The 115,343-nt window shown below is 64.3% G+C and carries 87 protein-coding genes (1 of these 87 running past the window's edge); 33 read left to right on the forward strand and 54 right to left on the reverse strand.

Features of this window, described 5'->3' with window-relative positions; translation table 11 throughout:
- Nucleotides 1-24 precede the first annotated feature (24 nt).
- The 4 genes from ACODS1_RS13180 to gcl all read right to left on the reverse strand — a co-directional run bounded on the left by ACODS1_RS13180 (nucleotide 25) and on the right by gcl (nucleotide 5,233).
- Nucleotides 25-1,329, reverse strand: a complete 1,305-nt coding sequence (locus ACODS1_RS13180) for a glycerate kinase type-2 family protein (protein ID WP_489086005.1) — start codon at nucleotides 1,327-1,329, stop codon at nucleotides 25-27.
- Between the two features lie 215 nt (nucleotides 1,330-1,544).
- Nucleotides 1,545-2,435: a 2-hydroxy-3-oxopropionate reductase gene (locus ACODS1_RS13185; RefSeq protein ID WP_489086006.1), complete on the reverse strand. Its 891-nt coding sequence runs from the start codon at nucleotides 2,433-2,435 to the stop codon at nucleotides 1,545-1,547.
- Between the two features lie 141 nt (nucleotides 2,436-2,576).
- Nucleotides 2,577-3,359, reverse strand: a complete 783-nt coding sequence (hyi, locus tag ACODS1_RS13190) for a hydroxypyruvate isomerase (protein ID WP_489086007.1) — start codon at nucleotides 3,357-3,359, stop codon at nucleotides 2,577-2,579.
- Between the two features lie 98 nt (nucleotides 3,360-3,457).
- Nucleotides 3,458-5,233 carry a glyoxylate carboligase gene (gcl, locus tag ACODS1_RS13195; protein ID WP_489086008.1) on the reverse strand — a complete coding sequence of 592 codons (1,776 nt, stop codon included), beginning with the start codon at nucleotides 5,231-5,233 and terminating at the stop codon, nucleotides 3,458-3,460.
- A 109-nt stretch (nucleotides 5,234-5,342) separates the two neighbouring features.
- Between gcl and ACODS1_RS13200 the strand changes: the two genes are divergently transcribed.
- Nucleotides 5,343-6,278 (forward strand): LysR family transcriptional regulator, encoded by a 936-nt coding sequence (locus ACODS1_RS13200; protein ID WP_489086009.1) that lies wholly within the window; start codon nucleotides 5,343-5,345, stop codon nucleotides 6,276-6,278.
- 161 nt (nucleotides 6,279-6,439) lie between these two features.
- Nucleotides 6,440-6,874: a GlcG/HbpS family heme-binding protein gene (locus tag ACODS1_RS13205; RefSeq protein WP_489086010.1), complete on the forward strand. Its 435-nt coding sequence runs from the start codon at nucleotides 6,440-6,442 to the stop codon at nucleotides 6,872-6,874.
- Here the strand turns inward: ACODS1_RS13205 and ACODS1_RS13210 are convergent.
- Nucleotides 6,871-7,515: a TetR/AcrR family transcriptional regulator gene (locus ACODS1_RS13210; RefSeq protein WP_489086011.1), complete on the reverse strand. Its 645-nt coding sequence runs from the start codon at nucleotides 7,513-7,515 to the stop codon at nucleotides 6,871-6,873. The genes ACODS1_RS13205 and ACODS1_RS13210 overlap by 4 nt on opposite strands.
- A 210-nt stretch (nucleotides 7,516-7,725) precedes the next feature.
- Here ACODS1_RS13210 and moaA point away from each other — a divergent pair, with 210 nt between their 5' ends.
- On the forward strand, nucleotides 7,726-8,721 hold the full coding sequence (gene moaA / locus ACODS1_RS13215; protein ID WP_489086012.1) for a GTP 3',8-cyclase MoaA: 996 nt from the start codon (nucleotides 7,726-7,728) through the stop codon (nucleotides 8,719-8,721).
- Between the two features lie 35 nt (nucleotides 8,722-8,756).
- Here moaA and ACODS1_RS13220 read toward each other — a convergent pair whose 3' ends face one another.
- The 12 genes from ACODS1_RS13220 to ACODS1_RS13275 all read right to left on the reverse strand — a co-directional run bounded on the left by ACODS1_RS13220 (nucleotide 8,757) and on the right by ACODS1_RS13275 (nucleotide 23,506).
- Nucleotides 8,757-10,223 carry an NCS1 family nucleobase:cation symporter-1 gene (locus ACODS1_RS13220; protein WP_489086013.1) on the reverse strand — a complete coding sequence of 489 codons (1,467 nt, stop codon included), beginning with the start codon at nucleotides 10,221-10,223 and terminating at the stop codon, nucleotides 8,757-8,759.
- 387 nt (nucleotides 10,224-10,610) lie between these two features.
- A complete protein-coding gene (locus ACODS1_RS13225; protein WP_489086098.1) occupies nucleotides 10,611-12,254 on the reverse strand; it encodes a BatD family protein in 1,644 nt (547 codons plus the stop codon).
- Nucleotides 12,255-12,298: 44 nt separating this feature from the next.
- The gene (locus tag ACODS1_RS13230; protein ID WP_489086014.1) at nucleotides 12,299-14,059 is read right to left on the reverse strand and encodes a VWA domain-containing protein; all 1,761 of its coding nucleotides are present in this window, start codon (nucleotides 14,057-14,059) and stop codon (nucleotides 12,299-12,301) included.
- Nucleotides 14,056-15,063, reverse strand: coding sequence for a vWA domain-containing protein (locus ACODS1_RS13235; RefSeq protein ID WP_489086015.1), 1,008 nt, complete (start codon nucleotides 15,061-15,063; stop codon nucleotides 14,056-14,058). Before ACODS1_RS13235 ends, ACODS1_RS13230 begins: the two co-directional genes overlap by 4 nt.
- Entirely contained in the window at nucleotides 15,056-15,550 is a 495-nt protein-coding gene (locus ACODS1_RS13240) for a DUF4381 domain-containing protein (RefSeq protein ID WP_489086016.1), read from the reverse strand. Before ACODS1_RS13240 ends, ACODS1_RS13235 begins: the two co-directional genes overlap by 8 nt.
- Nucleotides 15,547-16,506 carry a DUF58 domain-containing protein gene (locus tag ACODS1_RS13245; RefSeq protein WP_322978209.1) on the reverse strand — a complete coding sequence of 320 codons (960 nt, stop codon included), beginning with the start codon at nucleotides 16,504-16,506 and terminating at the stop codon, nucleotides 15,547-15,549. The genes ACODS1_RS13240 and ACODS1_RS13245 overlap by 4 nt, the downstream gene beginning before the upstream one ends.
- Entirely contained in the window at nucleotides 16,507-17,466 is a 960-nt protein-coding gene (locus ACODS1_RS13250; protein WP_442445792.1) for an AAA family ATPase, read from the reverse strand.
- Nucleotides 17,467-17,655: 189 nt separating this feature from the next.
- Nucleotides 17,656-18,588 carry a 5-oxoprolinase subunit C family protein gene (locus tag ACODS1_RS13255; protein ID WP_489086017.1) on the reverse strand — a complete coding sequence of 311 codons (933 nt, stop codon included), beginning with the start codon at nucleotides 18,586-18,588 and terminating at the stop codon, nucleotides 17,656-17,658.
- On the reverse strand, nucleotides 18,585-19,298 hold the full coding sequence (locus tag ACODS1_RS13260; protein WP_489086018.1) for a 5-oxoprolinase subunit B family protein: 714 nt from the start codon (nucleotides 19,296-19,298) through the stop codon (nucleotides 18,585-18,587). The genes ACODS1_RS13255 and ACODS1_RS13260 overlap by 4 nt, the downstream gene beginning before the upstream one ends.
- A complete protein-coding gene (locus ACODS1_RS13265) occupies nucleotides 19,295-20,047 on the reverse strand; it encodes a 5-oxoprolinase subunit PxpA (protein ID WP_489086019.1) in 753 nt (250 codons plus the stop codon). The genes ACODS1_RS13260 and ACODS1_RS13265 overlap by 4 nt, the downstream gene beginning before the upstream one ends.
- 213 nt (nucleotides 20,048-20,260) lie before the next feature.
- Nucleotides 20,261-22,144 carry a methyl-accepting chemotaxis protein gene (locus ACODS1_RS13270; RefSeq protein WP_489086020.1) on the reverse strand — a complete coding sequence of 628 codons (1,884 nt, stop codon included), beginning with the start codon at nucleotides 22,142-22,144 and terminating at the stop codon, nucleotides 20,261-20,263.
- 138 nt (nucleotides 22,145-22,282) lie between these two features.
- A complete protein-coding gene (locus ACODS1_RS13275) occupies nucleotides 22,283-23,506 on the reverse strand; it encodes an OprD family porin (RefSeq protein WP_489086021.1) in 1,224 nt (407 codons plus the stop codon).
- A gap of 271 nt (nucleotides 23,507-23,777) precedes the next feature.
- Here ACODS1_RS13275 and ACODS1_RS13280 point away from each other — a divergent pair, with 271 nt between their 5' ends.
- The 5 genes from ACODS1_RS13280 to ACODS1_RS13300 all read left to right on the forward strand — a co-directional run bounded on the left by ACODS1_RS13280 (nucleotide 23,778) and on the right by ACODS1_RS13300 (nucleotide 33,009).
- Complete coding sequence (locus tag ACODS1_RS13280) at nucleotides 23,778-24,722, forward strand: LysR family transcriptional regulator (RefSeq protein ID WP_489086022.1); 945 nt, start codon at nucleotides 23,778-23,780, stop codon at nucleotides 24,720-24,722.
- A gap of 207 nt (nucleotides 24,723-24,929) precedes the next feature.
- Nucleotides 24,930-25,907, forward strand: a complete 978-nt coding sequence (locus ACODS1_RS13285; protein WP_322978201.1) for a TRAP transporter substrate-binding protein — start codon at nucleotides 24,930-24,932, stop codon at nucleotides 25,905-25,907.
- Nucleotides 25,908-25,977: 70 nt separating this feature from the next.
- Nucleotides 25,978-26,484: a TRAP transporter small permease gene (locus ACODS1_RS13290; protein WP_489086023.1), complete on the forward strand. Its 507-nt coding sequence runs from the start codon at nucleotides 25,978-25,980 to the stop codon at nucleotides 26,482-26,484.
- Between the two features lie 58 nt (nucleotides 26,485-26,542).
- Entirely contained in the window at nucleotides 26,543-27,847 is a 1,305-nt protein-coding gene (locus ACODS1_RS13295) for a TRAP transporter large permease (RefSeq protein ID WP_489086099.1), read from the forward strand.
- A gap of 320 nt (nucleotides 27,848-28,167) precedes the next feature.
- On the forward strand, nucleotides 28,168-33,009 hold the full coding sequence (locus ACODS1_RS13300) for an NAD-glutamate dehydrogenase (RefSeq protein ID WP_489086024.1): 4,842 nt from the start codon (nucleotides 28,168-28,170) through the stop codon (nucleotides 33,007-33,009).
- Nucleotides 33,010-33,065: 56 nt separating this feature from the next.
- Here ACODS1_RS13300 and ACODS1_RS13305 read toward each other — a convergent pair whose 3' ends face one another.
- From ACODS1_RS13305 to puuE, 6 genes are all read right to left on the reverse strand, one after another.
- Nucleotides 33,066-33,926 carry an outer membrane protein OmpK gene (locus ACODS1_RS13305; RefSeq protein ID WP_489086025.1) on the reverse strand — a complete coding sequence of 287 codons (861 nt, stop codon included), beginning with the start codon at nucleotides 33,924-33,926 and terminating at the stop codon, nucleotides 33,066-33,068.
- Nucleotides 33,927-34,000: 74 nt separating this feature from the next.
- Nucleotides 34,001-35,467 (reverse strand): nucleobase:cation symporter-2 family protein, encoded by a 1,467-nt coding sequence (locus ACODS1_RS13310; protein ID WP_489086026.1) that lies wholly within the window; start codon nucleotides 35,465-35,467, stop codon nucleotides 34,001-34,003.
- Between the two features lie 238 nt (nucleotides 35,468-35,705).
- Nucleotides 35,706-36,995, reverse strand: a complete 1,290-nt coding sequence (locus ACODS1_RS13315) for a urate hydroxylase PuuD (RefSeq protein WP_489086027.1) — start codon at nucleotides 36,993-36,995, stop codon at nucleotides 35,706-35,708.
- A gap of 45 nt (nucleotides 36,996-37,040) precedes the next feature.
- Nucleotides 37,041-37,544 (reverse strand): ureidoglycolate lyase, encoded by a 504-nt coding sequence (locus ACODS1_RS13320; protein WP_489086028.1) that lies wholly within the window; start codon nucleotides 37,542-37,544, stop codon nucleotides 37,041-37,043.
- Nucleotides 37,545-37,585: 41 nt separating this feature from the next.
- The gene (gene uraD, locus ACODS1_RS13325) at nucleotides 37,586-38,101 is read right to left on the reverse strand and encodes a 2-oxo-4-hydroxy-4-carboxy-5-ureidoimidazoline decarboxylase (protein ID WP_489086029.1); all 516 of its coding nucleotides are present in this window, start codon (nucleotides 38,099-38,101) and stop codon (nucleotides 37,586-37,588) included.
- 11 nt (nucleotides 38,102-38,112) lie between these two features.
- Nucleotides 38,113-39,039 (reverse strand): allantoinase PuuE, encoded by a 927-nt coding sequence (gene puuE / locus ACODS1_RS13330; protein WP_322978193.1) that lies wholly within the window; start codon nucleotides 39,037-39,039, stop codon nucleotides 38,113-38,115.
- A gap of 382 nt (nucleotides 39,040-39,421) precedes the next feature.
- Here puuE and uraH point away from each other — a divergent pair, with 382 nt between their 5' ends.
- Entirely contained in the window at nucleotides 39,422-39,775 is a 354-nt protein-coding gene (gene uraH, locus ACODS1_RS13335; protein WP_322978192.1) for a hydroxyisourate hydrolase, read from the forward strand.
- A 165-nt stretch (nucleotides 39,776-39,940) separates the two neighbouring features.
- Here uraH and ACODS1_RS13340 read toward each other — a convergent pair whose 3' ends face one another.
- Nucleotides 39,941-41,290 (reverse strand): NCS2 family permease, encoded by a 1,350-nt coding sequence (locus tag ACODS1_RS13340; protein WP_322978191.1) that lies wholly within the window; start codon nucleotides 41,288-41,290, stop codon nucleotides 39,941-39,943.
- A gap of 561 nt (nucleotides 41,291-41,851) precedes the next feature.
- Between ACODS1_RS13340 and ACODS1_RS13345 the strand changes: the two genes are divergently transcribed.
- Nucleotides 41,852-42,619, forward strand: coding sequence for a GntR family transcriptional regulator (locus tag ACODS1_RS13345; protein ID WP_322978190.1), 768 nt, complete (start codon nucleotides 41,852-41,854; stop codon nucleotides 42,617-42,619).
- 181 nt (nucleotides 42,620-42,800) lie between these two features.
- On the opposite strand, the gene guaD is transcribed toward ACODS1_RS13345, so the two are convergent.
- The 5 genes from guaD to ACODS1_RS13370 all read right to left on the reverse strand — a co-directional run bounded on the left by guaD (nucleotide 42,801) and on the right by ACODS1_RS13370 (nucleotide 50,639).
- Nucleotides 42,801-44,105, reverse strand: coding sequence for a guanine deaminase (guaD, locus tag ACODS1_RS13350; RefSeq protein WP_489086030.1), 1,305 nt, complete (start codon nucleotides 44,103-44,105; stop codon nucleotides 42,801-42,803).
- A gap of 48 nt (nucleotides 44,106-44,153) precedes the next feature.
- The gene (xdhC, locus tag ACODS1_RS13355) at nucleotides 44,154-44,999 is read right to left on the reverse strand and encodes a xanthine dehydrogenase accessory protein XdhC (RefSeq protein ID WP_489086031.1); all 846 of its coding nucleotides are present in this window, start codon (nucleotides 44,997-44,999) and stop codon (nucleotides 44,154-44,156) included.
- Between the two features lie 380 nt (nucleotides 45,000-45,379).
- Complete coding sequence (gene xdhB, locus ACODS1_RS13360; protein ID WP_489086032.1) at nucleotides 45,380-47,743, reverse strand: xanthine dehydrogenase molybdopterin binding subunit; 2,364 nt, start codon at nucleotides 47,741-47,743, stop codon at nucleotides 45,380-45,382.
- Between the two features lie 17 nt (nucleotides 47,744-47,760).
- On the reverse strand, nucleotides 47,761-49,200 hold the full coding sequence (xdhA, locus tag ACODS1_RS13365; protein ID WP_489086033.1) for a xanthine dehydrogenase small subunit: 1,440 nt from the start codon (nucleotides 49,198-49,200) through the stop codon (nucleotides 47,761-47,763).
- A 299-nt stretch (nucleotides 49,201-49,499) separates the two neighbouring features.
- Nucleotides 49,500-50,639 carry an alkane 1-monooxygenase gene (locus tag ACODS1_RS13370; protein WP_489086034.1) on the reverse strand — a complete coding sequence of 380 codons (1,140 nt, stop codon included), beginning with the start codon at nucleotides 50,637-50,639 and terminating at the stop codon, nucleotides 49,500-49,502.
- Between the two features lie 228 nt (nucleotides 50,640-50,867).
- Here ACODS1_RS13370 and ACODS1_RS13375 point away from each other — a divergent pair, with 228 nt between their 5' ends.
- The 4 genes from ACODS1_RS13375 to ligA all read left to right on the forward strand — a co-directional run bounded on the left by ACODS1_RS13375 (nucleotide 50,868) and on the right by ligA (nucleotide 58,477).
- The gene (locus ACODS1_RS13375) at nucleotides 50,868-51,527 is read left to right on the forward strand and encodes a GntR family transcriptional regulator (RefSeq protein WP_489086035.1); all 660 of its coding nucleotides are present in this window, start codon (nucleotides 50,868-50,870) and stop codon (nucleotides 51,525-51,527) included.
- A 6-nt stretch (nucleotides 51,528-51,533) separates the two neighbouring features.
- Complete coding sequence (gene smc, locus ACODS1_RS13380) at nucleotides 51,534-55,022, forward strand: chromosome segregation protein SMC (RefSeq protein ID WP_489086036.1); 3,489 nt, start codon at nucleotides 51,534-51,536, stop codon at nucleotides 55,020-55,022.
- A 213-nt stretch (nucleotides 55,023-55,235) separates the two neighbouring features.
- Nucleotides 55,236-56,057: a cell division protein ZipA gene (gene zipA / locus ACODS1_RS13385; protein ID WP_322978182.1), complete on the forward strand. Its 822-nt coding sequence runs from the start codon at nucleotides 55,236-55,238 to the stop codon at nucleotides 56,055-56,057.
- A gap of 59 nt (nucleotides 56,058-56,116) precedes the next feature.
- Entirely contained in the window at nucleotides 56,117-58,477 is a 2,361-nt protein-coding gene (ligA, locus tag ACODS1_RS13390) for an NAD-dependent DNA ligase LigA (protein ID WP_489086037.1), read from the forward strand.
- A gap of 7 nt (nucleotides 58,478-58,484) precedes the next feature.
- Here ligA and ACODS1_RS13395 read toward each other — a convergent pair whose 3' ends face one another.
- The 3 genes from ACODS1_RS13395 to ACODS1_RS13405 form a co-directional block, all read right to left on the reverse strand.
- Nucleotides 58,485-59,843 (reverse strand): HlyD family type I secretion periplasmic adaptor subunit, encoded by a 1,359-nt coding sequence (locus ACODS1_RS13395; protein WP_489086038.1) that lies wholly within the window; start codon nucleotides 59,841-59,843, stop codon nucleotides 58,485-58,487.
- Between the two features lie 10 nt (nucleotides 59,844-59,853).
- Complete coding sequence (locus ACODS1_RS13400; protein WP_489086039.1) at nucleotides 59,854-62,013, reverse strand: type I secretion system permease/ATPase; 2,160 nt, start codon at nucleotides 62,011-62,013, stop codon at nucleotides 59,854-59,856.
- Nucleotides 62,014-62,078: 65 nt separating this feature from the next.
- On the reverse strand, nucleotides 62,079-63,434 hold the full coding sequence (locus ACODS1_RS13405; RefSeq protein WP_322978178.1) for a TolC family outer membrane protein: 1,356 nt from the start codon (nucleotides 63,432-63,434) through the stop codon (nucleotides 62,079-62,081).
- 447 nt (nucleotides 63,435-63,881) lie between these two features.
- On the opposite strand from ACODS1_RS13405, the gene ACODS1_RS13410 reads away from it, so the two are divergent.
- Together ACODS1_RS13410 and ACODS1_RS13415 are read left to right on the forward strand one after the other, a co-directional pair.
- Nucleotides 63,882-76,670, forward strand: a complete 12,789-nt coding sequence (locus tag ACODS1_RS13410; protein WP_489086040.1) for a retention module-containing protein — start codon at nucleotides 63,882-63,884, stop codon at nucleotides 76,668-76,670.
- Between the two features lie 120 nt (nucleotides 76,671-76,790).
- Nucleotides 76,791-77,132: a tryptophan synthase subunit beta gene (locus ACODS1_RS13415; protein ID WP_322978176.1), complete on the forward strand. Its 342-nt coding sequence runs from the start codon at nucleotides 76,791-76,793 to the stop codon at nucleotides 77,130-77,132.
- A gap of 21 nt (nucleotides 77,133-77,153) precedes the next feature.
- Here the strand turns inward: ACODS1_RS13415 and lapD are convergent, their stop codons facing one another.
- From lapD to ACODS1_RS13435, 4 genes are all read right to left on the reverse strand, one after another.
- On the reverse strand, nucleotides 77,154-79,097 hold the full coding sequence (gene lapD / locus ACODS1_RS13420; protein WP_489086041.1) for a cyclic di-GMP receptor LapD: 1,944 nt from the start codon (nucleotides 79,095-79,097) through the stop codon (nucleotides 77,154-77,156).
- Between the two features lie 10 nt (nucleotides 79,098-79,107).
- On the reverse strand, nucleotides 79,108-79,788 hold the full coding sequence (gene lapG, locus ACODS1_RS13425; RefSeq protein WP_489086042.1) for a cysteine protease LapG: 681 nt from the start codon (nucleotides 79,786-79,788) through the stop codon (nucleotides 79,108-79,110).
- Nucleotides 79,789-79,897: 109 nt separating this feature from the next.
- Nucleotides 79,898-80,296, reverse strand: a complete 399-nt coding sequence (locus ACODS1_RS13430; RefSeq protein WP_489086043.1) for a YbaN family protein — start codon at nucleotides 80,294-80,296, stop codon at nucleotides 79,898-79,900.
- Between the two features lie 16 nt (nucleotides 80,297-80,312).
- Complete coding sequence (locus ACODS1_RS13435; RefSeq protein WP_322978172.1) at nucleotides 80,313-80,897, reverse strand: YecA family protein; 585 nt, start codon at nucleotides 80,895-80,897, stop codon at nucleotides 80,313-80,315.
- A gap of 223 nt (nucleotides 80,898-81,120) precedes the next feature.
- On the opposite strand from ACODS1_RS13435, the gene recQ reads away from it, so the two are divergent.
- From recQ to ACODS1_RS13455, 4 genes are all read left to right on the forward strand, one after another.
- The gene (gene recQ / locus ACODS1_RS13440) at nucleotides 81,121-83,259 is read left to right on the forward strand and encodes a DNA helicase RecQ (protein ID WP_489086044.1); all 2,139 of its coding nucleotides are present in this window, start codon (nucleotides 81,121-81,123) and stop codon (nucleotides 83,257-83,259) included.
- A gap of 73 nt (nucleotides 83,260-83,332) precedes the next feature.
- Nucleotides 83,333-84,490 (forward strand): GGDEF domain-containing protein, encoded by a 1,158-nt coding sequence (locus tag ACODS1_RS13445; protein ID WP_322978170.1) that lies wholly within the window; start codon nucleotides 83,333-83,335, stop codon nucleotides 84,488-84,490.
- Between the two features lie 97 nt (nucleotides 84,491-84,587).
- Entirely contained in the window at nucleotides 84,588-85,019 is a 432-nt protein-coding gene (locus tag ACODS1_RS13450) for a MarR family transcriptional regulator (RefSeq protein WP_489086045.1), read from the forward strand.
- Between the two features lie 279 nt (nucleotides 85,020-85,298).
- Nucleotides 85,299-87,338 carry a FimV/HubP family polar landmark protein gene (locus tag ACODS1_RS13455; RefSeq protein ID WP_489086046.1) on the forward strand — a complete coding sequence of 680 codons (2,040 nt, stop codon included), beginning with the start codon at nucleotides 85,299-85,301 and terminating at the stop codon, nucleotides 87,336-87,338.
- A 55-nt stretch (nucleotides 87,339-87,393) separates the two neighbouring features.
- Here ACODS1_RS13455 and ACODS1_RS13460 read toward each other — a convergent pair whose 3' ends face one another.
- On the reverse strand, nucleotides 87,394-89,580 hold the full coding sequence (locus tag ACODS1_RS13460) for a patatin-like phospholipase family protein (RefSeq protein WP_489086047.1): 2,187 nt from the start codon (nucleotides 89,578-89,580) through the stop codon (nucleotides 87,394-87,396).
- A gap of 71 nt (nucleotides 89,581-89,651) precedes the next feature.
- On the opposite strand from ACODS1_RS13460, the gene ACODS1_RS13465 reads away from it, so the two are divergent.
- The gene (locus ACODS1_RS13465; RefSeq protein WP_489086048.1) at nucleotides 89,652-89,936 is read left to right on the forward strand and encodes an Rdx family protein; all 285 of its coding nucleotides are present in this window, start codon (nucleotides 89,652-89,654) and stop codon (nucleotides 89,934-89,936) included.
- A gap of 19 nt (nucleotides 89,937-89,955) precedes the next feature.
- Here the strand turns inward: ACODS1_RS13465 and ACODS1_RS13470 are convergent, their stop codons facing one another.
- From ACODS1_RS13470 to ACODS1_RS13480, 3 genes are all read right to left on the reverse strand, one after another.
- Nucleotides 89,956-90,807 carry a DMT family transporter gene (locus ACODS1_RS13470; protein WP_489086049.1) on the reverse strand — a complete coding sequence of 284 codons (852 nt, stop codon included), beginning with the start codon at nucleotides 90,805-90,807 and terminating at the stop codon, nucleotides 89,956-89,958.
- Nucleotides 90,804-91,139 (reverse strand): tRNA-binding protein, encoded by a 336-nt coding sequence (locus ACODS1_RS13475; RefSeq protein ID WP_322982001.1) that lies wholly within the window; start codon nucleotides 91,137-91,139, stop codon nucleotides 90,804-90,806. The genes ACODS1_RS13470 and ACODS1_RS13475 overlap by 4 nt, the downstream gene beginning before the upstream one ends.
- Nucleotides 91,140-91,235: 96 nt before the next feature.
- A complete protein-coding gene (locus ACODS1_RS13480; protein WP_489086050.1) occupies nucleotides 91,236-91,982 on the reverse strand; it encodes a helix-turn-helix domain-containing protein in 747 nt (248 codons plus the stop codon).
- Nucleotides 91,983-92,117: 135 nt separating this feature from the next.
- On the opposite strand from ACODS1_RS13480, the gene ACODS1_RS13485 reads away from it, so the two are divergent.
- Entirely contained in the window at nucleotides 92,118-92,939 is an 822-nt protein-coding gene (locus ACODS1_RS13485; RefSeq protein WP_489086051.1) for a UDP-2,3-diacylglucosamine diphosphatase, read from the forward strand.
- Nucleotides 92,936-93,970 (forward strand): glycosyltransferase family 4 protein, encoded by a 1,035-nt coding sequence (locus ACODS1_RS13490; protein ID WP_489086052.1) that lies wholly within the window; start codon nucleotides 92,936-92,938, stop codon nucleotides 93,968-93,970. Before ACODS1_RS13485 ends, ACODS1_RS13490 begins: the two co-directional genes overlap by 4 nt.
- Nucleotides 93,971-94,131: 161 nt before the next feature.
- Here ACODS1_RS13490 and ACODS1_RS13495 read toward each other — a convergent pair whose 3' ends face one another.
- Nucleotides 94,132-95,520, reverse strand: coding sequence for an adenylate/guanylate cyclase domain-containing protein (locus tag ACODS1_RS13495; protein ID WP_322981997.1), 1,389 nt, complete (start codon nucleotides 95,518-95,520; stop codon nucleotides 94,132-94,134).
- A 197-nt stretch (nucleotides 95,521-95,717) separates the two neighbouring features.
- Entirely contained in the window at nucleotides 95,718-96,035 is a 318-nt protein-coding gene (locus tag ACODS1_RS13500; RefSeq protein WP_489086053.1) for an Mpo1-like protein, read from the reverse strand.
- Between the two features lie 121 nt (nucleotides 96,036-96,156).
- On the opposite strand from ACODS1_RS13500, the gene ACODS1_RS13505 reads away from it, so the two are divergent.
- Complete coding sequence (locus ACODS1_RS13505) at nucleotides 96,157-97,212, forward strand: AraC family transcriptional regulator (protein WP_489086054.1); 1,056 nt, start codon at nucleotides 96,157-96,159, stop codon at nucleotides 97,210-97,212.
- Here the strand turns inward: ACODS1_RS13505 and ACODS1_RS13510 are convergent.
- A complete protein-coding gene (locus tag ACODS1_RS13510; RefSeq protein ID WP_489086055.1) occupies nucleotides 97,169-98,623 on the reverse strand; it encodes a TrkH family potassium uptake protein in 1,455 nt (484 codons plus the stop codon). The two genes, ACODS1_RS13505 and ACODS1_RS13510, sit on opposite strands and share 44 nt — an antisense overlap.
- A gap of 3 nt (nucleotides 98,624-98,626) precedes the next feature.
- Nucleotides 98,627-100,081 carry a TrkH family potassium uptake protein gene (locus tag ACODS1_RS13515; protein ID WP_322981993.1) on the reverse strand — a complete coding sequence of 485 codons (1,455 nt, stop codon included), beginning with the start codon at nucleotides 100,079-100,081 and terminating at the stop codon, nucleotides 98,627-98,629.
- A 188-nt stretch (nucleotides 100,082-100,269) separates the two neighbouring features.
- Between ACODS1_RS13515 and ACODS1_RS13520 the strand changes: the two genes are divergently transcribed.
- Together ACODS1_RS13520 and ACODS1_RS13525 are read left to right on the forward strand one after the other, a co-directional pair.
- Nucleotides 100,270-100,641, forward strand: a complete 372-nt coding sequence (locus ACODS1_RS13520; RefSeq protein WP_489086056.1) for a YkgJ family cysteine cluster protein — start codon at nucleotides 100,270-100,272, stop codon at nucleotides 100,639-100,641.
- A gap of 107 nt (nucleotides 100,642-100,748) precedes the next feature.
- Nucleotides 100,749-101,309, forward strand: coding sequence for a nitroreductase family protein (locus tag ACODS1_RS13525; protein ID WP_489086057.1), 561 nt, complete (start codon nucleotides 100,749-100,751; stop codon nucleotides 101,307-101,309).
- 9 nt (nucleotides 101,310-101,318) lie between these two features.
- On the opposite strand, the gene ACODS1_RS13530 is transcribed toward ACODS1_RS13525, so the two are convergent.
- The 5 genes from ACODS1_RS13530 to ACODS1_RS13550 all read right to left on the reverse strand — a co-directional run bounded on the left by ACODS1_RS13530 (nucleotide 101,319) and on the right by ACODS1_RS13550 (nucleotide 104,658).
- Entirely contained in the window at nucleotides 101,319-102,647 is a 1,329-nt protein-coding gene (locus ACODS1_RS13530; RefSeq protein ID WP_489086058.1) for a sensor histidine kinase, read from the reverse strand.
- A 72-nt stretch (nucleotides 102,648-102,719) separates the two neighbouring features.
- A complete protein-coding gene (locus ACODS1_RS13535) occupies nucleotides 102,720-103,127 on the reverse strand; it encodes a Spy/CpxP family protein refolding chaperone (protein ID WP_322981989.1) in 408 nt (135 codons plus the stop codon).
- Nucleotides 103,128-103,262: 135 nt separating this feature from the next.
- Nucleotides 103,263-103,940, reverse strand: coding sequence for a response regulator transcription factor (locus ACODS1_RS13540; protein ID WP_489086059.1), 678 nt, complete (start codon nucleotides 103,938-103,940; stop codon nucleotides 103,263-103,265).
- A gap of 5 nt (nucleotides 103,941-103,945) precedes the next feature.
- Nucleotides 103,946-104,329 carry an SH3 domain-containing protein gene (locus ACODS1_RS13545; RefSeq protein ID WP_489086060.1) on the reverse strand — a complete coding sequence of 128 codons (384 nt, stop codon included), beginning with the start codon at nucleotides 104,327-104,329 and terminating at the stop codon, nucleotides 103,946-103,948.
- A 29-nt stretch (nucleotides 104,330-104,358) separates the two neighbouring features.
- Nucleotides 104,359-104,658, reverse strand: a complete 300-nt coding sequence (locus ACODS1_RS13550) for a YciI family protein (RefSeq protein WP_489086061.1) — start codon at nucleotides 104,656-104,658, stop codon at nucleotides 104,359-104,361.
- A gap of 119 nt (nucleotides 104,659-104,777) precedes the next feature.
- Between ACODS1_RS13550 and ACODS1_RS13555 the strand changes: the two genes are divergently transcribed.
- The 7 genes from ACODS1_RS13555 (at nucleotide 104,778) to rluB (ending at nucleotide 110,722) form a co-directional block, all read left to right on the forward strand.
- Nucleotides 104,778-105,644, forward strand: coding sequence for a PHP domain-containing protein (locus ACODS1_RS13555; RefSeq protein ID WP_489086062.1), 867 nt, complete (start codon nucleotides 104,778-104,780; stop codon nucleotides 105,642-105,644).
- A 13-nt stretch (nucleotides 105,645-105,657) separates the two neighbouring features.
- A complete protein-coding gene (locus ACODS1_RS13560; RefSeq protein ID WP_322981984.1) occupies nucleotides 105,658-106,287 on the forward strand; it encodes an L-threonylcarbamoyladenylate synthase in 630 nt (209 codons plus the stop codon).
- Nucleotides 106,288-106,331: 44 nt separating this feature from the next.
- The gene (locus ACODS1_RS13565) at nucleotides 106,332-107,546 is read left to right on the forward strand and encodes a tryptophan--tRNA ligase (protein ID WP_489086063.1); all 1,215 of its coding nucleotides are present in this window, start codon (nucleotides 106,332-106,334) and stop codon (nucleotides 107,544-107,546) included.
- A gap of 13 nt (nucleotides 107,547-107,559) precedes the next feature.
- A complete protein-coding gene (locus tag ACODS1_RS13570) occupies nucleotides 107,560-108,378 on the forward strand; it encodes a segregation and condensation protein A (RefSeq protein ID WP_489086064.1) in 819 nt (272 codons plus the stop codon).
- A complete protein-coding gene (gene scpB, locus ACODS1_RS13575; RefSeq protein WP_489086065.1) occupies nucleotides 108,375-109,166 on the forward strand; it encodes an SMC-Scp complex subunit ScpB in 792 nt (263 codons plus the stop codon). The genes ACODS1_RS13570 and scpB overlap by 4 nt, the downstream gene beginning before the upstream one ends.
- A gap of 93 nt (nucleotides 109,167-109,259) precedes the next feature.
- On the forward strand, nucleotides 109,260-109,448 hold the full coding sequence (locus tag ACODS1_RS13580) for a DUF1289 domain-containing protein (RefSeq protein WP_489086066.1): 189 nt from the start codon (nucleotides 109,260-109,262) through the stop codon (nucleotides 109,446-109,448).
- A gap of 119 nt (nucleotides 109,449-109,567) precedes the next feature.
- A complete protein-coding gene (gene rluB / locus ACODS1_RS13585; protein WP_489086067.1) occupies nucleotides 109,568-110,722 on the forward strand; it encodes a 23S rRNA pseudouridine(2605) synthase RluB in 1,155 nt (384 codons plus the stop codon).
- A gap of 78 nt (nucleotides 110,723-110,800) precedes the next feature.
- Here the strand turns inward: rluB and ACODS1_RS13590 are convergent, their stop codons facing one another.
- From ACODS1_RS13590 to ACODS1_RS13610, 5 genes are all read right to left on the reverse strand, one after another.
- Nucleotides 110,801-111,727 (reverse strand): GGDEF domain-containing protein, encoded by a 927-nt coding sequence (locus ACODS1_RS13590; protein WP_322981979.1) that lies wholly within the window; start codon nucleotides 111,725-111,727, stop codon nucleotides 110,801-110,803.
- 216 nt (nucleotides 111,728-111,943) lie between these two features.
- Complete coding sequence (locus ACODS1_RS13595; RefSeq protein WP_322981978.1) at nucleotides 111,944-112,684, reverse strand: YciK family oxidoreductase; 741 nt, start codon at nucleotides 112,682-112,684, stop codon at nucleotides 111,944-111,946.
- An 86-nt stretch (nucleotides 112,685-112,770) separates the two neighbouring features.
- Nucleotides 112,771-113,442, reverse strand: coding sequence for an N-acetylmuramic acid 6-phosphate phosphatase MupP (gene mupP, locus ACODS1_RS13600; protein WP_489086068.1), 672 nt, complete (start codon nucleotides 113,440-113,442; stop codon nucleotides 112,771-112,773).
- A complete protein-coding gene (gene ubiG, locus ACODS1_RS13605) occupies nucleotides 113,442-114,140 on the reverse strand; it encodes a bifunctional 2-polyprenyl-6-hydroxyphenol methylase/3-demethylubiquinol 3-O-methyltransferase UbiG (protein ID WP_322981976.1) in 699 nt (232 codons plus the stop codon). Before ubiG ends, mupP begins: the two co-directional genes overlap by 1 nt.
- A gap of 131 nt (nucleotides 114,141-114,271) precedes the next feature.
- Nucleotides 114,272-115,343: the 3' portion of a TRZ/ATZ family hydrolase gene (locus ACODS1_RS13610; protein WP_489086069.1), read on the reverse strand. 272 nt of this gene lie beyond the right edge of the window; 1,072 of the gene's 1,344 nt are visible here — the last part of the coding sequence; its start codon lies off the right edge, out of view; it ends in the stop codon at nucleotides 114,272-114,274.

The following is a 115,343-nucleotide window of genomic DNA, read 5'->3' on the forward strand; positions in this document are numbered from 1 at the left end:
ACGCTCTGGCGGGTTGCACCCGCCCTACAGGGAGGAGCCCGGCGGTTCTTCACCTGCAGTCTGCGAGGCTCCCAGGATCAGAATGGCGCGGAAGTCGTTGACGTTGGTGCGGGTCGGGCCGGTGACGATCAACTCGTCGAGGGCGGCGAAGTAGCCATAGCCATTGTTGTTGTCCAGTTCGTCGCGGGCGCTCAGACCCTTGATGCCGGCGCGGGCGTAGCTGTAGGGCGTCATGATGGCGCCGGCGTTGTCTTCGGAGCCGTCGATGCCATCGGTGTCACCGGCCAGCGCGTAAACGCCGGGCAGGCCCTTGAGGCTGTCGGTAAGGCTCAGCAGAAATTCGGCGTTGCGCCCGCCACGACCATTGCCGCGCACGGTGACGGTGGTTTCGCCGCTGGAGAGGATTACGCAGGGCGCTTTGATCGGCTGGCCGTGCAGTTGCACCTGGCGGATGATGCCGGCATGCACCTTGGCCACATCGCGTGCCTCGCCTTCCAGGTCGCCGAGAATCAGCACCGGGAAGCCGGCCGCTGCGGCCTTGGTCGCGGCGGCGTCGAGTGACTGCTGCGGCGTGGCGATCAATTGGAAATGGCTGCGCGACAGCACCGGATCGCCCGGCTTGACCGTTTCCGAGCGCGGATCCTGCAGCCAGACGCTCACGTTGGCCGGGATATCGATGCCATAGCGAGCAAGAATCGCCAGGGCTTCGGCCGAGGTGGTCGGGTCGCCCACGGTGGGGCCGGAGGCAATCACCGTGGCCTCGTCGCCGGGCACGTCGGAGATGGCGTAGGTGTAGACGCTGGCCGGCCAGCACGCCTTGGCCAGACGACCGCCCTTGATCGCCGAGAGGTGCTTGCGTACGCAGTTCATCTCGCCGATGGTGGCGCCGGATTTGAGCAGCGCCTTGTTGATCGCCTGCTTGTCCTGGAGGGTGATGCCGTCTGCCGGCAGGGCCAGCAGCGAGGAGCCGCCACCGGAGAGGAGGAAGATCACCCGGTCGTCTTCGCTGAGGTTCGACACCAGCTCCAGCACGCGGCGGGCGACGCGCTCGCCAGCATCGTCCGGCACCGGGTGCGCGGCTTCCACCACTTCGATCTTCCTGCAGTCGGCGCCATGCTCGTAGCGGGTCACCACCAGGCCGCTGACCTCGCCCTGCCACTGTTGCTCGATCACCTCGGCCATGGCTGCTGCGGCTTTGCCGGCACCGATGACGATGACGCGGCCGCTGCGGTCGGCGGGCAGATGGTCGGCCAGCACCTGGCGCGGATGGGCGGCGGCAATGGCGGTAGCGAACAGGTCGCGCAGCAGGCGTTGCGGGTCGAAGGTCATGGTGATGGTCTCTTGCAGATCGATTCCAGTCCGCAGATGCCGCGCGCAGCAGCTGTGGATTGGAATCGACCAACCTGGCAATCGGGCCGTGACACCTCCTGCCAGGAAGGTCGAAAGGGTGGGCGAAACGCGGCCTTCGGGATCAGTGGGAGGCGCTTCAGCGGCGACAGTCGCGGCTAAAGCCCCTCCCACATAACCCTTGAGAGGGCGCTCTGTTACTCGCCGCGAATAGTGAAGTTGGCCATATGCTCCAGTCCCTTGATCAGAGCGGAGTGATCCCAGCCGCTGCCGCCGAGTGCCGCGCAGGTGCTGAAGACCTGCTGAGCGTTGGCGGTGTTGGGCAGATTCAGGCCCAGCTCGCGTGCGCCGGACAGCGCTAGGTTGAGGTCTTTCTGGTGCAGGCTGATACGAAAGCCTGGATCGAAGGTGCCCTTGATCATGCGCTCGCCGTGCACTTCGAGGATCTTCGAGCCGGCGAAACCACCCATCAGCGCTTCACGTACCTTGGCTGGGTCGGCGCCGTTGCGGGCGGCGAACAGCAGGGCTTCCGCCACGGCCTGGATGTTCAGCGCGACGATGATCTGGTTGGCCACCTTGGCGGTTTGGCCGTCGCCATTGCCGCCGACCAGGGTGATGTTCTTGCCCATGGCCTGGAACAGCGGCAGGGCGCGTTCGAAGGCGTTCGGGCAGCCGCCGACCATGATCGACAGGGTCGCGGCCTTGGCACCGACTTCACCACCGGATACCGGGGCGTCCAGGTAGGCAGCGCCGGTGGCCTTGATCTTCTCGGCGAAGGTCTTGGTTGCGGTGGGGGAGATCGAACTCATGTCGATCACCACCTTGCCGGTGCCCACGCCCGAAGCGACACCGCCTTCGCGGAACAGCACATCTTCGACCTGCGGGGTGTCCGGCACCATGACGATGATGAATTCGGCTTCCTGGGCCACTTCCTGCGGGTTGGCCAGCGTGACAGCCCCAGCAGCCACGAGGTCGGCCGGCGCCGGGTCGTGATGCTCGGAGAGGAACAGGGTGTGGCCGGCTTTCTGCAGGTTCTGCGCCATGGGTTTGCCCATGATGCCGGTGCCGATGAATCCGATTTTTGCCATGAGAGATAACCTCGTCTTAAGTGTTGAATCAGATGCCGCAGAGCCCTGTAGCAGCGGGTTTATCCGCGAAGCGGACAGCGCAGTGCTTGGCACCGGCTGCGCCGGTGTTCGCGGATGAATCCGCTCCTACAGGTGCGGCCGTCAGATCACGTTGTGGCTTTTCATCCAGCCGAGGCCGGCAGCGGTGGTGGTGGCCGGCTTGTATTCGCAGCCAATCCAGCCCTGGTAGCCGATGCGATCCAGGTGCTCGAAGAGGAAGCGGTAGTTGATCTCGCCACTGCCCGGCTCGTGGCGGCCCGGGTTGTCGGCCAGTTGCACGTGGTTGATGGCGGCCAGGTTGTTTTCCACGGTGCGGGCCAGGTCACCTTCCATGATCTGCATGTGGTAGATGTCGTACTGCAGGTACAGGTTGGTGCTGCCGACCTTGTCGCGAATGTCCAGGGCCTGGCAGGTGGTGCTGAGGTAGAAGCCGGGGATGTCGCGGGTGTTGATCGCCTCCATGACCAGGCGAATACCGGCGCCGGCCAGCTTGTCGGCGGCATGGCGCAGGTTGTCGACGAAGGTCTTTTCGACGGTGGCGCAATCGACGCCCTGCGGGCGGATGCCGGCCAGGCAGTTGATCTGCTGGTTGCCCAGCACCTTGGCGTAGGCGATGGCCTGGTCGACACCGGCACGGAACTCCTCGATGCGATCCGGGTGGCAGGCGATGCCGCGTTCGCCCTTGGCCCAGTCGCCGGCGGGCAGGTTGAACAGCACCTGCGTAAGCGCGTTGGCGTCCAGGTGGGCCTTGATCTCTTCCGCCGCAAAGTCATAGGGGAAGAGGTATTCCACACCGCTGAAACCGGCTTCGGCGGCAGCGGCGAAACGCTCCAGGAAGTCCACTTCGGTGAACAGCATGGACAGGTTGGCGGCAAAACGGGGCATGGTGTGCTCCTTGTCGTAGCCCGGATGCAATCCGGGGCGGTGTTGCGGTCTTCCCGGATTGCATCCGGGCTACATGGCCAGGGCAGGGTTCCTGCCGATTAATCCAGCAGCGAAATGGCGGTCGGCGCATCGACACCGCGCTCGGCCAGCTCCTCGAATTCGTTGATGGCGTTGATCTCGGTGCCCATGGCGATATTGGTGACGCGCTCCAGAATCACCTCGACCACCACCGGCACGCGGTGCTCGGCCATCAGGCGCTTGGCTTCGGCGAAGGCGTTCTGCAACTCGTTCGGGTCGAACACGCGGATCGCCTTGCAGCCCAGACCCTCGACCACCGCAACGTGGTCGACGCCATAACCGCCCAGCTCCGCTGCGTTGATGTTCTCGAACGCCAGCTGCACGCAGTAGTCGATGTCGAAGCCACGCTGCGCCTGGCGGATCAGGCCCAGGTAGGCGTTGTTCACCAGCACGTGGATGTACGGCAGGTTGAACTGCGCACCGACGGCCAGCTCCTCGATCATGAACTGGAAGTCGTAGTCGCCGGACAGCGCCACGACCTGGCGCTGCGGGTCGGCCTTGACCACGCCGAGAGCCGCCGGAATGGTCCAGCCCAACGGGCCGGCCTGGCCGCAGTTGATCCAGTGACGCGGCTTGTACACGTGCAGGAATTGCGCGCCGGCGATCTGCGACAGACCGATGGTGCTGACGTAGCAGGTGTCCTTGCCGAAGGCTTCGTTCATCTCCTCGTACACACGTTGTGGCTTGGCCGGCACGTTGTCGAAGTGGGTCTTGCGTTGCAGGGTGCGCTTGCGCTCACGGCAGGCTTCGACCCAGGCGCTGCGATCCTTCAGCTTGCCGGCAGCCTTCCATTCGCGGGCGACCTGGAGGAACGCATTCAGTGCGCTACCCGCATCGGAAACGATGCCCAGATCCGGATTGAACACGCGGCCGATCTGGGTCGGTTCGATGTCGACGTGGATGAACTTACGGCCTTCGGTGTAGACCTCGACCGAGCCGGTGTGGCGGTTGGCCCAGCGGTTGCCGATGCCGAACACCAGGTCGGAAGCGAGCAGGGTGGCGTTGCCGTAGCGGTGCGAAGTCTGCAGGCCGACCATGCCGACCATCAGTTTGTGATCGTCCGGTATCGCGCCCCAACCCATCAGGGTCGGCACCACCGGTACGCCGGTCAGTTCGGCGAATTCGACCAGCTTGTCCGCCGCATCGGCATTGAAGATGCCGCCGCCAGCGACCAGCAGCGGGCGCTCGGCGTCGTTGAGCAGGGCGATGGCTTTCTCGGCCTGGATGCGGCTGGTGCTCGGCTTGGCCACTGGCAGCGGCTCGTAGGCGTCGATGTCGAATTCGATCTCGGCCATCTGCACGTCGAAGGGCAGGTCGATCAATACCGGGCCGGGCCGGCCGCTGCGCATTTCATGGAAGGCACGCTGGAAGGCGCGCGGCACCTGGCCGGGCTCCATCACGGTGGTCGCCCACTTGGTCACCGGGCCGACGATGCTGGTGATGTCGACCGCCTGGAAATCTTCCTTGTGCATACGGGCACGCGGCGCCTGGCCGGTGATGCACAGAATCGGGATGGAGTCGGCTGAGGCCGAGTACAGGCCGGTGACCATGTCGGTGCCGGCGGGGCCGGAGGTGCCGATGCATACGCCAATGTTGCCGGCATTGGTGCGGGTGTAACCCTCGGCCATGTGCGAAGCGCCTTCGACGTGACGGGCCAGGACGTGATCGATACCACCGAGTTTCTTCAGTGCGGCATACAGCGGGTTGATGGCTGCGCCGGGGACGCCGAATGCGCTATCAACGCCTTCGCGACGCATCACCAGCACGGCTGCCTCGATTGCTCTCATTCTGGCCATGGCCGTTCCTCTTGGAGTCGTTGTTTAGCTCGTTGAGGCAAGGATGACGGCTGTACCGCAGGGGCGGAATTGGTCAATACTTCAGTTCTGTCGATATCTGGAGTATCGAATGGATCGTCATACCCTTATCCGCAGCTTCGTCCTGGTGGCCGATAACGGCAGCTTCGCCTCGGCTGCCCTCAGCGAAGGCGTGACGCCCGTGGTCATGGGGCGGCGCCTGGATGCGCTGGAGCGTCACCTCGGCGTGAAGCTCATGCATCGCTCCACCCGTGGCCTGCAACTGACCGATCTGGGCGAGCAATACCTGGAGCGCGCCCGTGGCCTGCTGAGGGATTTCGACGAGGTCGACGCCAGTGTCGCGCGTGGCGGCAAATCGGTACGCGGGCACCTGGTGGTGTCGGCGCCGGCGGCGTTCGGCAGGCGGCATGTCGCGCCGCATGCGCCGGCATTTCTCAAGCGCTACCCGGATCTCAAGCTGTCGTTCAACTTCACCGACAGCCTGGTGGATCTGGTGCGCCAGGGCTACGACATGGGCATTCGCATCGGCGAGGTGACCGACCCCAACTACGTGGCGGTCAAGCTCTACCCCAACCGCCGCGTGGTCTGTGGTTCGCCGGCCTATTTCGAGCGCCATGGCGTGCCACGCAGCCTCGAGGATCTGGCGCGGCACAACTGCCTGGCGTTCAACCTGCAGGGCGGCCAGCAGCGCGGCTGGACGTTCCTGCGTGACGGGCGCCAGGTGGCGGTGAAGGTGGCCGGCAACCTCGATTGCAACGACGGCGAGTTGCTCTACGACTGGGTCAAGCAGGGCCTGGGCATCGGCTGGCGTTCGACCTGGGAGATCCAGACCGAACTCAAGGCGGGCGAACTGGTGACGGTGCTCGACGATTACGAAATACCGGCCTACGACATCCAGGCGGTGTATCCGCAGCAGCGTTACCTGCCAGCCAAGGTGCGTTTCTTCGTCGACTACCTGAAGGCCATCTACAACCGCCCAGGCTATTGGGAGGGGCAAGCGGATGGAGAGGTTGATTCGATACTTTGATTGAATTTCTGGTTGTTGGTTTTTGTATTCTTTTTTTATTGAAATTGTATTCAATGCTTGCGGCAGGCTTCTCGTTGAGCTATTGCATAGGGCGTTTTCTCACGCCACCACGGCGTTCGCCTGTGTGGATGATCCCGTTTTCCATTCGAGGAAGATCGCTCATGAATACCCTCAACCTGCGCACCGCGCTGGATATCACTCAGCGCGCCCTGGCGGCCGGGCGGGATCGCGCCGCAGCCCCGTTGACCGTGGCGGTGCTGGATGCTGGCGGCCATGTGGTCAGCCTGCAGCGCGATGATGGCGCCAGCCTGCTGCGCCCGCAGATCGCCATCGGCAAGGCCTGGGGCGCATTGGCACTGGGCAAGGGTTCGCGCTCGATCGCCAGTGATGCACAGCAGCGCCCGGCGTTCATCGGCGCGGTCAATACCCTGGCACAAGGCAGCCTGGTGCCCGCGCCGGGCGGTGTGCTGATTCGCGGTGAGCAAGGCGAGGTGATCGGCGCGGTGGGTATTACCGGCGACACCTCGGACATCGACGAGTTGTGCGCCGTCAGCGCACTGGAATCGCTGGGGCTGAAGGCGGACGCGGGGCTTTAGGCGCTGGTCACTCGCTGGCCGTCTGTTGCTGGCGCCATGCTCACTTCGCAGCCCTTGAGCACCAGGCGCAGGATGGTCTGCGTGGCGGCTTCGTAGTCGGCATCGTCCAGCTTGGCCTTGCCGGTGACCACGGAAATCTGCCAGTCGAAGTCGGCGTAGGTCTGGGTCGCGGCCCAGATGCTGAACAGCAGGTGGTGCGGATCGACTCTGGCCATCAGGCCCTGGTCGATCCAGCGCTGGATGCAGGCGACGTTGTGACTGGCCTGCGCGTTCAGTTGCTCGGTCTGCTGCGTCGACAGGTGCGGTGCGCCATGCATGATCTCGCTGGCGAAGACCTTGGAAGCATGCGGCAGGTCGCGGGAAATGCGGATCTTCGAGCGGATGTAGGCGGTGAGCACGTCCGCCGGATGACCGGGCGAATTGAAGGGCGCGGAGGCGGCGAGCAGCGGCTCGATGATGCTTTCCAGCACCTCGCGGTAGAGGTTTTCCTTGGACTTGAAGTAGTAGTAGACGTTGGGCTTGGGCAAGCCAGCCTTGGCGGCGATGTCGCTGGTCTTGCTGGCAGCGAAGCCCTTGTCGGCGAATTCCTCGCTGGCTGCGCGTAGAATCAGCTCTTTGTTGCGCTCGCGAATACTGGTCATAAGCCCTTGCGTGTCGATACGTCCGCCGGTTGGCGGGCGGCATGGTAGCACCGCCCTCGACGGCGGCTCAAGCGAGCGGCCATGCGGGTTGCGTGGCTTCTTTGACCATCGGGTCAAATGCCTGTGTACAGAAAAACGCGTTTCTGTTTCCATCGCACTCCCTGCCGTTATCGCGCCGCAACGCCTTCCTGCCCCGAACGGAGATTCACCATGAACACCCCTCAACTCGTCGATCCGTTCGGCCGCCACATCACCTACCTGCGCCTGTCGGTGACCGACCGCTGCGACTTTCGCTGCACCTATTGCATGAGTGAGGACATGGTCTTCGCTCCGCGTGCGCAGATCCTCAGCCTGGAAGAGTTGTATACGGTGGCCGATGCCTTCATCGGCCTGGGTGTGAAGCGCATCCGTATCACCGGCGGCGAGCCGTTGGTGCGCAAGAACCTGCTCAGCCTGCTGCAGCGCCTGGGGCGGCGCGCGGAGCTGGAGGATCTGGCCATCACCACCAACGGCTCGCAACTGGCCGAGCTGGCGCCGCAGTTGCACGCTGCCGGGGTCAGGCGCCTGAACATCAGCCTGGATTCGCTGCAGCGCGAGCGCTTCGCCGCCTTCACGCGGCGTGACCGGCTGGATCAGGTGCTGGCCGGCATCGAGGCGGCGCGTATGGCCGGCTTTGCGCGGATCAAGCTCAACTGCGTGGTGCAGAGCGGGCGCAACGATGACGAGGTGCTGGACATGGTCGAGTTCGCCATGGCTCGCGGCCTGGATATCAGTTTTATCGAGGAGATGCCGCTGGGCAGCGTGGTCAGCCATCGTCGCGAGCAGACCTTCTGCAGCAGTGACGAGGTGCGCCAGCGTATCGAGCAGCGCCATGCGCTGGTACGCAGCAGCGCCACCACGGGTGGGCCGTCGCGTTACTGGCAGGTGGTCGGCAGCGACACGCGCATCGGCTTCATCTCACCGCATAGCCACAATTTCTGTGGCGACTGCAACCGGGTGCGGGTCACCGCCGAAGGCAAGCTGGTGCTCTGTCTGGGGCATGACGACGCGCTGGATCTCAAGCGTCTGTTGCGTGCGCACCCGGGCGATAGCGAGCGTCTGCGCCAGGCGCTGATCGATGCGCTGCGCCTCAAGCCACAACAGCATCACTTCGCCACTGACGAACAGGTGCAGGTGGTGCGCTTCATGAGCGTGACGGGCGGCTGAAAGTAGCCGGCGCCATCGGGCGCCGGCGGATCATTTCAGGCTGCGCTGCTGGCGCGCTTGAGCGCCTTGGCCTGGCCATGCATCAGGCCATAGTGCAGCAGGGCACCGAGCAGGGCGCCAAGCAGCCAGGCATAACCGGACAGTTGAGCGAGTGCCGGTACCCAGACGGTGGCCACGGAGAACACCGAAGCGATCACGAACGCCAGCAGCGCCTTGCGGTTCCAGCCACCATCGAAGTAGTAGGCGCTGCCGACCTCGGCGCTGAACAGCTGCTGCAGATCGAGCTGGCGACGACGCACCAGGTAGTAGTCGGCGACGATGATGCCGTACAGCGGCGCCAGCACCGCGCCCAGGGTGTCGACGAAGGCGGCGATGCCGACATTGCTGATGAAGGCCACCCACAGCGCGCCGATGAAGAAGGCGATACCTGCCGTGATGAAACCGCCGGTGCGCGCGCTGATATGGGCTGGGGCCAGGTTGGCCAGGTCGTAGGCTGGCGGGATGAAGTTGGCCACCAGGTTGATGCCCACGGTCGCGGCGAAGAAGGTCAGCGCGGCGATGATGGTCAGGCTCAGGTTGTCGACCCGCGCGACGATGTCGGTGGGGTTGGTCAGCGTCTCGCCGAACACCACCACGGTGCCGGCGGTGATCACCAGCGCGATCAGCGAGAAGAACGCCAGGCTTACCGGCAGGCCGAGGAAGTTGCCGAGGGTCATCTGCTTTTCGCTTTTGACGAAGCGGGCGAAGTCACCGTAGTTGATCACCACCGCGGCGAAGTAGGCGACCATGGTGCCGACCACGGCGAAGAAAGCGGCCACCGGGCCAGCCTTGTATTCACCGCTGCCGCTGAAGATGTTACCCAGCTCGCTGAGCAGGCTCGGGCCGGCCTTGTACCAGATCAGCCCCATCAGCGCGATCATCACCACATACACCAGCGGTCCGGCCCAGTTGAGGAAGCGGGTGATCCAGCTCATGCCGCAGATGAACAGGCCGACCTGGAACAGGCAGACGAGCACGTAGGACAGCCAGCCGATGGCGGTCAGGCCCATGTACAGGGCCGGATCCTGCGGTTGCAGCAGCGAGTTGAGCAGCAACGCCACGGCGGTGGAGGCGAAGTAGGTCTGCACGCCGTACCAGAAGATGGCGACGATGCCGCGCACCAGCGCGGGGAAGTTGGCGCCACGCACGCCCATGCTGGCACGGGCGAACACCGGGAAGGGAATGCCGTACTTGACGCTGGGTCTGCCAGTCAGCTGCACCAGCCCCATGACGATGAAGCCGGCGAGAACGATGCCTGCCAGCACCGCCCAGCCATTGAGGCCGTAGGAAATGAACAGGGTCGCGGCCAGGGTGTAGCCAAACAGGCTCTGAATGTCGTTGGACCAGACGTTGAAGATCTCGAACCAGCCCCAGGTGCGCTTTTCCGGCGGCAGGGGGGCGAGATCCTCGTTGTGCAGCGTGGGGTCGATGTGCTTGATGCGAAACTCTTCGGCGGTGGACATGGCAGCTCCCTGATTGTTCTTGTGCCGCGAGGGCGTTGAGGAGATTTGTCTGCAGGTTTCGTTCCGTTTTGCATTGGCTGCTGCATCAAGTGTTGTATACAGCTTTGTTGCGCAAGCTAATCGGCCCAACCTGCTGCGATTTGTACACATAAATGCGATTGGTGACCATGCTTGTTTTGTAATTTGTGTACAAAAAATGATTTTTTTGAACGCAAAAACTTGACATCTGGGTCAGGAGTCAGGTGCCGAATCGAGGCTATCTCGCCCTCTTGCGGGGCGCCCACGGGCTGTTTGCCTCGTGCTGGTGCGGGGCGAGTGCGTGCAGCAGGCGCGATGGCGAGAGGTGAGAGGGAGGAGCCCGCGCAGAGTGGCGCGGGCGCGGGGCTATCAGCGAGGGTAGAGCGGGGGCAGGGGGCTGGCTTCCTGTGGCGTGCTGCTGGGTTCCTGAGGCGTGGGCAGGCTGCGGATCGCCTTCCACAGTTCCTCGCCTTGCCATTGCTGGCTGGTTTCGCTGTACAGCGCACCGTTGAGGCCGTCGAGGGCGTCGGACAACGGCACGTAGCGGGCGGCCATGTCGGCCAGGGTTTCCGGCTGCTGGCGCGCCCAGGCGTCGAGGGCGTGGCGTGTGGCCTGGGCGTCACCGGCCAGGCAGGCGCGCTTGAGATCGTCGAGCAGGGTGCGCGGGCTCGGGCCCGTCTGCGCGGCGCGCTGGATTGCCGGCTGGCGCCGCGCATGCCACCACAGGCCGAAGCCGAGCAGGGTGGTCAGCGTGAGCAGGGCGCAGGCCAGTTGCCAGGGCCACAGCAGCGGGGCGTCGCTACGCTGGCGCTCGGCGGGGATCGGGCTGACCGGCTCGTCTGCCTGCAGCGCCGGGTTGTCCTTGACCTGCAGGGTGCGGGCGGCAAGGGTGGTGCGCTCCAGGCTGTCGGTCTGGGTGTTCCACCACACCACTTGCAGCGCCGGCAGCTCGAAGGTGCCGCTGCGGCTCGGTACCAGCGCCTCGCGATCTTCGCGGCTGCCGAGCATGCCGCTGTCGCTGGGTTGGTCGCTGAGTTGTGGCTGATCGGGGTAGCGGCGCAGGCCGTCGACCTGAGTGGCCGGCAGCGGCGGCAACTGGGCGCTGGACAGGCCGTCGACCTTGAGGATCAGGCGGCGGGTCAGCGAGTCGCCGACCTCGGCTTGCTCCGGCTGCGGATTCCAGCTTTCCGCCAGGCCCAGGGCGCGCGCGGGCAGCCAGGGTGCATCGGCCGGGTAGTCGGCCGGCTTGGGGCGCACCTGCAGCGGGATGTCCGGCGACTTGACCCGCGAGACACGCCCAGGGCGTGGGCCGAATGGGTTGAAGTCATTGGCGTTGCCGCGCTCGACCAGGGTGGCGCTGAACACCTGGCCGGGGATGGTCAACTGGCCGCTGCGCTGCGGGTAGATGGCATAGCGCACTTCGATCACGCCATGGCGCACGCCGCCGATTTCCTTCTCGTAGGTGCGTGGCTCGCCCAGGCGTTCGACGCGAGCGTCGTCGATCTGCAACGGGGTCAGGCTGCTGTCGTCATACAGCGAAACGGAGTGATAGATGCGCAGGGTGAGCACGGCTTGCGCCTGCACGTAGACGCTTTCCTGGTCGAGGCTGGCGTCGATGAACACAGGGGCCAGTTTTTCGCCCTTGCCCGGTTTGCCCGCCGCTGCGATCTGCAGGGTGATGGGCAGGGTTTCGGCGTCTTCCAGGCGGATCGACGGGATCTGCACCTGGCCGCTGCGTTTGGGCTGCAGGGTAAGAATCCAGCGGGTGGCGGCGCGTGGCGTATCGCCGAGGGTGGTCAGGCGGTTGACTTGGCGGCTGCCGAGGATCTCGAAGTCGGTCTCCAGCGGGGTGAAGTCGGGGCGGCCGAAACGGGTCGGGTCGGTGGACTCCAGGGTCAGTACCACCGTTTCGCCCTCGCTAAGGTGGGTACGGTCGACGCTGGCGAAGAAGGCATCGGCATGGGCCTGAGTGGCCAGCAGCATAAGCACCAGCAGCGCGAAGATCGGCTGCATGGCGCCTCTGACGATGGCTGCGCTGAGGGTGTTGGCAGAGCCCTTCATCGGGGTCGCTCCTGACGCTGTTGCTGTTCGTACCAGAATTTGCGCCGCAGCAGCTCGCCCGGATCATCCGGAATCTGCCGCAGCCATTGTTCCGTTGCCTGGCGGCGCTCCTGCGCCGTGCCCAGTTCTGCTTCGCTCAGTTGCCGCGCCGGGCCTTGTGTCTCGTCGGGCTCGTTCTGGCCGGGCTGATCGGCCTGGCCCGGCTGCTGATTGGCGTCCTGCTTGTCGTCGGCGTCACCGTCATCGTCATCGCCCTTGGCATCGGTGTCGGCAGGCTGGGGCTGGGCATCCGCTTTGGACTCGTCCTGGCGGCCTGGCGTCGGGTTCGATTGTTCCTGAGAGGGCGACTGTTGCGGGGGCTGCTGGCCTTGCGAGTCATTTGCCTGGGATGCCTGGCGTTGGCGCAGGGCCTCTTCGACCAGCGCCTTGTTGTGCTGGGCGGCGGCGAGATCCGGCTGGCGCTCCAGGGACTGGTCGTAGGCGTCGAGCGCCGCTTCCAGTTCACCGGCCTTGGCCAGGGCGTTGCCACGGTTGTAGTGGTCGCGGGCGGCATCGCCCTGGGCGAAGCGCTCGGCGGCGGCGGTGTAGTCGCCGGCCTCGAACAGCGCCTTGCCTTGCCATTGTGGATCCTCGAAGTGCTGTGCGGCTTCGGCTGGGCGCTGGGCTTCGAGCAGACGCATGCCCTGTTGATCCGGGCGCAGCCAGAGGTCGTCGAAGTCGAAGGCATAGCTCGTCTGCGGCGGCAGCATGAACACCAGTGGCAGCACCAGCAGCCAGCCGCGACGGCTGGCGCAGGCGGCCAGCAGCAACAGCGGTAGCAGCAGCCAGTAGCCCTGATCGATGCGGGCGTCGAGCTGTGTCGGTTCGCCCGCCGCCTGCATCGTCTGCGGGCCGTCGAGCAGGCCGAGGCGCTGCAGGTCGTCGTCGTCCAGGCGGATCTGGGCGTAGCGGCCGCCATTGGCTTCGGCAAACTGGCGCAGGCCACGGGCATCCAGACGCGGAATGACGATGCCGCCGCGCTCGTCCTTGAGGAAGCTGCCATCTTCCTGCACCACGGGCCCGCCTTCGCGGGTGCCGACACCGAGAATCAGCAGCGGCGTGGCGCGCCGGCCAAGGGCCTCGGCAATGCCGCTGCGTTCCTGTTCATCCAGGCTGCTGGTGATCAGCAGCAGGCGACCCTTGCCCAGTTGCGCCTGCTCCAGCAGTTGCAGGGCGCGCTCGACCGCCAGGTCGGCGCGTTGCCCCGCCTCGGGCATCAGCGAGGGCTTGAGCGATTCGAGCAGGTTGCGGCTGGTGGCCAGGTCGTCGGACAGCGGCACCAGGCCGTGGGCGCTGCCGGCGTAGACGACGATGGCGGTCTGCGCATCGCGCCGCGCTTCGAGCAGGTCGAGCAGCTTGCGGCGCGCCTGTTCCAGGCGGGTTGGCGGGGTATCGCCAGCCAGCATGCGCGGCGTCAGCTCCAGTATCACCACCAGCGGGTCGGCGGGTTTCTGATTGCTCTGCTGCGCCTGCTGCCAACTGGGGCCCAGCAAGGCCAGCACGGCGAGCAGCCAGGCCAAGCCAAGCAGCACCCAGGGCAGGCGGCTGCCGCGCCCACTGCCACCCTTGAGCAGCACGGCGTGGAAGGCCACCGGCAGCAGTTGCTGCCAGCGCCCGCTCTGCCGCTCGCGGTGCCACAGGCGCCACAGCAGCCAGGCGAGCAGGGGCAGGGCGAGTAGCCACAGGGGGCGCAGCCATTCGGGCCAGAGCGTGCTCATCGGCGCCACCTCAGGCGTTGTGGCCAGTCGGGCCAGAGCGTGTGGCAGGTCAGCAGCAGGCTGCCGAGCAGGGCCAGTACCAGCGGCCAGGGATACAGAGCCAGGGCCGGGCGGGCGAGGATGGGTTGCTGGGCCACGGGCTCGAGGCGGTCGAGGGTCGCTTCGATCTGTTGCAGCTCGTTCTGGCTGCGCGCGCGGAAATACTCGCCGCCGGTGGCATCGGCGATACCGCGCAAGGTCGGCTCGTCGAGGTCGAGGCTGCTGCTGAAGCCGAATACGCCGAGCACGCCGTCCTGCTGCGGATCGGCGCCGATGCCGATGGTGTAGATGCGCACGCCTTCCTCGGCGGCCAGGCGCGCGGCGGTCATCGGCTCCAGCGCGCCGCCGTTGCTGGCGCCGTCGGTGACCAGCACCAGCACGCGACTGTCGGCGGGACGCTGGCGCAAGCGTTTCACGGCCAGGCCGATGGCATCGCCGATGGCGGTGTTCTTGCCGGCGATGCCGATCAGGGCTTCGTCCAGCCAGGTGCGTACGGTGTGCCGGTCGAAGGTCAGCGGTGCCTGCAGGTAGGCCTGGCTGCCGAACAGGATCAGGCCGACGCGGTCGCCACGACGGCCTTCGATAAAGTCGCCGAGCAGGCGCTTGACCAGCTCCAGGCGGCTGATGGGCTCGTCGTCCCACTGCATGTCGGCGTAATCCATGGAACCGGAAACATCCACCGCCAGCAGCAGGTCGCGGCCGCTGGCCGGCAGTGGCAACGGTTCGCCGACCCATTGCGGGCGTGCAGCGGCGCACAGCAACAGCAGCCAGATCGCCACCAGCGGTGCCTGCTGGCGCCAGCCCGGCAGGGCGGCGCGGGCGCGGCGGCCGCTCAAGGCCTGCAACTCGTCGAGAAAGCCGACGCGCAGGGCCGCATCACCGTTGTCGGCGGCCGGCAACAGGTAACGCAGCAGCCAGGGCAGCGGTGCGAGCAGGAAGACCCACCACCAGGCGAACTCAAACATGCTTGCGAATCCAGGTGGCGATGGCCTGATCGAGCTCGTCGACGGCCTTGTCGCTCAGGGTGCACTGCGGCTTGTAGGCGCCCTCGACGAGGATCATCCAGCGCGTCAGGCCGGCGGCTGGGCAGCGGTTGTCGAGGAAGGCTAGCCAGGCGCGACTGCTCAGCACGTGGCTGGCGGCATCCGGGTAGCGTTCGCGGCACAGGCGCTTGAGCAGGGCGTTGAGCTGCTGCAGCCAGAGCCCGGCCGGCGCGCCGTCATAGGGTTTGCGCAGTTGCTGCAGCTCCTGCAGGGCGGCCTGGCGCAGACTGTCCAGCGGCTGTTGCGTGGCCGCGCTCGCTGGCCGTGCGCGCAGGCGGCGCAGCAGGCGCCAGACGCTCCAGGCGAGCACCGGCAACAGGGCCGCGAGCAGCCACCAGCCCGGCGCGGGCGGCCACCAGGGCACCGGCGCCGGGTCGATCAACGGCTGCAACTGGTCGAGTGGATTCATGGCGCCTTTCTCGGATGCAGGGCGCTCAGTTGCTCCTGCAACTGATCGATCAGTTCGAACTGGGTGCTCAACGGCAGCAAGGGCACGCCGAGTTTCTGCGCCAGGCGCTGCCAGCGTGCCTCGCGGGCCTGGGCCTGACTGCGGTAGGTCTGGCGCAGGCTGTCGTTGTGGCTGTCGAGCTCCAGCCGTGCGCCGCCCTGGGTGAAACGCAGCAGGCCGGCGGCGGGCAGGGCGTGGTCGAGCGGGTCGGACAGCGGTAGCAGCAGCAGGTCGGTGTGGCGAGCGAGCAGGGTCAGTTGCTGTTCGGCGTTGTCGTTCAGCGCGCGCTCGTCGCACAGCACGATCACCAGGCTGCCGGGGCGCAGCACTTCGCGGGCGCGGCGCAGGGCCAGGCCAAAGGTGTCGCGAGCCGTTGCGGCGATGCCATCCGGCGTCAGCGCGTGGTTGGCGCGGGCCAGCAGGTTGAGCAGTTGCAGCAAGCTCTGCTTGCTGCGGCGTGGCTTGACCTCATGGTGCTCGTTGTCGGCGAACACCAGGCCGCCGATGCGGTCGTTGTGGCCCAGCGCGGCCCAGCCGACCAGCGCGGCGGCGCGGGCCGCCAGCACCGACTTGAAGCATTGGCCGGAGCCGAAGAACAGACGCTGGCTCTGTTCGGCGATGATGAAGATGGGCCGCTCGCGCTCCTCGTGGAACAGCTTGGTGTGCGGCTCCTGGGTGCGCGCGGTGACGCGCCAGTCGATGGTGCGCACGTCGTCGCCAGGCTGGTAGACACGCACCTGGTCGAAGTCCACGCCACGTCCGCGCAGCTTGGAGTGGTGCAGGCCGATCAGCGGGCTGCGCCGTGCCGGCGTGGAGAACAGCGGCACCTCATGCACCTTGTGGCGCATGTCGATCAGCTCGCCAAGGGCGATATGGATGCCAGCTTGCAGCGTTTGGCTTGCCGCGTGCGGCTGCATTTATGCCACCGCTACCACATCGAGGATGCGCTGGATCACGCGATCCTGGTCGACGCCCGAGGCTTCGGCCTCGAACGAGAGGATGATGCGGTGGCGCAGCACGTCGAACAGCACCGCCTGGATGTCCTCGGGGCTGACGAAATCACGCCCGGCCAGCCAGGCGTGTGCGCGTGCGCAACGGTCGAGGGAGATGGAGCCGCGCGGGCTGGCGCCATAGGCGATCCACTCGGCCAGCTCGGCGTCGAACTTGGCCGGGGTGCGGCTGGCCATGACCAGTTGCACCAGGTATTCCTCCACCGCATCGGCCATGTACAGGCCGAGGATTTCCTTGCGTGCGGCGAAGATCGCCTGCTGGCTGACCCGGTGCTCGGGCTTGGCTTCACCGTTGAGCGCATCACCACGGGCCTGGGCGAGGATCTTGCGCTCCACGGCAGCATCGGGGAAACCGATCTTCACGTGCATCAGGAAGCGGTCGAGCTGCGCCTCGGGCAGCGGGTAGGTGCCCTCCTGCTCGATGGGGTTCTGCGTGGCCATGACCAGGAACAGTGGCGACAGGTCATAGGTCGAACGGCCCACCGAGACCTGACGCTCAGCCATGGCTTCGAGCAGCGCCGACTGCACCTTGGCCGGGGCGCGGTTGATTTCGTCGGCCAGCACCAGGTTGTGGAAGATCGGCCCCTGCTGGAACACGAAACTGCCGGTTTCCGGACGATAGATCTCGGTACCGGTGATGTCCGCCGGGAGCAGATCCGGGGTGAACTGGATGCGGTGGAACTCGCCCTCGATGCCCTCGGCCAGTTCCTTGATCGCCTTGGTCTTGGCCAGGCCGGGTGCTCCCTCGACGAGCAGATGGCCGTCGGCGAGCAGGGCCACCAGCAGGCGATCGATCAGACGATCCTGACCGAGAATCTGAGTGGAGAGAAATTGGCGTAACGCGACCAGCGCTTCACGGTGTTCCATCGTCGGGCTCTTGTGGGAGGGGCAAGGGCGGTTGCCATCTTGCAGGCAGGCCGACGACTTTAATCCATTTGCCGCGTCAGCCGCTATGCATGGCGCTGTCTTGCTGTCTGGGATGCACGATTGTCGCGGCTGAAGCCCCTCCCACAGTGATGCCCTGAGTGGGAGAGGCTTTAGCCGTGACGGCAGCGGTTACTGCCACTGCGTCAGCAACTGGCGATGCTGCTGCTGCGCGCGCTCCTGGGTGACGGGCGCCAGGTACAGCGTCTGCCCGGGCAGGCATTGCGCCAGGCGGGCCACGGCCTGTGGCGTCAGCGCGCCAAGACGCGGGTAGCCACCGATGGTCTGGCGATCATTGAGCAGGATGATCGGCTGACCATCGGGCGGTACCTGCACCGCGCCCAGCGGTATGCCTTCGGAGATCATCGAGCCGCGTTGGCACTGCAGTGGCGGGCCATCGAGGCGCACGCCCATGCGGTCGGCGCGCGGGTCGATCAGCCATGGGCTGTTGAATGCATCGAACAGGCTCTGCCCACTGAAGTCGCCGATCTGCGCGCCCATCACCAGTTGCAGGCGTGGCGATGGCTCGAATGATGGAATATGCGCCGTGGGCATCTCGCGCAGACACGTCGGCGCGGTTGCCTGCCAGCCCAGCAGATCGTCGGCCTGCAGCGCCTGGCCATCGCCATGCAATCCACCCAGCCCCTCGCGCAGCATGCTGGCGCAACTGCCGAGCACCTGCGGCGCCTGAAAGCCGCCGGGCGCAGCCAGGTAGGCCCGTGCACCCTGACGTGGCTGGGCGAAGCTCAGACGCTGCCCGGCGCGCACCGCAAAATGCCGCCAGGGCGTCAGCGGCTGGTCATCCAGGTGGGCGCCGAGGTCGGCGCCGGCCAGGGCCAGGGTGGTGTCGCCCGTGCATTCGAATTCGACGTTGCCGAGGGTGATCTCCACCACGGCGACGGTGAGTGGATTACCCAGCAGCCAGTTGGCCCAGCGGTGGGCGATCCAGTCCAGCGCGCCGCTCTGGGTCACGCCGAGGTGACGCACGCCGAAGCGCCCGCCGTCCTGCAATTGCACGAAGGGGCTGCTGCGCAGCACACGCAGTGAGGGTTGGGCAGCAGTCATTGGCTGACCTCCAGCGGGCTGTCGTCACCGCCCAGACGCAGGAACTCGGCGCGCTCGATGGGCACGAAGCGCACGCGGTCGCCAGGCTGCAGCAGGCTGTAGCCGTCGAGGTCGCTGCCGAACAACCGCGCCGGCGTGCGCCCGAGCAGGTTCCAGCCGCCCGGCGAGACCACCGGGTAGGCGGCGGTCTGACGTTCGGCGATGCCGACGCTGCCGGGCGCGATGCGCTTACGTGGAGTGCTCAGACGCGGCGTGGCGAGAATCTCCTCGACCAGACCCATGAAGGCGAAACCGGGGGCGAAACCCAGGGCGAACACCTGGTAGGCATGGCCGCTGTGGCGAGCGATCACCTCGGCTTCGCTGAGCCCGCTGCGGCGAGCCAGCAGGGGTAGTTCCGGGCCGACGCTGCGGTCGTACCAGGTCGGCAGCAAGTGTTCGCGCCCGCCTTGCGTATCGGCAGGCTGCAGGTCAGCGAGTGCCTCGGCGATCTTGGCGCGCGCCTGAGCGCTGTCGAGTTGGTTCAGGTCGTAGTGCAGCAGCAGGGTGGTGTAGGAAGGCACCAGGTCGAGCAGGGCGTCACCGAATGCGGCTTGCAGACGCAGGCGGGCGGCCTGCATCCAGGGCATGTTGGCTTCGTCGATGTGCTCGAACAGGCGCAGGATTAGGCTGTCGATGCCGGCGACTTCCAGTCGCACGCGGGGCGCATTCATACGCGTGCCAAAGCGTCGAAGGCTTCACGGATACGCTTGACCGCCGCCACCGAGCTGGCGTTGTCGCCATGCACGCAGAGGGTCTGCGCCGCCAGGTGCAGGGCGCTGCCGTCGCTGGCCTGCAGGGCTTCGCCGCGGGCCAGGGTGACGGCCTGGGCGACGATCACCTCGCTGTCATGGTGCACCGCGCCAGGCTGGCTGCGGCTGACCAGGTAGCCGGCGGCGTCATAGGCGCGGTCGGCGAAGGCCTCGAACCACAGGGTCAGGCCGAACTCGTCGCCCAATGCCTGGGCCACGCTGTTGTCGCGGGTGCTCATCAGCATCAGTGGCAACTGGCGGTCGTACTTGGCCACGGCGCTCATCACCGCGCGCAGGGTGGCGGGTTTGCGCATCATGTCCTGGTACAGCGCACCATGCGGTTTGACGTAGCTGACGCGAGCACCTTGGCTGCGGCAGAGGCCTTCGAGGGCGCCGATCTGGTAGAGCATCAGGTCTTCGACTTCCTGCGGCGTGCAGTCCATCGAGCGACGGCCGAAGCCGACCAGATCCTGGTAGGCGGTGTGCGCGCCGATGCGTACGCCGTGTTGCACGGCCAGGGCTACGGTCTTGCGCATCACGCTGGGGTCCGAGGCATGGAAACCGCAGGCGATGTTGGCGCAGTCGATGAAGGGCATGACCTCGGCGTCCAGGCCCATGGTCCAGGCGCCGAAGCTTTCGCCGATGTCGCAGTTCAGAAGCAGGCTGTTCACGTGACCATCCTATTCATGGCGTGCATGCAGGTTATGTCGCTCCGCCATGCCCTGGCCGGGCATCGCGAGAGGCTGTCACGCATTGTTCCGGCGGCAAGGGTGAGCGTCCAACTAATTAATGCAGTCGCCAGAGATAGGAAAGGCTGATGGTCTCGGGCAGGCACTCGACGAGGCCTGCCGAAGCGGTGTGATACAGGTCTGGCAGGTGCGGACTCAGGCCAGGCGGAACTGGCTGGCGCTGCGCCCCAGGGCATCGACCTGCGAGGACAACCCCTCGGTGTGATCGCCCAGGGCATGGCGCAGATCCTTGCTCTGGCCGGTGTGCAGGTTGATGGTTTCCATCTTGTCGGCGATGTCCTCGGTGGTGGTGGACACCTCTTCGATGGCGACCACCACCTGGTTCATCTCGCCGGTGAGGCGCTCCATGGCCGTGGTGATCGACTCGATGGCGCTGGCGACCTGCGCGGAATGGCGCTCACCTTCGGCGGCCAGGCCGATGCCGTTGTTCATCAGCTCATGCATCTGCCGCGTCTGCTGCTGGAATTCACCGACGATGGCGCTGATGTCGGTGGTGGCGGCGACGGTCTTCTGTGCCAGCGAGCGCACCTCGTCGGCCACCACCGAGAAGCCGCGCCCGGCCTCGCCGGCGCGTGCCGCTTCGATGGCCGCGTTGAGGGCGAGCAGGTTGGTCTGGTCGGCCAGGCTGTTGATCACGTCGACGATACCGTTGACCCGCGCACTGCTCTGGCCGAGCGCATCGACCTGGCTGTGGGTGGCCTGGATCAGTTGCGCCAGGCGGCTCATGCTGGCGACGCTGGCGGCGATCACCTGGCCGCCATCACGTGCAGCATCGTAGGCACTGGTGGTGGCGGTACCGACTTCGGCGGTGCGTTGTGCCATGTCGTTGAGGGTGGCGCTGATCTGGTGCGAGGCCGAGGCGGCCTGTTCTGTCTGCATCTCTACTTGCAGGCTGTTGTCGCCCAACTGGCGCATGGCGTCGCCGAGATGATGATGCAGGCGGTTCAGCTCATCGTTGGCGTGCAGCACCTGGGTGACGATGTCTCCGATGCCCTGGATCATCCGGTTGGCCGCGTCGGCGAGCTGGTTGAATTCGTCGCGCGGGTTGTTGCCCACCGGCAATCTGCCGGACAGATCGCCAGACGCCACGCGGCTGAGCAACTGGGTGACATTGCGCAGGCGCGTGACCAGCGTGCGCGAGGCCTGCAGCAAGGTCAGCGAGAGCAGGGCGGCGACGGCCAGGAAGCTCAGCCCCATGGCGTAGCGTGCCGACTCCTGCGCCTGCTGCGCCTCCTGGCTGCGGCGCAGCAGCAGGCCGTTCTGCAGCGCCTGCGCCTGGGCTTCGACGCTGGCCTGCAGTTGTTCGCCGAGCTGGTTCAGGCGCTGGTTCACGGCGCTGATCTGCTCGATGCTGGCATGCGCGTCGGCAAATGCCTGGGCGAAGCCGCTGACGTTCTTGCCGATCGGCGTGTCCTGCCACTCGAGGTCGGCGATCTGCGCCTGCAGCTTGACGATGGCGGCCTGGGTGATCTGGGCGAAGCCGGCATCGAAGGATGACAGGTAGTCACGCTGGCCACTCAGGGCCGCGCTGATGAAGGGCTTGATCAGGTCGAAACTGATGGCTTCCAGCGCCTTGCTCTTTTCGCTGAGGTTCTTGCGCTGGCCTTCGAAGGGCGTGAGGCCGAGGGCCTGATTCAGCACCAGCCATTGGCGCTGCTGGGCGATTTCCTCGAGCAGCACGCTCTGGATGCGCTCGGCATGTTGCACGGTGCTGGCATCATCCAGGGTGCGTGCCTGTGTCAGCAGTTGTCCGACAAGATTTTCCAGTTCGTCCAGGCCGGCCTTGTAGCTGTCGAGTCGATCCGGGCTCAGGCCCTGGCGCAGGGTGTTCTGTCGCCACCAGTGATTCATCAGCTGGGTACTCGTACTGGCATAGCCAGCGGCGCTTTCTCGCGCCTGCAGCGCAGTGCTGACGCTATGACTGGCCCACAGCGAGGCCGCAGCCATCAGCGCCAGGCTGATCAGGGTGAGCGCGATGAGGGCGCGGAATTTGTGTTGCCAGGACAGTTGAAGGTTCACGTTAACGCCTCGCCATCTTCTGAAGGATGATTCTCAGGAATCGGCAAGTTGTCATACAACTTGATTAAAAGTCTATGGCCATCTTGTCGTTCGAGAAACGCAAACGGGGCCGTGAAGGCCCCGTTGTCGTGTAGCCGCTTACCAGAGCGGCAGGCTATAGCTGAGAATCAGGCGGTTTTCGTCGAGATCATTGCCGAAGTTGGAGCGAACGGTGGCGTTGCGCCATTTCAGCCCGAGGTTTTTCAGCGGGCCTTCCTGGATCACGTAAGCGATGTCCATGTTGCGCTCCCATTCCTTGCCTTCATCGCTGCGCCCGGCCATCTCGACGTTGTCGCCGGCAATGTAGCGGGTCATGAAGGTCAGACCGGGAATGCCAAGGCTGGCAAAGTTGTAGTCGTAGCGTACTTGCCAGGAACGTTCCTGGGTGTTGGCGAAGTCGTTGATCTGGACGAAGTTGACCAGGAACGGGTCGCTGCTGGCGATGTATGGGAAGGGATCGTCGCCGCTCATGCGCTGGTAGCCGGCGCCCAAGGCATGGCCGCCCAGGCTGTAGGTAAACATGGCGCCGAAGGCCTTGTTGTCGAGGTCGCGGAAATTGCCGTCCTCACGGCTTTGCGAGTAGCGCAGGTCGCTCTTGAACGACTGGCCATCACCCAGCGGCAGCACATGCAGCAGCGTGCCGTAGTACTGCTGGTAGATGTTCTCCAGCTCACCGTAATGCAGGCCGGCGGTGAGCTGCGGGGTGAGTTTGTATTCGCCGCCGCCGAAGGTGAACGAGTCGCTGCTGCCGCCGATGCGGTTGCCGCTCATCTCGGTGTAGTCGCTGGAGTTGTTGGCCTTGATGCGATTGATCTTGCCGCCTTGCAGGGTCAGGTTGTCGACCTCCTGCACGTTGAGTAGCGCGCCCTGGAAGGTCTGCGGCAGCAGGCGCGAGTCATTGGCTGAAACGATCGGGCTGCGAAAACTCAGGGCGCCGACCTTCAGCGTGCTGTTGGAGACCTTCACCTTGCCGGTCAGTGCCAGCTTGGAATATTCGTCCTGCGAGCCGCCGGAACGATCGGCTGGCAGCAGACCGCTGCCGGCGGTGCCGTCGCCTGAGTCGAGCTTGAGGCCGAGCATGCCCAGCGCATCGACACCGAAACCGACGGTGCCCTCGGTGTAACCGGATTCCATGCGCAGCAGGAAGCCCTGCGCCCATTCTTCGGCCTTGTCGCGCGCGCCGCTCTGGCGGAAATCGCGGTTGAAATAGAAGTTGCGCATTTCCAGGTTGGCCTTGCTGTCTGCGATGAAATCGGCCTGGGCCAGGGCCGGCAGGCCGCTGCCGAGCAGCAGGGCGGATGCCAGGGGGAAATGGGGTTTCATGATGCAATGTCTCCTGTCGGGAGCGCGCAGCGGCGAGGATGGCTGCTTGGCAGAGCGCGTTTTTGGAATGATGTTGTTGTGGTCTGCGCAGAGCGCGGCGCCATTCTTCAAAGCCGAGTTCGCTGGCGTCCAACGAGAAAAACCGGGGGCTGGCGATAAGAAAATTCATCGGCAGAAGAAAAAATGCCTGGCATGCAACCTGCTACGCCCGGGGCTGCATGAGGCCCGGTGGACGGGTCTTGATGACGACACGGTAGAGAGGCGTTGTGGCATGAACCTGAGATTTCTCGAGACTTTCGTTTGGGTGGCGCGGCTGAAGAGTTTTCGCCTCACGGCGGAAAAGCTGTTCAGCACCCAGGCCTCCATCTCCAGCCGTATCGCGGCGCTCGAGGACGAGTTGGGCACGCGCCTCTTCCTGCGTGATTCGAAGGGGGTTTCCCTGACGCCGGAAGGACAGAAGGTGCTCGAATACGCCGAACGCATGATCGACACCATGCAGGCGCTGAAGCAGTCGATCAGCGACACCGGCAATATCCAGGGGCGCATTCGTGTCGGGGCGATGGATACCGTCATTCACACCTGGCTGAGTCCGTTCGTAACACGGGTGATGGAACGCTACCCGGCGGTGGAGATCGAGCTGACCGCCGATACCGCGCGCAACCTCAACGAGCAGTTGCTCAAGGGCTATCTGGACATCGTCTTCCAGACTGACATGGTTAATGGCGACAGCGTGCGCAACCTGGAACTGGCTGCCTTTCCGGTGCGCTGGATCGTGCCGACCGGCTCGCTCTACCACCGTGGTTATGCCTCGATGGACGAACTGGCGAAGGAGCGCATCATCACCTTCTCGAAGAATTCACGGCCGCATCAGGACATCCTCAACCTGCTGCATGCCGGCAGCGTCAGCGCGCCGCGCATCAACTGCGTCAACTCCATCGCCGCGATGACGCGGCTGATCCGTGACGGCTTCGGCATCGGCGCGTTGCCGCCGGCGCTGGTGCGGGACGAACTCAAGCAGGGGCTGCTGACCATCCTCGATGAGGTGCCCGAGCCGCCGCCGCTGCCCGTGGTGGCGACCTGGCGTACCGGCGTCGGCCTGGAGCTGAGCGAAGACATCATCGCCCTGGCCAGTGAGGCACTGGATGCCTACGCCGAGGAAATGGGTGAAACCTGCATAGTGCGGGTCGCCCCCGCCTCGGAACAAAAGAGCGCCTGAACCTGACGCTCAGCCAGGGCGGGCCATGCGACGGATGCTCGCTGTTGGTGCGTGGCCCGGGCGAATGCCCCCTTTGCTCTCATAACGAATTCCGATCATGCGCTGCCGGTTTTTCTAGTTGGACAGGGTAGGGCGATGCGCTGAGACTCGAAATCGTCTTCCAGCCGCGCTCTGCGGCGCACTCAGAACAATGAACAGGAGAGCACCATGAACAGCATCGCAACGCGTTTCGCCATGACCGCTTTGGCTTGTGCCCTGGGCTTCGGCGTCCAGGCCGGCGAACGCTGGAACATGACCGCCGAGAACCCCGACGGCAACTTCATCACCACCGTGGCCAAGGAGTTCGCCCAGGACGTGGAAAAGTCCAGCAACGGCGAGTTGCAGATCCGTGTGCACGCCAACTCGGTGCTGTTCAAACGTCCTGAGGTCAAGCGTGCGGTGCAGACTGGCCAGGTGCAGGTGGGTGACGTGCTGATGTCGGTGCTGGGCAACGAGGACCCGATCTTCGAGATCGACAGCGTGCCGTTCCTGGTACGCAACTACGAGCAGGCTCAGGCCCTGTGGGCCGCCAGCCGTCCAGCCGTGGAGGAGCGTCTGGCCAAGCAGGGCATCAAGTTGCTGTACGCCATGCCCTGGTCGCCGCAGAGCATCTTCACCAAGACGCCGGTGACCAGCATGGACGATTTCAAGGGCATGAAATTCCGTGCCTACAACCCGGCCACCTCGCGCATGACTGAACTGATGGGCGCGGTGCCGACGGTGATCCAGACCGGCGAGATCGCCCAGGCCTTCAGCACCGGCATGATCAACGGCATGCTCACCTCGCCGACCACGGGCGTGGATTCCCAGGCCTGGGACTTCTCTTCCTATTACTACGACGTCAAGGCCTTCATTCCGAAGAACTTCGTCATCGTCAACGCCCGAGCCTTCGCCCGCCTGCCACAGGCGACCCAGACCGCCGTGCTGGAGGCGGCCAAGCGTGCCGAGGAGCGTGGCTGGGCGATTGCCCAGGAGAAGACCGGTGAGCTGGTCAAGACCCTGGCCGATAACGGCATGCAGGTGTCCGAGCAGGCACCGGCGGCGGTGGAAACCGGCTTCGAGCAGATCGGTCAGACCATGACCGAGGAGTGGCTCAAGCGCGCCGGCGCCGATGGCCAGGCGATCCTCGACGCCTACCAGCGCTAATCCGGTTGCCCGCCGTCGCCCCAGCGACCGCGGGCTATTCTTCAAGGCTTGCCCAGGGAGCCCGTAGTTCATGACCCCACTGCACAAGCTCTACACCTTGTCCGGATGGCTGTCCGGCCTGTTTCTCATCCTGATCTGTCTGCTCGTCGTGGCGCAGATCGTCGCTCGTCAGTTGGGCACCATGGTGCCTGCTGCCGATGAGTTCGCCGCTTATGCGATGGCGGCGTCGGGTTTTCTCGCCTTGCCCTATGCGCTGCAGCGCGGCGTGCATATTCGTGTGGAACTGCTGCTGCGACTGCTGCCCGCTGGTGGTCGGCGCGTGGCCGATGTGCTGGCCACGCTGGTTGGCCTGGGTATCGCGGCATACATGGCCTGGTATTGCGCGTCGTTCGTGCTGGAATCCTACGAATTCAAGGAAGTGTCGTCCGGCCTGTTGCCGATTCCCATGTGGTTGCCGCAACTGCCGATGCTGCTCGGCACCCTGATTCTGGTGGTGGCGATGGCTGAGCGCCTGGTGTTGACCTGTCTGGGCAAACCCTTCGAAGCCGCCGAAGCCGGCACGGCGATGAGCGAGTGAGCCTGCGGGCTCGACCCTTAAATGCGGCCAGCGCCGCACTGCATTCGTGAGTGAACCCGTGGACTACACCCTCATTACCGTAACCCTGCTGCTGGCGCTATTCATGCTGCTTGGCGGCGGCGTCTGGGTCGCCTTGTCGCTGCTCGGCGTCGGCATCATTGGCATGGAGCTGTTTGGCGGTGCGCCGGCCGGCTCGATTCTCGCGTCCACCAGTTGGGCTTCCAGCGCCAGTTGGACGTTGACGGCGCTGCCGCTGTTCATCTGGATGGGCGAGATCCTCTATCGCACGCGCCTGTCCGAAGACATGTTCAACGGTCTGGCGCCTTGGATGCGTGGCCTGCCGGGGCGGCTGTTGCACGTCAACGTATTCGGTTGCGGTCTGTTCGCTGCCGTCAGCGGCTCTTCTGCCGCCACTGCAGCCACCGTCGGCCGCATCTCCCTGCCGGAGCTGAAATCGCGCGGCTACCCCGAATCCATCGCCATGGGCTCGCTGGCCGGTGCCGGCACGCTCGGCCTGCTGATTCCGCCGTCGATCATGATGATCGTCTATGGCGTGGCGGCGCAGGTGTCCATCTCGCGTCTGTTCATCGCCGGCATCCTGCCGGGCCTGTTGCTGTTGGCGATCTTCAGTGGCTACCTGATGCTCTGGGCTGCCTGTAATCGCAGCAAGCTGCCGGAGGAGGGCGAGCGTCTGCCGTTCATGGACAAGCTGCGCCGCGCCAAGCTGCTGATTCCAGTGCTGGGGCTGATCGTCGCGGTGATCGGTTCGATCTATGGCGGCATCGCCACAGCCACCGAAGCGGCTGCCGTGGGCGTGGTCGGTGCGTTGCTGATCGCGCTGTGTTCGGGAGCCCTGACCCGTGAGACCTTCATGGCCAGCCTGATGGGCGCGGTGTGCACCTCGTGCATGATCTTCTTCATCCTGCTCGGCGCGGCCTACCTGACCTCGGCCATGAGCTTCACCGGGCTGCCGGCGGCACTGGCCGACTGGATCATCGCCCAGAAGCTGTCGCCGTACGTGCTGCTGCTGGCGCTGACGCTGTTCTTCATCGCCCTGGGCTGCTTCCTCGACGGGATCTCGATCATCCTGCTGACCACCGCGGTGATCCTGCCAGCGGTGCAGGCCGCCGGGATCGACCTGCTGTGGTTCGGCATCTTCGTCATCCTGGTGGTGGAGATGGCGCAGATCACCCCGCCGGTGGGCTTCAACCTGTTCGTCATCCAGAACCTCACCGGGCGTAACCTCGGCGCAGTGGCGCGCGCCAGCTTCCCGTTCTTTCTCCTGCTGGTGCTGGCGGCGATCCTCATCACCGTTTTCCCGCAGATCGTCCTGGCGCTGCCGCAGGCCATGCGTGGTGCCTGAGGTGGCGTGACAGAGGGAATCTCGCCTTTCAACCGGACGGCTGCACCTTATCGGTGCAGCCGTGAAAGAAAATGTCGCAGCACCGCAAGCGGCGGCATGGCAACCCTCGTTAAGCTGGCCCGCCATACGTGACCGATCGGTCGCCAGTCTTCGCCACGGTTCTCCCGCAGCCAGCCGGTGTCATTGTCGCTTAATGGGCTAACGTTGAACTAACGCGTTGATGACGTGATCAAGACCAGCGATTGCCCAAGCCGCCTGTAAAAAACCAATCTTCTTGCAGGCGCCTTCTGACGAACCACCAGCCCAATGGAGCTATAACCATGGCGTTCTTTACGGCGGCCAGCAAAGCCGACTTCCAGCACCAACTGCAAGCGGCCCTGGCGCAGCACGTGAGCGAACAGGCGTTGCCACAAGTGACCTCGTTCGCCGAACAATTCTTCGGCATCGTCGCCCTCGAAGAACTCACCCAACGGCGCCTCTCCGACCTGGTCGGCTGCACCCTGTCGGCCTGGCGCATGCTCGAGCGTTTCCATCAGGCCAAGCCGCAGGTGCGGGCGTTCAACCCGGATTACGAGAAGCACGGCTGGCAATCGACCCACACCGCCGTGGAAATCCTCCACGGTGACATTCCGTTTCTGGTCGACTCGGTACGCATGGAGCTGAATCGCCGTGGTTTCAGCATCCACACCCTGCAGAACAGCGTATTCAGCGTGCGCCGTGACAAGAACGGCGACCTCCAAGAAATTCTGGCCAAGGGTACCCAGGGCGAGGGCGTGCTGCAGGAAGCGCTGATGTTCCTGGAAATCGACCGCTGCTCCAGTGCCAGCGAGCTGAAGACGCTGGAGAAGGCCATCGAGGAGGTGTTCAGCGACGTACGCCTGGCCGTCACCGACTTCCAGCCGATGAAGGCCAAGGCCCGTGAACTGCTGGCCTGGCTGGATCGGGCCAAGCTCAAGGTGGACAAGGTCGAGCTGGACGAGATCAAGGTGTTCCTCGGCTGGCTCTTGGACAACCACTTCACCTTCCTCGGCTACGAGGAATTCACCGTGGCCGACAACGCCGACGGTGGTCATCTGCTGTATGACGAAAAGTCGCTGCTGGGCCTGTCCAAGCGTCTGCGCGCCGGCCTCAGCGCCGAGGAGCTGCAGATCGAGCCGGAGGCCGTAGCCTATCTGCGGGAACCGCAACTGCTGTCGTTCGCCAAGGCCGCCGTGCCGAGCCGCGTGCACCGCCCGGCCTACCCGGATTTCGTTTCGATCCGCGAGCTGGACGCCAAGGGCAAGGTAATCAAGGAATGCCGCTTCATGGGCCTGTACACCTCGGCGGTGTATGCCGAGAGCGTGTGGAACATCCCCTACATCCGCCGCAAGGTCGAGGTGATCAAGCAGCGCTCTGGCTTCGAGAGCAGCGCGCACCTGGGCAAGGAGCTGGCGCAGGTGCTGGAGGTGCTGCCGCGCGATGACCTGTTCCAGACGCCAGTCGACGACCTGCTGAACACCGCCATCTCCATCGTGCAGATCCAGGAGCGCAACAAGATCCGCGTGTTCCTGCGCCGCGATCCCTATGGCCGCTTCTGCTACTGCCTGGCCTACGTGCCGCGCGACGTGTATTCCACGGAAACCCGGGTGAAGATCCAGCAGGTGCTGATGGAGCGCCTGCAGGCCACCGATTGCGAGTTCTGGACATTCTTCTCCGAGTCGGTGCTGGCGCGGGTGCAGTTCATCCTGCGCGTCGACCCGAAGAACAAGGTGCAGATCGATCCGCTACGTCTGGAGAAGGAAGTCATCCAGGCCTGCCGCTCGTGGAAGGACGACTACGTCGGGCTGATGGTCGAGAGCCTCGGCGAAGCCCAGGGTACCAACGTGCTGGCCGAGTTCCCGGAAGGTTTCCCGGCCGGCTATCGCGAGCGTTTTGCCGCCCATTCGGCGGTGGTCGACATGCAGCACCTGCTCAGCCTGAGCGCGGACAAGCCGCTGGTGATGAGCTTCTACCAGCCGCTGGCGCAGAACGAGCAGCAGTTGCACTGCAAGCTGTACCACGCCGACACGCCGCTGCCGCTCTCTGATGTGCTGCCGATTCTGGAGAACCTCGGCCTGCGCGTGCTCGGCGAGTTCCCCTACAAGCTGCGCCGCAACGACGGCCGCGAGTTCTGGATTCACGACTTCGCCTTCACCTATGCCGAAGGCCTGGATGTCGACATCCAGCAGCTCAATGACACCCTGCAGGACGCCTTCATCCATATCGTCGGTGGTGATGCCGAGAACGATGCCTTCAACCGCCTGGTGCTGACCGCTGCCATGCCTTGGCGCGATGTGGCGCTGCTGCGTGCCTATGCGCGCTACCTCAAGCAGATTCGCCTGGGCTTCTCGCTGAGCTACATCGCCGCCACCCTGGTCAACCACGCCGATATCGCCAAGGAACTAGTGCGTCTGTTCCGCACCCGTTTCTACCTGGCGCGCAAACTCACCGCCGAGGATCTGGAAGACAAGCAGCAGAAGCTCGAGCAGGCGATTCTCGCCGCTCTCGACGATGTGGCGGTGCTCAACGAAGACCGCATCCTGCGGCGCTACCTCGACCTGATCAAGGCGACCCTGCGCACCAACTTCTTCCAGCCGGGCGAGAACGGCCAGAGCAAGAGCTACTTCAGCTTCAAGCTCAGCCCACGGCTGATCCCGGACATTCCGCGTCCGGTGCCGAAGTTCGAAATCTTTGTCTACAGCCCGCGTGTCGAAGGCGTGCACCTGCGCTTCGGCGACGTCGCCCGTGGCGGCCTGCGCTGGTCGGATCGCGAAGAAGACTTCCGTACCGAAGTGCTTGGTCTGGTCAAGGCGCAGCAGGTGAAGAACGCGGTGATTGTGCCGATGGGCGCCAAGGGCGGCTTCGTGCCGCGCAAGATGCCGCTGGGCGGCTCGCGTGACGAGGTGATGGCCGAGGGCATCGCCTGCTACCGCATCTTCATCAGCGGCCTGCTCGACATCACCGACAACCTCAAGGAAGGCGAGGTGGTGCCGCCGGTGGGCGTGGTGCGTCACGATGCCGACGACCCCTACCTGGTGGTGGCGGCGGACAAGGGCACCGCGACCTTCTCCGACATCGCCAACGGCATCGCTGCCGAGTACGGTTTCTGGCTCGGTGACGCCTTCGCCTCCGGTGGTTCGGCCGGTTACGACCACAAGGGCATGGGCATCACCGCCAAGGGCGGCTGGGTCAGCGTGCAGCGCCACTTCCGCGAGCGCGGCATTGATGTGCAGAAGGACAACGTCACCGTGATCGGCATCGGCGACATGGCTGGCGACGTATTCGGCAACGGCCTGCTGCTGTCGGAGAGCCTGCAACTGGTCGCAGCCTTCAACCATATGCATATCTTCATCGACCCGAACCCGGATGCGGCCAAGAGCTTCATCGAGCGCAAGCGCCTGTTCGAGCTACCGCGTTCGAGCTGGGCCGATTACGACAGCAAGCTGATCTCCGAAGGTGGCGGCATCTTCCTGCGCAGCGCCAAGAGCATCGCCATCAGCCCGCAGATGAAGGCGCGCTTCGACATCGCCGCCGACAAGCTGGCGCCCACCGAGCTGCTCAATGCGCTGCTCAAGGCGCCGGTCGACCTGCTGTGGAACGGCGGCATCGGCACCTACGTGAAGTCGAGCAAGGAAAGCCACGCCGACGTCGGTGACAAGGCCAATGACGCCCTGCGCGTGGATGGTTGCGAACTGCGCGCCAAGGTGGTGGGCGAGGGCGGCAACCTGGGCATGACCCAGCTCGGCCGCGTCGAGTTCGGTCTGGGTGGCGGCGCGAGCAACACCGACTTCATCGACAACGCTGGCGGCGTGGACTGCTCCGACCACGAGGTGAACATCAAGATCCTGCTCGGTGAAATCGTTGCGGCTGGCGACATGACCGAGAAGCAGCGCAACAAGCTCTTGGCCGAGATGACCGAGGACGTGTCCGAGCTGGTGCTCGGCAACAACTACAAGCAGACTCAGGCGCTGTCGCTGGCCGAGCGCCGCGCGCGTGAGCGCATCGGCGAGTACAAGCGCCTGATGAACGCCCTGGAAAGCGCTGGCAAACTCGACCGCGCCCTGGAGTTTCTGCCGACCGACGAAGCGCTCAACGAACGTGTCTCCAGCGGCCAGGGCCTGACCCGGCCGGAGCTGTCGGTGCTGATCTCCTACAGCAAGATCGACCTCAAGGAATCCTTGCTCAAATCCCAGGTGCCGGATGACGACTACCTGGCACGCGAGATGGAAACCGCCTTCCCGGCGATCCTCACCGAGAAGTTCGGCGACGCCATGCGCCGTCACCGCCTCAAGCGCGAGATCGTCAGCACGCAGATCGCCAACGATCTGGTCAACCACATGGGCATCACCTTCGTGCAGCGCCTGAAGGAGTCCACCGGCATGAGCGCGGCCAACGTCGCCGGTGCCTACGTGATCGTGCGTGACCTGTTCCGCCTGCCGTACTGGTGGGCGCAGATCGAGGCGCTGGACTACAAGGTACCCGCCGAGCTGCAACTGCAACTGATGGACGAGCTGATGCGCCTGGGCCGCCGCGCCACCCGCTGGTTCCTGCGCAGCCGTCGCAACGAGCTGGACGCCGCGCGTGACGTGGCGCATTTCGCACCGCGCATCGAAGCGCTGGTCGGTCGCCTGGACGAACTGCTCGAAGGTCCGGCCCGCGAACAGTGGCTGGCGCGCTACCAGAGCTATGTCGAGGCCGGTGCGCCGGAAGAACTGGCGCGCGTGGTCGCTGGCACCAGCCACCTGTATACGCTGCTGCCGATCATCGAAGCCGCCGACGTCACCGGCAAGGATGCCAGCGAAGTGGCCACGGCCTACTTCGCCGTCGGGGGCGCGCTGGATCTGTCCTGGTACCTGCAGCAGATCACCGGTCTGGCGGTGGAGAGCAACTGGCAGGCGCTGGCCCGTGAAGCCTTCCGCGATGACCTGGACTGGCAGCAGCGCGCGATCACCGTGTCGGTGTTGCAGATGGCCGACGGCCCGCAGGAGATCGAGGCGCGCCTGGCGCTGTGGCTGGAGCAGCATCAACGCCTGGTGGATCGCTGGAAGGCGATGCTCACCGAGCTGCGTGCCGCTACCGGCAGCGACTACGCCATGTACGCCGTGGCCAACCGCGAGCTGATGGATCTGGCGCAAAGCGCCTGACCTGATCTGAAGCAATCACCGGGCCCCGCACATGCGGGGCCCGGTCGTTTCAGCCTTCAGAAGTGGTATTTGACCAGTGCCTGTACGGCCGTCTGGTCGAAACCGTCGGTGGAGCCATCCACCGGAATAACCCCGTACTTGTTGTGCCACAGGTTCAGCTCGGTACCGACGTACAGTCGCCGCCCTTCGCCGAACAGCGCCTTGCCGGCGTCCCACTTGATCTGGATGGACGAGCCCAGCGAAGTCTGGGTGCCGGCCTCGCGGGAGGGGGCGCGCCAATCGACGAAGCCGTCGATGACGAAGTCCTGGCGACCGATGCTCAGCGGGTAGGCAGCAGTGAGGGTGAGTTGGGTGGCGTAGCCGTTGCGATCACGCTCATTGAAGAACACATGGTTGTTGATCTTCACCCGATAGAGGTTGCTCTTGAAGTAGGTGAAACCGGGGATGTCCCAGTCCAGACCGAGGCCGTAGAGGTAGTTCTCCGGGCCAGGCCCGCCGGTGCCTTTCTCGTAGGTGAAGGCGGCGAAGACATCCTTGATCGGCCCGGCAGCGAGTTGGCGTCCGCTGAGCCAGCTGAGGCTCAGGCGGGGGGAAAACTCCATGTAGTAGAAGGCGTCCTTCTCGTGCTGGCGGAAGTTGCCGTTGTCGAAATTGCCGCGCGATTGCAGGTTGTCGGCTCGTACATAGTCGAGGAAGTAGAAGAGGTCGCCCCAGGCCCAGCCGCTGGCGTGCTCGAAGGTGAAGGTGGTCTGGGTTCGTTGCTCCTCGGCGTTGAAATTCATCCGCTGGAAGTTTTCGCCATAGAGGTAGGAAAGGCTGTTGTCCTGCCAGAGCAGCAGGTCGCCGGCGTGTGCGGTATGGGCCAGGCACAGGGCGGCAGCGAGGCCGATCGCACGGGGCAGAGGCTTGAGCTTCATGGGTTTTCCTTGTTTTCGAGGTGCAGGCAGGCACCTCCCGGCAGGTACTGCCGGGAGGGGTAAAGGTGTGGGCGTCAGAGGCTGCGAGTCAGCGGCTTCAGCTCAGCGGCGGCATCGTCGTGGCGTTGCAGGACGGTGTGCAGGTGCGCTTCGGGCTCGTAGGCGCTTTCCTGTTCGCAGGGCTGCGGATCGTCTGGCAGGAACAGGTTGAGGGCGATGGCACTGAAGGCGCCGATGGTGATGGGCGAGCCGAAGATGTTCTTCAGCACGTCGGGCATCTGCGACAGCACCTCCGGCACACCGGCGACGCCCAGCCCGAGGCCTAGGGAGATGGCGACGATCAGCACGTTGCGGCGGTGCAGGCCGGCTTCGCTGAGAATCTTGATGCCGGCCACGGCGACGGTGCCGAACATGATCAGGGTGGCACCGCCGAGTACGGGCTTGGGCATCAGTTGCAGCACGGCGCCGACCACCGGGAACAGGCCGAGCAGTACAAGAATCGCGGCGATGTAGAAGGCCACGTGTCGGCTGGCCACGCCGGTGAGCTGGATCACCCCGTTGTTCTGGCTGAAGGTGGTCATCGGCAGGCTGTTGAACAGCGCGGCGACTGCCGAGTTGCAACCGTCAGCCAGCACCCCGGACTTGATCCGGCGCATGTACAGCGGGCCTTTCACCGGCTGTTTGGAAATGATCGAGTTGGCGGTCAGGTCACCGGCGGTTTCCAACGGGGTGATCAGAAAGATCACGGCGATGGGCACGAAGGCGATCCAGTCGAAACCGAAGCCGTATTTGAACGGCTGCGGCACGCTGAGCAGCGGCACGTCGGCCATGTTGGCGAAGTCCACCTGGCCGGTGAACCAGGCGACGGCAAAGCCGAGGGTCAGACCGATGATCACCGCCGACAGACGCAGCACCTGCGACGAGGCGCGGTTGAGCACGACGATGGTGCCCAGCACCAGGCCGCCCAGGGCCAGGTGGTGCAGTGCGCCAAGATCCGCCGCGCCGTAGCCGCCAGCGAGGTCGGTCATGCCGACCTTGATCAGCGACAGGCCCATCAGGCAGATGATGGTGCCGGTGACCACCGGGGTGATGACCGTGCGCAGGCGGTTGATGAACTGGCTGAAGGCGATCTCGACGAAGGCAGCGCAGAAGCAGATGCCGAACAGCGTGGCGAGGATTTCCTCCTCGCTGGCGCCGCGTCCCTTGACGATGAAACCGGCGCTCAGCACCACGCTGAGAAAGCCGAAGCTGGTGCCTTGCAGGCACAACAGGCCGGAGCCGATCGGGCCGATGCGTTTGGCCTGGACGAAGGTGCCCAGGCCGGAGACGAACAGCGCCATGCTCACCAGGTAGGGCACGTGGGCGCCCAGGCCCAGCGCGCTGCCGACGATCAGGGTCGGGGTGATGATGCCGACGAAGCTGGCCAGCACATGCTGCAGTGCGGCGAACAGCGCGGGCGCGAAGGCGGGAGTGTCGTCGAGCTGATAGATCAGATCGCTGTTACCGGTGGGCGCAGCGGGAGTGTTGCGATCAGGAGTCATGTCGTAGCCTGCCAGTTGTTTTTATACGGTCATGGGCTTGCACGAGGGTTCACGGCACCTCTGGCCTGATCGAGAGTAAAGTTGTCCAATCGGTCAGGATGTGCCGACTATAACAAGATGTGCGCGAAGGTAAATACAGTTTTTGTTTGGATTGTGTACAAAAAGTAAGCCGCCGGTCAGTTCACACTGCCGGCGGCTTTTGACGATTCCACTGCACCGTCGATGACGGTGCGGATGATCAGTTGAGCTGGGCGCCTGCGGCGATCCAGCGGCCGATCAGGTCACGCTCGTCCTGGGTCATCTGCGTGATATTGCCAAGAGGCATGATCTGCGCAGCCACCGCTTGAGCCTGGATCTTCGCCGCCTGCGCCTTCATCTGCTCTGGCGTGTCGAGCATGAAGCCGGCCGGCGCGGCGCTGAACATCGGGCTGGTCGGGTTGGCCGAGTGGCACACGGTGCAGCGCTCATGGATGACCTGCTCGACCCGGGCGAAGCCGGCGTCAGCGGCTGACGCAGTGGCTGCCGGGGCGGAGGGCTGTTCACTCGATGCTGCGCTGGGGGCTTGCTCGATCTTGGCTGCGTTTGCCGCAGTCGGCTGCTCGGCCTGAACCTGCGCTGCGGTGACCGGAGCACGCTGTACCGGGGCCGTGACGTAGGCCAGGCAGAGCATGCCAAGGGCGGCGGCCGGCAGCGTCCAGGCGAAGCGCTGGCTGGCGTGGCGGGTGTTGAAGTAGTGGCGCACCAGCACTGCCAATACGGCGATGCCGGCGAGGATCAGCCAGTTGTACTGGCTGCCGTAGGTGCTCGGGAAGTGGTTGCTGATCATGATGAACAGCACCGGCAGGGTGAAGTAGTTGTTGTGCCGCGAACGCAGCAGACCCTTGGCAGGCAGCAGCGGGTCGGGCGTGGTGTTGGTTTCGATGGCCTTAACCAGGGCACGCTGTGCCGGCATGATGGTGAAGAACACGTTGCCGACCATGATGGTGCCGATGATGGCGCCAACGTGAATGTAAGCGGCGCGACCGCTGAAGATATGGCTGAAGCCGTAGGCGGCGGCGATGATCAGCACGAACAGCACGGCGCCGAGCAGGGCCGGGTGCTTGCCCAGTGGCGAGTCGCAGAGAACGTGATAGATCAGGTAGCTGACGGCCATGGAGCCGAGGCCGATGGCGATGGCAGCGGCTGGCGCCAGATCGACACCCGGTTTGACCAGGTACAGGCTGGGGTTGAGGTAATACACCACCAGCAGCAGGGCGACGCCCGACAGCCAGGTGAAGTAGGCCTCCCATTTGAACCAGTGCAGGTTCTCCGGCATTTTTGGCGGCGCCAGCTTGTACTTTTCCAGGTGGTAGATGCCGCCGCCGTGAATCGCCCAGAGGTCGCCCGACAGGCCCTCGCGTGGGTTGCTGCGGTTGAGGTTGTTCTCCAGCCAGACGAAATAGAAGGATGCGCCGATCCAGGCGATGCCGACGATCATGTGGATCCAGCGGATGCCCAGGTTTAGCCATTCGGTGAAGTGTGCTTCCACGATTCGTACCTCTCCCCGGAGTCGGCACCCGGCTCCGGGCTTCTCTTATTGGTGGGGGGCGAGGAGAAGGAGTTCGTCCTCTGCGAAGAAATGCTCATCGCAGTTGTTACCGGAACCACTGCGATCAACCACCAGGAAGTCATCCCGCTTTTCGATCGTCAGCACCGGGTGGTGCCAGACGCCGCGATGGTAATTGACGCCCTGCCTGCCATTGCTGAGGAAGGCACGGACGGACCCTGATACAGGTACATCGCCAAGTGGCGCGACCACGATCAGAAAGGGGTTGCCGAGCAGCGGAATGAAAGCCTGGCTGCCCAGCGGATGGCGTTCCAGCATGCGGATGGTCAGCGGCATCTGCAGCGCCTCGGCGCTGAAGATGCTGATGATGGCCTGATCCTCCGGCTGCGCAGTCTCCACGGTGGCCAGCTTGTGATAGCGGCGGGTGGAGCCGTTGTTGATCATGAAGAAGTCACTGCCCTCGGTTTCGATCACGTCACCGAAAGGGGCGAAGGCTTCTTTGCTCAGGGGCTCGATGGTCAGGCTACGCATGGCTGTTCTACTTGTTCTGTTCGGGGAATGGAGCGGCAACCTTACAGCTGCTGCAGGCGAAAGAGGGCGATCTTGTTGATCTCGGCCAGGGCGGTCTGGAACTCCTGCTCTGGCGTGTTGTGAATACGTTCTTCGAAGGCGGCCAGAATCTGATGGCGATTGCTGCCCTTGACCGCCTTGATGAAGGGGAAGCCGAACTTGGCCTTGTAGGCGTCGTTGAGTTCGGTGAAGCGGGCGAACTCCTCGGCGCTGCATTCGTGAATGCCGGCACCGGATTGTTCGGCGGTGCTGGAGGCGGTCAGCTCGCCGCGCACCGCCGCCTTGCCGGCCAGATCCGGGTGGGCGTTGATCAGCGCCAGCTGTGCCTCATGGCTGGCGGACAGAAGAATGCCGGCCATGCGTTGCTGCAGGCCGTCGATAGCGTCGACGCTTTCGTCCAGGCCGAGGTCGTAGGCTTTCTCGGCCACCCAGGGCGAGTGTTCGTAGATGTCGGCGAAGGCCTCGATGAAGGCCTCGCGGCTGAGCTGGGAAGGCGTCAGGGTCTGGAAACGGCTCATGCACGGTTCTCTCATTCGGTCGCACGGAAGGGATGGGTCGCATGCCAGTGCCGGGCGATGTCGACACGGCGGGCGCACCAGACCTTTTCGTGACCCTGCACGTACTCGAGGAAGCGTGCCAGCGAGGCCAGGCGAGCAGGGCGGCCGAGCAGGCGGCAATGCATGCCGATCGACAGCATCTTTGGTGCGCCGGCTGCACCTTCGGCGTAGAGCACGTCGAAGGCGTCCTTGAGGTACTCGAAGAAGTCATCGCCCTTGTTGAAACCCTGCACCTGGGTAAAGCGCATGTCGTTGGTGTCCAGGGTATAGGGGATCACCAGGTGCGGTTTTTCCGGTGTGCTGGCTGGATCCCAGTAGGGCAGGTCATCGTCGTAGGTGTCGGAGTCGTAGAGGAAGCCGCCTTCCTCACGCACGATGCGCCGGGTGTTCGGGCCGAGGCGGCCGGTGTACCAGCCCAGCGGGCGTTCGCCGGTCAGCTCGGTGAAGATGCGGATGGCCTCGAGCAGGTGCTCGCGCTCGGTGGCCTCGTCGACGTTCTGGTAGTCGATCCAGCGCAGGCCATGGCTGCAGATTTCGTGACCGGCTGCGACCATCTCACGGATCACCTGCGGGTGACGCTGGGCGGCCATGGCCACGGCGAAGATGGTCAGCGGGATATCGTGCTTGCTGAACAGCTTGAGCAGGCGCCAGACGCCGGCGCGGCTGCCGTACTCGTAGAGCGACTCCATGCATAGGTTGCGTTGGCCCTGCAGCGGTTGCGCAGCGACCATCTCGGAGAGAAAGGCCTCGGATTCCTTGTCGCCGTGCAGGATGTTGCGCTCGCCGCCTTCCTCGTAGTTGAGCACGAAGGACAGCGCGATGCGCGCGTCACCCGGCCAGTGCGGATGAGGAGGGTTGGCGCCGTAGCCGATCAGGTCGCGTGGGTAATCAGCGTTCACTGCAGTCTTCCTGTCTGGATCGTGGCGGTCATGGCGCCTCGTTGCTTCAGGCGCGACCGGATGAGTGATTGTATACAAAGTAGTGATCTCTTTGTAAATCGACTTTTCACTGAAAATCCTCTGCCAATCTCAAGCAAGAAACCTGCCCATTCGGTCAGGTGATCCGCTGATAAAAGCCTGATGGCGGGCTTTATACTAAAAACGGAACGTGAAGGGAGGTGCGCTACCGGAAAGCTTGCAAGGATTATTGTGTACAATTTTAGTTGATATTGTTTTATTTACTGCGTGTCGTGCTATCCTGCCGGCACGCCCCCGAGTGCTGATCTGGCTTGCCAGGCACGGCAGCCACGAGGGCCACGCGAACTCAACAGACGAGGTATTCATGGGACGTTTGACCACCCACGTACTGGACGCCGCCCACGGCTGTCCCGGAAGCAATATCGAGGTCGAGCTGTATCGCGTCGATGGCACGCACCTGGAGCTGATCACTCGGGTCAGAACCAATCATGACGGCCGCTGCGACGCGCCGGTGCTGCAAGGTGATGACTACCGTTCCGGCACCTATCAGTTGCACTTCCATGCTGGCGATTATTACCGCGCACGGGGTTTCGCGCTGGCCGAGCCGGCCTTTCTCGACGTGGTGGTACTGCGCTTTGGCATCGACGCCGCGCAGGAGCACTATCACGTGCCGCTGCTGATCTCCCCTTACAGCTACTCCACCTACCGCGGTAGCTGAGCGACGGCGGCGCTGTCCGCCAACGAATGCTTGTTGTCCCCCACGTCCTCTGCCCGCACACGCTGCGGGCTTTTTTATGCGTGCTCCGTTGTGCCCGGATTCCGCCCGAATCGCCCCGGATTGGGGCAGGCGAATGCCCCGGCACCAGGCCGGGGCTGGCGAACTTCAGAGGAAGGCGAACTTGGCGATGAAGATCGCACAGAGTACGTAGAGGCTCAGGGATACCTTCTCGCGCTGGCCGGTCAGCAGCTTGAGCGTGGCGTAGGTGAGAAAGCCCAGGGCGATGCCGTTGGCGATGGAGAAGGTCAGCGGCATCATCACCACGGTGACGATGGCGGGGATGGTGTCGGTGTGATCCTCCCAGTCGATATGCGCCATGCCGCTCATCATCAGCATGGCCACATAGATCAGCGCACCCGCGGTGGCGTAGGCGGGGATCATGCCGGCCAGCGGGGCGAAAAACATCGCTGCGAGAAACAGGATGCCGACGGTGATGGCCGTGAGGCCGGTGCGCCCACCAGCGGCGACGCCCGAGGCACTTTCCACGTAGCTGGTCACCGGCGGGCAGCCGACCACGGCACCGACCACGCTTGAGGTGCTGTCGGCCTTGAGGGCGCGCGACAGATTCTGGATCTTGCCATCCTCGTCCACCAGGCGGGCGCGGTGAGCCACGCCCATCAGCGTGCCGGCGGTATCGAACATGTTCACGAAGAGGAAGGCGAGGATCACGCTGACCATCGCCAGGTTCAGCGCCCCGGCGATGTCCATGGCCATGAAGGTCGGTGCCAGGCTGGGCGGCATCGACACCAGGCCCTGGTACTGCACCAGGCCGAATGCCCAGCCCAGCGCGGTGACGCCGAGCATGCTGAGCAGGATGGCGCCGAACACGTTGCGGTGGCTGAGTACGGCGATCAGCAGAAAGCACACCGCCGCCAGCAGCGCCGAGGGATCGCCGAACGATCCCAGGGTCAGCAGGGTCGCCGGGCTGTCGACGACGATGCCGGCGGTTTTCAGGCCGATGAGGCCGAGGAACAGGCCGACCCCGGCACCCATGGCGAAACGCAGGCTCATGGGGATGCTGTTGAGCAGCCATTCGCGGATCTTCGACAGGCTCATGATCATGAACAGCACGCCGGAGATGAACACTGCGCCCAGCGCCACTTGCCAGCTGTAACCCATTTCGCCGACCACCGTGTAGGTGAAGAAGGCGTTCAGGCCCATGCCAGGTGCCAGGCCCACCGGCCAGTTGGCATACAGCCCCATGAGAAAGCAGCCCAGCGCGGCGCCGATGCAGGTCGCGACGAAGGCCGCGCCGTGGTCGACACCCGCCGTGGCCATAATGTTGGGATTGACGAAGATGATGTAAGCCATGGTTACGAAGGTGGTCAGGCCGGCCAGCAGTTCGGTTCTGATGCTGGTGCCGTGCTCGGTGAGCTTGAAGAAGCGGTCGAGCAGGCCGGTGGGGGCCTTATCCGGGATAGGTGTCGCGTGTCGTTGTTGTTTGACGCTTTCCACAGCAGGTACTCCTCATCTCTCTTGTTGTGTACCGCCGGACATGGCCCCGATCTCGACGAGGCTGGCGGTGTGCGAGGGCTGTTCGGGTAATTTGTTGACCTAAAGGTCAACAAATTACCCGCTGTGATTATGAGGTTGTATACAAAAAATGCAATTAATGTTTTGGTCGTTGTCGCTGCTGCAACAATCGCCATCCAGAGAAGTATTCGAGCCGTCGTGTTTATCTGGACTCTTGATTAATTCTTTATCAATCAACTGGTTGAGTGGATTTTAGAGTCTCTCGCTTGGCTGAGCGCGCATGAAGAGGGCGCAAGCACGCCTGCCGAATCCGGCAAAAGGCACTGAGAAATGCCCGACATATGCTCAAAGAGTTGGTCGGCCTCTGGAACTGGTTGCCGTAGGCGCCAGCGGGTCAGACATGAGCCTGTAGATGTTGGGGTTGTATGACTTGTGTACAATCAACCCCATCTTTTTTCGGAAATGTGCATGCCAGGCGTGTCACTCACCCGATAGAACACAGTAGAGTCGCCTTATCGCCGCCTCTCATTCATGCGAGCCAGAATGAACGATCAATTGCAGCCCCTCAAGAAGCAGCCACGCGCGGGCAAGACCAGCCGCAGTGGGACTCAGGACGACGTCGTATATGCCCATATCTTCGATGCCATTCTCGAGCAGCGTCTGGCGCCGGGCACCAAGCTGAGCGAAGAGGCGCTGGGTGAGATTTTCGGCGTCAGCCGCACCATCATCCGTCGCGCCCTGTCGCGCCTGGCCCATGAGGGCGTGGTGCTGCTGCGGCCCAATCGCGGCGCAGTGGTAGCCAGCCCGAGCGTTGAGGAAGCCCGGCAGATCTTCTACGCACGCCGCCTGGTCGAGCGCGCCATCACCGAGTTGGCCGTCGAGCACGCCACCGCCGAGCAACTGGCTGAGTTGCGGCAGATGGTCAAGGACGAGCAGGACAGTTTCTCCCGGGGTGATCGTGGTGCGGGCATCCGCCTGTCCGGCGAGTTCCACCTGAAGCTGGCCGAGGCCGCACGCAATGCGCCGCTGGTGAGCTTCCAGCGCAGCCTGGTATCACAGACCTCGCTGATCATCGCCCAGTACGAAAGCGGCAGCCGCTCGCACTGCTCCTATGACGAACACAATCAGTTGATCGACGCCATCGAGGCGCGCGATGCGGCCAAAGCGGTGGAGCTGATGATGCACCACATGGATCACATCGACAGCAAGCTCAACCTCGACGAGGACAGCGCCTCGGACGATCTGCACGCGGTGTTCTCGCACCTGCTGCAGACCAGGAAGAAGCCCGGCCGCAACGGCGCCAATCGCTGACAGTCTGCGTGGCACAGGAAAGCCCCGCTGCTCGCGCAGCGGGGTTTTTTCGTTGTGGAGACGATGTGGCTGAGGCAGGGCGCGTTTGTGTAGGAGCGGCTTCAGCCGCGAAGCTTTCAAGCATGCTTACAGCCTGATCGCGGACAAATCCGCTCCTACGAGGGCGCGCCGATCATTGGCTTCAGTCACGCTGATGCACCGATACCCCGGCGGCGAAGGTTTCTTTCACGGCGCGGTCATCGCCGAGCATGGTCAGGGCGAACAGCTTTTCATCCAGGCTGCGTGCCTGCTGCATGCGGTAGCTCATCAATGGCGTGGCGTTGTAATCGAGCACCAGGAAGTCGGCGTCCTTGCCGGGCAGGAAGTTGCCCAGCTTGTCGTCCAGGTACAGGGCGTGGGCACCGCCAAGGGTGGCCAGGTACAGCGACTTGAACGGATCGAGCTTCTTGCCCTGCAATTGCATCACCTTGTAGGCCTCGTTCAGCGATTGCAGTTGGCTGAAGCTGGTGCCGGCGCCGACATCGGTGCCCAGGCCGACGCGCACGCCGTGCTGTTCCAGCTTGTTCAGGTCGAACAGGCCGCTGCCCAGGAACAGGTTGGAGGTGGGGCAGAAGGCGACCGCCGAGCCGGTCTCGGCCAGGCGCGCGCATTCCTCGTCGCACAGGTGCACACCATGGGCGAAGACCGCGCGCGGGCCGATCAGCTTGTGGTGGTCGTAGACGTCCAGATAGCCCTTGCGTGTCGGGAACAGTTCCTGAACCCAGGCGACCTCGGCCTTGTTCTCCGAGATGTGGGTGTGCATGTACAGATCCGGATATTCGCCGAACAGCTTGCCGGCCAGCTCCAGTTGCTCCGGTGTGCTGGTGGGGGCGAAGCGCGGGGTGACGGCGTAGTGCAGACGACCCTTGCCATGCCAGCGCTCGATCAGCGCCTTGCTCTGCGCATAGCCGGATTCGGCGGTGTCGGTGAGGTAATCCGGAGCGTTGCGATCCATCAGCACCTTGCCGGCGATCATGCGCAGGTTGAGCTTGTCGGCCTGCTCGAAGAAGGCGTCCACCGACTGCGGATGCACGCTGCCAAACACCAGGGCGGTGGTGGTGCCGTTGCGTAGCAGCTCCTTGAGAAAGATCGCCGCCACGTCGCTGGCGTGCGCCTTGTCTTCGAACTGTTTTTCGGTGGGGAAGGTGTAGGTGTTGAGCCAGTCCAGCAGTTGCTCGCCGTAGGAGGCGATCATGCCGGTCTGCGGGTAGTGGATATGGGTGTCGATGAAACCGGGCGTGATCAGCGCGTCAGGGTAGTGCTGGACGTCGATGCCAGTGAGCTTCGGCAGCAGATCGCTGGCAGCGCCAACCTGGGCGACCTTGCCGTTCTCGATCAGCAGGATGCCGTCCTCGAAATACTGATAGGACTGCTCGACGCCAACCACGGCCGGGTCGGCGAGGCTGTGCAGGATGGCGGCGCGGTAGGCTTGGCGGGTGTTGCTCATGGTTCGAATCTCATGCGTGTAATGCGCTTTGCGCAGCGAAAAGGGGGATCAGGAGCGGCGTGAGGCCGGCAGCAGCCTGGCAACGCTGGACTCGCCTGTCTTCACGTCCTGGCCGGCTCTTTTTTCACCAAGCAGGGCGTTGTAGGTGGCGATCACTTCGCCGGCGATGGACACGGCGATTTCCACCGGCAGCTTGCCTTTTACCTCGGCCAGGCCCATCGGGCAGCGCATGCGAGCCATCAGCGTATCCGCGAAGCCGCGCTCGCGCAGGCGGTGCTCGAACTTGACGCGTTTGGTCTTCGAGCCGATCAGGCCGTAGTAGGCGAAGTCGCCGCGTTTGAGGATCGCTGCGGTCAGCTCCAGATCGAGCTGGTGATTATGAGTCATGACGATGTAGTAACTGCCGGGCGGCATGTTATCCACTTCATCGACCACTTCGTCATTGACGATCTTCACCACGCCAGCGGGGATGTGTTCGGGGAATTCGTTCTCCCGTGAGTCGATCCAGCGCACCTTGCACGGCAGGCTGGCGAGCAGCGGTACCAGCGCGCGGCCGACGTGGCCGGCGCCGAACACGGCGATCTGCGCCTGTGGCTGACCCATGGGCTCGAACAGCAGCACGGTGGCGCCGCCGCAACATTGGCCCAGGCTGGCGCCCAGGGAGAAACGCTCCAGGCGCGTGTCCTGGCTGCGGCTGGCGAGCATCTCGCGGGCCAGCTCCATGGCCTTGTATTCCAGATGACCGCCGCCGATGGTCTCGAAGATGCGCTCGGCGGTGACCACCATCTTCGAGCCGGCATTGCGCGGTGTCGAGCCACGTTCCTCGATGATGGTCACCAGCACGCAGGCTTCGCCTTGTTGCTGCAGGTCGGCGAGGGCGCTGATCCAGCTCATTTGCTCAGTCTCCAGGAGGGTGTGGTCTGTCCCGGGCGCGGCAGGCGCCAGTTGCTCGGCGAAGGATCGAGAATCGGCTCCGGCGCCGGGCGAGCGGGTGGATTATTCGGTTCGGTGTGTTTTGTCATTGTTCTACACCCATTCATCATTGGTTCGCTGTCTGTGGGAGGCGCTTTCGGCTCGGGCATCCTGCTTCGCCCTACCTCCTGCATCCCTGCAGTCGCAGCGGCGACAGTCGCGGCTGAAGCCCCTCCCACGGAGCCCAGAAGGTGGATCTGGCACAGGACGTAGGGTGGGCCGGGCGGCGCTCCGCTTTAGCCCACCAATACACGCCATTGAAGTTGGTGGGCTGAAGCCCACCCTACGCTCTGAAGCCCACCCTACGTTCGTTGTTGCAACTTGCGCATCTGCTCCACACCCCAGAGCACGCGCTCAGGCGTGGCGGGGGCGTCGATCTGCGGCTGTACCTTGTAGTCGGCCAGGCTGGCCACGGCGTCCTTCAGGGCACACCAGGCGGCGATGCCGAGCATGAACGGTGGCTCGCCCACGGCCTTGGAGTGATACACGGTGTCTTCCGGGTTCTTGCGGTTCTCCACCAGCTTCACGCGCAGGTCGATGGGCATGTCGGCGATGGCCGGAATCTTGTAGCTGGCCGGGCCATTGGTCATCAATTTGCCCTTGGCGTTCCACACCAGTTCCTCGGTGGTCAGCCAGCCCATGCCCTGGACGAAGGCACCTTCGACCTGGCCGATGTCGATCGCCGGGTTCAGCGAGTCACCGACGTCATGCAGGATGTCGCCACGCAGCATGCGGTATTCGCCGGTCAGGGTGTCCACCAGCACTTCCACGCAGGCCACGCCGTAGGCGTAGTAGTAGAAGGGGCGGCCAGCCGCCTTGTCGCGGTCGTAATAAATCTTCGGAGTGCGGTAGAAACCGGTCGAGGACAGCGAGACCTGGCCGACGTAGGCCTTCTGGATCATCTCCTCGAAGGACAGGAAGTGGTCGCGTACGCGCACCTGGCTGCCTTTGAACTCCACGTCTTCCGGGGTGACCTTGTATTCGCGCACGAGGAAATCCACCAGGCGCTGCTTGATGGTTTCGGCCGCGTTCTTCGCCGCCATGCCGTTGAGGTCGGTGCCGCTGCTGGCAGCGGTCGGCGAGGTGTTGGGCACCTTGTCGGTGTTGGTGGCGGTGATCTGGATGCGCGCGATGTCGACCTGGAACACCTCGGCGACGATCTGCGCGACCTTGGTGTTGAGACCCTGGCCCATCTCGGTGCCACCGTGGTTCAGGTGGATCGAGCCGTCGGTGTAGATGTGGATCAGCGCGCCGGCCTGGTTGAGGAAACTGGAGGTGAAGCTGATGCCAAATTTTACCGGGGTCATGGCCAGGCCTTTCTTCAGCACCGGGCTCTTGGCGTTGAAGGCGCGGATGTCTTCACGGCGCTTGGCGTAGTCGCTGCTTTGCTCCAGCTCGGTCGTCATCTCGTGGATGACGTTGTGCTCGACGGTCTGGTGGTAGTGGGTAACGTTGCGCTCGGTCTTGCCGTAGTAGTTGAGCTTGCGCACCTCCAGCGGATCCTTGCCCAGGTGGCGGGCGATGGCATCCATCACTTCCTCGATGGCGACCATGCCTTGCGGCCCGCCGAAGCCGCGGTAGGCGGTGTTCGACGCGGTGTTGGTCTTGCAACGATGACCGTTGATGGTGGCGTTGCCGAGGAAGTAGGCGTTGTCCGAATGGAACATGGCGCGGTCGACGATGGCGCCGGACAGATCCGGTGAGTAGCCGCAGTTGCCGGCCAGATCCATCTCGATGCCCTGCAGCAGGCCGTCGTCATCGAAGCCCACGTCGTACTCGACGTAAAAGGGGTGGCGCTTGCCGGTCATGCTCATGTCTTCCATGCGCGGCAGGCGCATCTTGGTCGGGCGACCGGTGAGGTGGGCGATCACCGCGCATAGGCAGGCCGGGCCGGCGGCCTGAGTTTCCTTGCCGCCGAAGCCGCCGCCCATACGGCGCATGTCGATGACGATCTTGTTCATCGGTACGCCGAGCACTTCGGCGACCAGCTTCTGTACCTCGGTGGGGTTTTGCGTCGAGGTGTAGACCAGCATGCCGCCGTCTTCGCTGGGCATCACCGAGGAAATCTGGGTTTCCAGATAGAAGTGCTCCTGGCCACCGATATGCAGGGTGCCCTGCAGACGATGCTTGGCTCCGGCTAGCTTGCTGGCCGAGTCGCCGATGCGGTGAGTGTGGCTGGCGAGCACGAAATGCTTCTTGCGCAAGGCCTCGACCACGTCGAGCACCGGCTCCAGATCCTCGTACTCGATGATCGCCGCCATGGCTGCCTTGCGCGCGGTTTCCAGGTTGTCGGCGGCCACCGCCAGCACCACCTGGCCCACGTATTCGACCTTGCCATCGGCCAGCAGCGGATCGCCGGCGACCACCGGGCCGATATCCAGTTGGCCGGGGACGTCATCCTTGGTGATGGCAATGGCCACACCCGGAAATGCGTAGCAGGGGCCGGTGTCGATGCGCAGGATGCGCGCATGGGCGCGGTCGGACTGGCGCGCATAGACGTGCAGCTGGTTGGGGAATTCCAGGCGGTCGTCGACATAGATCGCCTCGCCGGACACGTGCTTGTCTGCGCTCTCGTGCTTGATGCTCTTGCCGACGCCGCTGGTCATGCCGGCGCGGAACAGGTCGGCCAGCGCTTCCTGGGATTTGTGCTGAATGTGATTGGACATGGTTCTATCCCCAACTCTTATGCGTAGGCAGTGACCCGGGTTTCGACCTCGGGCGATTGCTGTTCCAGGAAGAACTTGCGCAGCAGGTTCTGGGCGGTGAGCAGGCGGTATTCCTTGCTGGCGCGGAAATCCGATAGCGGGGTGAAGTCTTCAGCCAGGGCTTCACAGGCGCGTTCGATCGCATCCAGGTTCCAGGCCGAGCCGACCAGCGCCGCTTCGCAGGCACTGGCGCGTTTGGGGATGGCGGCCATGCCGCCGAAGGCGATGCACGCATCTCGCACCACGCCGCCTTCGATGCTCAGGTTGAACGCCGCGCAGACGGCGGAGATGTCGTCGTCCAGGCGCTTGGACACCTTGTAGGCGCGGAATGCCTGATTGGCCTTGGCGCGCGGCACGATGATCTTCTCGATGAATTCGGCGTCCTGGCGTGCGGTTACCTTGTAGTCGAGGAAGTAGTCCTGCAGCGGCAGCACGCGCAGGGTGTTGCCCTGACGCAGGGCGATCTGCGCACCGAGAGCGATCAGCAGCGGCGGGGCGTCGCCTATGGGCGAGGCATTGCCGATATTGCCGCCCAGGGTGCCCTGGTTGCGGATCTGCAGGGAGGCGAAGCGATGCAGCAGTTCGCCGAAGTCCGGGTATTCGCTGGCCAGCGCTTCGTAGCAGTCGGATAACGCCGCGGCCGCGCCGATCTCGATGGCACTGTCGGTCACTTCGATGCGCTTCATGTCTTCGATGTGGCCGACGTAGATCATCACCGGCAGTTCACGGTGGAACTGGGTGACTTCCAGGGCCAGGTCGGTGCCGCCGGCGAGCAGGCGCGCGTCCGGATTGGCCGCGTAGAGTTCGGCCAGGTCGGCCACGGTCAGCGGCACCAGGCAGCGCTTGTCGCCGCTGTTGAGTTCGGCGGTTTCACGTGGGGCGATGGCCTTGAGTCGGGCGATGGTTTCGCTTTCGAAGGCATCGAACTGATCCGGCTGCTTCTGGCAGCAGGCCTGCTCGGCGGCATCGATGATCGGGCGGTAGCCGGTGCAGCGGCACAGGTTGCCGGCCAGCGCCTCCATGGTTTGGCCCTTGTCGTAGCCGTTGCAATTCTTCTGCAGGGCGAACAGCGACATGATGAAACCTGGGGTGCAGAAGCCGCACTGCGAGCCATGGCAGTCGACCATCGCCTGCTGCACGCTGTGCAGCTTGCCCTGGTGCTTGAGGTCTTCGACGGTGATCAGTTGCTTGCCATGCAGGCTGGAGACGAAGGTCAGGCAGGAGTTGAGGGTGCGATAGCGCACGCGCTCGCCAATCAGCTCGCCCACCACCACGGTGCAGGCACCGCAGTCGCCGGAGGCGCAGCCTTCCTTGGTTCCGGTTTTGCCGACGTGTTCACGCAAGTAGTTGAGCACGGTGACGTTGGGATCCAGGACATGCTCGGTACGCAGCTCCCGGTTGAGTAAAAACTGGATCAAGGACGACCTCCAGGCACTTTATTGTTATGAATCGGTTGGCTGGCCAGGAATTGCACGCATCGTCGGGCCCTGGCGCGGGCTGCCATGGCGGCAATCTAGAATTTTCTGACTTTTGGGTCAACAAATATTTGACCTGCTGGTCAGTTCCTCTCGATGGGGGAAGGTACGGGCCAGATCGTTCGGATTCACCCGCTCAGCCTAGCGGCTTTCGTGCCACCAGGCGCTCTGGCCGGGGTGTTCCGCCCGCACATGACAAAACCCCGGGAGCTTGCGCTGCCGGGGTGGCGGGTTGGAGACGCTCAGGAGTGAGTCAGCTGTGAGTCGCTCAGTTGATGTTCTTCACCGGCGTAGTAGGCGCGCACCCGGGGATCCATCACGGCGCGCCACAGCGGCGGGAAGAGGGCGAGCACGATCATCCCGGCATAGCCATTGGGCAACTGCGGGCTGTCGTCGAAATGGCGCAGTACCTGGTAGCGGCGCTTGGCGTAGGCATGGTGATCGGAGTGGCGCTGCAGGTGGAAGAGAAACAGGTTGGTCAGCAGGAAATTGCTGTTCCACGAATGATGCGGATTGGTGCGTTCGTAGCGGCCGTTGTCCAGTTTGCGCCGATGCAGGCCGTAATGCTCGACGTAGTTGACGATCTCCAGCAGGGTGAAGGCCATCAGCGCCTGACCCAGGAAGAACAGCGCACCGAGCGCGCCGAAGGCGAGGGTGAAACCCAGCAGCATGAGCGCACTGATGGCGTACCACCAGATCAGCTCATTGCGCCAGTGCAGGGCCGGCAGGTCGCGCCGCTTGAGGCGCTCTGCCTCCAGCTTCCAGGCATTGAGAAAATTGTGCTTGTAGGCGTGCGGCAGGAAGGCATATAGGCTCTGACCGAAGCGCGACGAGGAGGCGTCCTCCGGTGTCGAGACATGCACATGGTGGCCGCGCACATGCTCGACCTTGAAGCCGGCATAGCACACCGACGCCAGCAGCAGGCCGCCGGCGTTCTGCTCCAGTCGCGAGTCCTTGTGCACCAGTTCGTGCGAGACGGTAATACCGATGGCGCCCATCACCGTACCCACCGATAGCACCCAGCCGAGTTGGCCGACCCAGCTCCAGCCTTCATAACTGACGAATACCCAGCCGCTCCAGGCCAGCATCGCCAGCAGCAGTGGCACGGTTGCCAGGCTCAGCAGGCGGTAGTAACCCTGGGCTTCGAGGGCGGGAACCTCCTCGCGTTCGTCCGGGTTGGCCGGGTCGCGACCGACGACGAAATCCAGCAGGGGGATGACGCCGAAGACCACGCTGATCACCAGCCAGGCCCAGGCATCGGCATGGGCGCTGCCCTGCGACCAGTAGTGGCTGAGTGGGATGCCGAGTACGGGAATCAACCAGATCCAGTAACCGACCTTTTTCAGGGCGATCATCCAATGCGAGGGCAGGCGTTCGAACATGGTGGGCTCCGTGGCGTCGAGCTGATCTATGTCAGATTGTCAGACAAGAATGGCGCCGATCGGGGTGCGTGCCGCCCGACCTTTAGGACGGAAAGCCCCCCGTGACGGCGCTTGGCCCGGTAACACCCTGTGTTACACTCGCCGCCAGTTTTTTCCGCTCCTGCCCAGCCGTGGCGGGGCTCCCAGACTCGACCGCCTGCCCCTGGATCGACGCAAATAAGGAATGTCATGACGTTCAAGGCCCCGGACAGCCTCGCCGAGCAAATTGCCCATTACCTGGCCGAACGCATCATTCGCGGTGAGCTCAAGGAACGTGAGCGCATCCAGGAGCAAAAAGTTACCCAGGCGCTCAATGTCAGCCGTGGTTCGGTGCGTGAGGCGTTGCTGATCCTCGAGCGCCGCCACCTGATCGTGATCCTGCCGCGTCGCGGCGCTCAGGTCAGCGAATTGACCCCGCATCACGTCACCAGCCTCTACGCGCTGAGCATCGAGCTGTACATCATGCTGGCGCGTGCAGTGATCGAGCGCTGGCAGGTGGATGCGGATCTGGCGCCTTTCATCGACATTCAGCAGCGCCTGCTGGAAAACCTGCAGCGCGGCGATATCGGCGCCTTCGTCGAGAGCAGCTTCGACGTGATGCGTGCCGCTTTTCCGTTCGCCGACAACCCCTATCTGCAGGAAACCCTGGAGAACCTGTTGCCGGCCATCAGCCGCACCTACCACCTGGCGCTGGAGCGGCGTAAAGGCGAGATGGGTCAGTTCATCGGCACCTTCGCCAGCCTGCTGCAGGCGATCATCGCCCGTGATCATGCGCGCGCCCGCCAGGTTCTGGAGGCCTACGGCCAGCACAACTGCCAGCTGGTGCTGGCGACTTTGGCCGAGCGGTAAGCCCAGATGCGCCTGAAGAGCATCAAACTGGCCGGTTTCAAGTCCTTCGTCGACCCGACGACGGTGAGCTTCCCCAGCAACATGGCGGCGGTGGTCGGGCCCAACGGTTGCGGCAAGTCCAACATCATCGATGCCGTGCGCTGGGTGATGGGCGAAAGCTCGGCGAAGAACCTCCGTGGCGAGTCGATGACCGACGTCATCTTCAACGGCTCCAACACGCGCAAGCCGGTGACCCAGGCCTCCATCGAGCTGATCTTCGACAACAGTGACAACTCGCTGGTGGGCGAATACGCCGCCTTTGCCGAGATTTCCATTCGCCGCCGGGTGACCCGCGACGGGCAGAACACCTACTTCCTCAACGGCACCAAATGCCGCCGCCGCGACATTACCGACATCTTCCTCGGCACCGGCCTGGGCCCGCGCAGCTACTCGATCATCGAACAGGGCATGATCAGCAAGCTGATCGAGGCCAAGCCCGAGGAGCTGCGCAACTTCATCGAAGAGGCCGCCGGCATCTCCAAGTACAAGGAGCGCCGCCGCGAGACCGAGAACCGCATCCGCCGCACCCAGGAAAACCTGGCACGTCTGACCGACCTGCGCGAAGAGCTGGAGCGCCAGCTCGAACGCCTGCACCGCCAGGCACAGGCCGCGGAGAAGTACCAGGAATACAAGGCCGAGGAGCGTCAGCTCAAGGCGCAACTGCTGGCCCTGCGCTGGCAGACGCTGAACCAGCAGGTCGGCAGCCGCGAGCAGGTGATCGGCGATCAGGAAGTCGCCTTCGAGGCGCTGGTGGCCGAGCAGCGCAGTGCCGATGCCAGCATCGAGCGCCTGCGCGACGGCCATCACGAATTGTCGGAACGCTTCAATCTGGTTCAGGGCCGTTTCTACTCGGTGGGCGGCGATATCGCCCGCGTTGAGCAGAGCATCCAGCACGGCCAGCAGCGCCTGCGCCAATTGCAGGACGATTTGCGCGAAGCGGAAAAGGCGCGCCTGGAAACCGAATCGCACCTGGGGCACGACCGAACCTTGCTGGCCACCCTGGGCGAAGAGCTTGAAATGCTCCTGCCCGAGCAGGAGATGACTGCGGCTGCCGCCGAAGAATCCGCTGCCAGCCTGGAAGAGGCCGAAGCCGCCATGCACGGCTGGCAGGAACAGTGGGACGGCTTCAACCAGCGCAGCGCCGAACCGCGCCGCCAGGCCGAGGTGCAGCAATCGCGCATCGCCCAGCTGGAACAGAGCCTCGAGCGCCTGGCCGAACGCCAGCGCCGCCTCAACGAAGAATTGCAGCAACTGGCGGCCGATCCCGAAGACGCCGCCATTCTCGAATTGAACGAACAGCTCGCTGCCGGTGAGTTGGAGCATGAAGCGCTGCAACTGGCCGAAGAACAGCAGGCCGAGCGCCTACAGCAACTGCGCGAGGAATTGCAGCAGGCTGGCCAGGCCCAGCAGCAGGCGCAAGGCGAGCTGCAACGCCTGAACGGCCGGTTGGCTTCGCTGGAGGCGCTGCAGCAGGCGGCGCTCGACCCGGGGCAGGGCGCCGGCGAGTGGTTGCGCGAGCAGAACCTGCAACAGCGCCCGCGCCTGGCCGAAGGGCTTCGCGTCGAGTCCGGCTGGGAGCTGGCAGTGGAAACCGTGCTCGGTGCCGACCTGCAGGCCGTGCTGCTGGATGATTTCGCCGGCCTGGATTTCTCTGCGCTGGAGCAGGGCGAGCTGCGCCTGGCCAATCCCGGCAAAGGCGGTACGCGCCGTGCCGGCAGCCTGCTGGACAAGGTCGAGTCAAGCCACGACTTGTCGCCCTGGCTGGCCGGCGTGCGCCCGGTGGAGTCGCTGGAACAGGCGCTGGCCGCCCGTGGGCAACTGACCGAAGGCGAAAGCCTGATCAGCCGCGACGGCTACTGGGTCGGTCGACACTTCCTGCGCGTGCGTCGTGCTGCCGAAGCCGACAGTGGCGTGCTGGCGCGCGGCCAGGAGCTGGAGCGTCTGCAACTGGAGCGTGAGGAGCGCGAAGCGGCCCTGGCGCAACTGGATGAGCGTCTGCTGGGGCTGCGTGACGAACAACGTCTTCAGGAAGAGCAGCGTGAGCAACAGCGTCGCCAAGGCCAGGAGCTGGCGCGGCAACTGAGTGAGTTGAAGGCAAAGCTGTCCGCCAGCCAGGCCAAGGCCGAGCAGTTGGGCCTGCGCCGTCGTCGCCTGCAGGACGAATTGCAGGAAGCGGCCGAACAACGCGAGATCGAGCAGGAACAACTGGGCGAGTCACGTCTGCAACTGCAGGACGCGTTGGATGCCATGGCGCTGGATAACGAGCAGCGTGAAAGCCTGCTGGCCAGCCGTGACAGCCTGCGCGAGCGTCTTGATCGGGTGCGCCAGGAGGCACGTCAGCACAAGGATCACGCCCATCAGTTGGCAGTGCGTGTCGGCTCGCTCAAGGCGCAGCACGACTCCACCCGCCAGGCGCTGGAGCGCCTGCAGATGCAAGCCGAACGCCTGCACGAACGGCGCGAGCAACTGTCGCTGAACCTGGAAGAGGGCGAGGCGCCGCTGGAAGAGCTGCGCATCAAGCTCGAAGAACTGCTCGAACGGCGCATGGCGGTGGACGATGAACTGCGTCAGGCGCGCCTAGCGCTGGAAGACGCCGACCGCGAACTGCGTGATGCCGAGAAACGCCGCACTCAGGCCGAGCAGCAGGCGCAATTGCTGCGCGGCCAACTCGAACAGCAGCGCATGGACTGGCAGTCGCTCAACGTGCGGCGCAAGGCCTTGGCCGACCAGCTCGCCGAAGACAACTACGATCTGCATGGGGTGATCGCCACGCTGTCGGCCGAGGCCAGCGAGAGCGCCTGGGAAGAAGAACTGGAGCGCATGGCCGCGCGCATCGCCCGTCTCGGGCCGATCAACCTGGCGGCCATCGACGAGTATCAGCAGCAGTCCGAGCGCAAGCGCTATCTGGATGCGCAGGACGCCGACCTGGTCGAAGCGCTGGAAACCCTGGAGAATGTCATTCGCAAGATCGACAAGGAAACGCGCAACCGTTTCAAGGACACTTTCGATCAGATCAATGGCGGTTTGCAGGCACTCTTTCCAAAAGTTTTCGGTGGCGGCAACGCTTATTTGGAACTCACCGGCGAAGATTTACTCGATACCGGTGTAACCATCATGGCGCGGCCCCCGGGCAAGAAGAACAGCACCATTCATTTGCTCTCCGGTGGAGAGAAAGCGCTGACTGCGTTGGCACTGGTGTTTTCCATCTTCCAGCTCAATCCGGCGCCGTTCTGCATGTTGGACGAAGTGGATGCGCCGCTGGACGACGCCAACGTGGGTCGATATGCGCGCCTGGTCAAGGAGATGTCTGCGACGGTGCAGTTCATCTATATCACCCACAACAAGATCGCCATGGAAATGGCCGATCAGTTGATGGGCGTCACCATGCATGAGCCGGGCTGCTCACGCCTGGTGGCGGTGGATGTCGAGGAGGCGCTGGCAATGGTGGAGGCATAGTGCCAGAAGTATCACGTTATGGCTGAACGCCAGCCCAACCTGATGTGTCTGGCGGTGTAAAGTTGCCTTTCGTCGTGCTAGCTTATTGCCCACTTTTTGTTACACGCGGAAAACGTCACACGAACATCCTGTCGACGCCGCGTTTTATAGTCGAGTTGCGATCCGATTGATTGGATCTTTTTTAATCAGAATTTTTTAGGGGTCGGGTATTTCATGGAATTCGGTCTGCGCGAATGGCTGATCGTTATTGGCATCATCGTTATCGCTGGCATTCTTTTCGATGGCTGGCGTCGTATGCGGGGCGGCAAGGGCAAACTCAAGTTCAAGCTCGATCGCAGTTTTGCCAATGCAGGCGATGACGACAGCGATCCCGATCTGTTGAGCCCGCCCCGTGTGGTCAAGCGCGATCTGGAGCCTCAGTTCGACGAAGACGAACTGCCGTCGATGAGCGCCAAGGATCTGCCGCGTCGCCCACGTAACGAGCCGCAACAAGGTGACCTCAACCTGGCCGTCGACGAGCCGGTGCCGACCTTGCTCAACCCGGTCGATGACGAGATCGACGAGCCGAAGAAGAGCGCCAAGCCGGCTGCCGATGCCGCACCGGTGGAAGAGGTGCTGGTGATCAACGTGGTCGCTCGCGACGACATCGGTTTCAAGGGCCCGGCACTGCTGCAGAACATCCTCGAAAGCGGCCTGCGTTTCGGCGAAATGGACATCTTCCATCGCCACGAGAGCATGGCCGGCAATGGCGAGGTGCTGTTCTCCATGGCCAACGCACTCAAGCCCGGCACCTTCGATCTCGACGACATCGAAGGTTTCAGCACCCGCGCCGTGAGCTTCTTCCTCAGCCTGCCTGGCCCGCGTCATCCGAAGCAGGCCTTCGACGTGATGGTTGCTGCCGCGCGCAAGCTGGCCCACGAGCTGGGCGGCGAGCTGAAGGATGACCAGCGCAGCGTGATGACCGCACAGACCATCGAACATTACCGCCAGCGCATCGTTGAATTCGAGCGCCGGCAGCTGACCCAGAAACGCTGATACACCAGCGCATTGCAAAAGAGCAGCCCAGGCTGCTCTTTTCGTTTGAGAGATCGAGCATGACCGACGCCGCCCAACGTATCGCCGCGCTGCGCCAGGAACTGGACGCGCACAACTACCGTTACTACGTGCTGGACGAACCGAGCGTTCCCGATGCCGAGTACGACCGCCTGTTCCGTGAGTTGCAGGCGCTGGAAGCCGAGCATCCGGAACTGGTCACGCCCGATTCGCCGACCCAGCGTGTCGGTGGTGAGGCCCTTGGCGCCTTTGGCGAGGTGCGCCATGAGGTGCCGATGCTCAGCCTCGGCAATGCCTTCGAGGACGAGGATCTACGCGCCTTCGACCGCAGCGTGCAGAGCGGCCTGGGGCTGTCGGGCGGTGATCTGTTCGGTGGCGGTGCCGAGGTCGAATACAGCTGCGAGCCCAAGCTCGATGGCCTGGCGGTGAGCCTGCTGTACGAGAACGGCCAACTGGTACGTGGCGCCACCCGTGGCGATGGCGCCACCGGTGAGGATATCAGCGCCAACGTGCGCACCATCCGCAACGTGCCGCTCAAGCTGCAGGGCGAAGGCTGGCCGCAGGTGCTGGAGGTGCGTGGCGAGGTGTTCATGCCCAAGGCCGGCTTCGAGGAACTCAACGCGCGTCAGGCCGAGGCCGGTGGCAAGACCTTCGCCAACCCGCGCAACGCCGCGGCGGGCAGCCTGCGTCAGCTCGATCCGAAGATCACCGCCAGCCGCCCACTGGAATTCTGCTGTTACGGCATCGGCCAGGTCAGCGGCGAGCTACCCGGCACCCAGGTGGCCATTCTGCAGCAGCTCAAGGCCTGGGGCATCCCGATCAGCCGTGAGCTGAAACTGGCCAAGGGCATCGAAGAGTGCCTGGACTACTACCGCGATATCGGCCAGCGGCGCATGAGCCTGGCCTATGACATCGACGGCGTGGTGTTCAAGGTCAACACCATCGAAGACCAGCAGCAACTGGGCTTCCGTGCGCGCACGCCGCATTGGGCCATCGCCCACAAGTTTCCTGCGCAGGAAGAGCTGACCGAGCTGCTCGACGTGGAATTCCAGGTCGGCCGTACCGGCGCGGTGACGCCCGTGGCGCGCCTCAAGCCGGTCAAGGTGGCGGGCGTGATGGTGGCCAACGCCACCCTGCACAACATGGACGAGGTGGCGCGCCTGGGCGTGATGATTGGCGACACGGTGATCATCCGCCGCGCCGGTGACGTGATCCCGCAAGTCATGGCCGTGGTGCCCGAGCGCCGCCCGGACGATGCGCGGCCCGTGCACATCCCCGAGCAATGCCCGGTGTGCGGCTCGGCCGTGGAGCGCACGCAGCTGATCAAGCGCAGCAAGGGCAAGGAATCGGTCAGCGAAGGTTCGGTGTACCGCTGCGTCGGTCGCCTGAGCTGCCAGGCGCAGCTCAAGCAGGCGATCATCCACTTCGTCTCGCGCCGCGCCATGGACATCGAAGGCCTCGGCGACAAGACCATCGAGCAACTGGTGGACGAGAAGCTGATCGGCTCGCCGGCTGATCTGTTCAAGCTGAGCTTCGAGCAGATCATCGGCCTGGAAGGCTTCGCCGAGGTGTCCAGCAACAAGCTGCTGGCGGCTATCGCAGACAGCAAGCGTCCGATCCTGGCGCGCTTCATCTACGCCCTCGGTATTCCTGATGTCGGCGAAGAAACCGCCAAGGTGCTGGCCCGTTCTCTGGGCGCCTTGGCGCGCATTCGGCAGGCTCTGCCCGAGGTGCTCACCTACCTGCCGGATATCGGCCTGGAAGTGGCGCACGAGATCCACAGCTTCTTCGAGGACGGGCACAACCAGCAGGTGATTGCAGCTCTGCTGGGCGAGTGCGGCCTGCAGTTGCAGGAAGAGGGCGAGCTGGGCGCCGAGTTCAGCGCCGTTGCGACCCTGGGCGGCATGCTCGACAAGCTGAACATCCCCAGCGTCGGCCCCGGCGCGGCGCAGAAGCTGGCCGAGCGTTTCGGCAGTCTCGACGGCGTGCTCGGCGGCGACTGGCTGGACATGCGCCAGACCCTGCCGGAGAAGCAGGCCAAGGCCGTACGCGAGTTCTTCGACAACCCGGACAATGCCCGGCGTGCGCGCGCCATCGAGCAGCAGTTGCGCGATTTCGGCATGCACTGGGAAAGCGAGAAGAAGGTCGCCGAAGGCCTGCCCCTGGCCGGCCAGACCTGGGTGCTGACCGGCACCCTGGAGGTCATGAGCCGCGACGTGGCCAAGGGCAAGCTGGAAAGCCTCGGCGCCAAGGTGGCCGGTTCGGTATCGGCCAAGACCCACTGCGTGGTGGCCGGCCCCGGTGCCGGCTCGAAGCTGGCCAAGGCCAGCGAGCTGGGCGTCAAGGTGCTGGACGAAGCGCAGTTCATCGAGCAGCTCAAGGCCTACGGCATCACGGTTTAACCCGCGCTCAACGCTCGCGCATGGCCTCCGCACGCGCCTTGAGCACGGGCTTGAGCAGGTAGGCCAGCACGCTCTTCTCGCCGGTGATGATGTCCACGCTGGCGACCATGCCGGGGATGATCAGCAGCGGATGTTCCTCGCTGCCCAGGTGGCTTTTCTCGGTACGCACCTGGATCAGGTAGAAGCTGTTGCCTTCCTCGTCGCTGATGGTGTCGGCGCTGATCAGTTCCAGATTGGCCTTGAGCCCGCCGTAGATGGTGTAGTCGTAGGCGGTGAACTTGACCATGGCCTTCTGCCCCGGATGAAGGAAGGCCACGTCCTGCGGGCGCACCTTGGCCTCGATCAGTAGGCTGTCGTCGAGCGGCACGATCTCCAGCATGTCGCTGCCGGGCTGTACCACGCCGCCGATGGTGTTGACCTTGAGCTGCTTGATCACCCCGCGCACCGGTGAGGTGACAGTGGTGCGGGTCACCTTGTCCTGGATGGCGACGCTGGTGGCGGTGATCTTCTGCAGTTGGGTGCGCGTTTCGTTGAGTTCCTTGAGGGCATCGGAGCGGAAGGTCACCTCGGACTCCTGCATCTTGCTCTTGATCTCGGCCATGGCCGCCTCGGCGCGGGGAATGGCCAGGTTGGTGGCTTCCAGCGAGCCGCGCATCTCCACCGCGCTACGACGCAGGCGGAGCATTTCCACCTCGGCGATGGCACCCGAGGCGACCAGTGGCTGCGACATGTTCAGTTCCTGTTGCAGCAGGCCGAGGCTGGAGCGGTACTGCGCGGCCTTGGAGCGGAACTCGGCCAGCTCCTGTTCCTTTTGTCGCAACTGCTCGCCAAGGGTGCGCTGCTCGCCTTGCAGACGCTGCTGGCGCGAGCGGTACAGGGCCAGTTCATCCTCCGCCAGGCGTGGCGCGTCACGCATGATTTCCTCGGCCAGTACCGGGGCACGGCCCTCGGCCTCGGCGCTGAGGCGCTCGATGCGCGCGACCAGCGCCAGGCGGTCGGCCTCGGTCTCGCCCTGGTTGGAGAGAAAACGCGTGTCATCCAGGCGCAGCAGGGTATCGCCCTTGTCCACGATCTGGCCCTCGCGGACGAAAATCTCGCTGACGATGCCGCCTTCGAGGTTCTGGATGACCTGCACCTTGCTCGACGGGATGGCCTTGCCTTCGCCGGTGGTGACTTCTTCGAGCACGGCGAAGTGCGCCCACACCAGCGCGGCGAGCAGGCAGGCACTGACTGCCCAGACCGTGGCACGGGTCAACCAGGGCGAGTCCTGCAGGATGGCGCCTTCCACTTCCGGCATGAACTCGGTGTCCTGGCGCCGTTCGCGCAGGCCGTCGAGGTAACTGCCTAGGCTCGGATTGGCTTGCATGGCGTGGCTCCTAGAGGCTGGCCGGGCCGACGCGGCCCTTGCGCAAGGCTTCGATCACGGACTCCTTCGGCCCATCCGCCACCAACCGACCGTTGTCCAGCACGGCCAGGCGGTCGACCAGGCTGAGCATGGAGGCGCGGTGGGTGATGAGGATCAGCGTCTTGCCCTGCACCCATTTGTGCAGGCGCTGGCGCAGTTGGTCTTCGCTGGTGTTGTCCATCGCGCTGGTGGGTTCGTCGAGCACCAGGATCGGCGGATCGAGCAGCAGCGCGCGGGCCAGCAGCACGGCCTGGCGTTGGCCGCCGGAGAGCTGTTGGCCGCGCTCGCCCACCGGACGGTCGAAACCCTGCGGATGCTGGCGCGCCAGTTCGACCACGCCGGTCAGCTCGGCGACTTCCAGCATGCGCGCATCGCTGATGTAGCGCGCGCCGAGGGTGAGGTTGTCGCGCAGGCTGCCCGACAGCAGCGGCAGGTCGTGGGCGACGTAGCCGATCTGGTGACGCAGGTCGGCGACGTCCAGTTGGCGCAGGTCGAGGTTGTCCAGCAGGATCTGCCCCTCGTCGGCGCTGTAGAAGGCCATCAGCAGGCGCGCCAGGGTGCTCTTGCCGGAACCGCTGCGGCCGATGATGCCAAGGCGTTCACCGGCGCCCAGACGCAGGCTGACGTTGCTCAGCGCCGGCGCGCTCTGGCCCGGGTAGGCGAAGCTGATCTGGCGCACGTCCAGCGCGCCCTTGAGCTGGGTGCGATCCAGCGGGCGCTGCTTGTCCTGGCGCTCCTGCGGCAGGGCCATCAGCGCGTCGGTGCTGGTCATGGTCAGGCGCGCCTGCTGGTAGCGGGTGATCAGTCCGGCGATCTGCCCCAGTGGCGCGAGGATGCGGCTGCCGAGCATGTAGCAGGCGACCAGCGCGCCAACGCTGAGGTGGCCGGCGATGATCGAGTAGACCCCGGCGATGATGGTCGCCATGCCGGCGAACTGCTGCAGGAACAGGGTGCCGTTGGTGGCCAGCGAAGCGAGGAACTTGGCGTGGCCGTCCAGGCGGGTGAGGGCGCCGTGGGTCTGCTCCCACTGGTGCTGGCGCTCGCTCTCGGCGCCGCACACCTTGAGCATCTCCAGCCCACTGAGGGTCTCGATCAGCAGGGCCTGGCGCTGTGAGCCGAGTTGCAGGCTCTTCTGCACCGTGTCGCGCAGGCGCACCTGGATGATCCAGGCGAACAGGATGGTGATGGGGAAGGCCAGCAGCGGAATGACCACCAGCGGGCCGCCGATCAGGCCGATGACCAGCAGCATCAGCAGGGAGAAGGGCAAGTCGATCAGGCTGGTCAGGGTCACAGCGGTGAGAAAGTCGCGCAGACCCTGGAAGTCGTGGATGCTCTGAGCGAAGCCGCCGATGGTGGCCGGGCGCGCCTTCATCGACATGCCGGTGATGCGCTCGAACAGGGTGGCCGAGAGCACCACGTCGGTTTTCTTGCCGGCGGTGTCGAGCAGGTGCGCACGCAAGACTTTCAGCAGCAGTTCGAAGCCGGTGCCAACCAGCAGACCGATGGCCAGCACCCAGAGCGTCGAGGTGGCCTGGTTGGGCACCACGCGGTCGTAGGTCTGCATGACGAACAGCGGCACCATCAGGCCCAGCAGGTTGATCAGCAGGCTGGCCAGCACGGCATCGGTGTAGAGCCAGCGCGACAGCTTGAGGGTGTCACGGAACCAGGCTTCGATGCGCGGCACCAGCGGCGTGCGGGCTTCCTCCAATTCGTGCCGGGGGCGGGCGAAGAATGCCTGGCCGCTGTATTCGGCGGCCAGCTGTTCATGGCTGACCCACTGTTCGCCGCCGTCCGTTTCACAGGGCAGGATCTGCGCCTGCTGCTTCGGCCCCCATTGGCGCAGCACGGCGCTGCGGCCATTTCTGAGCAGCAGCAGCACCGGCAGATTGAGCGCGGAAATGCTGGCGAGTTCGCGTTGCAGCAGACGCCCCTGCAGGCCGGCCCGCGCGGCGGCGCGGTCGAGCAGATCGGGCGTGAGGCGTTGTGCCGGCAAGGGCAGCCCCGCCGTCAGGCTGCCACGGCTGGCCTTGCAGTCATGCAGCTTGCAGAGGATCAACAGGCCATCGAGCAAGGGATCATCGTGACTGAGGCGGGGATCGCTGGCCGGTATCGGCCGTTCCATCGTGGTCATGTACGACTCCTGCAGCCGCAGACCGCCAGGCATGCACTACGCGCCTGGCGACCTGCTGGCACGGCTTACTTCATTTCCGGCAACCGCGCTTCGCTCTTCACCTCGGTGAGGGCTACCGCTTCAGCCGGTACTACGACCTGCTGCTGACGCAGCAGATCTCCCATGGCGGCAACCACCCGGTACATCGAGAATTCCTCGTTGTAGCGCACCTCGGTGTAGCGGCGGTTGGCGGTGAACAGCTCGTTCTCGCTGTCGAGCAGGTCGAGCAGGGTGCGCTGCCCCAGGCTGAACTGTTGCTGGTAGGCCTCGCGCACACGTGCGGTGTATTCGGCGTAGTCGCGTGCCTTGGGCGTTTGCAGGCGGGCGTTCTCCATGGCGTTCCAGGCCAGGGAGAGGTTCTCGTTGATCACCCGCAGCGCGTTGTTGCGGATGTCCATCGATTCGTTGACCTGGTGCGCGGCCGATTGCAGGCGGGCCTTGTCGCGCATGCCGTTGAACAGGTTGTAGTTCATCACCACGCCTGCCCGCCAGGAGTTGTAGTGGCCCTCGTCGCCCTGCACGTTGTCGTTGGCATTGGTGGCCAGCTCGATGTCGAAGCGCGGATAGAAGGGCGACTTGGCCACTTCGTACTGTTTCTCGGCGGCGTTGACGTCGGCCTGGGCGGATTTCAGGAAGGGGTTGTTGTCCATCACCGTTTGCCGTGCGGCCAGCAGATCAGCCGGCATGCCGCCCTTGACCGAGGAGGGTGAGACCAGCTCATCGGGCATCCTGCCCGTTGCACTGAAGAAGTTGGCTTCGGCATCGGACAGGTTGACCTCCTCGGTGTAGAGGTTGTTCTGCGCCAGGGCCAGACGGGCTTCGGACTGGTCGAGGTCGGCTGCGCTGCCGACGCCCTGGCGGCTGCGCAGGCCGATCTGGTCGTTGATGCGCTGGTGGGCCTGCAGATTGTTGCGTGCCAGGTCGACCATCTCGCGGCGCTTGAGCACATCGAGGTACACCTCCACGGTGCGCAGGGCCAGGCTTTCGGACGTGCCCAGCAGACGGTAGGCGCGGGAGTTCACCACCGCCTCGGTGCGGGCCACCTCGTTGGGCGTGTTGAAGCCATCGAAGAGCATCTGCCGCAGGCGCAGTTCGGCGTCGCGGTAGTTGAGTGTCTCGGTGTTGTGATCACCCAGCGCGCGGGTGCTCGGGCTGTCGGTGTTTTCCCGACCGTAGCCGACCAGCAGGTCGACGGTCGGCAGGTAGCCGCCACGCGCGAACTTGACGTCCTCGTCCGAGGACAGGCGGCTGTTCACCGCTGCGCGGACTTCCGGGTGGTTGTCCAGCGTGCTCTGGATGGCCTCGGAAAGTGTCATCGCATGAACCTGCATACTGGCCATCGCCAAAAGCATGGCGCTCCACAGAGGGGTGAGAGTGCGCATCGGGAGTCTCCTTAATCGAAGTTCTTATCCTGTCGCCAGAAAAATGGCTTTTTTGACTTACAAACCGTTTCAAGCTTGTAACATCAAATCTAAGAACAACTTTTTGAGTAGCTAAGAAGATTTTTTCACAAGCCATATTCACAAAAAATCTTATGAACTCTGCGAAAAGCAGCACATTGTTTGAACGTATCGGTCGCGCAGCGCCCCGTTTTCCGGGGCTGTGCGGCCAAAACAAACGGTCAGGCACCAGAAGGGCGGGAATTAATCTGATGGAATAGTTCGACGCGGACTGTGGTGACATTTTTTTGTCAGTAGCGTTTTTTGAGTTTTGCGCCGCTCCATTCCACTCAGTGCTGTTTTTCCCTCCTCACGCGTTGAACAAGGTGCTTTGGCCCTTTCGAGTGATACGTGTCGGCGTGGGTCGGCAGCCGTAGTGAGGATGGAATCATGGCTACTCTTATCGGTATCGTCAGTCAGGTGGTCGGCGAAGTGTTCGCGGTAGCGAGCGATGGATCGCGCCGGCCAATCAGCGAAGGGGATCGGGTTTACGCGGGTGAGCAACTGGTCACCGGCGCCACTGGCGCGGTCGCCGTGGCCATGAGCAATGGCGAGCAACTGACCCTGGGGCGCGACAGCAGCCTGACCCTCGATACGCAACTGCTCGGTGACAACGGTGACTACCGGCCGCCCGTGGTCGAGACACCGCCGACCGCGCCCTCTGACGGCGACCTCACCGATGTCGAGCAACTGCAGGCGGCTATCGAGGCTGGTGCCGACCCGACCCTGCAAGCCGAAGCGACCGCCGCCGGGCCTGGTGCCGGCGGGGGCGGCGCCGGTGGTGCGGGCGGTGGCAATTCCTTCGTGCTGCTGAGCGAAGTCGGCGGCGCGGTCGACCCGACCATCGGCTTTCCCACTGAAGGGCTGAATGCGGCGCCGGAGTTTCCTGCACCGGAAATCACCGCCGCAGCCGTGCCCGACGGCGTTCCCACGGGCGGTACTGCCGCCAATGCGGTCGATGAAGACGGCCTGCCCGATGGCATCGTCGGCGGTGTCAACGATCTGGACGGCGCCGCGACCCAGGTCACCGGCGTACTGGGCTACAATTTCGGCCCCGATGGTCCCGGCACCTTCACCTGGTCGACCGCCGGCCTGGCCGCGCTGGGCGTCACTTCCGGTGGCATGCCGCTGGTCTATCAGGTCAGCCCAGATGGCCTGACGCTGATCGCGACGGCGGGAGAGTCCGTGGTGTTCGTGGCCCAGGTCACCAACCTGGCGACCGGCGCCTATCAGTTCCAGCTTTTCGCCCCCCTCGATCACGCAGCCCCGGAACTGGGCGGCAGTGACGAGAACGACATCCTCTACCAGTTCGGCTACACCATCACCGACGGTAACGGCACGCCAGCGACCGGCAGCCTGAGCATCCTGATCGACGACGACAGCCCCGTGCAGTCGGGCGGCGAGCAGGAACGGCCGTGGATTCGCGGCCAGGTGCACGAGGACGCGCTGAGCAGCGGTAATGCCGAGCCGGGCAACCTGCCGACGCAAACCACCCAGGCCATCGGTGAGCCGGGCACGCTCAACAACCTGGTCGACTTCGGCGCCGACGGCCCCGGCAGCTTCCAGCTCGACACCCGTGCCGAAGCGCTGAGCGACCTGCAGGCGCTGGGTTTGTCATCGGCCGGCCAGCCGTTGGTCTACTCGGTCTCGGCAGACGGCACCACCCTGACTGCCACCGCTGGCGCGGAAGGCGCGCCAGTATTCACCCTGGTGGTCGGCGCGGACGGCAGCTACACCTTCACCCTGCTCGGGCCTATCGATCATCCGCAGCAGGACGGGGTCGACTCGGAAACACTGGGTAGCAGTGAGTTGTCCCTGGACTTCTCGAAGCTGCTGATCGCCACGGATTTCGACGGCGATGCCGTGCCTGGCGGTTTCGTCAGCGGCAGCTTCGTTATCGATATCGAGGACGACGTGCCAGTGCAGATCGGTGGCGAGGAGCATCCGGTGGTTACCGGTCAGGTGCAGGAAGATGCCCTGACTGGCGGCAATGCCGAAGGCAGCGGTCAGACGCTGACGGCCAGCGGTGCGGCAGGCACCCTGGATGCACTGGTGGAATTCGGTGCGGACGGTCGCGGCGGCTTCCAGTTGAGCCAGGAACCTGGCGCTTTGTCCGGGCTGCAGGCATTGGGCCTGACCTCTGGCGGGGTGGCGCTGGTGTACAGCGTCTCCAGCGATGGCACCACGCTGACCGCGACGGCCGGCGAGGACGGCCAGCCGGTCTTCAATCTGGTGGTGCGGCCTGACGGCAGCTACGACTTCACCCTGCAAGGCCCGGTCGATCATCCGCAGCAGGATGGTGTGGACTCGGAAACGCTGGGCGGCAGCGACCTGGCGCTGGACTTCTCCGGTGTGTTGGTGGCCACCGATGGCGACGGCGATCCGATCTTTGGCGGCTTCACCGATGGCAGCTTCGTCATCGATATCGAGGATGACGTGCCGGTGCAGATCGGCGGCGAGGAGCGTCCGGTGGTTACCGGTCAGGTGCAGGAAGATGCCCTGAGCGGCGGCAATACCGAAGGCAGCGGCCAGACGCTGACGGCCAGCGGCGCGGCCGGCACCCTGGATGCGCTGGTGGAGTTTGGTGCGGACGGGCGCGGCGGCTTCCAGTTGAGCCAGGAACCTGGCGCCTTGTCCGGGCTGCAGGCGCTGGGCCTGACCTCCGGCGGAGTGGCGCTGGTGTATAGCGTCTCCAGCGATGGCACCACGCTGACCGCGACGGCCGGCGAGGGCGGCCAGCCGGTCTTCAATCTGGTGGTGCGGCCTGACGGCAGCTACGACTTCACCCTGCAAGGCACGGTCGATCATCCGCAGCAGGATGGCGTGGATTCGGAAACCCTCGGCGGCAGTGGTCTGGCGCTGGACTTCTCCGGCGTGCTGGTGGCTACCGATGGCGACGGTGACCCAATCTTCGGCGGCTTCGCCGAGGGCAGCTTCGTCATCGATATCGAGGATGACGTGCCGGTGCAGATCGGCGGCGAGGAGCGTCCGGTGGTTACCGGTCAGGTGCAGGAAGATGCCCTGACCGGCGGCAATGCCGAAGGCAGCGGTCAGACGCTGATGGCCAGCGGCGCGGCCGGCACCCTGGATGCACTGGTGGAGTTCGGTGCGGACGGTCGCGGCGGCTTCCAGTTGAGCCAGGAACCTGGCGCCTTGTCCGGGCTGCAGGCGCTGGGCCTGACCTCCGGCGGAGTGGCGCTGGTGTATAGCGTCTCCAGCGATGGCACCACGCTGACCGCGACGGCCGGCGAGGGCGGCCAGCCGGTCTTCAATCTGGTGGTGCGGCCTGACGGCAGCTACGACTTCACCCTGCAAGGCTCGGTCGATCATCCGCAGCAGGATGGTGTGGACTCGGAAACGCTGGGCGGCAGCGACCTGGCGCTGGACTTCTCCGGTGTGCTGGTGGCCACCGATGGTGACGGCGACCCGATCTTCGGCGGCTTCGCCGAGGGCAGCTTCGTCATCGATATTGAGGATGATGTGCCAGTCCTGAAGAACCTCGATCCGCAGCAGGCGCTGCCGGGCGGGACGGTGCATGAGGATCTGCTGTCCTCGCCTTACACCGGCAATGCCGAGGGTGGCGCGCAGACCTTGGTGGTAAGCACTGAAACGGGCGCGGGGACGCTGAGTTCGCTGGTGTCCTTCGGGGCTGATGGCCCTGGCGCTTTCGGTCTGGTTGACGGCGATACCGCCACCGCGCTGCTGCAGGCTCAGGGCCTGAAATCAGGGGGTGAAAACCTGGTCTACGACGTGGTGGAAACCGTTGTCGACGGCAAGCTGGTCAGCACCACGCTGACGGCGGTATCTGCCGACAGCCTGGGCAATTACCCGGTCTTCACCTTGCAGGTGAATGCCGATGGCAGTTTCAGTTTCACCCTTCAGGGGCCGATCGACCATCCCCAGGCCAATGGTGATGATGGCGAGCTGTGGAGCAACGCTGGGGCAACCGGGATCGACTTCACCCAGCTGTTCACCGCTACCGATGGCGATGGCGATCCGCTAAAACTGCCTGAGGGCAGCAGTGGGCTGTTCGTCATCAACATCGAGGACGATGTTCCCGAACTGGTGACCAGCGAGCCGGAATACAGCCTGACCTTGACCTATCAGGGCGGCGATGCGTCCTACGCCAATAGCTACGGTTATTACATCAAGGGGGCGGACGGTGTGCCGGTCAGCGGTGTGGTGGTGTGGTCCGACACGACCCAACTGAGTATTGGCAGCAGCGTGACGCTGGAAGGCCTGGCCCCCGACAGCATTGGCTTCTTCATCATCCCTAACGGTGGTGCCAATGGCGTCAGCAATGGCACCGAGGTGAGCTTCGAGCTGGTCGATGGCCAGTGGCAGGCCTTTGCCAATGGTTCTCCGCTGGTAGGCGAAGGCGGTGCCAGCGTGGTGTTCGACAATCCGGCACTGAATCCTGATAACAAACCCCATGTTCAGGACAACGCCGCCCCCGGCAATCAGAACTGGGAAGACGTCAACAACAGCGGCAGCGACAACGACTACAACGACGTCAACATCCAGGCCACCTGGACGAACAGCACACCGCCCGCCATCGGTGGCACCGTTCATGAAGACAAGCTCGACACCCCGCATGTCGGCAATCCCGAGTTTGGTCAGACCCTGGTGGTCAGTACCGCTACCGGCGCGGGCAGCCTGGCCTCGCTGGTGGCCTTCGGTGCCGATGGGCGCGGCAGCTTTGGCCTGGTCAGCAGCGAGGCCGCTACGGCCGCTCTCGATGGGCAGGGCCTGGCCTCGGCGGAAAGGCCACTGGTCTATACGGTCAGTGAAAGCCTCGACGACCAGGGCCATCTGCTCAGCACCACGCTCACCGCGACCGCTGCCGCAGAGGTCGGTGGCTATCCGGTGTTCACCCTGGTGATCAATGCCGATGGCAGCTTCAGTTTCACCCTGCAGGGGCCGATCGATCATCCGCAGGCCGATGGCAACGACAGTGAACTGTGGTCGAGCAATGGCCAGATCGGCATCGACTTCACCCATCTGCTGGCCATCACCGATGGTGACGGCGATCCGCTGAACATTCCTGAAGGTGTGGGCGGCCTGTTCGTGATCAATATCGAGGACGATGTGCCGACCCTGAGCCTCGGAGTCGACGGCCAGGCGCTCGGGCAACTGGAGGTGGTTCTGGACGAAACCCGTGGTGAGCAGGATCGCTACGCCGCCAACGACGACACCAGCCAGGGCTATATCAATGACGATGCCAGCGGCGCGCTGGCGCGTACCACGACTCAGGTTTCTGGCGGTCTCAGCGCGTTGTTCAGCGTGACCGCCGCGGCCGGGGCCGATGGCCCTGCGTCGTTCAGTAGCAGCCTGAGCTTTACCGGCATCCCGCCTGAGGGCCTGGCCACCACGCTGTCGGCCACTGATGGCGGGGCCATCCGTCTGGTCGTCGATGCCTCCGACAGCCAACTGCTCAGAGGGCTCGACAGCAGCGGCGATACGGTCTTCACCATTGCCATCGTCACGGTCGACGGTCAGGCGCAATTGCAGACCACGCTGTTCGAGGCCATTCGTCACCCGGACAACGGCCAGCGCTTCGATGAAGCGGTCGACCTGCTGATCAAGGACGGTTCGCTGAAACTGCAGTATCAGGTGACCCTCGTCGATGGCGACGGTGATGCCGTCACCCGCAGCGAGAGCGTGGAACTGGCCGGCGGCAAATCGTCCTACTTCTCCTTCCAGGACGACGGGCCGAAGATCACGGCTTTCTCGGTTGCCGAGGGGGCGAAGCTCTATGTAGACGAGTCGGTCGGTACGGCCGGCTCCAGCGAGAATGAACCGGGCTATGCCGCGCCGAACGATGAGGTCGGCCATGGCAGCGTGCTGGGTTACGCGCGCATCCAGGGCAAGGATTTGTTCAGCCTGAGCGCCGACGGTGGCGCGGATGGCCTGGATGCCAGCCGTACCCGCTTCAGCCTGAGCCTCAGCGCCAATGGTGTGGATTCGGGCCTCGATGCCACGGCAGGCGGCGACATCCAGCTATTCAAGGACGGCGACGACAACATCCTCGGCAAAGCCAACGGCGTCACCATCTTCAAGATCAGCGTCAATGCCACCGATGGCAGCGTGACCCTGGAACAGTACAAGGCCATCGCCCATGGCGATACCGGCAGCCACGACGACCTGGCGCTGATCAAGGAGGGTGTGCTGAAACTCGGTGTGACCGTCTATGACAAGGATGGCGACGCGCAGAGCGCCAGCCTGGATATGGGCAAGGTGGTCGGTTTCGAGGATGACGGGCCGAAGATCAGCGAGTTCGAACTGGAGCGCTGGGCCAAGCTCTACGTCGACGAGTCGGTTGGCAGGGGTGGCTCCAGCCAGAGCGAGCCGGGTTGGGCGGCGCCCGACGACGAGCAGGGGCACGGTAACGTGCTCGGCTACGCCCGGATCGAGGGGCACGATCTATTCGACCTCAGCGTGGATGCCGGCTCCGATGGTCTCTATGCCAGTCGTACGCGCTACCAACTGACGCTTACTCAGCAAGGTGTCGACTCCGGGCTGGATTCCACGGCCGGTGGCGACATCCTGTTGTCCAAGGACAGCGATGGCAACATCCTCGGCACGGCCAATGGCGTCACCGTGTTCAAGATCAGCGTCAATGCCACCGACGGCAGCGTGACACTGGTGCAATACCAGGCGATCAAGCATGGCGACAGCGGTGATCACGACGACCTGGCGCTGATCAAGGATGGCGTGCTGAAACTCGGCGTGACCGTCTACGACAAAGACGGCGACTCGCACAGTGCCAGCCTGGATCTGGGCAAGGTGGTCGGCTTCGAGGATGACGGGCCCAAGGTTACGTCGTTCGAGCTGGAGCGCGGCGTGCGCGTGTATGTCGACGAGTCGGTCGGGCAGGGCGGTTCGACCCAGAACGAGAACGGCTACGTGGCGCCGACCGACGAGGTCGGGCATGGCAACGTGTTGGGCTACGTGCGTGTTGCGGGTGGCGATCTGTTCAATCTGAGCGTCGATGCCGGTTCCGATGGCCTCGATGCCAGTCGCACTCGCTACAGCCTGACGCTCACCAGCAACGGTGTAGATTCGGGGCTGAACGCCACGGCAGGCGGCGACATCCTGCTGTACAAGGATGGCGACGGCAATATCCTCGGTAAGGCCAACGGCGTGACCGTGTTCAAGATCAGCGTCAATGCCACTGATGGCAGCGTGACGCTGGAGCAGTACCAGGCGATCAAGCATGGTGATACCGGCAGCCACGACGAGCTGGCACTGATCAAGGATGGCGTGCTGAAACTCGGCGTGACTGTCTACGACAACGATGGCGATTCGCACAGTGCCAGCCTGGATCTGGGCAAGGTGGTCGGCTTCGAGGATGACGGGCCTCTGGTTACCTCGTTTGCCTTGGCGCAGGGCGCGCGGCTGTATGTCGATGAGTCGGTTGGGCAGAGCGGCTCCAGCCAGAACGAACCCGGCTATGCCGCACCGAACGACGAAGTTGGCCATGGCAATGTATTGGGCTATGTGCGCGTTCCGGGGGCTGATCTGTTCAGCCTGAGCGTCGATGCCGGTTCCGATGGACTCGATGCCAGCCGCACCCGCTACAGCCTGACGCTCACCAGCAACGGTGTTGACTCGGGGCTGAACGCCACGGCAGGCGGCGACATCCTGCTGTTCAAGGACGGCGACGGCAACATCCTCGGCAAGGCCAACGGCGTCACCATCTTCAAGATCAGCGTCAATGCCACCGATGGCAGCGTTACCCTGGAGCAGTACAAGGCCATCGCCCATGGCGATACCGGCAGCCACGACGAGCTGGCACTGATCAAGGATGGCGTGCTGAAACTCGGCGTGACCATCTACGACAAGGATGGCGATTCGCACAGTGCCAGCCTGGATCTGGGCAAGGTGGTCGGTTTCGAGGACGACGGGCCCAAGGTCACTACCTTCGAGCTGAGCCAGGGGGTAGGCCTGTACGTCGACGAGTCGATTGGCACCGCTGGTTCCAGCCAGAACGAGCCCGGCTATGCGGCGCCGAACGATGAGGTCGGTCATGGCAGCGTGCTCGGCTATGCGAGCATTCAGGGCCAGGATCTGTTCAATCTGAGCGTCGATGCCGGCTCCGATGGTCTGGATGCCTCGCGTACCCGTTTCGAACTGAACCTAAGCAGCAATGGCGTGGACTCCGGGCTGGATGCCACGGCTGGCGGTGACATCCTGTTGTCCAAGGATGCCGACGGCAACATCCTGGGCACGGCCAACGGCGTGACCGTGTTCAAGATCAGCGTCAATGCCAGTAACGGCAATGTGACCCTGGAGCAATACCAGGCGATCGAGCATGGCAATACCGGCAGCCACGACGAGCTGGCACCGATCAAGGAGGGCCTGCTGCAGCTCGGCGTGACCATCTACGACAAGGATGGCGATTCGCACAGTGCCAGCCTGGATCTGGGCAAGGTGGTTGGCTTCGAGGACGACGGGCCTTCGGCTGGCATCAGCCAGGCCGCCTTCGCCCTTGACGATGAAGGACTGGCCAATGGCATCAATGGCGGCGAAGGCGATGTGTCCGGCACTTACACCACGGTCACCGGCACCCTCGACTTCACCACCGGCTCCGATGGCTTTGGCAGCATCGCGCTGTCTGGGCCGAGTGTGCTCGGTATCGAGAGTGTCACCTCGACCTGGAACGCCCAGACCAACACCCTGACCATCAGCAGCGATGCCCGTGGTGTGTTGCTGACCGTGGCTCTCACCAATCCGGCTGCCGGCGCCTATAGCGTGCAACTGCACCAACCGCTGATGCATGTAGCCGGCCTGGACGAGAACGACATCACCCTGCAGATCGGCTACACCCTGACCGATGGTGACGGTGATACCGCCGAAGGGCGGCTCGATGTGCTGGTCAACGATGACACACCGACCATCCAGGCCCTGCAACCGGGTTTCGAGTCGCAGGCAACGTTGCTTGGCAGCAATGCCGGCTTCGACAACAGCTATGGCTACTACACCCGTGATGCCGACGGTAATCCTTCGGTAGGCAAGGTGATCTGGGCGGACGTCAAGGCTGAGGCTACAGGCAGCACCTTCGACCTCGATGGCCTGGATCCGAACGAGGTTGGCTTCTTCATCATTCCCAACGGAGCGGCCAATGCTGCCCTGAGCAATGGCGCCGAAGTGACCTTCGAGCAGGATGTCGATGGTCACTGGCAGGCCTTGCTGGGCGGCGTGCCGCTCACGGGCGCCGGTGGGGCGAATGTGCTATTCGACCGTGCCGAGTTCAACCCGGGCGGTTCGCACCTGCAGGACAATGCGGCGCCCGGTAACCAGAACTGGGAGGACGTGACCGACAACGCCGACTACGACTACAACGACGTCAACACCAACGTCACCTGGGGCATGCCGCTGCAGGTCGATGAAACCGATCTGGGTACGTCGCAGGCGACCGTCAGTCGTAACTTCAGCTCGGCTTTCAATGCCGAATACGGCGCCGATGGCCCGGGCTCGCTGACTTATGGGCTGGTGATCAACTCGGCTGACTCCGGGCTGGTGGAGACCGCCAGTGGCCAGGCGGTCAAACTGGTGCTCAACGGCAACGTGGTCGAAGGGCGAACCGAGACAGGCAATGAGTTGGTCTTCACCCTGAGCGTCGATGCCGCTGGGGTGGTGACCCTCACGCAACTGCTGGCCGTGGTACACCCAACCGCGCAGCCGGACGAGCTGCAGTTGCTCGGTGCCGGCAAGGTCGCTCTGCAGGCCACCATCAGCGATGCCGATGGTGATCACAGCTCGGCCAGTATCGACCTCGGGCAGGTAGTGGGCTTCCGTGATGATGCACCGACCGCGGTCAACGATACGCTGGCTGATGACGTGTCGCGCACGGCCGCCAACCAAGTGATCGGTAACGTCACTGACCTGACCGGCAATGACGATTTCGGCAGCGATGGCAAATCCACCACCGCCCCTGTGCAGATTCTCGGCCAGGGCAGCCAGGGCGGTACCCTGCTGATCGATGTCAATGGCAACCTGATCTACACCGCTGGCAGTGGCGCCAGTGCCGGCCCCGAGACCTTCAGCTATCAGATCCAGGACGGCGATGGCGATACCTCCGTCGGTACGCTGACCCTTAACCTGACGGGCAACGATCCCCAGGGAGGCCAGGCCTTCGGCCAAGTGGACGAAGACGGCTTGCCGGGTGGTCTGGCCGAAGGCCCCAACGACCTACCAGGAGAGGCGACCACCGCCAGCGGCAGCCTGGGTTATCAGGTCGACAGCTTCGGTGGTTTCGCCTGGGATGCCAGTGGTCTGGGTAGTCTGTCTTCGGGGGGCTCGGCGCTTACTTATCAGCTCAGTAGCGATGGCAAGACGCTCAGCGCCTTCGATGCGCAGGACAACCCGGTCTTCACCCTCAGCCTGACCAACGCGGCGACCGGGGATTACCGCTTCGAGCTGTTCAAGCCACTCGATCATGCTGCGCCGAGTTTGCCGGGGACGGCAGACGAGAACGACCTCAGCCTGGCTTTCACCTATCAGGTGTGGGACTCCAGCATGCCGTCGGCACCGGCCGTGGGCAGCCTGACCATCAGCGTGGACGACGACTCGCCGGCACTGCCGGATGATATCGCCAAGTCTGCCAGCGAGCCGCAGGGCATCCAGACCAACCTGATGATCGTGCTGGATCTGTCCGGCAGCATGGACGATGCCCCTCCGGGCGTCAGTAGCTTCAGCAGCAAGCTGGCGTTGGCCAAGGATGCCGTGCAGAGCCTGATCGACAGCTACGACGCACGCGGCGACGTGATGGTGCGGATCGTCACCTTTGCCAACTCGGCCAGTGCCGTGGGTGGCGTGTGGATGACGGCCGGTGACGCCAAAGCCTGGCTCACCGGCCTGGCCAACAACGCCGGCGATGGCTCGACCAACTACGACGATGCGCTGATCAAGGCGATGAATGCCTTCGGCTCGTCCGGCAAGCTGGTCGGCAGCGAGGTGCAGAACGTCTCGTACTTCCTGTCCGACGGCCAGCCGACGCTGTCCAATAGCGGCGCCAGCAACAACAGCGGCAGCCAGTACAACCCGGAACTGGGCGATGGCATCGACAGCACCGAGGAAAAGGCCTGGATCGATTTCCTCAATGCCAACGACATCAAGTCCTATGCACTGGGCATGGGGCTGGGAAGCACCCAGGACAAGACGTTGCTCAACCCCATCGCCTATGACGGCAAGGCGGGCGCCAATACCGATGCCATCCTGGTATCCAACCTCAACCAGCTCAACGACACCCTGCAGGGCACAGTCAGCGGTACGGTGATCAGTGGCAACGTGATCAGCGAAGGCAGCAACGGTTTCGGCGCCGACGGCCCGGCCGCGCACCCCATCGGCCAGGTCATGCATAACGGTGTGAGCTACGACATGTCCTCTGCCGGTTATGACGTGGCCAGCCATGTGCTGACCTTCACCACGGCGGGCGGTGGCACATTCAGCATCAACCTGCTCACCGGCGCCTACAGCTACAGCTTCAACAAGGACGTGGCTGACGACCAGACCGAAACCATCCGCTACACCCTGGTCGACCATGACGGCGATGCCGTTACCGGCGAGCTGGCGCTGACCATCACCGACAGCAGCGAGGTCTATGCCTACGACAACTACGCCCAGGCCAACGTGAGTCAGACTTGGGTCACCCCGAATCCGGTCACGACCGTCCTGGCGGATTTCTCGTCCACCAGCAACGGCTCGTATCCTGGCAATCCCTGGGTCTTCGACACGGAAGACAGCTTCTTCCCGTTCGGTGACGAACGGACAGTGGTGGAAACCAGCAACGTCCTCAATGCTGCCGCGAACAAGTGGGGCGTCACGGCGATTGCCAGTAGCGATACCAGTGGCAACAGCGGGGTCAATGGTGTGCGGGTCGAGGGTGGGCGACTGCAGTTGCGAGATACCAACAGCAGCGATGGCGTCAGCACCAAGGCCGTCACGCCGTCCTTCGAGATCGCTCAGGGCTCGACTGGCAAGCTGTCGTTCGATGTCACCCAGTCGGCGGCCAGTACGGGCGACAGCTTTACCTGGAAGCTCTACCAGCAGTCTGGCAACACCTGGCAGGAGGTAACGGTACAGAGCCAGATCCAGGGTTCGACCCAGACCTTGCTCAACCTGGCAGGCGGAACCTACCGCCTGTACGTCGAGGCCAATGACCGTACTTCGGCCAACCAGAGCCGTAACAACAACCAGTTCCGCGTGACCATCGACAACATCACCCTGGTCACGGTCGCAGCTGCGGTACTGGTCGAGACCGCCACGGCGGTATCAGGCAACCTGATCACCGATCCCAACACCTACCTGCACAGCGAGCACCCGTGGGGCGCGGTGGACAGCAAGGGCAGCGAAGGCGCGACGCTCAGCGTGCTGGACAACGGCAGTTACGTAGCCGTGACCAGCTCGAAGACCATCGATGGGCAGTGGGGCAGCCTGGTTCTGCATAGCGACGGCTCCTACACCTACACGCCGGATGCCGACTACGCCAACCTGGGCAAGGAGGATGTATTCACCTATCAACTGACCCAGGCGGACGGTGATTTCAGCACGGCGAATCTGGTGGTCGGTATCGGCAACTCGGTGGCACCGCATGTGCTCAGCGGCACCGCGGGCAACGACAGCGCCATGGTCGGTACCGTTGGCAGTGACGTGCTGCTGGGGCTCGGTGGCGATGACGTACTCGATGGTGCAGCCGGTGATGATCGCCTGGAAGGCGGCGCGGGCCATGACACCCTGATCGGCGGCATGGGCAATGACATCCTGCTCGGGGGCACCGGCAACGACACACTGATCGGTGGCGTCGGCGACGACATCCTCATTGGCGGTGACGGGCAGGATACCTTCGTCTGGAATGCCGATGATCGCGGCGGCAATTACCATGACGTGGTCAAGGACTTCGATCTGGAAGGCGGGGACAAGCTGGATCTGTCTCAACTGCTGGTCGGTGTCAGCAGCCCGGCCGATGCCGATGCTCTGAGCCAGTACCTCAGCTTCGACTTCGCCAGCGATCCGGGCAGTACCGTGATCAGCGTGTCGAGCAGCGGTCATGTGGGTGATCCGGGCGGTGTCGATCAGACCATCACCCTGGCCAACACCATAGTCGGAGGTGGGATAGGCAGCAGTACGGCCGAGATCATCGACAGCATGCTGGACAAGCATCAACTGGTGGCCTGAGGAACTGTGCCTGCGTCCGAGTGGCGCATCAGAGTTTCCTTAGTTCGCGCGCTCAACTAGAGTAGGGCCCGCTGCCTCTCCGGCAGCGGGCTTTTTTTCGGGCTGTTTTCGGAGGCATCCATGGTTTACGTACAGCGCGACGCCGCTGGCCGCTTGCTCAGAGTCGAGCATGAGCCGTTCGAGGGCATGAACGAGACGCTGGCCGTTGAGAGTGAGGAGCTGCACCGTTGGCTCGAAGCTCGCGAGGAGGTCAAGGCGCGCCTCGACAGTCTCAAACAGTCCGACCTGGAACTGGTGCGGGTACTGGAAGACGTGGTCAGCGTGCTGGTCGAGCGGGGTGTCATCCGCTACACCGACCTGCCCGAGGCCGCGCGGGAGAAACTCGACCAGCGCGCCATCGCGCGGGCCGAGATCGAGGGGCTGACCGGGTTGCTGGGGGACGACGAACCGAACCTGGTCTAGCGGTCGTTTCTCAACGGCCTGCTAAACCGCAGGCGCCGGGGCGCCGATCAAGCGCCCCATGGCGCCGTGAATGCCCAGTTCGGTCAACACGGCCAGCTCACCTTCCGTTTCCACCATCTCGGCGATCAATGGCAAATCGATGCTGTTGGCCGCGCGCTGGATCGCCTCGATGAACATGCGCTTGTCGCCCTCTGCGTCGATGGCGCGGATGTAAGTGCCGTCGACCTTCAGGTAGGCCAGGCCGAGGTGGGTGAGGTTGCCGATCAGGCTGAAACGCCCGCCGAAATGCTGCAGGCCCAGGCTGAAACCTGCTTCGCGGATGCTTTGGCTCAGGCTCTCCAGCTCTGCGGGTGGCGGCAGATGGCGCTCGTCCACTTCCAGGGTCAGATAACTTCCCAGGTCGCGGTGATGGCGCAACAACTCCAGCAATTGCGCGCGGCTCCCTGAGTTGCGCAGGGTGCTCGCCGAGAGGCTCAGTGCCAGCGGTTCGGGGCGCTTTGCCAGGTATTCGAGGCTGTGCTCGAGCATGGCCAGATCCAGTCGGGCGCTCCAGCCCAGGCGTTCGATCCAGGGCAGGAAGCGCCCGGCAACCACGGCCTCGCCCTGTGGGTCGATCAGGCGCGCGAGTACCTTGTGGTGCAGCAGCTGTGCACGTGTGGCGCACTCCACCACGGGCTGCAGGTAGAGCTGGAGCTTACCCTGAGCCAGGGCATCGTCGATCCAGCCACGCCAGTCATGCAGGCTTTGCCCGCTTGGCGCCTCGAAGTCGTCGTTGCGCCCCCAGCAACTGCCGAACTGGCTCTGCGCCTGCGCCAGCGCCTGGTCGGCGCGGGCAATCACCTGGCCAGCCGGCTCGCCGGGGCGGAACGCGGCGAGGCCCAGGTGCGCCACGGGCGTGCAATCGCTGGCTCCGGTATGGCGCAAGGCTTCCAGTTGCTCGACAAGCTCGTTTGCCAGGCGCTCGGCGTCTTCGCTGCGCAAGCCGGGCGCGAGCAGGGTGAACTCGCCACCACGGCTGCGTGCCGCCAGCCATTCGCCGTGCTCCGGGTTGTCGAGTTGGCGCTTGAGCAGTTCGCCGGAGGCCTGGATCAGCTCATCGGTACGCTGGCCGCCGAGGCGCTGGTTGAGTCCGCCGAGATCATTCAGGCGCAGCAGCAGCAGGTAGCCATCCGGGTGCTGTTCGTTGACCACCAGTTGGTTGCCCAGGCGAATGTCGAACTGGCGGCGGTTGGCCAGGCCGGTGAGGCTGTCCTGGTAGGCTTCCTCGCGCAGCTTCTCGCTGCGCGCGGCTTCTTCGGCGAATAGCGTCTTGAGCTTGTCCACCATCTGGTTCATGGCCAGCACCACCCGCTTGAGTTCAGGGGTACGCGGCACGCGGGGCAGAGTGAGAAATTCGCGGCGGGTGATGGCCTGCGCCTGCTGCACCATGTTGTCCAGCGGGCGCAATTGCGTGCGCAGCAGCCAGCCGCCGAGTACGGCGCTGACCAGCCCGCACAGCAGCAACCAGAGCAGGCTGCCGATGGCGCTGTCCCAGAGCTTGGCCAGGGCGAATTGTGGATGGCTGACCACCTCGACCCGCGCCGCCTGTTCCCAGCCACGCATGATCAGCGCGTCGCCGCCTTCGGGCTGCAGGTCGACCAGGTCGACGAACCATTGCGGCACGTTTTCCGGTTTGACCTCGGTGCGGCGCTCGACGATCACCTTGTCGTCGGGTATGCCGACCACGCGGATGCTGGCGAAGTAGCCGCTGTCGAAGATCGAGCTGACCATCAGTTCGAGCATGGCCGGGTCATCCACGTGCGAGGCCATCGACAGGCCGAGCGCAGTGGCGGCGTCCTGCGCGTGGGAGCGCAACTGGCTGAGCAGTTGCTCGCGTGAGGTCTCCACGCTGGCGATGAAGCTGCCGGTGAAGGCCACCACGAGGAACAGGCAGATGGCGAGGAACAGTTGCTTGAGTAGGGACATGAGTTTCCTCCTAGCCTTCGCCCACGGAGAAGCCTTCGGCGCGCATTTTTTTCAGGATGTCCTGCCAGCGCGAGAGCTTCTTCGAGTCGCTCTTGCGTGCGTTGGATCCGGGTAGGTAGAGGCCTTCGGCATTGAACGCATAGACCGGTAGCAGGTCGCGGCGCTGCGAGGCGGGACGGATATCGTTGATCAGGTTGTCCAGCACCAGTGGCTCGGCGCCGGGGCTGGCGTAGTAGGTCAGCACCATGTGCGCCTGGTTGTAGTTCAACGCCTTGACGTAGGTGACGCGCAGCTTCTCGCTGGGGATGCCGAGGCGGCGCAGGGTGAAGTACTTGGCCAGCGAGTAGTCCTCGCAGTCGCCAGCGCCCTTGATCAGGGTCTCTACCGGCGTAGCCCAGTAGTCGTTCTCGCGCCATAACTGCTGGTCGTCGACGAAGCGTACGGTGCGGTTGAAGAAGCGGTTGACCTCGTTGAGCTTGTCCTTCTCGGCCAGCGCGTCGCTGCTAGCGATCAGCGCCTGCCAGTCGAGCAGGCGCTTGCGTGCCGGGCCGAGGTTGCCGTAGCGGCTTTCTGCGTTCTTCAGAATCAGCTCGAAATCCCAGTTGGCCGTGCTTAGGCCAGCCAGTAGCAGGCCGCCGATCCAGAGGATCAGCAGGCGCCCTCGCCATCCCTGAATGCGCAGCCATCGCATGGGGTTCTCTCCGAGCCTGATCGGCTCAGTCTAGGCGAGGCGACGGCTTTCTGCCGCTTGACCGCGATAGCCGTTGATCGGCTGTCAACGCTTTGTCGAACAGGCTGTTTCAGCGGCTCGGCAGCGTCTTCTGGCGCAGGATGTAGATGCTCACGCAAATGGCGCTGGTGAGCATGAACAGGCGCGCCCAGAAGTGCGGCACCAGGTAGCTGGACAGGGCGATGCTCGACCACATCAGCACCAGCGTGTAGACCTTGGCCTTGCGCGGAATGCCCTGGCCATCGAGGTAATCGCGGATCCACGGCCCGAGTTGCGGGTGCGTTACCAGCCAGATGTAGAAGCGCCGCGAGCTGCGCATGAAGCAGGCCGCGGCGAGCAACAGGAAGGGCGTGGTCGGCAACACCGGCAGGAAGATGCCGATGACGCCCAGCGCGATGCTCAGCCAGCCGACCGCCAGCAGCGCATAACGCACGCTGCGGTGGCGGCTTTCGCGAACTTCGCGGGGCATGGCCGAACGGCAGGAATCAGTGGCGCGGCTTGAGCAGGGCGGGCTTTTCTTCCGGGGCCTGGCACAGCAGGAACAGCGCGGTGAGCAGCTCGGGGATCTGGTCGATCATGCTGTCGACCAAGTCATGATCGCGGGCGATCTCGGCGAACTCCTGCTGTTCGTCGAACAGGCCGGAGCCGACCATGATCGGCAGCAGCAGCTCGCTGACTTCGTCTTCGGCGTCTTCGAACCACACGGCCTCGCGCAGGAACACGCCTTCCATGAAGCCGATGCACCAGCCGCGCAGGTCGGAATCGTCCGGCTCTTCGCCGAGGTCGAGGTCGCAGGGCAGCTCGGGCTCTTCCTCGCCGGCCAGTTGGCGGGCGATGTGCGCCTTGAGGTGCACCAGCGTGGTTTCGATCTCTTCGCGCTCGGCATCGCTGCGATAGTGCGGCGGCTCGGCGAACAACGCATCGATCCATTCGCGCTCGGGCACCGGCTCGGGGCAGATGGCCAGGGCGGTCAGATAGCCATGGGCGGCCACGTAGTCCAGCGCTTCTTCATGCAGCTCGTCGGCATCGAGGAAGGCTTGCAGGCGGGACAATTGCTCGGCGAAGGACATCGTGGAGTTACCTTGAGGCTGAATGCGAGGCCAGATTCTAGCAGGCCAGGGGCAAACTACCTACGCCGCGATGGGGTCTACGGCGCGACATTATGCTGGGAGGGGCTTCAGCCGCGATGGCAGGCAGATGTTTTTCCTGATGATCGACGCCGGCTTCGCACAGCCCGTTGCCCAGTCCATGGCCAGAGTGCGGCATAATGCGCGGCTCGATTCGGAGGCCCCCATGCTCGACCACGCCATGCGCATTCTCAAAGACGTTTTCGGCTACGACGCCTTTCGCGGCAATCAGGCTGCGATCATCGAGCGCGTGGCCGCAGGCGGCGATGCCCTGGTGTTGATGCCGACCGGCGGCGGCAAGTCGCTGTGCTTCCAGGTGCCGGCGCTGATGCGCGACGGCCTGGCAGTGGTGGTCTCGCCCTTGATCGCACTGATGGACGATCAGGTCGCCACCCTCGACGAACTGGGCGTGGCGGCCGTGGCACTGAACTCGACGTTGAGCCCTGACGAGCAGCGCGAGATTGCCGATCGCATTCGTCGTGGCGAGATCAAGATGCTCTACCTGGCGCCCGAGCGCCTGGTGCAGCCGCGCATGCTGAGCTTCCTGCAGGGCCTCGACATTGCCCTGTTCGCCATCGACGAGGCGCACTGTGTGTCGCAGTGGGGGCACGACTTCCGCCCCGAGTACCTGCAACTCGGCCAACTCGCCGAACTCTTCCCCGAAGTGCCGCGCATCGCCCTGACTGCGACTGCGGACAAGCGCACCCGTGAGGAAATCGTCCAGCGCCTGCACCTGCAGAATGCCGAGCGGTTTCTCTCCAGCTTCGACCGACCGAATATCTTCTACCGCATCCAGCCCAAGGATAATCCGCGCAAGCAGCTGCTGAGTTTCCTCGCGCCGCGCAAGGGCGATGCCGGCATCGTCTACTGCCTGTCGCGCAAGAAGGTGGAGGAGGTGGCCGAGTTCCTCAGCAGCCAGGGCTATCCGGCGTTGCCGTATCACGCCGGCCTGGCCAACGACCTGCGTGCCTACCACCAGAAGCGCTTCCTCAACGAGGAAGGGCTGATCATGGTCGCCACCATCGCCTTCGGCATGGGCATCGACAAGCCCAACGTGCGCTTCGTCTGTCATCTCGATCTGCCCAAGTCGCTGGAAGCCTACTATCAGGAAACCGGCCGCGCCGGCCGTGACGGCCTGCCTGCTGATGCCTGGATGGCCTACGGCCTGCAGGACGTGATCTTCCTCAAGCAGATGCTGGCCAACTCCGAGGGCGACGAGCGGCACAAGCGCATCGAGCAGCACAAGCTCGACGCCATGCTGGCGCTGTGCGAGGAGCCGCACTGCCGGCGCCAGGCACTGCTGGCCTATTTCGACGAGGAATTGCCGCAGCCTTGTGGCCATTGCGACAACTGCATCGACGGCGTGCAGACCTGGGACGCCACCGAAGCGGCACGCCAGGCGCTGTCGACCATCTACCGCAGCGGTCAGCGCTACGGCGTCGGCCACCTGGTGGACATCCTCCTTGGGCGCGACAACGAAAAGATCCGCAACGCCGGCCATCAGCACCTCGCCGTATTCGGCATCGGCAAGGCGCACAACGAGAACGAGTGGCGCACGCTGTTCCGCCAACTGGTGGCGCGTGGCCTGGCAGATGTCGATCTGGAAGGCTTCGGCGGCCTGCGTCTGACCGATGCCTGCCGGCCGCTGCTGCGCGGTGAGGTGGGGCTGGAGCTGCGCCACGATCCCAAGCCGGCGCAGAGCGCCAAGAGCTCGTCCTCTGGCAGCGCCGCCAGCCAACTGGTGCGTGGCCACGAGCGCGAGATGTGGGAGGCGCTACGCAGCCTGCGGCGCAAGCTGGCCGAGGAGCACAGCGTGCCGCCGTACGTGATCTTCCCCGATGCCACATTGCTGGAAATGCTGCGCAGCCAGCCCGCGACGCTCGGCGACATGGCCCAGGTCAGCGGCGTCGGTGCGCGCAAGCTGGAGCGCTACGGCCAGGCTTTTCTCGATGTGCTCAACGGCGGCGAAGAAGCGCCTGCGCCCGCGCCGGTCGCCGACCTGCGTCATGAGCTGGTCAGCCTGGCCCGCGCCGGCATGACGCCGGCGCAGATCGCCAACCAACTGAACTGCAGCGAGCGCAACGTCTACAGCCTGCTGGCCGAAGCGATCAGCAAACAGCACCTGAGCCTGGAGCAGGCGCTGGACTTGCCTGAGGAACTGCTCGGCGAGATTCAGGATGCGTTTCTCGACGGCGAGGGCGAACTGCCGCCTGTGAGCGAGATCGCTCCGCTGTTCGCCGGCCAGGTCGACGAGGCCGTGCTGTATTGCGTGCGCGCCGCCCTGCAGGCCGAGTTCGAAGGCTGAGCGAGCCAGAGCTTGCAGGTCGGCACCAAGCGCCTGCTAAAGTGAATGCAGGCCGCCAGCAGAGGAGGTGAGGGTGCCGAGTTATCACGCCTGGCTCGATGATGTCCGTCCCAGCCCTTATGCCGATCAACTGAGCCTGGGATTTCGTGGTTTGCGTTTCTCCCGTCTGCTGGAGAGCGAGTACCGCGCCTACCTGCTCGAAGATCGCTTCGAACTCAAGCGCATCTCGCTGATCGTTGCCGTCTTCATCTGGCTGGCATTCGCCGTGCTGGACACCCAGATGATGGATGCGCCCTATCTGGGGTGGATGCTGGCGATTCGCATGCTCGTGCTGGTGGTTCTGCTGGTGTGCGGTTACCTGATCATCCAGCGCCGTCATCCTCATCTGCTACAACCCCTGAGCCTGGCGTGCATCGCCACCGTGGGGCTCGGTGCTGCCTCGATCGTCGCCGTCGCGCATCTGCATGATCCCAACTACCCCTATGAAGGGCTGATGCTGGTCTGTATCGCTGCCTATTTCCTCATCGGCCTGCGTCTGGCCGAGGCCGCTGTCTGTTCACTGGCGATCCTGCTGGTCTATGCGGCGCTGGAGTCATGGGCCGGCCTGCCGTTGCCACGCCTGGTCAACAACCTGATGTTCCTGCTGTTCGGTAACCTGCTCGGTGGCGTGGGCTGTTACCTGCTGGAGTACAAGTCGCGCGAGCATTTTCTGGTGAGTAACCTGATGCGTCTGCTGGCCGACCGCGACAGCCTCACTGGGTTGCACAATCGACGCAGCTTCAACCGCCAGTTCGAACGCCTCTGGCGCCAGGCGCAGCGCAATGGCGAATCCCTGGCGCTGCTGCTGTGCGATGCCGACCACTTCAAGTTGTACAACGACCGCTATGGCCATCAGGCGGGGGATCTGGCTCTGCAGCAAATCGCGCTGCTGCTCGAAGAGGCAGCCCGCCGACCGCTGGATTTCGCCGTGCGCCTGGGCGGCGAGGAGTTCGCCGTGTTGCTGTTCGATACACCGCGGGAAGAGGCGCTGCGCATCGCCGAATCGATACGCCAGGCACTGGTGGCGCTGAACCTGCCTCACGAAGCGTCGTCCAGTGAGGTTCTCACGCTGTCGCTGGGTGTCGCGGTCATCCAGCCCCGCGAGGGTGATGAGTTGAGCACGCTGTATGCCCGAGCGGATCGGGCGCTTTACGAGGCCAAGGCGTTCGGTCGCAATCGAGTCGTTGGCTGAGCTGAAACGACACGCGACAATCTGTGGGGTTGCTCTCAGCGAAGGGTTATGGCTAGCTGGCTAATAATTAGTTTTTGACCTTTGTATGAGCTGATCCATGTCTTACCCTGACCAACACCGTTTTGCCATGCAGGTCGCGCAGTTGTCGCGCGCCTGGCGTTCCGAACTTGACCGTCGCCTGGTCGGCCTTGGCCTGTCCCAGGCGCGTTGGCTGGTGCTGCTGCACCTATCGCGCTTTCCCGAAATGCCGACTCAGCGCGAGCTTGCACAAAGTGTCGGGGTCGAGGGGCCGACCCTGGCCCGACTGCTCGACAGCCTGGAGGCGCAGGAATTGGTGACGCGTATTGCCGTACCGGAAGATCGCCGGGCCAAGAAAATCGCCCTACAACCCAAGGCGCAGCCCCTGATCGAGAAGATCGAGGCTATTTCCACGCAACTGCGCCAGGAAGTCTTTGTGGGTATCGACGAGGACGATCTGCGCCGCTGCCAACTGGTGCATGCGCGGGTACTCGCCAATCTGACGAAGTGACCGCGATACAGGCCCGACTGCGCAGCAGATGATGTGTTCTGTTGGCGCAGTGTCCGTTTTTTGACTGAAAGCGCTTGCTGGTGTCGGGGCTTCGTCGGCAAACTGGCGGCACTGTGCTGCTTTGTGAAGCAGTCGTCATAATGTGAGGCGGGATCGGGCGCGCAACCGGGTTCTGTTTCTGAGAGGTTGATCTATCGTTTCGTGCGCTAATCTTCTGTAACAGAAGGCCGCCGCAGAATGTCTGACGGCGCTGCACGACGCGCAAAATGTGGAGGTCGCATGGCTCGGCTGCGTAAATTGGTTCTGGCAGTGGCCTCTGGCACCGCTCTTTATTCCGGCGTTGCGTCGGCATTGGGGCTAGGTGAGATCACCCTGCACTCGGCTCTGAGCCAGCCTCTGGATGCGGAAATCGAGCTGTTGCAGGTTGGCGATCTGGCAACCTCGGACATGCATGTGCGTCTGGCGCCTGCCGATGTGTTCGCGCGCTCGGGCGTCGAGCGCGTCTACTTTCTCAACGACCTGCGCTTCACCCCCATTCTGCGTGGATCGCGTAGCGTGATCCGGGTGGTGTCGAGCAAGCCGGTGCGTGAGCCGTATCTGAACTTCATCGTCGAAGTGGCGCGCCCGGGCGGCCAGCTTTATCGCGAATACACCGTACTCCTCGACCCGCCAGGCTCGACTGCCTACAGCAGCAGTGCCGCCCCCATCGCGGCAACGGCGGCGACCCGCTCACCGCAGGCTGCGGTCTCGGCGAACAAGGCGCCGGTGCCTACTCGTATGCCGCCAGCCGCCCTGGGGCAGCGTTATCGCGTGCAGGGTGGTGACAGTCTCTGGAGTATCTCCGGCAAGCTCGTCGCTTCCGGTAGTTCGGCCAGCCGCGAAAGCCTGATGGAAGACATCTTCGCGTTGAATCAGGCGGCCTTCGTAGGTGGCGACCGCCATCGTCTGCGCGTTGATCAGCAACTGCTGTTGCCGGATTCTGCGGCACCTGCCATGGCGGAGGTCGCGCCGCTGCCGGCCAGTCAACTGAGTGCTCCGGCCGCAGAGGTTGCGGGAGCCCAGGTCAGCGCACCGACTTCTTTGCCTAACGAGGCAGCAGCTGCGCAGCCATCGCTCGATGCACTGGCGAGCGAGACACCTGCGCCTGCCCCCTTGAGCGAGGAGGTCGCGCAGGTTAACGCCCAGCTGCAGACCGTGACCGACCAGAACGCCCAATTGCAATCGGCGCTCAGCCAGATGCAGAGCCAACTGGATCAGTTGCGCCAGCAGATGGAGGAGAAGGATCGTCAGCTGCAGGTCATTTCCCAGGAGATGGCGCAGCGACCTGCTGCCGAAGCGATCACGCCTCCAAGCGAGGCGGCGTCCAGCTCCTCGTTCGGCTGGAGCTCCTGGCTGATGGCTGGGCTGCCGGTGCTCGGCCTGGCGCTGTTCGGGCTTCTCGTTGCCTATCGACGTCGCGCCAAGGAGCAGGCACCCGAGCCGACGAACGAAGCGCCGCGGCTTGCACCTGTCGGCGAATCCCCAACGGTGAGCCGCCCGGTGGTCGTCGAGCCTGTCGCTGAGCCCGATCCGCTGGAGGGTGCCAACGTCTATATCGCCTACGGCCGTTTTGCCGAGGCGGCCAGTGCGCTGCGTCGTTCCATCGAGCTTTATCCGCAGCGCGCCGATTTGCGTCTGCGCCTGAGCGAGGTTTATGGCGAACTGGGTGATGAGTCGGCGTTCCTTGACCAGGAAAAGGCGCTGCTCGATCTGGGCGTGCCGCCTGCGCGTATCGAACCGATCAAGGCCCGCTACTTCGCCGGCAGCCGTGCGCAGGCTGTTCAGCCTGCCGCAGTTGCCGAGCCCGAGGCCGTCGAGCCCCTCGTCGACAGTGATTTCCAGCTCAACCTGGACGATCTCTCTCTGGATGCCGACTGGGATCTGGTCAGCCCATTCAAGGCCGACACCCCGGCCCGTCTGAAGAAGGCCGAAGAAGAGGTGGCGCATGACCCACATTTCGCCAGCAACCTGCGGGAGCTGCCGGAAGTCTTCGAGATGGACATGGAGCACGGCGAGTCGCGTGTCGAGCCGGTGGACGAATATGTACTCGACGAGCAGTTCCTCGACGCCTTCGCCGACGAATCCGAGCAACCGCTGCAGCCGATCGACCTGGATCACCTGGCCGGCAATCCCGAGCACATGACCAAGCTCAATCAGGCGTTGGCCTACATCAAGCAGGGCGATATCGCGGCAGCGTGCGACATCCTCAACGAAGTGATCGACGAGGGCGACGAGCAGGAGAAGGAGGCAGCGCGCCTGCTTCTGGCCGAGATCGCCTGATTGCCACCGCTCAGGTGAATCGACAAGGCCGCGCAGATTGCGCGGCCTTGTCGTTTCAGAAACTCTTGCCCAGGTTCAGGTACAACGCCTTTTCCCGTTCATCGTTGAGACCGTAGCTGAAGTTCAGCGGGCCGAGTGGCGTGTCGAGGCCGAGGAACACACTGGCGGCGTTGATGTAGCCGCTGTCGAAGGCATTGTCGTTGTTCCAGGCGCGACCACGCTCCAGCGACATGCCCAGGTACAGCGGGACATCCAGCGGCAGCAGCGAGTGCTGGGTCAGCCGGCGGTAGTACACCATGCGCGCCAGGGCCACGTTCTGCCCGCTCAGGGCATCCTGGCGAAAGCCTGACAGCTCCTGGGCGCCGCCGAGGACGAAGCCCGAGGTGACCACATCGGCTTCGTCCAGGGTGCGCCCGTAGCGGCCGCCGAAGATCCAGGTGTTGCGCTCGACGCTGAACGCCTTGCTCAGGTTCAGCTCCCATTGACGGTAGTCCTGATCGGAATCCAGCCCCTTGTCGTACTGGCGCAGCAGCAGACCGATTTCTTCGCCCTGTCGCGGGAAGTCGACGTTGTCCAGGGTGTCGAAGGAGTACTTCAGTTCGTAGTAGCCCTCGCTGAAGCTGAAGCTCGGCAGGTCGCGTTCGCCGACGCGTACGTCCGCTTCGCCCCAGGCCTGGCCGATGCCGAAGCGAATCTCGCCATTGTTGGCGATCTGCCGCCCGAGGTTGAGGCCGTAACCGTAGCGCTCAAGGCGGTATTCGGCGATGGGGTCGTTATCGAGGATGGCCTCGATGTTGCGCGACTCGCCCGCCAGGTAGGGTGCGATGAAGTAGCGCGAACCGGAGTCGAGCGGTTGGTAGAACTCGCTGTACAGCTCCTGGCGGTCGCCCAGTTGCACGCGCGTCAGCCATTCGGCACCGAGTTCGTTGATGCCGTTGATGCGGTAGCTGGCGCCGATGTTGAAGGCGCTGTCACCACGCATGTCGTCGGCGAGGTTCAGGCCGATGCGCAGGTAGTCGGTGCCGGTGCGCCGGCCGCGCGCGTCGATCACCAGTGCACTGCCACGCTCGTCCAGGGGCGTGATGCGGTATTGCACGCGTTCGAAGTAGTCGAGGCCGTAGAGCGTACCCATGTCCTTTTGCAGGCGTTCGAGATCCAGTGGCTGATTCAGCGGCTGACGGATGTGGCTGAGGATCACCGCGTCGCCGACCTTGGAGTCGTTCTCCACGCGGATTTCGCGGATCAGCGGGTTGCGCTGCTCACGCGAACGCGCCACGGCCAGCGCCGGGCTGCCGCCGCCCGGTTGGGCGAGGCGTGCCAGGGAGGCGGATAGCGCCTCGGTGGCACGGTAACCGGCGTCGATCATCTGCTCGGCCCGGTTGAAATCGGCCACGCCATAGCCGGCCAGCGGCGGGGTGATCAGTACGTCGTCCGGCGTCAGGGTCTTGAGTTGCTCTTCCGAGTTCTTGCGCGTCATCAGGGTGATCGACTGGTTCATCACGTCGACTACCGTGGTCAGTTCGTCGACCGGTCGCAGCGGGGTGCCCAGATCGACCACGATGACCCGGTCGACGCCCATCTGCCGGGCCACGTCGATGGGAATGTTGTTGACCATGCCACCGTCGACCAGCAGGCGGCCATCGAGCTCCACCGGAGCGAACACCGCCGGGATCGACATGCTGGCGCGCATCGCCTGCGGCAGGTGGCCGCTGCGCAGGATCACCTCTTCACCCGTGGCGATATCGGTGGCCACCGCATGGAAGGGGATCGGCAGGCGGTCGAAATTGCGCGTGTCGCTGCGGTGTACCAGCAGGGTTTCCAGGAGCATGGTCAGGTTCTGCCCCTGGATCACGCCCAGCGGCAGGCCCAGGCTGCCATCGTCACGAAAGCTGAGTTTCTGCTTGATCAGGAAATCGCGATCATCCTGCTTGCGGCGAAAGGGGATGTCCTCGCGCGGTGGAGAATCGGAGAGCGCCTGCTGCCAATCCAGCTGCAGCGCCAGCTGTTCCAGCTCATCAACCCGGTAACCGGCCGCATACAGCCCGCCGATGATGGCGCCCATGCTGGTGCCGGCGATGGCGTCGATGCGAACGCCCTGGCGTTCCAGCGACTTGAGCACGCCGATATGCGCCAGCCCGCGCGCGGCGCCGCCGGACAGCACCAGGCCGATACGCTCCTCGGCGTACGTCGGCAATGCAAGAAGGGCGAGGAAAATCAGCAGCGGGCGGAACAGGCGAGGCATGACGAATACCGGATTAGACGGGCACAAAGGCCGCTATTATAGGCACCCGCTTCGCCCATCAGAGCCTGCCCATGTCAGATCACAAGCCGGAAATCGTCATCACCTATTGCACCCAGTGCCAGTGGTTGCTGCGCGCCGCCTGGTTGGCCCAGGAGCTGCTCAGCACCTTCGCCGACGAACTGGGTCGGGTCAGCCTGGAACCGGGCACCGGCGGCGTGTTCCGCATCCTCTGCAATGGCGTACAGGTCTGGGAACGCAAGGCCGATAACGGCTTCCCCGAGGCCAAGGTGCTCAAGCAGCGCGTGCGCGATCTGATCGATCCGAGCCGCGATCTGGGGCACAACGACCGCGTGTAGCGCTGAGGCTGAGTCGCTCTCAACGCGCCAACCGTGCCGAGACGAAGATGGCACTGACGATCAGCAAGCCGCCTGCCAGCATGCGCAATGTCGGCTGCTCGCTGAACAGCCACCAGGCAAAGAGAATCCCGTAGACCGGCTCCAGAGCGAAGATCACCGCAGTGGTACGGGCCTTGAGCACGCGCAGGCTGGCGACGAACAGGCTGTGTGCCAGCCCCGTGCAGAAGATGCCGAGCAGGGCGATCCACAGCCAGTCCAGTGGCGTGACGCTCGGCACCACCGGCCAGGCCCAGGGCATGAAGCAGACGAATACCGCCAGATTCTGGTACAGCGCAGCCTGCACCGGGTCAATGCCGTGGGTGCTGGCGCGGTTGAGCAACGACAGCAGGGCGAACAGCAACCCCGATGCGATGGCCCAGAGCAGGCCGACGGTGGCACCGCTGGCCAGGCTGAATGCCGGTGTCACCAAGACCAGACCCAGGCAAACCAGGCCGACCATGGCGAACTCGATGGGCTGCGTGCGCTCGCGAAACAGCACGCCTTCCAGCAGTACGGTAAAGGCTGGGAAGCTGGCAAAGCCTAGGGTGGCGATGGCCACGCCGGAGACTTTCACCGCCTCGAAGAAAGTCACCCAATGCGCGCCCAACAGCAGGCCGCCGAGGCCGAGCAGAGCTGCCTGGCGCAGGCCTGGCCAGCCAAGCGTGCGGCGGCGCCAGAGCAGCAGGGCCAGGCCGAGTGCGAGTACGGCGAATACCGAGCGACCGGCGGCGATCATGTTTGGGGTGGTCTCGGCCAGTTTGCCGAAGATCCCGGCCAGGCCGAACATCAGCGCGCCAAGGTGAATTGCCAGCAGGGCGTTGCGTTGTTTCATGCCAGGCGCGCCCCGTTGGGCAGTGGCAGGTCAAAGCTAGCCAGCACCACGCGCCCGGCATCGTCATGGGCGCCGGTGACCAGAACCTCTGAGCGGATGCCGGCGATGCGTTTCGGTGGGAAATTGCATACGCAGAGCACTTGCCGGCCAATCAGGGCGGCACAGTCATAGTGGGCGGTGATCTGCGCGCTGGAGGTTTTCACGCCCAGTTCGCCGAGATCCACCTCCAGTACGTAGGCGGGCTTGATGGCTTTTTCATTGGGGCGGGCGCTGCGGATGGTGCCGACACGCAGCTCCACCTTTTCGAAATCCTGCCAGTCGATGGTTTGCATAAGGGACTCCTCGTTGATGCAGCGCAGTCTAGGCGCCGCATGCGGCAACGGTCTGTCGCGGGAGTAGCGGATTTTGTCGCCAGACTCTCGTACGAATCAGCGGTCACGGCGCAACTGGCGCGGAGTCGTGCCCAGGTGGCGGGAGAGGGCGGCAGTGAAGGCACTCTGCGAGTTGTAGCCGACCCGCGCGGCGATCTCTCCGACGGGCAGGTCGCTGCTGCGCAGCAGGTGCTCGGCCAGTTGCAGGCGGCGCTGGCGAACATGCTCCATCGGTGTGCGACCGGTTTCGGCGAGAAAGCGGGCATGCAGGCGCGCCACCGAGAGCCCGGCCAGGCACGCCAGGTCGGCCACTTGCAGCGGATGAGCGGCGTGCTGATCGATGTACTGATCGAGTGCCGCCAGGGGCAGCCGTCGTGACTCGGCCTCTGGCGCTGCGCAGGCCAGGCTGCCGAGCAGCAGGGCAGCGCCCTGGCCGGCGATCACCGGGTCGTTGATCGGGCTGTTGGCCAGCCAGTTGAGCAACTGGCCCTGGGCCGGCTCGAGTCGCAGCGCATGGGGTTTGTCCAGCAGCCGCTGGATGCGACTGGCGTGGTGGCCCAGTTGCCGCTCGATCCAGTCGTTGGCCGGCAGATCCAGCACCAGGCATTGGCTGCCGCGCGGACTGCCGCAGGTATGGCGCGCCTCGGCCGGTACCACCGTCAGGTGATGACGCAAGACCTGGCTGCCCTGGCCATCGACTTCGAACTGCAGCTCTCCGGCCAGGCCGAACACCAGTTGGGCGTGCTCATGGCTGTGGCTGAGCATTTCATGGCTGTAGTGACGCAGGGACAGGATCGGGAGCATGGCAGTTTCCTCGGCAGCGGCCGGAGTTTAACGCCTGCCCGCATCGAGTGCTGCGTTCATGCAATGGTCTTTTTCCTGTCATATGGCGTTCACCGCTACGCCTCAAGCTCGACTAAACCCAGCCGGAGGCCGCCTGTGACCCACGCCCAGCTCGCCAAGCCCAGCCGCAAGCAACGTGTTCGCACCCTGTGGATTTCCGACGTGCACCTCGGCACGCGAGATTGCCAGGCCGAACACCTGGCGGCCTTTCTCAAGCGCTATCACGCCGACCGCATCTATCTGGTGGGGGACATCATCGATGGTTGGAAGCTGCGAGGCGGCATCTACTGGCCGCAGGCGCACACCAACGTCATCCGCCGTCTGCTGACCATGAGCAAGCGCGGTACCGAGGTGGTCTACGTCACCGGCAACCACGACGAATTCCTGCGCCGTTATTCCAGCCTGCTGCTGGGCAATATCCAGCTGGTTGACGAGGCCGTGCACGTGACCGCCGACGGCCGCCGTCTGCTGGTGATCCACGGTGACCAGTTCGATGTGATCACCCGTTATCACCGCTGGCTGGCCTTCCTTGGCGACTCGGCCTACGAGTTCACCCTGACCCTCAATCGCTGGCTCAATCATTGGCGGCGCCGTTACGGTTACGGCTACTGGTCGCTGTCGGCCTACCTCAAGCACAAGGTCAAGACGGCGGTGAACTTCATCAGCGACTTCGAGGAAGCCATCGCTCACGAATGCGTCAAGCGTGGGCTTGATGGCGTGGTCTGCGGGCACATCCACCATGCCGAGATTCGTCAGGTCGGCAGCGTGGAGTACCTCAACTGCGGCGACTGGGTGGAGTCCTGCACGGCGCTGATCGAGCACTGGGACGGGCAGATCGAGCTGTATCGCCTGGCCGAGGCGCAGGCCCGCGAAGTCGAACAGGAACGCGCCGCCGCGTTGCTCGAGCCGGGCGCATGAGGATTCTGATCGTCAGCGATGCCTGGGCGCCGCAGGTCAACGGCGTGGTCACCAGTCTGGCCGCGCTGGTGCGTGAGCTGCGCGGCCTGGGGCATCAGGTGAAGCTGCTGTCGCCGGCCGATTTTCGCAGCCTGCCGTGCCCGACCTACCCGGAAATCCCGCTGGTGTGGGATCTTTGGCGCGTCGGCGCGGCGATTCGTGATTACCGTCCCGATTGCGTGCATATCGCCACCGAGGGCCCGCTGGGCTGGGCGGCGCGCCGTTGGCTGGGCAAGCGAGGGCTGGCCTTCTCCACGGCCATCCATACGCGCTTTCCCGAATACGTCAGTACCCGCTGGCCCTGGATCGAGCCACGCTGGGGCTATGCCTTTCTGCGCGCCTTCCATCGCCCCAGCCAGGCCGTATTGGTGACCACCGAGCGGCTGCGTGAGGAATTCGCCAGTTGGGACTTCGCTCGCCTGCAGCTATGGCGCAAGGGCGTCGATACTGCGCTGTTTCGCCCGGATGGCCAGCGCCTGCGGCCTGCGCGCCCGGTGTTCCTGTACGTCGGGCGCATTGCGGCGGAAAAAAATCTGCCAGCCTTTCTCGACCTGGATCTGCCGGGCGAGAAGTGGGTGGTGGGCGATGGCCCGCAACGTGAGGCGCTGCAGCGCCAGTATCCGCAGGTGCGCTTTCTCGGTTACCGCCATGGCCAGGCGCTGGCCGAGACCTATCAGGATGCTGCGGTGCTGGTCTTTCCTTCGCGCACCGATACCTATGGCCTGGTGATGTTGGAGGCGCTGGCCTGCGGCACGCCCGTGGCCGCCTATCCGGTGGCCGGACCGCTGGACGTGCTGCTGCCTGGGCAGAGCGGGGTGATGGACGAGGATCTGCGTGCGGCGTGCCTGAGCGCGCTGGAGCTGGATCGCGAGCGTTGCGCCGAACTGGCTGCCGCGCAATCCTGGCGCGCCTCGGCGTTGGAGTTCCTGGCGTTGCAGCCGTTGATCGATGGTGAGCCGGCTTTGCTGGGCGAGGCGTTGGCGGAGGGCTAGGGCGTACCGAGACGCCGACCGCTCGGAAGCAGTGCGTCGTTGGAGTGTTGGGCGTAGGTCGTGGTGCCGAGCCCGGCATGGACTGGCGGACTGTTCGCTGGCGCTCCTGAGTCCGCCCTACGCCCCTGGATCCGCCCGAGCGGTTGGCGCCCCGATCCGCCCTACAGAATGATCTTGTCGCGCAGTTTCTCGGCGGCCTGGTTGAGCGCCTGGATGACCCGTTCCTTGTCGTAGTTCTGGATGCCGTTGGTGTCCAGGTACATGGAGAAGCCTGGCAGCTCGTGCTCGACGTAGCTGGAGGTAGCGCCGAGGTCGCGGCGGAAGTCCACCACCTGGTAGATCTGCACAGGGCGGGTGAATCCCTTGACCGTGATCTGGCCCTTGTCTCGGCACATGATCACGTCCTTGATCAGCGAGTAGGCCTCGTGGGAGATGAGGATCTCGCCGGCTTCGGCGGCGCTTTCCAGGCGGCTGGCCAGGTTCACTTCGCGGCCGACGATGGTGTAGTCCATGCGCGTATCGGCGCCGAAGTTGCCCACCGTGCAGTAACCGGTGTTCAAACCCATGCGAATTTCCAGCGGCTTGGTGATGCCCTGGGCGCGCCATTGCTGGCGCAGCACCTTCATGTGCTTGCGCATGGCGATGGCCATCGACACCGCGGCTACGGCGTCCTTCTTGGCCCCCTGGCTGCTGGGGTCGCCGAAGAACACCATGACGCTGTCGCCGATGAACTTGTCGATGGTGCCGCCATATTTCAGGGCAATCTTCGACATCTCGTTGAGGTAGGTGTTGAGCAGGTCGGTCAGTTGCTCGGCTTCCAGCTCCTCGGACAGTTCGGTGAAACCCTTGATATCGGAGAAGAACACGGTGAGCTTCTTGCGCTGGGTCTCCAGGCGCACGCTCTTCTTGCCGCTGAAGATCGACTCCCACACTTGCGGCGACAGGTATTTAGCCAGGTTGCGCGCCAGGCGCGCGGCCTTTTCCTGCTCACGCTTGATCTCGACCCGCGCCTGAGCCAGACGCAGCCCCTGCTGGTGCATGAAGTAGGCGGTGATGCCGATGTACAGCGTGGTGAAGAAAATGCTCACCACACTGACCGTAGGTGGAGTGCTGAAGTTTGGCTGTGGGTGGAGCACGGCGGTGCACAGTACGCTGGCACTGAGGGTCACCAGCACGGCGATGCCGAAGTAACGCAGCCCGCCGATGAGCAGTGCGCTGAAACTCAGAATCAGCAGGAGCATCGAACTGGGCACGCTGGAGAAGCCCAGCAGAGCAGCGGAGGCGCCGACATGCAGGGCATCGATGAACAGCAAGGTCAGGTCGGTCTGCTGCGGATGATCGTTCTTGAAGCGGCGACTGACCTGATGAGCCAGGTGTGGATAGAGCAGGGCGTAAGGCACCATCCACAGGATGTCGTAGGTGAAATGGCCCACTGCAGTGCCGGCAGCAATGCTGGCCGCCGTGGTGATGTAGGCGAGAACGCGGGAATAATATTCGCGCAATGGCGGCGTCGGCAGACTGCTGGATCGGCTGGATGTGGCTGACTTCATTCGCGCTAGGGATCCCTGATTGAGCGCCTCTTGTCGGGCGTCTGAACGGTCTGCAACACCCGCGCTAGAGCGCGGATGGGGCGAGGATCATAACCAAGCGGGGAGGAAGCAGCCAAGCATCACCGCCGAACGGCACAGTGCCAGCATCTCGGCGGTCGTGCTGAGCCTAGGGGATTGTTGCCTGTTCGTGGCGAGCCCTAGAAGCGAATACGGCCAGTGAAGGCATCCTTGAGCATCACCCAGTCGCCCATCAGGCTGTAGAGCGGGTAGTCGAAGGTGGCCGGGCGGTTCTTCTCGAAGACGAAGTGGCCGACCCAGGCGAAGCCGTAGCCAGCCAGCGGCATGGCCAGCAACCACAGCCAGTGCTGGGTGAGCAGGGCGTAGGCGAGGATCGCCAGTACCAGCAGGCTGCCGACATAGTGCAGGCGGCGGCAGGTGGCGTTGCTGTGCTCCTGCAGGTAGTAGGGGTAGAACTCGGCGAAGCTCTGGAAGCGTTCGGTGGTTTGAGCGGTCATGGCGCACCTCCTGTTATTGTCGGCCTTAGTGTAGAGGAGCTGTCTCCATGGGCCACTGACTTACGGTGCCAGTCTTGTATCCTTGCGCCGCCAGCCCGTGCAAAACCACAAGAACAACACCATGACCGAAAGAACCACATCCTCCAGTTGGGCCATGGCCATCGTCCAGGCGCTGGAACTCGGTGGCGTCGATTGCCGCAGCCTGTTCGCCGAGCTGGAGCTGGATTACGCGGCGTTGAGCGACCCGGACGCGCGTTTCCCGCAGGATCGCATGACCCGCCTGTGGCAACGCGCCGTCGAGCTGTCGGGCGACTCGGCCATCGGCCTGAACATGGCGCAGGTGGTGCGTCCGGCCTCCTTCCATGTGGTCGGCTACGCCTTGATGTCCAGCCGCAACCTGCGTGATGGCTTCACTCGCCTGGTGCGTTATCAGCGCATCATCGGCGAGGGTGCCGACCTTCATCTGCTGGCGCAGCCCGACGGTTACGCGCTGACATTGGCTATTCACGGCGACCGCCTGCCCGCCGCCCGGCAAAGCGCCGAGGCTTCGCTGGCCTATTGCCTGGCGTTCTGCCGCTGGCTGACCGGCAAGCCCCTGCAGCCGCGCGAGGTGCGCCTGCAAAGCCCGACGCCGCGAGACCTGGCGCGTTACCAGGCGGTATTTCAGGCTCCGCTGCGTTTCAATGCCGAGCAGGATGCGCTGATCTTCGCGCGCGCCGACCTGGAGGCGCCATTGCCGAGCGCCAACGAAGCGCTGGCGCAATTGCATGATCGTTTCGCCGGGGAGTATCTGGCGCGTTTTTCCGGCAGCCGCGTGACTCATCAGGCGCGCCAGGTGCTGTGCCGATTGTTGCCGCAGGGCGAGCCACGGCGGGAAGTGGTGGCGCAACAACTGCACCTGTCGCAGCGCACCTTGCAGCGGCGCCTGCAGGAGGAGGGCACCAGCTTCCAGCAACTGCTCGACGAGACGCGCCGCGAACTGGCCGAGCAGTATCTGCAGCAGGTCAATCTGACCTTGCTGGAAATCGCTTATCTGCTGGGCTTTGCCGATTCGAGCAATTTCTTCCGGGCGTTTCGTCGCTGGTTCGGGCAAACGCCCGGTGAGTACCGTGCAGCTATGCTGGGCGAGGGGCTCAGTGACGCCAGAACGCCGGGAACACCAGCACCAGCACGGTAAGAATCTCCAGGCGGCCGAGCAGCATGCCCAGCGTCAGTACCCACTTGGCCAGATCCGGAATGTTGGCGTAGTTGCCAGCCGGGCCGACCATCTCGCCCATGCCAGGGCCGACGCCGGAGACCATTGCGGCGGCGCCGGTCAGCGAGGTGATCCAGTCCACGCCGCACATGGCCACGGCCAGCGCCAGAACGGCGATGGTGATGGTGTAGAAGAAGGCGAAGGCAAGAATCGAGCGGACGATGTCCTCGTCGAGACGGTGGCCGTTGTACTGCTGCTTGAGTACTGCGCGCGGATGGATCAGCAGGCGCAGGTTGGCCTTGAGCAGGATATAGGCGACCTGGAATCGGAAGATCTTCAGGCCGCCGGCTGTGGAGCCGGAGCAGCCGCCGACGAAGCCCAGGTAGAAGAACATCATGCTGGCGAAGGGACCCCACAGGTGGTAGTCGCCCACGGCGAAACCGGTGGTGGTCATGATCGAGGTGATGTTTACCGCCACCAGGCGCAGCGCATCGAACCAGTGCAGGTCGGTGGTCAGCCACTTCCAGGACGCCAGAACCAGCCAACTGCCGACCAGCAGCAGGAGGAAGCCGCGTACCTGTGCATCGCGCAGCAGCGGCCGATAGTTGCCACGCAGTGCCGTGACATAGAGCACGAAGGGCAGGCTGCCAAGCACCATGACCAGCACCGCCACCCAGTGGATGGCCGGTTGCTGCCAGTGGCCCAGCGAGGCATCGGAGGTGGAGAAACCGCCGGTGGCGATGGCCGACATGGCGTGGTTGATCGAGTCGAACAGGCCCATGCCGGCCAGCCAGAAGGCCGTCACGGCCAGGGCGCTGAGGCCGACATAGGCCAGCACCATGTACTTGGCGACCATGTGCGAGCGCGGCATGACCTTTTTCGAGCGATCCGAGGATTCGGTCTGGAACAGGCGCATGCCACCGATGCGCAGCATCGGCAGGATCGCCACGGCCATGGCGATGAAGCCGATGCCGCCGAGCCAGTGCAGCAGTGAGCGCCAGATCAGGGTGCCGGGCGACATCTCGTCGAGGCCGCTGAACACCGTGGCGCCGGTGGCGGTGATGCCGGACATGCTCTCGAAATAGGCATCGGTGATGCTCGCCCGCTCGGCGAAGAGGAACGGCAGCGCAGCGAAGATCGACACCATCACCCAGCTCGACACGGTCAGCATGTACATGTCGCGTGGGCGCAGGTTGGTCTGCTGTGGGCGACCCTGGGCGACCATCGCCATCCCCGTCAGGGCGGTGATCAGGCTAGACCAGAGGAAGGCGTTGATTTCCTGCGGGCGCTCGAAGACCAGCAAGGTCACAACCGGCACCAGCATGCTCAGGGCCAGGGTGATGAGAAAGATGCCGTTGATGAACGCCAGAATGCGCAGGCTGGAAAGGGGCATGGGTCAGTGTTTCCAGAAACTGCGGGTGATCAGCACCAACACGGTGAGGATTTCCAGACGTCCAAGCAGCATGCCGATGGTCAGCAGCCACTTGGCCGAATCCGGCAGGCTGGCGAAGTTGCCGGCCGGGCCGATGATCGGGCCGAGGCCCGGGCCGACGTTGCACACGGCAGTGGCTGCGCCCGTGAGTGCGGTGATCCAGTCCAGCCCGGTAAGGGTCAGAGCCAGGGCCAGCACGCCGATGGTGATGGTAAAGAAGAACGAGAAGGTGATCAGCGAGCGGACGATTTCCTCGTCCAGATTGTGGTTGTTGTACTGCTGCTTGATCACCGCGCGTGGGTGCACCAACTGCATCAGGTTGGCCTTGAGTAGCACGTAGGCGACCTGGAAACGGAAGATCTTCAGACCGCCGGAGGTCGAGCCCGAGCAACCGCCGACGAAGGTCAGGTAGAAGAACAGCAGCACGGAGAAACTGCCCCAGGTGGTGTAGTCGCCCAGGGCGAAGCCGGTCGTGGTGACCACCGAGGTGACGTTCACCGCGACGATGCGGAAGGCGTCGAGCCAGGCGTAATCGGAGTTGAGCCACAGCCAGGTGCCGAACACCAGCCAGGTCAGCAGCAGGAAACCGAGAAACCCCCGTACCTGATGATCGCGCAGCAGCGCATGGCGATTGCCGCGCACGAAGGCGACGTAGAGCATGAAGGGCATGCCGCCGAGCAGCATCAGCACCACCGCGACCCAATGCACGGCCGGTTGTTGCCAGTTCGCCAGCGAGGCGTCGGAGGTGGAGAAACCGCCGGTGGAAATCGCAGCCATCGAGTGGTTGATGGCCTCGAAGGGCGTCATGCCGGCGATCCAGAAGGCGATGAAGCCGAGCAGGGTCAAGGCGATATAGATCAGCAGCAGGTACTTGGCGGCCATGTGCGAACGCGGCATGACCTTCTCGCCCCAGTCCGAGGACTCGGTCTGGAACAGGCGCATGCCACCGACGCGCAGCAGCGGCAGGATCGCCACCGCCATGCCGATGAAGCCGATGCCGCCGAGCCAGTGCAGCATCGAGCGCCAGATCAGGATACCGGGGGACATGTGATCCAGGCCGACCAGCACGGTCGAGCCGGTGGTTGTGATGCCGGACATGGTCTCGAAGAAGGCGTCGGTGTAGCTGATGTGCGCGATCAGCGTCATCGGCAGGGCGGCGAAGCAGCACACCACGCTCCAACTGGCGGTGGTCAGCAGGTACATGTCGCGCGGGCGCAGTTGCGCATTCTGCGGGCGCCCGGGGATGACCAGGGCGAGACCGACGATCAGGGTGATCAGGCTGGACCAGAGGAAGGCGCTGAGGTCTTCGGGGTGTTCGAAGACCAGCAGAGTCAGCATGGGGATGACCATGCTAAGTGCCAGAGTGATCAGGAATATGCCGATGATGAAACCGATGATACGCAGCGTCGGCAAGGCCATGGGGCAAGGGCTCTGGCGGGTTACGGAAAAGGCGCCATTCTACCTGTGGCCCGCTGCCTGTAAACCGCTATCAAGGCGCTCTGGAAAAACCGGGTGATGACTGCGCAGGCGGGGGCTTTACAAGGTCATGGCCGTGCATAGAATAGCCGCCAGCCACCGGCGTCCGCCGGTTTCCGAGCCTTCTCGTCATGTCCGAAAGCAATCCCTGTCTCACGTGCGGCGCCTGCTGCGCGTTCTTTCGTGTGTCCTTCTTCTGGGGCGAATGCCAATCGGCCGGCGGTAGCGTGCCGGACGAGCAGGTCATCCAGATCAGCCCTCACTACGTCGCCATGCGGGGCACCGAAGTTAAGCCGGCGCGCTGCACGCAACTGCTGGGCGATGTCGGCTGTGGCGTGCGCTGCACCATGTACGAGCAGCGCTCCAGCAGTTGCCGGGAATTCGAGGCGTCCTGGGAGAACGGTGTGCACAACCCGCGCTGCGACGATGCGCGTCGGGCGCACGGCTTGCCGCCCCTGACGCCGCCGGTACAGCCGGTGATATCCCCGGATCGGGTGGCCTGAAAGCGGCTGCAGGCAACAGGCTATAGGCCTCGTGGTAACAAGCAGGGCTTGCTGCCGTTCGCTTGCAGCGTTGAGAATGCGCCATTCCTGAATTCTGGAGGTGGCCCATGGACGCGCTCGACGCCTTGTTCAACCGTGTTTCCGTTCCTCGTCTGGTAGAGCCTGCTCCTACGGCAGAGCAGCGCCAGGCACTGTTTCGCGCCGCTTTGCGTGCTCCGGATCACGGCCAACTGCGCCCGTGGCGTTTTCTCACCGTTGAAGGTGAAGCACGGGTACGCATGGGTGAGTTGTTCGCCGAGGCGCTGAGCGTCGGCAATGCCGAGGCATCGGCGGAAGCGCTGAACAAGGCGCGCGGTATGCCGTTGCGCGCGCCCTTGCTGGTGGTGGTGATCGCGCGGCTGCAGGCCCATGCCAAGGTGCCGGAGTCGGAACAACTGCTCGCCGCAGGTTGTGCGGCTCACGGCATGTTGCTCGCCGCTCATGCGCAAGGCCTGGGCGCGGTCTGGCGCACTGGCGACATGGCCTATGACGCGCATGTCGCGCAGGGGCTGGGGCTGAGCGCCGACGAGCGCATCGTCGCCTATCTTTACCTCGGCACCCCTGAACGTGAATTGCGCCAGCCCCCAGAGCTGGCCGTCGAGGACTTCGTCAGCACCTGGAACGGCTGATCCGCACGCTCAGGCGCGGTTTGGCTGCGCTGCGCTGGGTAGATCGAGCGTGGCAACGAAACCGCCATCCGGATGATTGCTCAGCAGCAGTTCACCACCGTGGCGCTGCGCTGCACGCCTGGCGATGGCCAGGCCCAGGCCATGCCCCGGGCTGCTCTGCCCGGGCGCACGAAAAAACGGCTTGCCCAGTTCCTGCAGGTATTCCTCGGCAGCGCCAGGGCCATGGTCGCGCACGCTGAGGTGCAAGCGTGCGCCGACACGCTGCGCGCTGATCTCGATCGGCTGATCGCCTGGGTTGAAGCGCAATGCGTTGCGCAGCAGGTTGTCAAGCGCGCGCTCTAACATGTCCGGCCAGCCCTGTAGCGGCAAGGCTTCATCGCTCTCGATCAGCATCTGCTGCTGCGGTGCACTGAGGCGGGCGTCGTCCTGCAGCTTGGCGAGGATGGTCGTGATCTCGATGGGTTGCGCTGCCCCAGGGTCGGCATCCAGGCGCGCGAGTTCGAGGATTTCGCTGATCAGCGCTTCCAGCCGGTCGCACTCCTGATTGAGGCGCGGCCAGAGCTTCTCGCGCTCTGCTGGCTCGGCGCGTTCGGCCAGCGCCAGGGCGATGCGCAGACGGGCCAGGGGCGAGCGTAGTTCATGGGAAACATCGCGCAGCAACTGGCGCTGGCTGCCGATCAGCCCTTGCAGCCGTTCGCCCATACGGTTGAAGTCCTTGGCCAGTAGGCCCAGTTCGTCGCGTCGCGTAGCCAGGCGGGCCAGGCTGTTCTGCTGGTAGGTGGTCTGCCCCAGATCGTGCACGGCACCGCGCAGGCGATCCAGCGGGCGGGTGATCGACAGGGTCAGCAGCAGGCTGAACAGGGTCAGCACCACCAGGGCGATGATCAGTGCGCTGAGTGGCCAGAACAGGCTGTCGCGGTGCCAGGCTGCCAGTTCCGGGTGGGGAATGCGGTAGATGAACAGATAGGTTTCGCCGTTCGCACTGCTGTACTCGGTGGTCAACTGGCGCCAGGGCAGCGGACGATCGCGATTGCGCTGTTCGAATGCGGCGGCGCGCGGCGGGAAGGTGCCCTTGACCAGAGGCAGGCCGTTCTCGCCGATGACCTGGGTATCGATGCGGTATTGGCGCTTGCGTTCCTCGAGAAAACGTTGGGCGGCACGCTCTCCGCGTTGTTCGTAAAGCTCGGCCCACTGTTGATCGAGGCCATCCAGGCCCGGATGCTGGCTGAGAATCCAGGCGTCCTGGTTGAGTGCGCGGCCCAGCAGCATGGAAAGCCCGGCAACCAGAGCGATGGCCAGCCAGAAGGTGGCGAGGATGCGCCAGAACAGTGAACGCACGGAGTGTCCTCATGCAGAAGCCGCCGGGCTTATGGAGCGCGGCGGCGGTGAGTTCGATTGGCTGCAGCGTGATCAGCTGGCCTTCTTGTCCTTCTCGGCTTTCCAGGCCTTGAATTCTTCCATCTCGGCGCGACGGGCTTCCATCTTCTTCTGGTGCTCGTCGAAGGCTTTCTGCTGCTCGGGGTTGAGCAGGGCGCGCAGGGCTTTGTGATGCTCGTCACGGGCCTTGTCGAGATCCTTCTTCATGGCCTGTTTTTCCGCTTCCGGCAGCTTGTCCAGATAACGGCGGGTGATGTCATGGCGGCTCTTCATTTCGTCGCCCATCAGCTTGCGAACTTCCTGGCGCTGCTCCTTGCTCAGATTCAGCTCCTTGAACATTTCCGGGCCGCGCTCATGCGGACGCGGGCCGCCGTCGGGCATGGCCATGGCCAGAGTCGGCAGGGTGGCGGCGAACAGCAGGGCGGTGAGTGTCTTGCGCATGGTGATTCTCCTCGTCTCGAAACCGGTCGTTACCGGATGGGCTCAGTATGCGGCGGTCAAGGTCAAGGGCGGTCAGGCCTGGGTAAAGCCTGAGTAAAGGCCGCAGAGCCCAGTCTTTACAGACGGTGCGGAGCGTCAGGGCGCGTAGTAGTAGCCGCGGCTGCGCAGCGCCAGGATGCGCGGACGGCCGTCCGGGTGTGGGCCGAGCTTCTTGCGCAGGTTGCTGACATGCATGTCGAGGCTGCGGTCGTAGAGCGTCAGCTTGCGCCCCAGCGCCAGTTGCGCCAGCACCTGTTTGTCCAGCGGCTCGCCCGGTTGACGCAGCAAGGCTTCGAGCAGGCGGCTCTCGGAAAGGGTGAGAGGAATATCATGGCCGTCAAGGGCGACGATACCGCGGTTCGGGCTGAAGCTCAGATCGCCCAGCTCGAGCTGACTGCTGGTCGGCGCCGGTGTGGTGCGGCGCAGTACGGCGCGCAGACGGGCTGTCAGCTCGCGCGGATCGCAGGGTTTGGCCAGGTAGTCGTCGGCGCCCAGTTCCAGGCCGAGGATGCGATCCAGCGGCTCGCCGCGCGCAGACAGCATCAGCACCGGCAACTCGGCATGTTCGCTGCGTAGCTGCTTGAGCAGCTCCAGGCCATTGCCGTCGGGCAGCATGACATCCAGTACCACGGCGTCTGGCGCTTGTGCGGCCAGGGCACGGCGGGCGCTGGCGGTGTCATGGCACGCGGTGATCTGGAAACCTTCCTGTGTCAGCCAACTGCTTAGCAGCTCGCAGAGTTCCTGGTCGTCATCGATCAGCAGCAGTCGGCTCATGAGGTTCAGTTGATCCACTCACGGCGCGTCTTGCGCTGGCCACGCAGGAGGGCACCGAACAGCACCGAGATCAGGCTGACGGCGCCGCCGATGGCGAACCAGGTCTGCTCCTCGCTGAGCAAGCCGGGTTGCATCTGTGCCTGGCTTTCCTTGAGCTGCAGGCGCAGGCGTTGGTTCTCCTGGCGCAGGCGTTGTTGCAAGGCACTGCTGTTGCTTTCCAGATCACTGCGCATCTGCTCGCTTTGCGCCAGGCGCTGCTGCAGGTCATTGATCTGCGCATGCAGGTGCGTCGTGTCGCTGGACACGGGCGCCGACGGCGTTTCTTCGGCCTGCGCCGCGCTGCAGGCCAGCAGAAGGGCGGCCAGCAGGCTCAACGGGATCGAACGCATTGTGGTTCCTTGTCGGCGTGAGGCGCGGTTCAGGGGAAGACTTTCTTGAAAGGCTTGACCACCACACTGGCGTAGACGCCGGCGGCGCGGTAAGGATCGGCCTCGGCCCAGCTCTGCGCCGCTTCCAGCGAATCGAATTCGGCCACGATCAGGCTGCCGCTGAAGCCCGCCGGGCCGGGATCGTTGCTGTCAATGGCCGGGTGCGGGCCGGCCAGCACCAGGCGGCCTTCCTGCTTGAGTTGCTCCAGCCGTGCCAGGTGCGCAGGTCGCGCGGCCAGGCGGTTGTCCAGGGAGTTTGCAACGTCGGTAGCGATGATGGCGTAGAGCATCTCGATCCTTAGGGCGGGGGCGTTGGCACCCTGGCGGGTGCTTTTTTGCCCGATGGCGGGAGCCAGCGAGCGCATGTGGCGGCATAATAACAAACATCAATCTCAACGAAAGCGCCGCCATGAACGTCGATCTGCATTGTCACAGCACCGCCTCCGATGGTGTCCTGGCCCCAGCCGTGCTGGTGGCCCGGGCGCACCAGCGCGGCATTCGTCTGCTGGCGCTGACCGACCATGACACCCTCGAAGGCCTCGACGAGGCGCATCGCACGGCGGCCGAGCTGGACATGCAGTTGGTCAACGGTATCGAGCTGTCCTGTACCTGGGGTGGCGCGACCATCCACGTTCTGGGCTACGCCTTCGAGCGCGATGCGCCGGCACTTCGCCAGGCCATCGAGGCGCTGCATCACGGGCGCTGGCAGCGTGCCGAGGAGATCGACCGGCGCCTGGCGGCCAAGGGCATGCCTGGTGCGCTGGACGGTGCGCGGGCGGTGCAGCAGGAGCTGGGCGACAGCGGCAATGCTCCGGCGCGGCCACATTTCGCCGAGTTTCTGGTGCGTGCCGGGCATGTGCGCGACCGCGCCGAGGCCTTTCGCAAATGGCTGGGGGCGGGCAAGCTGGGCGACGTCAAGCAGCACTGGCCGGAGCTGGAGTCCGTGGTCGACACGCTGCGCGCCGCCGATGCCTGGATCAGCCTGGCGCATCCCTGGCAGTACGACTTTACTCGTAGTAAGCGTCGACGCCTGGTTGCCCATTTCGCGGCGGCGGGTGGGCATGCCCTGGAAGTGGTCAATGGCATGCAGCCGGCCGAGCAGGTCGGCGGCCTGGCGATACTGGCGCGCGAATTCGGTCTGATGGCCAGCGCGGGCAGCGATTTTCACGCACCTGGCGATTGGTCCGAGCTGGGTCTCTACCGTCCCTTGCCGGACGATCTGACGGCGCTCTGGAAGCGCTTCGAACATGCACAGCCTATCGCTGTCACCCCATGAACAGGGAACGAGTGTGAGCCAATTCTTCCAGATACATCCGGAGAACCCCCAGGCACGCCTGATCAAGCAGGCCGTGGAGATCATCCGTGGCGGTGGGGTGGTGGTCTATCCGACCGACTCCTCGTACGCGCTGGGTTGTGCCATCGGTGACAAGAACGCGGTCGAGCGCATTCGTCGCCTGCGCCAGCTCGACGACAAGCACAACTTCACCCTGGTTTGCCGTGATCTGTCGCAGCTCGGCCTGTTCGCCAAGGTCGATACCGCCGCTTTTCGTCTGTTGAAGATCCATACGCCCGGCCCGTACACCTTCATCCTCAACGCCACCCGCGAAGTGCCGCGCATGCTCCTGCATCCTAAGCGCCGCACCATCGGCCTGCGTGTGCCGAGTCATCCCATCGCCCTGGCACTGCTCGAACAGCTGGGCGAGCCGTTGATGAGTGTCAGCCTGATCCTGCCGGGGGACGATCTGCCGTTGTCCGACCCGTACGAAATGCGCCAGTCTCTGGAGCATCACGTGGATCTGATCATCGACGGTGGCTTTGGCGGTCTGGAGGCCTCGACGGTGATCAACCTGTCCGGTGAGACGCCGGAGATCATTCGCGTGGGCTGCGGCGATCCGTCACCTTTTGCCGAAGACGACTGAGTGCTGGCTATAATCGGGACTTTTCTCGTTCAGGGTAGAACCTCTTGAGTGCCATCGACTCCGCGCGCCGTGTCATGTCCGGCATGCGCCCGAGCGGCCGCCTTCACCTCGGCCATCATCACGGTGTGCTGAAGAACTGGGTCAGGCTGCAACACGAATACGACTGTTTCTTCTGCATCGTCGACTGGCATGCCCTGACCACCGAATACGCCGAGAGCGGCGACCTCCAGCAGCATGTCATGGACATGGCCATCGACTGGCTGGCCGCTGGCATCAGCCCTAGTTCGGCGACGCTGTTCGTGCAGTCGCACGTGCCCGAGCACGCCGAGCTGCACCTGCTGCTGTCGATGATCTGCCCGCTCGCCTGGCTCGAACGCGTGCCGTCCTACAAGGAACAGCTCGCCCAGCAGGCCGGCAAGGATCTCTCCACCTACGGCTTTCTCGGTTATCCGTTGTTGCAGGCGGCGGACATCCTGCTCTATCGCGCCGGTGTGGTGCCCGTGGGCGCGGATCAGTTGCCGCACGTCGAGTTCGCCCGCGAGGTGGCGCGTCGTTTCAATCACCTCTACGGCCGTGAGGCGGATTTCGAAATCAAGGCCCAGGCCGCTGTCGGCAAACTGGGCAAGAAGGTCGGCAAGCTCTATAGTAATTTGCGTCAGGCGTTTCAGGAGCAGGGCGACGGTGAGGCGCTGGAAACCGCGCGGGCCTTGCTCAAGGAGCAGAACACGCTGACCCTGGGCGATCAGGAACGGCTGTTCGGCTACCTGCAGGGCGCCGGCAAGCTGATCCTGAGCGAACCCCATGCCTTGCTGGCCGATGCCGACCGGGTGCCTGGGCTGGACGGCCAGAAGATGGCGAAGTCGAGGGGTAACGCCATCTACCTGCGTGACAGTGACGAGGTGATCGAGGAAAAACTGCGGCGCATGCCCACCGATCCGGCGCGCGTGCATCGTGACGATCCGGGCGAACCACAGCGCTGCCCAGTGTGGTCTCTACATCGCCTGTACTCCAGTGACGAGCGCATGCATTGGGCGCTGGAAGGCTGCCGCAGTGCCTCGATCGGTTGCCTGGACTGCAAGAGCGCACTGTGTAGCTCGATCCAGGGCGAGTTGGCGCCGTTGCAGCAGCGCGCCATCGACTACGAAGGCAGCCCCGAGCTGGTACGCAGCATCCTCGCCGAAGGCGCCGAGCGGGCCCGCGACGAAGCGCGCGATACCCTGAGCGAAGTGCGCCTGGCCATGGGCCTCAACCGCCACTGATGGAGCCCGTGCGATGAGCGATACCACGACCCCCGACGAGCAGGCCGGCGCCCAGCAGGAACTGCCGTTTGCTCTCGTATACGGTGAGGCGGTCACCGAGCTGCCGCTGGATCTGTATATCCCGCCGGATGCCCTGGAGGTGTTTCTCGAAGCCTTCGAGGGGCCGCTCGACCTGCTGCTTTACCTGATCCGCAAGCAGAACATCGACATCCTCGACATCCCCGTGGCTGAGATCACCAAGCAGTACATGGGCTACGTTGAGCTCATGCATTCGGTGCGCCTGGAGTTGGCCGCCGAGTATCTGGTGATGGCCGCCATGTTGGCCGAGATCAAGTCACGCATGCTCCTGCCGCGTTCCAGTGAGGCCGAGGAAGAAGAGGACGATCCGCGCGCCGAACTGATTCGTCGTCTGCAGGAGTACGAGCGCTTCAAAGCGGCTGCCGAAGACCTCGACGAGTTGCCGCGGGTCGGGCGTGACGTGCATGTGCCACGCCTCGATGCGCCTGAGGCGCGAGCGCGCAAGCTGCTGCCGGATGTCAGCCTGGAGGAACTGCTGGTGTCGATGGCCGAGGTGCTGCGCCGCGCCGATATGTTCGAGAGCCACCAGGTCACCCGTGAGGCGTTGTCGACCCGCGAGCGCATGAGCGAAGTGCTCGAACGCCTCAAGGGCGGTGGCTTCGTGCCCTTCGTCGAACTGTTCGCCATCGAGGAAGGGCGCCTCGGCGTCGTGGTGACCTTCATGGCCGTGCTCGAATTGATCAAGGAATCCCTGGTTGAGCTGGTGCAGAATGAGCCCTTTGCCGCCATCCACGTCAGAGCCCGTGCCGAATGAACCTGAGCGATCCGAAAGACCTGGCCCAGTTGCTCGAAGCCTTCCTCCTGGCATCCGGCAAGCCGCAGTCGCTGGAGCGGTTGTACGAGCTGTTCGAGGAAGCCGAACGGCCGGAGCCGGCGCAGTTCAAGGCCGCGCTCGAGGTGTTGCGCAAATCCTGCTCGGGGCGGGCATTCGAACTCAAGGAAGTGGCCTCCGGCTATCGCTTGCAGGTGCGTGAGCGCTTCGCTCCCTGGGTTGGCCGCCTGTGGGAGGAGCGCCCGCAGCGCTACTCGCGTGCATTGTTGGAGACTCTGGCGTTGATCGCCTACCGCCAACCCATCACCCGTGGCGAGATCGAGGAAGTGCGCGGCGTGGCGGTCAACAGCAACATCACCAAGACTCTGCTCGAACGCGAGTGGATTCGTGTGGTGGGTTACCGCGACGTGCCGGGCCGGCCTGCCATGTTCGCCACCACCAAGGGTTTTCTCGACCACTTCAACCTCAAGAGCCTCGATGAGCTGCCGCCGCTGGCCGCGCTGCGCGAGCTGGAGCCCGAGCCGCAGCTGGCGCTGGACGACGAGGCTGAGGTGCCGGCAGGCCTGCAGGCGCGTGCCGATCTGGCCTTGCAGGAAGAAGGCGAGCCGGCCGAGCCGCGTGAAGAAACCAGCTTTCGCAGCCTGTTGGCCGAGCTGGATTCCATGGAGGAGGGCCTCAAGACCGATTTCGACGACCTGCGCCAGGCAGAAGAAGAGTCGACTGTCGATGCGCCCCTGGCCGACCTCGAAGACGATCCGACCTTGCATTGATTCGCTTTACCGGCCGTATGCACAGGATCAATCCCGCTGCGCAACCGGCAATCCGTATCCTGGCTGGCGAATCGTCATGCGAGGACACACGTCGTGAGCAAGAAACCCTGCATCAAGGTCTGCGAATTCGAACGGGACATCTGCCTGGGCTGTGGGCGTAGCCGCCAGGACATCAAGGCCTGGAAGCGCCTCGACAAGCAGGAACGTCTGGCGCTGCTGGCGCAAGCCGACATGCGTCTGCTGGCGCTGGAGGCCACCGGTCGGCGCAAATACCGGAACTGAGCTGAAGCAAACCGCGATCTGGCGTGCATGCGCGCCAGCTTCGACTACCCTAAGCGCTCGGCAGCGCGTATGATTCGCGCCCTTTTGATCATCCGTCCTTACACCGGGAGGTGCCTTAGATGAGCGAACATGATGTCCAGCGTCCGGCTGGCGAAAAACTGCAGAAGGTTCTGGCGCGCATGGGCCTTGGCTCGCGTCGGGAAATCGAAACCTGGATCGGCGAAGGCCGGGTCAAGGTCAACGGCGTCGTGGCCGACCTGGGCCAGCGCGTGGAGATCAGTGATGCCATCGTGCTCGATGGTCGTCTGCTCAAGCGTGAGGAAGTCGCCAGCTCCGTTCGCCGCGTGCTGATCTACAACAAGCCCGACGGTGAAATCTGCACCCGTGACGACCCGGAAGGCCGTCCTACCGTGTTCGACCGTCTGCCGCGCCCGAAAGAAGGCCGCTGGATCAACATCGGTCGCCTCGACATCAACACCACCGGCCTGTTGCTGTTCACCACCGACGGTGAGCTGGCCAACCGCCTGATGCACCCGTCCTACCAGATGGATCGCGAATATGCGGTGCGTGTGCGGGGCGAGGTGACCGAGGAAATGCTGGAAAACCTCAAGCGCGGCGTGATGCTCGAGGACGGCCCGGCCAAGTTCACCGACATCAAGGAAGCGCCCGGTGGCGAAGGTTTCAACCACTGGTATCACTGCGTGGTGATGGAAGGGCGTAACCGTGAGGTGCGCCGCCTGTGGGAATCGCAGGGGCTCGTCGTCAGCCGCCTCAAGCGCGTGCGCTTCGGTCCGGTATTCCTCACCTCCAACCTGACCATGGGCCGCTGGCGGGAAATGGAACAGCGCGAGATCGATATCCTCAGTGCTGAGGTCGGCCTGGCGCCCCAGGCGTTGCCGGCGATGAAGGAAAAGACGCGCGACAAGCTCGATCGCCTGCAGCGCAAGTCCGCCAAGCCGCTGGAGCCGCGTGGCAAGCGCGTGCTGCGTCCGGCGCAGGACGAAGCGGGCGAGGGTGCCCGCCCAACCAGAGCGCCGCGTCAACAGGATGGCGAGCAGCGTGCGCCGCGTGGCTCTCGCCCCGACTCGGCGGGCCGTGGTCAGCGTGATCGCAGCACGCCAGTGGCCGAGCGCCCGAGTGATGTGAAGAAGCGCCAGCCGCGCCCGGCAGTCGAACTGGCTGATCGGCCTGCGCGCAAACCGCGTCCGGCAGGGTCGGACAAGCGTACCCCGGCAGGCGATGGCCAGCGCCCGGGCTTCGGCCGCAAGCGCTGATCTCGCTTCAGGCAAAAAACAACGCCCCGCGCAGCCAGCTGCGCGGGGCGTTGTCGTTTTTGCGGCGGATGGCGGCGATCAGCCCGCCATGGTCAGGCGATTGCGGCCTTCACGCTTGGCCACGTAGAGCGCGTTATCGGCCCGGCGCAGCAGGCTTTCGCTGGATTCGCCCGGCAGCAGGCTGGCGCAGCCGAGGCTGATCGACACCTCGATGGGCTGCCCGGCGTTCAGGCACTGCAGTTCCATCACGGCAAAGCGCAGGCGCTCGCCAACCAGGGCTGCGGCCTCGCGACCGGTGTTGGAGAGAATGATGAGGAACTCTTCGCCGCCATAACGGAACACCATGTCGACATTGCGCAACAGGCTCTTCAGCGTTTGCGCTACCGCCTTGAGCACCTCATCGCCGAGGGCATGGCCATGGTTGTCGTTGATCAACTTGAAGTGATCGATGTCGAGCATCAGCAGCGACAGCGGTTGCAGGTTGCGGCGAGCCACGTCGACTTCGCGTTGCAGCACCTGATCCATGGCAATGCGATTGCCGGTATCGGTCAGCGGATCGCGCAGCGCGCTGAGCAGGGCGGTACGGTAGAGCAGGGCATTGCGCAGCGGAAACAGCAGGCAGGCCAGCAGCGATTCCAGCTGGGCCAGTTCCTCTTCATCGAAGCGCTGGCGGCGGCGGAAGGTCAGCTCGCCGAGGTATTCGCCTTCATGGCTGAGGCGGTAGCCAGCCGAGTGCGGCGCACGCTCGCCGAGTTCCAGGCGCAGATCATGTGCCGAATGCTGGAAGGTCAGCGAGTCCAGAGGAACCAGGCGCTGCACTTCGCGGAAGAACAGTTCGAGAATGCGCTCGATCTCCAGGCTGGTCTGGAGTTGCAGGCTCAGTTGGTGACGCAGTTCGATCAGCGTGGTGGGCTTGACCGGCAGGCTGCGGGTGTCAGCAAAACCCAGGCGCTGCAGTTTGGCTGCGTCGAAATCGATGGTGTTGGTACGGCTGGGGGGAACCATTTGTCTGAACCTCTGGCGCAATGATGCGGCGACGAGGAGGTTAGAGCGAATTCCGTGCCATCTGTTTCGTCGGATTTAAAAATGCTTTTAATTCATTGGCTTAGGTTTTATTTGCGGGGCATGGAGGCAAGTATTTGCCGGTTGCCTGACGCCAGTGGTGGCAATCTGATGCCGGCTGCGGCGGATTTCCGTCGCAGCCGCTGAGGCCGCGCGCGATTACTGCGCGTCGAGCGCCTGGCCGTTGACGCCCTGGCTGTCCGGGCCCATCAGATAGAGGTAGACCGGCATGATGCTGGCCGGCTCGGGACGGGTTGCCGGGTTCTCGCCCGGGTAAGCCTGGGCGCGCATCGAAGTCCGGGTAGCGCCTGGGTTGACGCTGTTGGCGCGGACGTTGCTGATGCCGTCGAGTTCGTCGGCCATCACCTGCATCAGGCCTTCGGTGGCGAACTTGGACACCGCGTAGGCGCCCCAGTAGGCGCGGCCCTTGCGGCCGACGCTGCTGGAGGTGAAGACCACCGAGGCATCCGGCGACAGTTTCAGCAGCGGTAGCAGCGTGCTGCTGAGCATGAACATGGCGTTGACGTTGACATGCATCACGCGCATGAAGTTGTCGCCGGAGAGCTGTTCCAGCGGCGTGCGCGGGCCGAGGATCGAGGCGTTGTGCAGCAGGCCGTCGAGGCGGCCGAACTCGTTCTCGATCAGTACCGCCAGTTCGTCGTACTGATGCGGCAGGGCGGTTTCCAGGTTGAACGGAATCACCACCGGCTGGGGGTGGCCGGCCGCCTCGATTTCGTCGTAGACCTGGCTCAGATTGGCTTCGGTCTTGCCCAGCAGCAGCACGGTCGCGCCGTGGGCCGCGAAGCTCTTGGCGGCGGCGGCGCCGATACCGCGGCCGGCACCGGTGATCAGGATGACGCGATCCTTGAGCAGGTCTGGGCGGGCGGTGTAGTCGAACATGAGGGGATCCTTCGCAGAGCTCTTGGGGGTAGGGCGGGTGTAACCCGCCAAAGGAAGAAATTGCGGGTTTCACCCGCCCTAAGTGATCAGCAGCCGCAGAGGGCGCGATCGAGTACGGCGCGTAATTCCTGCGGGTGATCCACGACCACGTCGGCGCCCCAGTTGCGTGGGTTGTCTTCGGGGTGGATATAGCCGTAGGTCACGGCCGCGGTGCGGCAGCCAGCGGCGCGCCCGGATTCGATGTCACGCGCATCGTCACCGACGAACAGAGTCTCCTCGGGGCGCACGCCGATCTGCTGGCAGGCCAGCAGCAACATGTCCGGCGCCGGTTTGCTCTGCGCCACGTGATCCGGGCAGACCAGCACCGCGCAGCGCTCGGCCAGGCCGAGGCCCGCCATGATCGGCTCGGCGTAGCGCAGCGGCTTGTTGGTGGCCACGCCCCACAGCAGGCGGCCGTGTTCGATGTCGGCGAGCAGGGCTTCGATGCCGTCGAACGGGCGGGTGAGCACGGCGCAATGTGCCTGGTAGCGCTCCAGGAACTCCTGGCGCAGGGCCTCGAAGGCGGGCGAGTCGGGCTCTTCGTCGAAGGCGCAGGCCACCATGGCGCGCGCACCACCGGATACCTGATCACGGATGATCTTGTCCGGCAGCGGCGGCAGGTCGCGCGCGCTGCGCATGGCCTGGGTGATGGCGATGAAGTCCGGCGCCGAGTCGAGCAGGGTGCCGTCCATGTCGAAGAGAACCGCTCTCAGGGGCATCAGTCTTTTCTCAGGGTCTGGATCATGTAGTTGACGTCGACATCGGCGGCCAGCTTGTAATGCTTGGTCAGCGGGTTATAGGTCAGGCCGATGATGTCCTTGACCTCCAGGCCGGCCGCGCGGCTCCAGGCGCCCAGTTCGGAGGGGCGGATGAACTTCTTGAAGTCGTGGGTGCCGCGCGGCAGCAGGCGCAGGATGTATTCGGCACCGATCACCGCGAACAGGTAGGCCTTGGGGTTGCGGTTGATGGTGGAGAAGAACACCTGGCCACCGGGCTTGACCAGCTTGTGGCAGGCGCGGATCACCGAAGACGGATCAGGCACGTGCTCGAGCATTTCCAGGCAGGTGACCACGTCGAACTGGCCAGGCATTTCGTCGGCCAGGGCTTCGGCGGTGATCTGTCGGTACTCGACCTCGACGCCCGACTCCAGTTGGTGCAGTTGGGCGACCGACAGCGGCGCTTCGCCCATATCGATGCCGGTGACGGTGGCGCCGCGCTGGGCCATGGCCTCGCTGAGGATGCCGCCGCCGCAGCCGACGTCCAGTACGCGCTTGCCAGCCAGAGCGACACGTTCGTCGATCCAGTTGACGCGCAGCGGGTTGATGTCGTGAAGGGGTTTGAATTCGCTCTCCCGATCCCACCAGCGGTGGGCCAGGGCTTCGAATTTGGCGATTTCGGCGCGGTCGACGTTGCTCATAAGCATCTCTTTCAAAGCGTGGAAAGCCTGGCCCGTCATGTTGCCAGTTTAAGGCGTCAGTTGGGGCGAGCCGGATTCGTTCAATGTATGTCAGTTTGTCGCAGGTGTTTCGAGATTCTGGCTGGGCGGTTTCAATCCTGTCGGCTTGCCTCGCGACTGCCTTGGGCGATCTGATGTCCCCAGTGCTTGGCCGTATCGATCAGTTCCTGCTCGTCCATGCGTGTCAGGCGGCCATCATCCAGCAGTTGCTTGCCACCGACCCAGACATGCTTCACGCAGTCGCGGCCGCTGGCGTAGATCAGTTGTGAGACCGGGTCATACACCGGTTGCTGAGCCAGGCCGGACAGGTCGAAGGCGACCAGGTCGGCAAGCTTGCCCGTTTCCAGCGAGCCGATCTGGTTCTCCAGGCCGAGGGCGCGGGCGCCATTGAGGGTGGCCATGCGCAAGGCGCTGTGGGCATCCAGGGCGGTCGCCGAGCCCGCCACAGCCTTGGCCAGCAGGGCCGCCGTGCGGGTTTCGCCGAGCAGGTCGAGGTCGTTGTTGCTGGCGGCGCCGTCGGTGCCGATGGCAACGTTGACGCCGGCCTGCCACAGGCGTTCGACCGGGCAGAAGCCGCTGGCCAGCTTGAGGTTGGATTCCGGGCAGTGGATCACGCTGCAGTTGTGCTCGACCAGCAGGGCGAGGTCGTCGTCATCGATCTGGGTCATGTGCACGGCCTGAAAACGCGGGCCGAGCAGGCCCAGGCGCGCCAGACGGGCCAGCGGGCGTTCGCCGTGCTCGGCCAGGGCGTCGGCGACTTCCCGCGCCGTCTCGTGCACATGCATATGAATGCCGGCGTCCAGTTCGTCGGCGAGCATGCGGATTTCTTCGAGCTTGTCGTCGCTGACCGTATAGGGCGCGTGTGGGCCGAAGGCGATACGGATGCGCGGGTGCTGCTTGAGGTCGTCGAACAGTTGCAGGCCCTTGCGCAGCGCCTCGGCGGCATCGCGGGCGCCCGGCACTGGGAAATTCAGCACTGGAATGGTGATCTGCGCCCGTACGCCGGCGTTGTGTACGCACTCGGTGGCGACCTGCGGGTAGAAGTACATGTCGGAGAAGCAGGTGATGCCACCCCGGATCTGCTCGGCAATCGCCAGGTTGGTGCCGTCACGTACGAAGGCGTCATCGACCCATTTGCCCTCGGCGGGCCAGATGTGTTCGCGC

This window comes from Pseudomonas sp. FG29 (assembly GCF_057809355.1).

Coding starts and splice junctions, on each gene's coding strand:
- ACODS1_RS13180 (WP_489086005.1), bottom strand. CDS start 1,329: ATGACCTTCGACCCGCAACGCCTGCTGCGCGACCTGTTCGCTACCGCC.
- ACODS1_RS13185 (WP_489086006.1), bottom strand. CDS start 2,435: ATGGCAAAAATCGGATTCATCGGCACCGGCATCATGGGCAAACCCATG.
- hyi (WP_489086007.1), bottom strand. CDS start 3,359: ATGCCCCGTTTTGCCGCCAACCTGTCCATGCTGTTCACCGAAGTGGAC.
- gcl (WP_489086008.1), bottom strand. CDS start 5,233: ATGGCCAGAATGAGAGCAATCGAGGCAGCCGTGCTGGTGATGCGTCGC.
- ACODS1_RS13200 (WP_489086009.1), top strand. CDS start 5,343: ATGGATCGTCATACCCTTATCCGCAGCTTCGTCCTGGTGGCCGATAAC.
- ACODS1_RS13205 (WP_489086010.1), top strand. CDS start 6,440: ATGAATACCCTCAACCTGCGCACCGCGCTGGATATCACTCAGCGCGCC.
- ACODS1_RS13210 (WP_489086011.1), bottom strand. CDS start 7,515: ATGACCAGTATTCGCGAGCGCAACAAAGAGCTGATTCTACGCGCAGCC.
- moaA (WP_489086012.1), top strand. CDS start 7,726: ATGAACACCCCTCAACTCGTCGATCCGTTCGGCCGCCACATCACCTAC.
- ACODS1_RS13220 (WP_489086013.1), bottom strand. CDS start 10,223: ATGTCCACCGCCGAAGAGTTTCGCATCAAGCACATCGACCCCACGCTG.
- ACODS1_RS13225 (WP_489086098.1), bottom strand. CDS start 12,254: ATGCAGCCGATCTTCGCGCTGCTGGTGCTTATGCTGCTGGCCACTCAG.
- ACODS1_RS13230 (WP_489086014.1), bottom strand. CDS start 14,059: ATGAGCACGCTCTGGCCCGAATGGCTGCGCCCCCTGTGGCTACTCGCC.
- ACODS1_RS13235 (WP_489086015.1), bottom strand. CDS start 15,063: ATGTTTGAGTTCGCCTGGTGGTGGGTCTTCCTGCTCGCACCGCTGCCC.
- ACODS1_RS13240 (WP_489086016.1), bottom strand. CDS start 15,550: ATGAATCCACTCGACCAGTTGCAGCCGTTGATCGACCCGGCGCCGGTG.
- ACODS1_RS13245 (WP_322978209.1), bottom strand. CDS start 16,506: ATGCAGCCGCACGCGGCAAGCCAAACGCTGCAAGCTGGCATCCATATC.
- ACODS1_RS13250 (WP_442445792.1), bottom strand. CDS start 17,466: ATGGAACACCGTGAAGCGCTGGTCGCGTTACGCCAATTTCTCTCCACT.
- ACODS1_RS13255 (WP_489086017.1), bottom strand. CDS start 18,588: ATGACTGCTGCCCAACCCTCACTGCGTGTGCTGCGCAGCAGCCCCTTC.
- ACODS1_RS13260 (WP_489086018.1), bottom strand. CDS start 19,298: ATGAATGCGCCCCGCGTGCGACTGGAAGTCGCCGGCATCGACAGCCTA.
- ACODS1_RS13275 (WP_489086021.1), bottom strand. CDS start 23,506: ATGAAACCCCATTTCCCCCTGGCATCCGCCCTGCTGCTCGGCAGCGGC.
- ACODS1_RS13280 (WP_489086022.1), top strand. CDS start 23,778: ATGAACCTGAGATTTCTCGAGACTTTCGTTTGGGTGGCGCGGCTGAAG.
- ACODS1_RS13285 (WP_322978201.1), top strand. CDS start 24,930: ATGAACAGCATCGCAACGCGTTTCGCCATGACCGCTTTGGCTTGTGCC.
- ACODS1_RS13290 (WP_489086023.1), top strand. CDS start 25,978: ATGACCCCACTGCACAAGCTCTACACCTTGTCCGGATGGCTGTCCGGC.
- ACODS1_RS13300 (WP_489086024.1), top strand. CDS start 28,168: ATGGCGTTCTTTACGGCGGCCAGCAAAGCCGACTTCCAGCACCAACTG.
- ACODS1_RS13305 (WP_489086025.1), bottom strand. CDS start 33,926: ATGAAGCTCAAGCCTCTGCCCCGTGCGATCGGCCTCGCTGCCGCCCTG.
- ACODS1_RS13310 (WP_489086026.1), bottom strand. CDS start 35,467: ATGACTCCTGATCGCAACACTCCCGCTGCGCCCACCGGTAACAGCGAT.
- ACODS1_RS13320 (WP_489086028.1), bottom strand. CDS start 37,544: ATGCGTAGCCTGACCATCGAGCCCCTGAGCAAAGAAGCCTTCGCCCCT.
- uraD (WP_489086029.1), bottom strand. CDS start 38,101: ATGAGCCGTTTCCAGACCCTGACGCCTTCCCAGCTCAGCCGCGAGGCC.
- uraH (WP_322978192.1), top strand. CDS start 39,422: ATGGGACGTTTGACCACCCACGTACTGGACGCCGCCCACGGCTGTCCC.
- ACODS1_RS13345 (WP_322978190.1), top strand. CDS start 41,852: ATGAACGATCAATTGCAGCCCCTCAAGAAGCAGCCACGCGCGGGCAAG.
- guaD (WP_489086030.1), bottom strand. CDS start 44,105: ATGAGCAACACCCGCCAAGCCTACCGCGCCGCCATCCTGCACAGCCTC.
- xdhC (WP_489086031.1), bottom strand. CDS start 44,999: ATGAGCTGGATCAGCGCCCTCGCCGACCTGCAGCAACAAGGCGAAGCC.
- xdhB (WP_489086032.1), bottom strand. CDS start 47,743: ATGTCCAATCACATTCAGCACAAATCCCAGGAAGCGCTGGCCGACCTG.
- ACODS1_RS13370 (WP_489086034.1), bottom strand. CDS start 50,639: ATGTTCGAACGCCTGCCCTCGCATTGGATGATCGCCCTGAAAAAGGTC.
- ACODS1_RS13375 (WP_489086035.1), top strand. CDS start 50,868: ATGACGTTCAAGGCCCCGGACAGCCTCGCCGAGCAAATTGCCCATTAC.
- smc (WP_489086036.1), top strand. CDS start 51,534: ATGCGCCTGAAGAGCATCAAACTGGCCGGTTTCAAGTCCTTCGTCGAC.
- zipA (WP_322978182.1), top strand. CDS start 55,236: ATGGAATTCGGTCTGCGCGAATGGCTGATCGTTATTGGCATCATCGTT.
- ligA (WP_489086037.1), top strand. CDS start 56,117: ATGACCGACGCCGCCCAACGTATCGCCGCGCTGCGCCAGGAACTGGAC.
- ACODS1_RS13395 (WP_489086038.1), bottom strand. CDS start 59,843: ATGCAAGCCAATCCGAGCCTAGGCAGTTACCTCGACGGCCTGCGCGAA.
- ACODS1_RS13400 (WP_489086039.1), bottom strand. CDS start 62,013: ATGACCACGATGGAACGGCCGATACCGGCCAGCGATCCCCGCCTCAGT.
- ACODS1_RS13405 (WP_322978178.1), bottom strand. CDS start 63,434: ATGCGCACTCTCACCCCTCTGTGGAGCGCCATGCTTTTGGCGATGGCC.
- ACODS1_RS13410 (WP_489086040.1), top strand. CDS start 63,882: ATGGCTACTCTTATCGGTATCGTCAGTCAGGTGGTCGGCGAAGTGTTC.
- ACODS1_RS13415 (WP_322978176.1), top strand. CDS start 76,791: ATGGTTTACGTACAGCGCGACGCCGCTGGCCGCTTGCTCAGAGTCGAG.
- lapD (WP_489086041.1), bottom strand. CDS start 79,097: ATGTCCCTACTCAAGCAACTGTTCCTCGCCATCTGCCTGTTCCTCGTG.
- lapG (WP_489086042.1), bottom strand. CDS start 79,788: ATGCGATGGCTGCGCATTCAGGGATGGCGAGGGCGCCTGCTGATCCTC.
- ACODS1_RS13430 (WP_489086043.1), bottom strand. CDS start 80,296: ATGCCCCGCGAAGTTCGCGAAAGCCGCCACCGCAGCGTGCGTTATGCG.
- ACODS1_RS13435 (WP_322978172.1), bottom strand. CDS start 80,897: ATGTCCTTCGCCGAGCAATTGTCCCGCCTGCAAGCCTTCCTCGATGCC.
- recQ (WP_489086044.1), top strand. CDS start 81,121: ATGCTCGACCACGCCATGCGCATTCTCAAAGACGTTTTCGGCTACGAC.
- ACODS1_RS13450 (WP_489086045.1), top strand. CDS start 84,588: ATGTCTTACCCTGACCAACACCGTTTTGCCATGCAGGTCGCGCAGTTG.
- ACODS1_RS13455 (WP_489086046.1), top strand. CDS start 85,299: ATGGCTCGGCTGCGTAAATTGGTTCTGGCAGTGGCCTCTGGCACCGCT.
- ACODS1_RS13460 (WP_489086047.1), bottom strand. CDS start 89,580: ATGCCTCGCCTGTTCCGCCCGCTGCTGATTTTCCTCGCCCTTCTTGCA.
- ACODS1_RS13465 (WP_489086048.1), top strand. CDS start 89,652: ATGTCAGATCACAAGCCGGAAATCGTCATCACCTATTGCACCCAGTGC.
- ACODS1_RS13470 (WP_489086049.1), bottom strand. CDS start 90,807: ATGAAACAACGCAACGCCCTGCTGGCAATTCACCTTGGCGCGCTGATG.
- ACODS1_RS13475 (WP_322982001.1), bottom strand. CDS start 91,139: ATGCAAACCATCGACTGGCAGGATTTCGAAAAGGTGGAGCTGCGTGTC.
- ACODS1_RS13480 (WP_489086050.1), bottom strand. CDS start 91,982: ATGCTCCCGATCCTGTCCCTGCGTCACTACAGCCATGAAATGCTCAGC.
- ACODS1_RS13490 (WP_489086052.1), top strand. CDS start 92,936: ATGAGGATTCTGATCGTCAGCGATGCCTGGGCGCCGCAGGTCAACGGC.
- ACODS1_RS13495 (WP_322981997.1), bottom strand. CDS start 95,520: ATGAAGTCAGCCACATCCAGCCGATCCAGCAGTCTGCCGACGCCGCCA.
- ACODS1_RS13500 (WP_489086053.1), bottom strand. CDS start 96,035: ATGACCGCTCAAACCACCGAACGCTTCCAGAGCTTCGCCGAGTTCTAC.
- ACODS1_RS13505 (WP_489086054.1), top strand. CDS start 96,157: ATGACCGAAAGAACCACATCCTCCAGTTGGGCCATGGCCATCGTCCAG.
- ACODS1_RS13510 (WP_489086055.1), bottom strand. CDS start 98,623: ATGCCCCTTTCCAGCCTGCGCATTCTGGCGTTCATCAACGGCATCTTT.
- ACODS1_RS13515 (WP_322981993.1), bottom strand. CDS start 100,081: ATGGCCTTGCCGACGCTGCGTATCATCGGTTTCATCATCGGCATATTC.
- ACODS1_RS13520 (WP_489086056.1), top strand. CDS start 100,270: ATGTCCGAAAGCAATCCCTGTCTCACGTGCGGCGCCTGCTGCGCGTTC.
- ACODS1_RS13525 (WP_489086057.1), top strand. CDS start 100,749: ATGGACGCGCTCGACGCCTTGTTCAACCGTGTTTCCGTTCCTCGTCTG.
- ACODS1_RS13535 (WP_322981989.1), bottom strand. CDS start 103,127: ATGCGCAAGACACTCACCGCCCTGCTGTTCGCCGCCACCCTGCCGACT.
- ACODS1_RS13540 (WP_489086059.1), bottom strand. CDS start 103,940: ATGAGCCGACTGCTGCTGATCGATGACGACCAGGAACTCTGCGAGCTG.
- ACODS1_RS13545 (WP_489086060.1), bottom strand. CDS start 104,329: ATGCGTTCGATCCCGTTGAGCCTGCTGGCCGCCCTTCTGCTGGCCTGC.
- ACODS1_RS13550 (WP_489086061.1), bottom strand. CDS start 104,658: ATGCTCTACGCCATCATCGCTACCGACGTTGCAAACTCCCTGGACAAC.
- ACODS1_RS13555 (WP_489086062.1), top strand. CDS start 104,778: ATGAACGTCGATCTGCATTGTCACAGCACCGCCTCCGATGGTGTCCTG.
- ACODS1_RS13570 (WP_489086064.1), top strand. CDS start 107,560: ATGAGCGATACCACGACCCCCGACGAGCAGGCCGGCGCCCAGCAGGAA.
- scpB (WP_489086065.1), top strand. CDS start 108,375: ATGAACCTGAGCGATCCGAAAGACCTGGCCCAGTTGCTCGAAGCCTTC.
- rluB (WP_489086067.1), top strand. CDS start 109,568: ATGAGCGAACATGATGTCCAGCGTCCGGCTGGCGAAAAACTGCAGAAG.
- ACODS1_RS13590 (WP_322981979.1), bottom strand. CDS start 111,727: ATGGTTCCCCCCAGCCGTACCAACACCATCGATTTCGACGCAGCCAAA.
- ACODS1_RS13595 (WP_322981978.1), bottom strand. CDS start 112,684: ATGTTCGACTACACCGCCCGCCCAGACCTGCTCAAGGATCGCGTCATC.
- mupP (WP_489086068.1), bottom strand. CDS start 113,442: ATGCCCCTGAGAGCGGTTCTCTTCGACATGGACGGCACCCTGCTCGAC.
- ubiG (WP_322981976.1), bottom strand. CDS start 114,140: ATGAGCAACGTCGACCGCGCCGAAATCGCCAAATTCGAAGCCCTGGCC.